At 56.7% G+C, this 115343-nt stretch carries 87 protein-coding genes (1 of these 87 cut by a window edge); 47 read left to right on the top strand and 40 right to left on the bottom strand.

Features of this window, described 5'->3' with window-relative positions:
- Both Poly51_RS09355 and Poly51_RS09350 read left to right on the top strand, forming a co-directional pair.
- On the top strand, positions 1–1783 hold the 3' portion of the coding sequence (locus Poly51_RS09355) for a DUF1553 domain-containing protein (protein WP_146456585.1). It extends 1445 nt beyond the left edge of the window; 1783 of the gene's 3228 nt are visible here — the last part of the coding sequence; its start codon lies beyond the left edge, outside the window; the stop codon is at positions 1781–1783.
- Positions 1784–1797: 14 nt separating this feature from the next.
- Positions 1798–3282 (top strand): DUF1501 domain-containing protein, encoded by a 1485-nt coding sequence (locus tag Poly51_RS09350; protein ID WP_146456583.1) that lies wholly within the window; start codon positions 1798–1800, stop codon positions 3280–3282.
- 126 nt (positions 3283–3408) lie between these two features.
- Here Poly51_RS09350 and Poly51_RS09345 read toward each other — a convergent pair whose 3' ends face one another.
- Positions 3409–4857, bottom strand: coding sequence for a sigma-54-dependent transcriptional regulator (locus tag Poly51_RS09345; protein WP_146456581.1), 1449 nt, complete (start codon positions 4855–4857; stop codon positions 3409–3411).
- A gap of 144 nt (positions 4858–5001) precedes the next feature.
- Positions 5002–5805, bottom strand: a complete 804-nt coding sequence (locus Poly51_RS09340; protein WP_246114375.1) for a sensor histidine kinase — start codon at positions 5803–5805, stop codon at positions 5002–5004.
- Positions 5806–6080: 275 nt separating this feature from the next.
- On the opposite strand from Poly51_RS09340, the gene Poly51_RS09335 reads away from it, so the two are divergent.
- The 7 genes from Poly51_RS09335 (at position 6081) to Poly51_RS09305 (ending at position 17905) form a co-directional block, all read left to right on the top strand.
- Entirely contained in the window at positions 6081–6407 is a 327-nt protein-coding gene (locus tag Poly51_RS09335; protein ID WP_146456577.1) for a hypothetical protein, read from the top strand.
- Between the two features lie 279 nt (positions 6408–6686).
- The gene (locus Poly51_RS09330) at positions 6687–8189 is read left to right on the top strand and encodes a circularly permuted type 2 ATP-grasp protein (RefSeq protein ID WP_146456575.1); all 1503 of its coding nucleotides are present in this window, start codon (positions 6687–6689) and stop codon (positions 8187–8189) included.
- On the top strand, positions 8182–9135 hold the full coding sequence (locus Poly51_RS09325; protein ID WP_146456573.1) for an alpha-E domain-containing protein: 954 nt from the start codon (positions 8182–8184) through the stop codon (positions 9133–9135). Before Poly51_RS09330 ends, Poly51_RS09325 begins: the two co-directional genes overlap by 8 nt.
- A gap of 177 nt (positions 9136–9312) precedes the next feature.
- A complete protein-coding gene (locus Poly51_RS09320; RefSeq protein ID WP_146456571.1) occupies positions 9313–10164 on the top strand; it encodes a transglutaminase family protein in 852 nt (283 codons plus the stop codon).
- A 188-nt stretch (positions 10165–10352) separates the two neighbouring features.
- Positions 10353–10646: a helix-turn-helix domain-containing protein gene (locus Poly51_RS09315; protein WP_186775434.1), complete on the top strand. Its 294-nt coding sequence runs from the start codon at positions 10353–10355 to the stop codon at positions 10644–10646.
- 191 nt (positions 10647–10837) lie between these two features.
- Positions 10838–13735 (top strand): chemotaxis protein CheB, encoded by a 2898-nt coding sequence (locus Poly51_RS09310; protein WP_186775433.1) that lies wholly within the window; start codon positions 10838–10840, stop codon positions 13733–13735.
- A gap of 63 nt (positions 13736–13798) precedes the next feature.
- Positions 13799–17905: a CheR family methyltransferase gene (locus Poly51_RS09305; protein WP_146456565.1), complete on the top strand. Its 4107-nt coding sequence runs from the start codon at positions 13799–13801 to the stop codon at positions 17903–17905.
- 34 nt (positions 17906–17939) lie between these two features.
- Here Poly51_RS09305 and Poly51_RS09300 read toward each other — a convergent pair whose 3' ends face one another.
- Entirely contained in the window at positions 17940–18278 is a 339-nt protein-coding gene (locus Poly51_RS09300; RefSeq protein ID WP_146456563.1) for a hypothetical protein, read from the bottom strand.
- Positions 18279–18355: 77 nt separating this feature from the next.
- Complete coding sequence (locus Poly51_RS09295) at positions 18356–19117, bottom strand: response regulator (RefSeq protein WP_146456561.1); 762 nt, start codon at positions 19115–19117, stop codon at positions 18356–18358.
- 609 nt (positions 19118–19726) lie between these two features.
- Here Poly51_RS09295 and Poly51_RS09290 point away from each other — a divergent pair.
- Complete coding sequence (locus Poly51_RS09290) at positions 19727–20719, top strand: Gfo/Idh/MocA family protein (RefSeq protein WP_146456559.1); 993 nt, start codon at positions 19727–19729, stop codon at positions 20717–20719.
- Here the strand turns inward: Poly51_RS09290 and Poly51_RS09285 are convergent.
- Entirely contained in the window at positions 20697–22097 is a 1401-nt protein-coding gene (locus tag Poly51_RS09285) for an undecaprenyl-phosphate glucose phosphotransferase (protein ID WP_246114374.1), read from the bottom strand. The two genes, Poly51_RS09290 and Poly51_RS09285, sit on opposite strands and share 23 nt — an antisense overlap.
- 95 nt (positions 22098–22192) lie before the next feature.
- On the bottom strand, positions 22193–23122 hold the full coding sequence (gene nadC, locus Poly51_RS09280) for a carboxylating nicotinate-nucleotide diphosphorylase (RefSeq protein WP_146456557.1): 930 nt from the start codon (positions 23120–23122) through the stop codon (positions 22193–22195).
- A gap of 117 nt (positions 23123–23239) precedes the next feature.
- Between nadC and Poly51_RS09275 the strand changes: the two genes are divergently transcribed.
- Positions 23240–23629: a ComEA family DNA-binding protein gene (locus tag Poly51_RS09275; RefSeq protein WP_246114373.1), complete on the top strand. Its 390-nt coding sequence runs from the start codon at positions 23240–23242 to the stop codon at positions 23627–23629.
- Positions 23630–23744: 115 nt separating this feature from the next.
- Positions 23745–25880 (top strand): excinuclease ABC subunit UvrB, encoded by a 2136-nt coding sequence (gene uvrB, locus Poly51_RS09270; protein WP_146456553.1) that lies wholly within the window; start codon positions 23745–23747, stop codon positions 25878–25880.
- A 13-nt stretch (positions 25881–25893) separates the two neighbouring features.
- On the opposite strand, the gene Poly51_RS09265 is transcribed toward uvrB, so the two are convergent.
- Positions 25894–27615 (bottom strand): hypothetical protein, encoded by a 1722-nt coding sequence (locus tag Poly51_RS09265; RefSeq protein ID WP_146456551.1) that lies wholly within the window; start codon positions 27613–27615, stop codon positions 25894–25896.
- 52 nt (positions 27616–27667) lie between these two features.
- Positions 27668–28399, bottom strand: a complete 732-nt coding sequence (locus Poly51_RS09260; protein WP_146456549.1) for a DUF456 family protein — start codon at positions 28397–28399, stop codon at positions 27668–27670.
- Positions 28400–28664: 265 nt separating this feature from the next.
- Between Poly51_RS09260 and Poly51_RS09255 the strand changes: the two genes are divergently transcribed.
- Together Poly51_RS09255 and Poly51_RS09250 are read left to right on the top strand one after the other, a co-directional pair.
- Complete coding sequence (locus Poly51_RS09255; protein ID WP_146456547.1) at positions 28665–29279, top strand: HNH endonuclease; 615 nt, start codon at positions 28665–28667, stop codon at positions 29277–29279.
- Positions 29280–29380: 101 nt separating this feature from the next.
- Positions 29381–29809 (top strand): hypothetical protein, encoded by a 429-nt coding sequence (locus tag Poly51_RS09250; RefSeq protein ID WP_146456545.1) that lies wholly within the window; start codon positions 29381–29383, stop codon positions 29807–29809.
- A gap of 112 nt (positions 29810–29921) precedes the next feature.
- Here Poly51_RS09250 and Poly51_RS09245 read toward each other — a convergent pair whose 3' ends face one another.
- The gene (locus Poly51_RS09245; protein WP_146456543.1) at positions 29922–30206 is read right to left on the bottom strand and encodes a 4Fe-4S dicluster domain-containing protein; all 285 of its coding nucleotides are present in this window, start codon (positions 30204–30206) and stop codon (positions 29922–29924) included.
- A gap of 318 nt (positions 30207–30524) precedes the next feature.
- On the opposite strand from Poly51_RS09245, the gene Poly51_RS09240 reads away from it, so the two are divergent.
- Positions 30525–31766 (top strand): class I SAM-dependent rRNA methyltransferase, encoded by a 1242-nt coding sequence (locus Poly51_RS09240; protein ID WP_246114372.1) that lies wholly within the window; start codon positions 30525–30527, stop codon positions 31764–31766.
- A 161-nt stretch (positions 31767–31927) separates the two neighbouring features.
- Positions 31928–32593, top strand: a complete 666-nt coding sequence (locus Poly51_RS09235) for an FHA domain-containing protein (protein ID WP_146456541.1) — start codon at positions 31928–31930, stop codon at positions 32591–32593.
- Positions 32594–32641: 48 nt separating this feature from the next.
- On the opposite strand, the gene Poly51_RS09230 is transcribed toward Poly51_RS09235, so the two are convergent.
- Positions 32642–33478 (bottom strand): PEP-CTERM sorting domain-containing protein, encoded by an 837-nt coding sequence (locus tag Poly51_RS09230; RefSeq protein WP_146456539.1) that lies wholly within the window; start codon positions 33476–33478, stop codon positions 32642–32644.
- A 319-nt stretch (positions 33479–33797) separates the two neighbouring features.
- Between Poly51_RS09230 and Poly51_RS09225 the strand changes: the two genes are divergently transcribed.
- A complete protein-coding gene (locus tag Poly51_RS09225) occupies positions 33798–34589 on the top strand; it encodes a PEP-CTERM sorting domain-containing protein (RefSeq protein WP_146456537.1) in 792 nt (263 codons plus the stop codon).
- Positions 34590–34715: 126 nt separating this feature from the next.
- Here Poly51_RS09225 and xerD read toward each other — a convergent pair whose 3' ends face one another.
- Entirely contained in the window at positions 34716–35669 is a 954-nt protein-coding gene (xerD, locus tag Poly51_RS09220; RefSeq protein WP_146456535.1) for a site-specific tyrosine recombinase XerD, read from the bottom strand.
- 173 nt (positions 35670–35842) lie between these two features.
- Between xerD and galE the strand changes: the two genes are divergently transcribed.
- Positions 35843–36835 (top strand): UDP-glucose 4-epimerase GalE, encoded by a 993-nt coding sequence (gene galE / locus Poly51_RS09215; protein ID WP_146456533.1) that lies wholly within the window; start codon positions 35843–35845, stop codon positions 36833–36835.
- Positions 36836–36883: 48 nt separating this feature from the next.
- On the opposite strand, the gene folD is transcribed toward galE, so the two are convergent.
- Entirely contained in the window at positions 36884–37789 is a 906-nt protein-coding gene (gene folD, locus Poly51_RS09210) for a bifunctional methylenetetrahydrofolate dehydrogenase/methenyltetrahydrofolate cyclohydrolase FolD (RefSeq protein ID WP_146456531.1), read from the bottom strand.
- A gap of 172 nt (positions 37790–37961) precedes the next feature.
- Between folD and Poly51_RS09205 the strand changes: the two genes are divergently transcribed.
- The gene (locus tag Poly51_RS09205) at positions 37962–39710 is read left to right on the top strand and encodes an NADPH-dependent assimilatory sulfite reductase hemoprotein subunit (RefSeq protein WP_146456529.1); all 1749 of its coding nucleotides are present in this window, start codon (positions 37962–37964) and stop codon (positions 39708–39710) included.
- Positions 39711–39734: 24 nt separating this feature from the next.
- Here the strand turns inward: Poly51_RS09205 and Poly51_RS09200 are convergent, their stop codons facing one another.
- From Poly51_RS09200 to Poly51_RS09185, 4 genes are all read right to left on the bottom strand, one after another.
- Positions 39735–40610, bottom strand: a complete 876-nt coding sequence (locus tag Poly51_RS09200; protein WP_146456527.1) for a dihydroorotate dehydrogenase electron transfer subunit — start codon at positions 40608–40610, stop codon at positions 39735–39737.
- A 2-nt stretch (positions 40611–40612) separates the two neighbouring features.
- Complete coding sequence (locus tag Poly51_RS09195; RefSeq protein ID WP_146456525.1) at positions 40613–41812, bottom strand: pseudouridine synthase; 1200 nt, start codon at positions 41810–41812, stop codon at positions 40613–40615.
- Positions 41813–41896: 84 nt separating this feature from the next.
- Positions 41897–42166, bottom strand: coding sequence for a membrane or secreted protein (locus Poly51_RS09190; protein ID WP_146456522.1), 270 nt, complete (start codon positions 42164–42166; stop codon positions 41897–41899).
- Positions 42167–42373: 207 nt separating this feature from the next.
- Positions 42374–43363 carry a type I phosphomannose isomerase catalytic subunit gene (locus Poly51_RS09185; protein ID WP_146456520.1) on the bottom strand — a complete coding sequence of 330 codons (990 nt, stop codon included), beginning with the start codon at positions 43361–43363 and terminating at the stop codon, positions 42374–42376.
- A gap of 148 nt (positions 43364–43511) precedes the next feature.
- On the opposite strand from Poly51_RS09185, the gene tatC reads away from it, so the two are divergent.
- Complete coding sequence (gene tatC / locus Poly51_RS09180) at positions 43512–44615, top strand: twin-arginine translocase subunit TatC (RefSeq protein WP_146456518.1); 1104 nt, start codon at positions 43512–43514, stop codon at positions 44613–44615.
- Here the strand turns inward: tatC and Poly51_RS09175 are convergent.
- The 7 genes from Poly51_RS09175 to Poly51_RS09145 form a co-directional block, all read right to left on the bottom strand.
- Positions 44600–45832, bottom strand: coding sequence for an AMP-binding protein (locus tag Poly51_RS09175; protein ID WP_146456516.1), 1233 nt, complete (start codon positions 45830–45832; stop codon positions 44600–44602). The genes tatC and Poly51_RS09175 overlap by 16 nt on opposite strands.
- Before the next feature lie 73 nt (positions 45833–45905).
- Positions 45906–46928: a class II fructose-bisphosphate aldolase gene (fba, locus tag Poly51_RS09170; protein WP_146456514.1), complete on the bottom strand. Its 1023-nt coding sequence runs from the start codon at positions 46926–46928 to the stop codon at positions 45906–45908.
- A gap of 166 nt (positions 46929–47094) precedes the next feature.
- Entirely contained in the window at positions 47095–47901 is an 807-nt protein-coding gene (locus Poly51_RS09165; protein ID WP_146456512.1) for a WecB/TagA/CpsF family glycosyltransferase, read from the bottom strand.
- Positions 47902–47913: 12 nt separating this feature from the next.
- Positions 47914–48912 carry a polysaccharide deacetylase family protein gene (locus tag Poly51_RS09160; protein ID WP_146456510.1) on the bottom strand — a complete coding sequence of 333 codons (999 nt, stop codon included), beginning with the start codon at positions 48910–48912 and terminating at the stop codon, positions 47914–47916.
- Positions 48909–50108: a glycosyltransferase family 4 protein gene (locus Poly51_RS09155; protein WP_246114371.1), complete on the bottom strand. Its 1200-nt coding sequence runs from the start codon at positions 50106–50108 to the stop codon at positions 48909–48911. The genes Poly51_RS09160 and Poly51_RS09155 overlap by 4 nt, the downstream gene beginning before the upstream one ends.
- Before the next feature lie 7 nt (positions 50109–50115).
- Positions 50116–51279: a sugar transferase gene (locus Poly51_RS09150; protein ID WP_246114370.1), complete on the bottom strand. Its 1164-nt coding sequence runs from the start codon at positions 51277–51279 to the stop codon at positions 50116–50118.
- A gap of 71 nt (positions 51280–51350) precedes the next feature.
- On the bottom strand, positions 51351–53009 hold the full coding sequence (locus tag Poly51_RS09145; RefSeq protein ID WP_146456508.1) for a GumC family protein: 1659 nt from the start codon (positions 53007–53009) through the stop codon (positions 51351–51353).
- Positions 53010–53463: 454 nt separating this feature from the next.
- Here Poly51_RS09145 and Poly51_RS09140 point away from each other — a divergent pair, with 454 nt between their 5' ends.
- The 7 genes from Poly51_RS09140 to Poly51_RS09110 all read left to right on the top strand — a co-directional run bounded on the left by Poly51_RS09140 (position 53464) and on the right by Poly51_RS09110 (position 58584).
- Complete coding sequence (locus tag Poly51_RS09140) at positions 53464–54201, top strand: class I SAM-dependent methyltransferase (RefSeq protein ID WP_146456506.1); 738 nt, start codon at positions 53464–53466, stop codon at positions 54199–54201.
- Between the two features lie 34 nt (positions 54202–54235).
- Positions 54236–55030, top strand: coding sequence for a thymidylate synthase (locus Poly51_RS09135; RefSeq protein ID WP_146456504.1), 795 nt, complete (start codon positions 54236–54238; stop codon positions 55028–55030).
- A gap of 117 nt (positions 55031–55147) precedes the next feature.
- Entirely contained in the window at positions 55148–55696 is a 549-nt protein-coding gene (locus Poly51_RS09130) for a dihydrofolate reductase (RefSeq protein WP_390621758.1), read from the top strand.
- 153 nt (positions 55697–55849) lie between these two features.
- A complete protein-coding gene (rpsM, locus tag Poly51_RS09125; RefSeq protein WP_146457304.1) occupies positions 55850–56221 on the top strand; it encodes a 30S ribosomal protein S13 in 372 nt (123 codons plus the stop codon).
- Positions 56222–56353: 132 nt separating this feature from the next.
- Positions 56354–56737, top strand: coding sequence for a 30S ribosomal protein S11 (gene rpsK, locus Poly51_RS09120; protein WP_146456500.1), 384 nt, complete (start codon positions 56354–56356; stop codon positions 56735–56737).
- A 151-nt stretch (positions 56738–56888) separates the two neighbouring features.
- Positions 56889–57884, top strand: coding sequence for a DNA-directed RNA polymerase subunit alpha (locus Poly51_RS09115; RefSeq protein ID WP_146456498.1), 996 nt, complete (start codon positions 56889–56891; stop codon positions 57882–57884).
- A 94-nt stretch (positions 57885–57978) separates the two neighbouring features.
- Positions 57979–58584 (top strand): bL17 family ribosomal protein, encoded by a 606-nt coding sequence (locus Poly51_RS09110; protein WP_146456496.1) that lies wholly within the window; start codon positions 57979–57981, stop codon positions 58582–58584.
- Between the two features lie 198 nt (positions 58585–58782).
- Here the strand turns inward: Poly51_RS09110 and Poly51_RS09105 are convergent, their stop codons facing one another.
- A complete protein-coding gene (locus tag Poly51_RS09105; RefSeq protein ID WP_146456494.1) occupies positions 58783–60099 on the bottom strand; it encodes a hypothetical protein in 1317 nt (438 codons plus the stop codon).
- 167 nt (positions 60100–60266) lie between these two features.
- Between Poly51_RS09105 and xylB the strand changes: the two genes are divergently transcribed.
- From xylB to gluQRS, 4 genes are all read left to right on the top strand, one after another.
- Positions 60267–61793 (top strand): xylulokinase, encoded by a 1527-nt coding sequence (gene xylB, locus Poly51_RS09100; protein WP_146456491.1) that lies wholly within the window; start codon positions 60267–60269, stop codon positions 61791–61793.
- Positions 61794–61841: 48 nt separating this feature from the next.
- A complete protein-coding gene (locus tag Poly51_RS09095; protein WP_146456489.1) occupies positions 61842–62816 on the top strand; it encodes a ThuA domain-containing protein in 975 nt (324 codons plus the stop codon).
- Positions 62817–62978: 162 nt separating this feature from the next.
- Positions 62979–65441, top strand: coding sequence for a multiheme c-type cytochrome (locus Poly51_RS09090; RefSeq protein ID WP_246114369.1), 2463 nt, complete (start codon positions 62979–62981; stop codon positions 65439–65441).
- The gene (gene gluQRS / locus Poly51_RS09085; protein ID WP_146456486.1) at positions 65420–66364 is read left to right on the top strand and encodes a tRNA glutamyl-Q(34) synthetase GluQRS; all 945 of its coding nucleotides are present in this window, start codon (positions 65420–65422) and stop codon (positions 66362–66364) included. The genes Poly51_RS09090 and gluQRS overlap by 22 nt, the downstream gene beginning before the upstream one ends.
- Before the next feature lie 27 nt (positions 66365–66391).
- Here the strand turns inward: gluQRS and Poly51_RS09080 are convergent, their stop codons facing one another.
- From Poly51_RS09080 to Poly51_RS09070, 3 genes are all read right to left on the bottom strand, one after another.
- Positions 66392–69916: a DEAD/DEAH box helicase gene (locus Poly51_RS09080; RefSeq protein WP_146456484.1), complete on the bottom strand. Its 3525-nt coding sequence runs from the start codon at positions 69914–69916 to the stop codon at positions 66392–66394.
- Between the two features lie 185 nt (positions 69917–70101).
- Positions 70102–71697 (bottom strand): aldehyde dehydrogenase (NADP(+)), encoded by a 1596-nt coding sequence (locus Poly51_RS09075; RefSeq protein WP_146456482.1) that lies wholly within the window; start codon positions 71695–71697, stop codon positions 70102–70104.
- A gap of 46 nt (positions 71698–71743) precedes the next feature.
- Positions 71744–72598 carry a fumarylacetoacetate hydrolase family protein gene (locus Poly51_RS09070; protein ID WP_146456480.1) on the bottom strand — a complete coding sequence of 285 codons (855 nt, stop codon included), beginning with the start codon at positions 72596–72598 and terminating at the stop codon, positions 71744–71746.
- A 260-nt stretch (positions 72599–72858) separates the two neighbouring features.
- Between Poly51_RS09070 and Poly51_RS09065 the strand changes: the two genes are divergently transcribed.
- The 4 genes from Poly51_RS09065 (at position 72859) to Poly51_RS09050 (ending at position 82545) form a co-directional block, all read left to right on the top strand.
- Entirely contained in the window at positions 72859–76614 is a 3756-nt protein-coding gene (locus Poly51_RS09065) for an FG-GAP-like repeat-containing protein (RefSeq protein ID WP_146456477.1), read from the top strand.
- A 79-nt stretch (positions 76615–76693) separates the two neighbouring features.
- Positions 76694–79462 (top strand): tetratricopeptide repeat protein, encoded by a 2769-nt coding sequence (locus Poly51_RS09060; RefSeq protein ID WP_146456475.1) that lies wholly within the window; start codon positions 76694–76696, stop codon positions 79460–79462.
- A gap of 66 nt (positions 79463–79528) precedes the next feature.
- Positions 79529–81403: a CRTAC1 family protein gene (locus Poly51_RS09055; protein WP_146456473.1), complete on the top strand. Its 1875-nt coding sequence runs from the start codon at positions 79529–79531 to the stop codon at positions 81401–81403.
- A gap of 98 nt (positions 81404–81501) precedes the next feature.
- Complete coding sequence (locus Poly51_RS09050) at positions 81502–82545, top strand: methyltransferase (protein ID WP_146456470.1); 1044 nt, start codon at positions 81502–81504, stop codon at positions 82543–82545.
- Between the two features lie 382 nt (positions 82546–82927).
- Here Poly51_RS09050 and Poly51_RS09045 read toward each other — a convergent pair whose 3' ends face one another.
- The 8 genes from Poly51_RS09045 to Poly51_RS09010 form a co-directional block, all read right to left on the bottom strand.
- Complete coding sequence (locus tag Poly51_RS09045; RefSeq protein ID WP_146456468.1) at positions 82928–84247, bottom strand: dihydroorotase; 1320 nt, start codon at positions 84245–84247, stop codon at positions 82928–82930.
- Between the two features lie 8 nt (positions 84248–84255).
- Complete coding sequence (locus Poly51_RS09040) at positions 84256–85227, bottom strand: aspartate carbamoyltransferase catalytic subunit (protein ID WP_146457300.1); 972 nt, start codon at positions 85225–85227, stop codon at positions 84256–84258.
- Between the two features lie 147 nt (positions 85228–85374).
- Positions 85375–85827 (bottom strand): DUF423 domain-containing protein, encoded by a 453-nt coding sequence (locus Poly51_RS09035; protein WP_146456466.1) that lies wholly within the window; start codon positions 85825–85827, stop codon positions 85375–85377.
- 4 nt (positions 85828–85831) lie between these two features.
- Positions 85832–86299 (bottom strand): response regulator transcription factor, encoded by a 468-nt coding sequence (locus tag Poly51_RS09030; protein ID WP_146456464.1) that lies wholly within the window; start codon positions 86297–86299, stop codon positions 85832–85834.
- Between the two features lie 125 nt (positions 86300–86424).
- The gene (locus Poly51_RS09025; protein ID WP_146456462.1) at positions 86425–87264 is read right to left on the bottom strand and encodes an alpha/beta hydrolase; all 840 of its coding nucleotides are present in this window, start codon (positions 87262–87264) and stop codon (positions 86425–86427) included.
- A 334-nt stretch (positions 87265–87598) separates the two neighbouring features.
- Positions 87599–88546, bottom strand: a complete 948-nt coding sequence (gene mdh, locus Poly51_RS09020; RefSeq protein WP_146456459.1) for a malate dehydrogenase — start codon at positions 88544–88546, stop codon at positions 87599–87601.
- A gap of 110 nt (positions 88547–88656) precedes the next feature.
- On the bottom strand, positions 88657–90075 hold the full coding sequence (locus Poly51_RS09015) for a hypothetical protein (RefSeq protein WP_146456457.1): 1419 nt from the start codon (positions 90073–90075) through the stop codon (positions 88657–88659).
- Positions 90072–91406: a hypothetical protein gene (locus tag Poly51_RS09010; RefSeq protein ID WP_146456455.1), complete on the bottom strand. Its 1335-nt coding sequence runs from the start codon at positions 91404–91406 to the stop codon at positions 90072–90074. The genes Poly51_RS09015 and Poly51_RS09010 overlap by 4 nt, the downstream gene beginning before the upstream one ends.
- A gap of 212 nt (positions 91407–91618) precedes the next feature.
- Between Poly51_RS09010 and Poly51_RS09005 the strand changes: the two genes are divergently transcribed.
- The 8 genes from Poly51_RS09005 (at position 91619) to Poly51_RS08970 (ending at position 99895) form a co-directional block, all read left to right on the top strand.
- The gene (locus Poly51_RS09005) at positions 91619–94711 is read left to right on the top strand and encodes a hypothetical protein (RefSeq protein ID WP_146456453.1); all 3093 of its coding nucleotides are present in this window, start codon (positions 91619–91621) and stop codon (positions 94709–94711) included.
- A 67-nt stretch (positions 94712–94778) separates the two neighbouring features.
- On the top strand, positions 94779–95810 hold the full coding sequence (locus Poly51_RS09000; RefSeq protein WP_146456451.1) for a tetratricopeptide repeat protein: 1032 nt from the start codon (positions 94779–94781) through the stop codon (positions 95808–95810).
- A 138-nt stretch (positions 95811–95948) separates the two neighbouring features.
- Positions 95949–96815, top strand: coding sequence for a MotA/TolQ/ExbB proton channel family protein (locus tag Poly51_RS08995; protein WP_146456449.1), 867 nt, complete (start codon positions 95949–95951; stop codon positions 96813–96815).
- 4 nt (positions 96816–96819) lie between these two features.
- Positions 96820–97257 carry an ExbD/TolR family protein gene (locus Poly51_RS08990; RefSeq protein ID WP_146456447.1) on the top strand — a complete coding sequence of 146 codons (438 nt, stop codon included), beginning with the start codon at positions 96820–96822 and terminating at the stop codon, positions 97255–97257.
- A complete protein-coding gene (locus tag Poly51_RS08985) occupies positions 97254–97724 on the top strand; it encodes an ExbD/TolR family protein (protein ID WP_146456445.1) in 471 nt (156 codons plus the stop codon). Before Poly51_RS08990 ends, Poly51_RS08985 begins: the two co-directional genes overlap by 4 nt.
- Before the next feature lie 5 nt (positions 97725–97729).
- Positions 97730–98320: an anthranilate synthase component II gene (locus tag Poly51_RS08980; RefSeq protein WP_146456443.1), complete on the top strand. Its 591-nt coding sequence runs from the start codon at positions 97730–97732 to the stop codon at positions 98318–98320.
- Positions 98317–98916: a DUF447 domain-containing protein gene (locus tag Poly51_RS08975; RefSeq protein ID WP_146456441.1), complete on the top strand. Its 600-nt coding sequence runs from the start codon at positions 98317–98319 to the stop codon at positions 98914–98916. The genes Poly51_RS08980 and Poly51_RS08975 overlap by 4 nt, the downstream gene beginning before the upstream one ends.
- The gene (locus tag Poly51_RS08970; protein WP_146456439.1) at positions 98894–99895 is read left to right on the top strand and encodes a GHMP family kinase ATP-binding protein; all 1002 of its coding nucleotides are present in this window, start codon (positions 98894–98896) and stop codon (positions 99893–99895) included. Before Poly51_RS08975 ends, Poly51_RS08970 begins: the two co-directional genes overlap by 23 nt.
- A 20-nt stretch (positions 99896–99915) precedes the next feature.
- Here the strand turns inward: Poly51_RS08970 and Poly51_RS08965 are convergent, their stop codons facing one another.
- Entirely contained in the window at positions 99916–101496 is a 1581-nt protein-coding gene (locus Poly51_RS08965) for a permease (protein ID WP_146457298.1), read from the bottom strand.
- A gap of 411 nt (positions 101497–101907) precedes the next feature.
- Here Poly51_RS08965 and Poly51_RS08960 point away from each other — a divergent pair, with 411 nt between their 5' ends.
- Both Poly51_RS08960 and Poly51_RS08955 read left to right on the top strand, forming a co-directional pair.
- The gene (locus Poly51_RS08960; RefSeq protein WP_146456437.1) at positions 101908–102585 is read left to right on the top strand and encodes an RNA polymerase sigma factor; all 678 of its coding nucleotides are present in this window, start codon (positions 101908–101910) and stop codon (positions 102583–102585) included.
- 151 nt (positions 102586–102736) lie between these two features.
- Complete coding sequence (locus tag Poly51_RS08955; RefSeq protein WP_146456435.1) at positions 102737–103813, top strand: anti-sigma factor family protein; 1077 nt, start codon at positions 102737–102739, stop codon at positions 103811–103813.
- Between the two features lie 71 nt (positions 103814–103884).
- Here Poly51_RS08955 and Poly51_RS08950 read toward each other — a convergent pair whose 3' ends face one another.
- Together Poly51_RS08950 and Poly51_RS08945 are read right to left on the bottom strand one after the other, a co-directional pair.
- Positions 103885–105795, bottom strand: a complete 1911-nt coding sequence (locus Poly51_RS08950) for a c-type cytochrome (RefSeq protein WP_146456433.1) — start codon at positions 105793–105795, stop codon at positions 103885–103887.
- A 79-nt stretch (positions 105796–105874) separates the two neighbouring features.
- A complete protein-coding gene (locus Poly51_RS08945; protein ID WP_222435814.1) occupies positions 105875–108634 on the bottom strand; it encodes a PVC-type heme-binding CxxCH protein in 2760 nt (919 codons plus the stop codon).
- Between the two features lie 251 nt (positions 108635–108885).
- Here Poly51_RS08945 and Poly51_RS08940 point away from each other — a divergent pair, with 251 nt between their 5' ends.
- Positions 108886–112632: a PVC-type heme-binding CxxCH protein gene (locus tag Poly51_RS08940; RefSeq protein WP_246114368.1), complete on the top strand. Its 3747-nt coding sequence runs from the start codon at positions 108886–108888 to the stop codon at positions 112630–112632.
- Here Poly51_RS08940 and Poly51_RS08935 read toward each other — a convergent pair.
- Complete coding sequence (locus tag Poly51_RS08935) at positions 112597–112818, bottom strand: BON domain-containing protein (RefSeq protein WP_146456431.1); 222 nt, start codon at positions 112816–112818, stop codon at positions 112597–112599. The two genes, Poly51_RS08940 and Poly51_RS08935, sit on opposite strands and share 36 nt — an antisense overlap.
- A gap of 402 nt (positions 112819–113220) precedes the next feature.
- On the opposite strand from Poly51_RS08935, the gene Poly51_RS08930 reads away from it, so the two are divergent.
- Positions 113221–114711, top strand: coding sequence for a GGDEF domain-containing protein (locus Poly51_RS08930; RefSeq protein WP_146456429.1), 1491 nt, complete (start codon positions 113221–113223; stop codon positions 114709–114711).
- Between the two features lie 498 nt (positions 114712–115209).
- Here Poly51_RS08930 and Poly51_RS08925 read toward each other — a convergent pair.
- A partial coding sequence (locus tag Poly51_RS08925) for an ATP-binding protein (protein ID WP_146457292.1) occupies positions 115210–115343 on the bottom strand: 134 nt, incomplete at its 5' end.

The following is a 115343-nucleotide window of genomic DNA, read 5'->3' as shown; positions in this document are numbered from 1 at the left end:
TTCGTTAGGATCGCTTGGCGACTTCGCCATTGACCAACCGTTCTCGGTGGCCACGTGGTTTCGAAGCGACAATCCCCATAGCGGCGGTGCCGGCTTGGTGGCGAAGATGGATCTGGAAAACCACTACCGCGGTTGGGACGTCTTCCTTGCCGGTGGAAAGATGGCGATGCATTTGATCGATCGTTGGCCCGATGCAGCCATCAAGGTCACGACAAAGGATCGAGTCGTCGAAAAGGATCGTTGGCATCATGTCTGTATCACCTACGACGGTTCGGCGACCGCTGCCGGCATCCAAATTTACATGGACGGTAAGAAGCAGCTCACGACGGTCGACATGGAGACGATCGCGCCGGAGGGGAAAAAGTCAGATGATAGCGATTCCGAAAAAGCAGCTGTTAATATCCAGACCGAAACGCCGCTGAGAGTCGGTCAAAGGAGCACCGGCGACGTCCACAACGGATCGATCCGCGACGTCTACCTTTTCGATCGCGAACTTTCGTCCGAGCAGGCCGAGGATCTTGGAATCAGCGATCAATTGGCGACCATCATTTCCATTGCCAAAGGGGATCGATCGGAAAAACAGCAAGCGATGCTTCAGGAACATTTCCTCAATCGACACGACGCCGAATTCAATCGCTTGTCCGCGTTGATCGCCGACCTCGAGGCCGAGCGACAATCGATTCGGGACCGCAGCCCGATTTCGCTGGTCCAGGCCGAACGAAGCGGCCAGCCCGCGATGGCGAATATCTTGATGCGCGGCGATTACACGATGATCGGTGACCAGGTCGCTGCCGCGCCGCCGGAATCGTTGCATCCGATCGCGGACGACGCGCCGCAAAACCGCCTGGGCTTGGCGATGTGGACGGTCGATCCGACGAACCCGTTGACCCCGCGAGTGACAGTGAATCGGTTCTGGCAAGAAATTTTTGGTTCGGGCATTGTCACGACGACCGAAGACTTCGGCGTCATGGGATCTCCGCCTTCGCATCCCGAGTTACTGGATTGGTTGGCGATCGATTTTGTCGAAAACGGCTGGGATGTGAAACGATTCTTTAAGCAAATCTTGATGTCGGCGACGTATCGCCAAGCCGCCGTCACGACGGATGAAAAACGAGAGAAAGACCGCGACAATTTTTTACTTTCTCGCGGCCCGCGTTTTCGAATGGACGCCGAAGTGATTCGTGACTCGGCGTTGGCCGCCAGCGGGTTGCTGTCTCGCAAGATGTTTGGCCCGGGAACACGCCCCTATCAACCGGACAATTTGTGGAACATGGTCGGTCTAGGAGGCAGCAACACGCGTGACTATCAAGTCGACGAGGGCGCGGAACTTTATCGGCGATCAATCTATACGTTTTGGAAGCGAATGTCGCCGCCGCCGGGGTTGGAGGCATTCAATGCGCCCAACCGCGAAGTCTGCACGGTCCGGCGGGAACGGACGAATACTCCGCTGCAAGCTTTGGTGACGCTCAATGCGCCCGAGTACATCGAAGCGGCTCGCAACTTGGCACAGAATTCATTGAGTCAAACGGTGGATTCGAATGAAACGATCGAGCGAATCGCGTTAACGGTGCTTAGTCGAGCACTTCGACCGGACGAGACGCTCGTCGTGATGGCGAATCATGCCGCCTACGTCGAACATTTTTCGGCAAACCCCAATGATGCCAAGCGACTGATTGCCGTTGGTGATTCGGTAGCGGACGCTTCGATCTCGTCGACAACGCTTGCCGCCTGGACGATGACGTGCAACGAGATCCTGAACTTAGACGAAACGCTCAACAAGTGATTGCAGGAAATTTCATGACCCCATCCCAGATTGCCATCTCAAAACAGGCTGATCTGCTTCGGACGCGTCGCCAGTTTTTGGCCGGCGGAAAGCACCTGCTTGGGACCGCCGCGCTGGCGTCGCTGATGGGTGGCCCACGTGCGTTTGCCGACAGCCAGCCCACGGTTTCACCTGCGATGGGTGCCGTGCCGACTCATTTTGCGCCGAAGGCGAAGCGGGTCATCTATTTGCACATGGTCGGTGGTCCGTCGCAAATGGACTTGTTCGATTACAAGCCGGGGATGAAGGACTACTTCGACAAAGACTTGCCCGAGTCGATCCGCCAAGGGCAACGATTGACGACCATGACCAGTGGTCAATCGCGGTTTCCAATCGCGCCGTCAAAGTACTCGTTCAAGCAGTACGGCAGCAACGGCATGTGGATGAACTCGGAACTGTTGCCGTGGTTGTCGAAAAAGTCGGACGAAATTTGTTGGATGCGCAGTTTGCATACCGAAGCGATCAACCACGAGCCGGCCATCACGGCGATGCAGACGGGCAACCAGGTGACCGGTCGTCCGTGTCTCGGATCGTGGGCGTCCTATGGATTGGGTTCGATCAACGCAAATTTGCCGTCGTTTGTCGTTCTGGTGGCGATCCCCAGCAATCGGGAACAGGAGCAATCGATTTCGGCTCGGCTTTGGAACGCAGGCTATTTGCCGGGCGAGCATTCGGGTGTTTCTTTCCGCAGCAGCGGCGACCCGATTCTTTACATCAATAATCCGCCCGGCGTTCCCGATGGGCTGCGTCGGCGGTCGATTGAAGGCATCAACGCTTTGAATCGAATGAATTTAGAGGCGGTCGGCGACAGCGAAACTCATACGCGGATCCAACAATACGAAATGGCGTTTCGTATGCAGGCTAGTGTGCCGGAATTGACGGATATCGAATCAGAATCGCAAGCAACGTTCGACTTGTACGGTGAAGAAGCGAAGAAACCGGGCTCGTTCGCCAACGCTGCATTGATGGCGCGTCGCTTGTCAGAGCGGGGTGTGCGGTTTGTCCAGATCTATCACAACAACTGGGACCACCACGCCAATGTTGGTGGACGAATGCCAAGCCAGTGCAAGGATGTTGACCAACCGTGTTATGCCTTGCTGGAAGACCTGAGGCAACGCGGTATGTTGGACGACACGTTGGTGATTTGGGGTGGAGAATTTGGTCGAACCATCTACACGCAAGGAAAATTGACGACCGAAAATTACGGCCGCGATCACCACCCACGCTGCTTCACGATGTGGATGGCGGGCGGCGGAACGAACGCGGGCCAGATTTACGGCGAGACGGATGAGTTCTCGTACAACATCGTCCGCGACCCGCTGCACATTCGCGATTTTCATGCCACCGTCTTGAACCTGTTGGGCTATGACCACGAACGATTGACGTACCGTTTTCAGGGACTCGATCAGCGGTTGACGGGCGTCGAAGAAGCACGCGTGGTCCGCGAGTTGATCGGCTAGCGTGCCGACGTGTTGAAAAAGGGGGCTGACCTTCTCCGACGTTTCGAATTCACAATGTTGCAGCAACGTCTCCAAAGGGTCAGGCCCATTTTTCAGCAGGCTGCTAGAGTGCGTGGACGGAATTCGTTATGACTGCAACCCGAGATATCGGATGCGGTTTCGTAGGGTCGGGCGGCTGATGCCTAAGCGGGCAGCGGCTTCGCTGATGTTGTTTCCCGTCGCTTTGAGCACGCCTTGCAGCAGGACTCGGTCGACCTGATTGTGCATTTCGTCGCTAATGCAATGGGATCCGCTTTCGAGTAGACGGGCCAGTTCAAGAGATAGGTCATCGGTCCAGCTTTGTCGGCCCTGTCCATCGAGATCAACGCCGGACTTGGATTCGCCCAAGCCGATCGGCAAGAATGCGGGGACGATCAAGGGACCGCTGGCTTTGAGCAGCGTCTGCTTGACGACGCCTTGCAGTTCACGCACGTTGCCGGGCCACGTGTGCGACGTCAGACGCCGCATCGTTTCGGGGGCGATCGAACGGAAGTCTTTACCGAGTTGGTTTGCGAAGGTGCGAAAGAAGTAATCCGTCATCATCGGAACGTCATCGCCGCGATCGCGCAGCGCAGGCAATCGGATCGTGTACTCGTTGAGTCTATAAAACAAGTCGCTGCGGAAACTGCCATCGGCCATCGCCGCATCAAGGTCGCGGTTCGTGGCGGCGATGATTCTCACATCCGTCTTGATCGATCTGCTGCTGCCGACTCGCTCAAATTCTTTTTCCTGTAGGACTCGCAGCATCTTGGATTGCATCAGCGGCGTCATGTCGCCAATCTCGTCCAAGAATAACGTGCCGCCATTGCAGGTTTCAAACTTGCCGATCCGCCGCTGGTCCGCGCCCGTGAAAGACCCTTTCTCGTGGCCAAACAGTTCGCTTTCGAGTAGGTTTTCGGGGATCGCGGCGCAGTTGATTGCGTGAAAGACTTGGTCGTGCCTCTTGCTGTGTTGATAGATCGCGCGGGCGACAACCTCTTTGCCGGTTCCGGTTTCGCCAAGCACCAGTACGGCGACGTCTTGCGAGGCAACCCGGCCGATCGAACGAAACACTTCAACCACGGCCGGGCATTGGCCCAGAACTCGATCGCCGGCGGCATCGGTGTTGTTGGTGACGCGGTTATCGCTTAGCAGCACGGCAGGCAGTCGGGCCATGCGACTGGTTTCGATGGCCGAGTCGATCAGGGGCAGGATGTCATCGGGCTCGAAGGGTTTAGTAATGTACTCGAATGCACCGCCACTCATCGCACTGATTGCGATCTCGGCAGTGCCGTGTCCGGTCATCAGAATTACGGGAACTCGTGGGTCGAGTTCGCGAAATTCTTGCAGCGCGGCGAGCCCCGATTGCCTAGCCATTTGGATGTCCAACAAAACAGCGTCGGGTGCATGCTTGGCGAACAGCGATTGTCCATCGGCCGCGTTTTCGGCCGTGTAAACGCGGTAGTCGGGTTCGGGAAGGCAGAGCTTCATCACTTGCAAGATCAGCGGATCATCATCGACGACAAGAAGCGATGGAGCGGGAGCGTTGAGTTGCATGATGGTTGGGTAGCGGAAGTCGCGTCGATCTTCGACGTGATGGATGTTGTTGCCAACTCGATGTGTCAGCCGGGCGAGACTACTGGGCGCTTCACAAAAGTTTACGTTTAGTGCGTCATCAGTCGAAAGTCGTGGCCGCTTCCGTTACGGTTGCGCTGGTGCCTGGGCGACGGGAAAGATGACTGTGATCGTTGTTCCTTGTCTGGGTTCGGATTGCACATCGACGGCGCCGCCGTGTGAGCGGACGATGCCCAGGCTAGTGCTCAGTCCGAGTCCGGTGCCTTGACCGCGCGGTTTGGTGGTGAAGAAAGGGTCGAACATTCGCTCGCGAACTTCCGGCCCGATGCCACCGCCGGTGTCCGAAACGGCGATCGACAGGTACCGTCCCGCCGATAGAGTGACATACGTAAACGATCGGGCCGTTTCCAAGACCATCGACCGGCAGGCGATGCCAAGTATTCCGTTCGTTGGTTGTGGGGCGCCGCTGACTTCATTGTCGCTCATCGCGTCGCGAGCGTTAATGGCCAGGTTCATCACGACTTGGCTGATCTCTGTTGCGTCACCCATGATCGCGGGCAAATCGGCTTCGACGTCGGTTTCTAGTTCGACAAATTCGGGAAGAGTGTGTCGCAGAATAGCGACCACATCGGGAATGATCTGATCAACCTGCAATGGCACATGCTGACCTTCGCCGCCGCGAGCGAAGGTCAACAATTGCGAGATCAGGTCGGCTCCACGTGAAGCACTGGTGGTGATGGTTGCCAGCAACGCGTCGCGATCAATGTTAGTGTCTTTGCGTTGCAGCATCCGGCTGCTCATCAATATAGGGGTCAGCAGGTTGTTCAGGTCGTGAACGATACCGCTGGCGAGCGTCCCGAGCGATTCAAGCCGCTGGCGCCGCCGCTCGATTCGTTGCTGGTCGTTCTTATCTTCGACGATGCTGGTCAATGGGGTTCCTGGCGGTGGCGGAAGTCGTCCCGAATTTTGGCTCGATGGCAATGGTGGTGGCCGACGGTCTTGACGATTTCCGTCGCATGTGAGTATTGATGGCACGCGGATTGCGATGCTCGGTTTGTTTTACATTCTAGTGCCGCCGGGCGTTTGGCATCAGGCGGGCGGTTGCCTTCGGGTGGGGTTCTATGGTCGAAAGCAGTGGATTTGATTTCGAAGCGATGAAGCATCTGGTTCAGTCGGCCCAACGCCACTGGCGGGGATGTGAATGGATGACCTGTTTTGGACCAAGAAAACTGAATCTGGAGGGCATTCGTAGTGGCCAAGCCAGGCTGGCGGCCAACGCGACCCGCGGCGATGAAGCGACGTGCTGGGAAGCGGCGGTCACGTGGCTAAGCGAAGTCGAAAAAGATGCGGGGCAAGCTGCCGAACTTGCTGACAGGGCTTTTGCAGCCGCGGAACAGAGCCGATGGGTGGTCACGAGCGCCTTGCTGCGACAGGCCGAGTCATTGGAAGCGAAATATCATCAGCTCGATGGATACCAGCAGGTCCGCGAAGCATTCGAATGTTGGTTTGCTTCGCTCTCGCAGCCTGCGTGAACGTTGCCAAATGGGAGTCGCTAAGACTTTCAGCGGCAAACAACTTACCGGGACTGGAAAAAGTCTTTCCAATCCGATGTGGCGACGGGTGCCAGCCGAAAGAGATTCCTTTGCAAGAGAGGAACGCTCGTCGTGTTCCGTCGCTATGTTACGCGGCGTGCGTTTTGATTGTTGACGGAGGTCGCCAATCTTTTCGGTTCAAAAAATGGCGGCCGATAGTCTTGTCGACTTCCGCTACGCTTACGAACGCATCTTCTATTCACCCATGCGAAGTGACCAATGAAGTTCAAAGACTACCAGACCGACGGATTCTACGATGAACTGTTCGAGAAGGCCGGCGTTCCGCACGAAGCGGCCAAACCATTGGTCGCCAAGATTGAATCGCTTCCCAAGGGAGATTTGCACAGGCGACAACAAGCTGCCGAGGCGGCTTTCTTGCAGATGGGCGTCACGTTCACTGTATATGGTAGCGACGAAGGTACCGAAAAGATTTTTCCTTTCGACATTGTCCCCCGAGTCATTCAGCCCGCTGATTGGACACAGATTGAACGCGGGCTGAAACAGCGCATCGAAGCGCTGAACTTGTTCATCAACGATGTCTATCACGATCAAAACATCGTCAAGGACGGCATCGTACCGGGCGAGCTTCTGAATTCCGCCGATTCGTTCAGGCCGCAGTGCGTGGGGCTAACGCCGCAGCGTGACATTTGGATTCACGTCACGGGAACCGATCTGGTTCGTGATGACGCGGGAAAACTCTTTGTTTTAGAAGACAATCTGCGTTGCCCATCGGGTGTGTCGTATGTGCTGCAGAACCGCGAAGTGCTCAAGCGGACGTTCCCGAATGTGTTTGAATCGATGAACGTCCAACCGGTTTACGACTATCCCAACCGCTTGCTGGCGGCACTGCAGCATTTGGCGCCGGTGGGAGTAGCCGAGCCGACCGTCGTTGTGTTGACGCCCGGCATGTACAACTCGGCGTACTTCGAGCACGCCTACCTGGCCCAACAAATGGGTGTCGAACTGGTCGAGGGCAGCGATCTTGTTGTCCAAGATAACTTTGTGATGATGCGGACCACTCAAGGATTTCAAAGAGTGGACGTGATCTATCGCCGGATCGACGACGACTTCATTGACCCGAAAGTCTTTCGCAAGGATTCCTGTTTGGGCGTGCCGGGACTGATGGACGTGTACCGGCGCGGCCACGTCGCGCTGGCTAACGCTCCGGGCACGGGGATCGCGGATGACAAAGCGGTTTACGCCTACGTTCCGCAGATCATCAAGTACTACTTGAAACAGGATATGATCTTGCCCAATGTTGAGACGTTCCTTTGTGGTGAGCCCAAACAACTGAAGTACGTGCTGGCAAATTTGGACAAGCTGGTCGTCAAAGCGGTCAATCTTTCTGGCGGTTACGGAATGCTGATCGGGCCACACTCGACCAAGAAAGAACAAAAGGATTTTGCGGCCCAGATCCTTGCGAGTCCTCGCAACTTTATCGCTCAGCCAACCTTGAGCCTGTCGCGAGCGCCAACGATCGTTGACGACGACTTTGAAGGACGGCATGTCGATTTGCGTCCCTACATTCTTTACGGTGAAGACATCTTCGTCATGCCGGGTGGGCTGACCCGGGTCGCGCTTCGGAAAGGATCGCTTGTCGTCAACTCTTCACAAGGCGGCGGCAGCAAAGATACCTGGGTGGTCACGTCCAAAGAGGCTGGCTCGAGCCAAACGCAACCAACCAACTCGCAAACGCAAACCCAGGATGTAACCGATGCTTAGTCGAACCGCAGACGCCATCTATTGGTTGGCCCGCTACGTCGAGCGCGCCGAGAACGTCGCTCGATTCGTTGACGTGAATTTCACACTAGCGTTGGACTTGCCCAATGAGTCGGCGGCCCAATGGAAGCCGATGGTGCTAACCACTGGTGACGAAAGTGAGTTCACGGATCGCTACGAAGATTTCAGCGAGCAAAACGTCGTTCGATTTCTGACCTTTGATCGAGAGAACCCAAATTCGATCCTTTCATGCTTGTGGCAGGCTCGTGAGAACGCGAGGACGGTGCGAGACACGATCTCTTCCGAGCTTTGGGAGCAGGTCAATCACTTTTACCTGTTGGTCAAGAATGCGTCCAAGCGAGACGTGATTGATTCGTCGCACGAGTTTTTTGCCGCGATCAAACAGGCCAGCCACTTGTGTACGGGCATCGCCGATTCAACGATGTCGCACGGAGAAGCGTTTCAGTTCGCTCGGCTGGGCCGAACCCTTGAACGTGCCGATAAAACAGCACGAATCCTAGACGTCAAGTACTTCATGTTGTTGCCGACGTCGGATCACGTTGGGTCGCCCTATGACGCGTTGCTTTGGTCGGCGCTGTTGAAATCCGCCAGTGCGTTTGAGATGTATCGCAAACGTTTCCGCGCGATTCATCCGGATCGTGTGGTGGAATTCTTGATGCTTGACCCGCACTTTTCTCGTTCCATGCGTTTCAGCGTCAAGGGTGCCGAGCGTTCGCTGCGTTTGATTACTGGCGGCGACGAATCAGGGTATGCCAACCCGGTCGAACGAAAGTTGGGACAATTACGATCGGAACTCGATTACGCGGATGTCGACGAAATCCTTAAGGGCGGACTGCACGAGTACCTCGACGGTTTCCAAGGCAAGCTGAACGAGGTGGGTGGTGCCGTGTATGAAAGTTTTTTCGCGTTGAAGCCAGTGAAAGCGTAGCATAACAGCCTGTTGAAAAAGGGGGCTGACCCTTTGGAGACGTTGCTGAAACATTGTGAATTCGAAACGTCGGAGAGGGTCAGACCCCTTTTTCAACAGGCTCGGCCAACCCTATTTGACCTCCGCTTGCCAAATTGCTTGGCAGGTTCCGCTGCGACTCATCCCCCGAGCGATCTTGTGATCTTTCAAATCCACCATCGAATCACGTACCGCTACACGCGGCCGGTGATCGTGGAGCCGCTGACAATTCGCTTGCGACCTCGTAGCGATGGGGCCCAGCGGTTGTTGGATTATCGCTGTACGCTTTCGCCAATCCCTTTGCATTTGTGCGAGGTCGTGGACGTGTTTGGCAATGCGGCGATGCAAGTCTCGTTTAACGGCGTGCACTTGGAAGTTTGCGTTGATATCGATGCTCGTGTGGAAACGCTGCGGACGCACCCGTTCGACTACCTGTCACTTGACGAACGGGCCACGAATCTGCCCGCGGTTTATGACAGGGAAGTCGACAAAGCTCTAGCGGCTTACCTTCACCGCGCCGGATCCGATCCCGCGATCGACCAGTGGGCTGCTTCACTATCCAACTCGCTGGGCAATCAAACGCAGTCGTTCCTGTTGCAGGCCACCGAGAAGATTGCTCGCGAATTTGATTCATCAAATCGCTACGGGGGTCCGCCGCTTTCACCTGCCGAGACCTTTGCGTCGAAGCGTGGTGCATGTCGTGACTTGGCGGTGCTATTCATGGACATGTGTCGGTCGCAAGGAATTGCATCGCGGTTCGTTAGCGGCTACGTCCACGAGCCTGGTCGCATTGGAACTTCGGAATTGCATGCGTGGGCCGAGGTCTATTTGCCGGGGGGTGGTTGGCGCGGCTACGATCCAAGCCGGGGAATCGCAGTGTCCGACCAGCACATTCCAGTCGCCAGCGGACCCGAACCACCGTGGGCGGCCGCTACAGAAGGTTGTTACATCGGTGCCGCGTCCGAATCGACCATTGAATACGAAGTGAAAGTTGAATCGGTCGTCACATAGACTCTCGGCATTTCGTTAGTTGTACTCGCCGAAAGTTTTGGCGACGTCCGCTGTGTTTGGACTTCGTTGGGATAGCTAAATTCGTAGCGATCGGCATGAGATTCGCATTCGTTGGTGACTGGTTTGCCGACCTTGGTGAACCACCTTTGACCGGTCGGCCTTCTGACGGGTTCTTTTGGCATGCTTCCATGCAACCTCCCAACGACGTTTCGCAATCCTCTTCAGCCAAGAAAGAACGTAATCCATCCTCTCAGACGCCAGAAAGTTCCGAGCGCGCGCCCTGGGAGACTGCACTGATCCAAGAAATTCAGCAACTGTTGAACGACGACTCGGAAATCATCTTGGATGAGATCCATGAACGCGTGGATCGAGTGCTGTTCGATCACGTATTGACCGAGTGCGGAGGCAACATCAGCGAAGCAAGTAAGCGGCTTGGAATCAGCCGTCCAACGCTTCGGAATCGGGTCCGTCAGCTGGGTTGAAATTACTAGCGGAGTGACACGGACTGGAAAAAATATTTCCGCATCCTTGGACGGTCGGATAATTTTTTGGCAGGCTGATACGAGTATTCCGCCAAAATATTCCCAGTGTTTTGCTTGGTATGAAAAATGCGTTTCACTGCATTCCAAGGTTGAGTGCATCCGCATTCACGCGATTCAACCCCAAGAGAACCATGACCGCTCCAAAAGAATCGCTCGAATCCGACCGGACCACCCACTCGGATATTCCCACTCATGTGGTCGGCGTGGGCGCGTCGGCGGGTGGTTTGGAAGCGATCGAACGGTTGTTCCGAAATCTTACTTGGGATACCGGAATGGCCTTCGTCATCGTTCAGCACTTGTCCCCCGACTTCAAGAGTCTGATGGACGAGCTGTTAGCACGGTGGACCGACATGCCCATTCATCGCGTCGACGAGGGCATGCAGGTTCAGGCGAACCATATCTATTTGATCCCTCCGAAGATGGAAATCACCATCGATGGCGACCAGCTGCACCTGGTCTGCAAAAACCCCAGTGATGGACTGTCGCTGCCGATCGACATTTTTTTCCATTCTTTAGCAAGGAGCTGGCAAGCCCAGAGCGTCGCGGTCGTTTTGTCAGGCACCGGCAGCGACGGTTCTCGCGGAATTCGCAGCGTCCACGAAGCGGGCGGACTCGTGATTTCGCAGAGTGTTGAAACGTCGAAGTTCGATGGCATGCCCCGCAGCGCCGAGAACACGGGCGTCGTCGATATGGTGCTCGGGCCCGAAGGCATCGCCGAAACCCTGATTCGATACTCCGGCTTCCCCACCGCCGACAAAACCCAGTTGATCGATAAGCCGATTGTCGTTGACGAGGACTCGATGAATCGGCTGCTGCGATTGTTGCGAGACGAATGTGGAATCGACTTTGCTTTCTACAAATCCGCCACCGTGATGCGACGAATCGAACGACGCGTGCTGCTGAGCCAATCCGTCGACTTCGATGACTATGTGGAACTGCTAGACGACGATCGCGATGAACTCAACTCGCTCTACAAAGATCTGTTGATTGGTGTTACCCAGTTCTTTCGCGATCCGGCCGCCTACGATCGTTTGCAATTGGAAGTGCTGCCCGACCTGCTGAAAGACCTTGAACCGGGTTGCCAGTTTCGAGCCTGGGTGGCCGGTTGCGCGACAGGGGAAGAAGCGTACTCGCTGGCGATCTTGGTTTACGAGTTGCTCGAAGAGCTGAACCTGCAATTGGACGTCAAAATTTTTGCCACTGACGTCCACAAAGCTTCGCTCGACATTGCCAGTGCAGGAATCTACATCGAAAACAACTTGTCCGAGATGACTCTGGAACGCCGTCGCCGCTTCTTTACGCGGACTGCCCACGGGTACCAGTTGTCGCCTGAAATTCGGCAGATGATCGTCTTTGCACCGCACAACGTGATCGTCGACGCACCGTTTACGAAACTGGACTTTGTGTCGTGTCGCAACATGCTGATTTACTTTCAAAACGAAGTGCAAGCTCGCGTAATCACGCTGTTCCACTTTGCATTGAAGAAGAATGGGGTGTTGTGGCTCGGACCCAGTGAAACTTTGGGAGAAATTGCTGCCGAGTTCGCAACCGTAGACCGGCACTGGAAGATCTATCGCAAGCGACGCGACGTTCGATTGACTCGCGAATTAAGTCTCGCGATTCCGAATGATCGTGGGCTCAGCCTCAGCAGCAGTCGTCAGGTCGCGGCAAACCAAACGGCGTCGTCGATGGTGGATAGGTCGCTGGCAAACGCGTACGACCAACTGCTCGAAACTCACATGCCCGCCGGTGTGTTGTTGGATGATCAGCGCCGTTTGGTCCACTTGTTTGGGAATGCGATGACCTACGTGCAACTCAAGCCCGGGCGACCGACCGCCGACGCACTCGAGTGGTTCCCGCCGCGTCTGCGTGCCGCCGCGTCGGGTGGGTTGCATCGCGCCGCGCGCGAACTCGAAACGGTTCACTTCAACGGACTGAAGATGGATGAGGACGAAAACTCGCCGATTCTGCGGATGGGGATCCAGCCCATTGTTTCCAAAGAAAATGACGCGACATATTTCATGATCACATTTACACCGATGGATCCGATCATCAGCGATGGTAGCACGGAATTGCAGGTCGGCGACGTTTCAAGCGATCGGCTGACAACGTTGGAGTCGGAGCTGACGCTGATGCGAGAGAACTTGCAGTCAGCGATCGAGGAACTTGAGACCAGCAACGAGGAATTGCAGGCAACGAACGAAGAGATGGTTGCATCCAATGAAGAGTTGCAATCGACCAACGAGGAACTGCACAGCGTCAACGAAGAGCTGTACACGGTCAACGGCGAATACCAAAAGAAGATTGGCGAGTTGACGGAACTGACCGATGACATGAACCACTTGTTCGAGCACATGGACGCCGGGTTGCTGTTCCTGGATTCCGATATGAACGTACGTAAGTTCACACCCTCGATCGCGAGCGTGTTCAGCTTGCTGCCGCAAGACCTTGGTCGTTCCTTCGGCTCGTTCACGCACCGGTTGAATCGCCCCCAACTTGCCGACGATATTTCGTCGGTCTTGAAGACGCAGAAACCGTTCGAGAAGGAGATCAAGACTGACAATGGCGAGTGGTATCAGATGCAGATCCAGCCCTATCGGTCGCGCGGTCGGATCGACGGCGTGGTGTTGGAGCTATTCGAGATCACGAACATCAAAAAGAACCGACGTCAGCTCAATCGCAGTGTGGAGCAATTTCGGGCGGCGATCGAACCTTTGCACATTGGAATCGCGATCCGCAAAACGGAGGGGGCCTACACCTTTGCCAATCAAGCTTTCGCAGATGTTTTCGCGACGACCTGTGAAAAAATAGTGGGAAAGACCGATGCAGACTTGTTCAGCGAGCCGCTTGCCAAATTGCTTCAAAAGGCGAGTGCCGTAGCGATTGCCCAACGCAAGTCCGTGACATCCAAGGCGTTCGCGCCCGAAGGCGACGACGAAAAGATCACGGTTACGTTCACGCCGATCTGTGACGACGCCAACGCCATCGACGCACTCGGTGTCCGGATCACACCTGTGAAGCCCGTGTAGTTTTCTTACCATCCCAAATTTCGCTAACACCCTGCGCGACATCCGTAACTCGAAAACGATTTCATGGACGACCTGACCAACCAACTTGAATCTGCGGCTCGCCAACAGCCCGCGGGTGCGGACGACAAAAGCCCCACTTACGTCGTTGGCATCGGCGCATCCGCGGGTGGTCTGGAGGCACTCGAACAATTGTTTGATCGACTGCCCGGCGATACTGGTATGGCGTTTGTTGTGGTCCAGCACTTGTCACCGGACCACAAAAGCTTGATGGATGAAATCATTCGTCGGCATACCGAGATGGCCGTGTTCCGCGTCACCAATGGCATGGAAGTCCGACGCAACGCGGTCTATTTGATCCCGGCCGGCAAAGAGATGATTATTTCGGAAGGGTGCCTGCTGATCACGGACAAAGATCGGGGTGAAATGCTGACGTTACCGATCGATCACTTCTTTCGATCGTTGGCGCACGATTGCGAATCCAACGCGATCGCGATCGTTTTGTCCGGAAGCGGAAGCGACGGTTCACGCGGTGTTCGCGACGTCCACAATGCCGGCGGGCTGGTCATCACTCAAGACGTTGTTTCGTCGGCTTTCGATAGTATGCCAATCAATTCGCAAGATACCGGCGTCGTCGATATCATCGGCAACCCCATCGAAATCGCCGATTCGTTGCTGCGGCTGGTCAAGCATCCGTTGCAACACGGTGGGGCCAAAGTCATCGTTCCCGAGGTTCCCGAAGACGGGATCAAGCGAGTCTTGCGAGAGATTCGTGACCATTACGGCATCGACTTTACGTACTACAAACCGACGACGGTCGTTCGCCGAATCGAACGGCGATTGCTACTCAACCATGCCAATAGTCTGGACGATTACGTCGCCAATGTGCTCGAAGACTCCGAAGAGCTAAACCTGTTGTACAAGGATCTGTTGATCGGCGTGACACAGTTCTTTCGCGACATCGAAGCATTTAAAGTCATTGAAGAGAAGGTGATTCCGGAGATCATCCTGAAAATCCCTGAGCAGCAAGAGATCCGCGTTTGGTCGGCGGCTTGCGCGACCGGCGAAGAAGCGTATTCTCTGGCGATCATCATTCACGAGCGATTGACGGCGATGAATCGGCCGATCAACGTTCGCGTCTTCGCCACCGATGTTCATAAAACGTCGCTCGATTTCGCCAGCGCCGGTGTCTATCCCGACGCTGCGTTCATCGATGTTTCGTTGGAGCGAAAGAATCGGTACTTTTCAAGGACCAACGACGGTTGGCGAATCGTGCCCGAGATTCGCAACATGGTCGTCTTTGCGCCACACAATTTAATCAAAGACGCTCCGTTTACGCGATTGGATCTGATCACGTGTCGCAACATGCTGATCTATCTGCAGCCCCTGGCCCAGAAGAAAGTGCTTTCACTGTTTCACTTTGCTCTGAAAACCGGTGGAACGCTGTTTCTGGGTCCCAGTGAAACGACCGGAGATTTGATCGAAGAGTTCGATGTTGTCGACAAAGCATGGCGGGTTAGTCGCAAACGACGTGACATCCGACTGACTGCGGACCTGCGTCTTCCCGCTGGTCGCGGGCCGATGCAGAACCGTGCCCAGATCGACGCGTCGGCGAATCAGTTTTCAATCCGAACGCATTCCACGCCGGTCGCAGTCAGCGATCGTGAACTGATGAACGCGTATGACGTGATGCTAAACGATTTCGTGCCGACCGCGTTTCTGATGAATGATCGCAACGAACTGGTGCACTCGTTCGGTGATCTGAACCAGATCGTCAAGTTGCCGACGGGACGGGCCACCAACAACGTGCTGGATATGTTGCCGACGGATTTGCGAACGATGATCATCGGCGCGATTCACCAGGCTTCTAGGACAGGTGAGAAGGTCACATTCGACCGCGTTTTTGTGAAAATTCCCGGCACAGGCGAAGCCACCAAGCCCGCAGCCGCAGACTCTCTTTTTCGGGTTACGGTCCGGCGAATTCTGCATCGCACTGGCGGTGGATACTATTCCTTTGTTGCACGGCAACCGATCAACGACTCGGTGCAACCAACGACGCAGGACCCGACGGAAGTCGCGGTCGCCGCCGGCGCGATGATCGTCGACGATTTGTCTCGCAATCGAATTCGTTTGCTGGAAACCGAACTTCGCCACAGTGGCGAGAATCTGCAAGCGACGATTGAAGAGCTAGAGTCCAGCAACGAGGAACTGCAAGCGACCAACGAAGAAATGGTGGCGTCCAACGAAGAGTTGCAATCGACCAATGAAGAGCTGCACAGCGTCAACGAAGAACTGTACACGGTCAACGCGGAGTACCAAAACAAGATCGTGGAGCTGACGGAGTTGACCCAGGACATGGACAACCTGCTTAACAGCACCGATGTTCACACGCTGTTCTTAGATGAAGAACTATGCATTCGAAAATTCACTTCTCGGATGGGCAAGGCGTTCAACCTGATCACTTCCGATGTCGGACGTAGCATTACGGGATTTTCGCACAACATCCCGTCCGACGACCTAATGGACAAACTGACGGACGTTTTGCAGAACGACAAGCGTTACGAGGAAGAAATTCGAATGCCCGATGGAGGCCACTTCCTGATGCGAGTGCTGCCTTATCGTGGGGAATCCATTCGCATGGGCGTCGTTTTGACTCTGCTGGACATCACCCAGTCGAAGCATGCAGAAGCTCGTTTTCGGGCAACGTTTGACAACGCCGCCGTCGGGATTGCGCACGTCGCGGCGGACGGCCAGTGGCTGCGCGTCAACGACCGACTCTGCGCGATCCTGGGTTACGACCGGGAAGAATTGCTCACGAAGACATTCACGGACGTTACCTATGCAGACGACTTGGAACTGGACGAACAAAAGTATGACGCTTTGAATTCAGGGAAGATCGACCGCTACTCACTTGAAAAGCGATACGTGCGAAAGGACGGCGATCTGGTATGGATTTCCTTGACCGTGTCGTTGCAGCGAGACCCCACGGGGGAACCTCAGTTCGCAATCGCAGTGGTGCAAGATATTTCTAAGCGAAAGGTTTTCGAGCAGGGTTTGACCGAAGCCGTGGAACAACGTGACCGGTTTCTGGCAACGTTGTCTCACGAGTTGCGAAATCCGTTGGCTGCGGTTCGTCATGCGACCAAATTGGTTCATCACCCCGACGCGTCCATCGAACAACGCGAACAGGCGATGAAGACGATCGACCGCCAAACTGAGCAGATGACGTGTTTGTTGGAAGACTTGCTTGACGTTTCACGCGTGACCCAAGGCAAGGTCGTTTATGAAATGAAACCGTTGGACATGCGAGACGTGTTGGCGGACGCCCGCGACGCGATGCAGTCTCGCGTTGAAGAAGCCGGTCACCGTTTGAAAGTGAAGGTTCCCAAAGTACCGGTGACGGTGATGGGAGATGAATCGCGATTGCTGCAGGTGGTTGAAAATTTGCTTGCCAATTCGTGCAAGTACACCGATGACGGTGGCGAGATTACTCTGTCGCTTCGCCGCTATAACGGCCAGTGTATTGTGAAGGTGATCGACAATGGCCGTGGGATCGAATCCGGCTTGGTCGAGAACGTATTTGATATGTTCGTCCAATCCGATAGCGAATTGGCTCGAAGCCAAGGCGGCATGGGACTGGGATTGACCGTGGTCCGATCTCTGATCGAACGTCACGAAGGCACGATCACCGCCTGCAGCCCAGGTCTGGGCCAAGGATCCACTTTCACGATTCGGTTACCGCTAACGGAAGAGGAGGTCGAGGAGCAGCAGGTTACCGAAGCCCCGCGTTTGGATCGCGTGCCCCATAGCGGTCCGATCCCAATCGTATTGATCGAAGACAACGAGGACGCTCGCGAGATGCTGCAGGATTTCTTGGAACTGGAAGGCTACCAGGTCACCGCTTGCCCGGACGGTCGTGCCGGGCTGACCGCTTTGATTCAAATCTTGCCATCGATTGCCTTGGTCGACATCGGTTTGCCAGAGTTAACCGGTTACGAAGTCGCCCAGCAATTCCGCGCCGCGTGCCCCGACGCCGACGTGTACCTGATCGCCCTGAGCGGTTATGGCCAAACCGGGGACATGATCAAAGCCGAAGAAGCCGGCTTCGACAGTCACATGACGAAGCCCATCGATCCGGACGAGCTAGTCAAACGGCTAGCCGACCTCGGCTAGCCAACTGTCGTCCGATTTCGGATTCATCATTTCACTAATGAATCCCAAGCCCGCGCAGCGATCGGACCGCCCTAGGCAGTAGTTGGATCGCGGCATCGTTTCGATCGGTCGCCAGCATTCCGTCCAAGCAATCAAGCGAAATGATGGCGTTGTTTAGCAAATTGTTCCAAGCATGCAACGTCACGGAGGACCGGATCGCTGCCGACTCAGGAAACCTTTCAATCGCTTCGCTGCGCAACTGATCTAGCAAGTCGATGTAGAAATGAATCTGTTTGACGCTCGCTTGCATCGACTCGCCCGACGAATCCGCCAGGAATGATTGCTCGAGGGTGCTTAGACTGGCAGGACACGCACCGCTATCCGTCGCTGTCATGATCGAAATCCATTTCGTTTTGAGTACGTTTCAACCATCGCCGACAAATCGAAGCGAAGTCAGGCAGTGAAGCGAAATCAGGCGCTGACGGCGACCGACTTGGCAAGATCGCTTGCGAATAAGCTGGGGTCCAGTGGTTTGCTGAACCATTGTTGAATGCCATGCTCGCCGACCGTCACGTTAACGCCATCCTGATCTTCGCCACTGACCATGTACAACTTGATCCCGTTGTAGGCCGGGTTGCTGCGAATCGCGGACACGGTGCTGGGGCCGTCCAAGCCGGGCATGTTGACGTCCAAAAGTACGATGTCGGGATGCGAATTTTCCGCCAAGTAACCCAGCGCCGCGTGGCCGTTGCCAACCGCGTCGACTTGGTAGCCGCACATTTCTAAGAAGCCCTTCATCAACTGACGCTCGTTTATGTTGTCTTCGACAACCAATGCACGGCACGGGGAATCCTTTCCAAGTTCCTTGCGAACGCCAACGGGAACAGTCGCCATCTGATCCAAATTGCTCAACGCCCCCAACGCACGCGTAAGCGTCTTTTCCGCTTTGTCCGTGTCGCCCGCATCGAGTTGTCGCTGCAGCATGTGCAGGGCAAGCTTGGCTGTATGAATTTGGTTGCGAAGTTCATGGCGCTCTTCAGGATTTTGCGAAGAGGTGTTTGTCGACGCCTGTTCCGCTTCGACGCGATCGATTTCGCCGCGAAGAATTGCGACCTCTCGGGGGGCGTCCACACCGACTTTCACGGTCTTCCCATTGACGCTAAGAATTTCAACCTTGATTCCAAGGTTGGGGAAGTGGACGCTTTGGTCGGCTTTGCGAGAAAGTACCAGCATGTTGGTTTCCTTACCGAGCCGTCCATCAAACGAACGCCTCAGTCCATTGAGGTGAATTTGCCTGCTAACTTCGCGGCACGCTGCCACGAAAGTAAACAGGGCAATTGCCCAACATCTTGTCAGGCACGCCGTGTAAGACGCACGAAAGGATCCATCCAGGCGGTTTGCCACTGAGCCGAGCAATGTATCTTGGAAAACCGATTCCACCTAGAGCAGATGGCGTCTCGGTCTGGCAAAACATTTTCCAGTTACAACGAGGTGCGTTTGAACCCGGGGACGGCAATTTCTATGAAGAAGCGTGTCTCTGCATCGCCACTGTCGGTTGTGTTTTTGGGCTTTGCACATTTCGAAAAAGTGAGTCGCCCTGACGTTCGCCATGATTCGCTTGACGTCGTCTCGGAACCTGCTTCGTTTGTTGGATAGCGATCGTGGTGGTTTGCGTATCACATCAAAAAACTCAGATTCGTTACACTTCGGACGTTCGCATGCGTGTGGCCGTACCCGCCATGGTTGGCGGGACGAGTGACCACCACTGCTAGGCGGTGGGGAGAATTCGGCCGCGAATTCAATTGATATCATCCGGCGTCCTTCATCAGCCTTCCAAAATTCATGTCTGGTTCCATCACTCGTTTCGGCGTCATCGGCACCGGACGGATCACTCGCCGTTTGGTTGCTGACTTGCAGTCGACCGAGGGCGTCGAAGTCACGGCGATCGCAAGTCGTTCGGGCGAACGAGCGCGGTGGTATGGCGATCAGTACGGTATCGGCGCGGGCGTCGAAGGTTACGCGGGATTGCTGAAGCGAGATGATGTCGACGCGGTCTACATTTCGTTGCCGCCGTCGATGCACGCCGAGTGGGCAATCGCCGCGGCGCAAGCTGGGAAGCACGTCTTGTGCGAGAAGCCGTTGACAGTCTCGGTCGCCGAGACGATCGCGGTGGATGACGCGTGTCGCGATGCCGGCGTCCGTTGGCTCGATGCGACAGGATGGTTGCACCACGATCGCACGGACGCCTTTGTGGGCTGGTTGGATGATCAACGATTCGGGAAGTTGGGTCACATCAGCGCATCGGTTTCCTTCTTTCAACCGTTCCAATCCGACGACCACCGTTTGGATGCAACTTTGGGTGGCGGATGCATCTTGGACTTGGGTTGGTACGCCGGCGGACTGGTTCGGTTTGCAACCGGCAAGTTGCCGCTTTGGGTATCGGCGGATGCCGTCATGATTGACGGGGTGTCACAGCGATTGACAGCGATAATGGGCTTCGGAGATGACGTCACCGCAACGCTTAGTTGTGGTTACGACACGGCGACTCGCAAATGGTTCGAGATCGCCGGCAGCGAATCGTCGCTGATCTGTGACGACTTCACGCGGCCTTGGCCCGATCGTCCCGCCAGATGCTGGATTCACGATGCCGCGGGAACCGTCCAATCCGAGACGTTCGAAGGTCATCAAGAACGAAACATGATCACAAAACTTGTCGGCGACAAATCACTGGCTCGTTATCAACGCCAGGCCATCGACACGCAGACGATTTTGGATTCGCTGCAACAATCAATCGATGCCGGCGGCGCGAAAGTCAGTACGCCGCGTCCTTTTTGAGCACGACGCCGACGGTTTGAATCAAGATTTTAATGTCTAGCCACAGCGACCAGCTTCGAATGTAACGGTGGTCCCATTCGACGCGCGCTTCCATCTTGTCTAGCGTCTCGGTCTCGCCGCGGCATCCGTTGACTTGTGCCAGTCCGGTGATGCCCGGTTTGACTTTGTGTCGCAGCATGTAACCGCGGATCAGGCTGCGATATTGTTCGTTGTGCGCGGCCGCATGAGGACGGGGGCCGACCAGCGACATCGTGCCTTCGAGGACATTGAACAATTGCGGCAATTCATCCAAGCTGGTTCGTCGCAGCACGCCACCGACACGCGTGATGCGGGGATCGTCCTTGGTCGCTTGTTTGACCACGGGGCCGTTGTCGCACGTTCGCATCGAACGGAATTTCCAGACCAAAATCTCTTTTCCATCCAAACCATAGCGTCGTTGGCGAAAGAAAACGGGGCCCGGTGACGTGAACTTGACTGCGAACGCGATCGCGGCCATGGGCAGCGCCGCGGTGACCAATGCGGCGGTTGCGATCGCGATATCGGCGACTCGTTTGACGACGCCATCGACGCCGAACAAAGGATTCTCAAACACGCTGACCGCGGGCAATCCGCCGACGCTGGTCCATTGCGAATGCAGCAATTCGAATACGAAGAAGTCGGGAACGATGTAAACCGATACCGTCGAATCGCTGAGTTGATCTAGCAGGTAGCGGATTCGATCCTCGGCGCGCATCGGAAGCGTGATCATGATCGTGTCGATTTCGCCACTGCGCGCTCGCGCGACCAAGTCGGACAGCGAGCCCGTCAAGGTTGCTTCGCATGGATCGTCGTCGCGAGTCTCGATGCGGTCGTCAAAGAAGCCGACCATTTGAAGGCCCAGCGACGGATCGCTTTCTATATTGCGATGCGTTTGACGCCCCAAATCATTCAGTCCGGCGATGGCAACACGACGAACGCCAACTCCGCGGCGATGCATCCCATGTTGGACGATGCGTTGACACATCCGCCCCAATCCGATCATGGCAGGGGCCATCACAATCCATGCAAAGATCACCGAACGATCGAAATGTTGGCCGCAGCGAGTCGCGAAGCCCAGTAAAGCCAACGCCATCACGGTCAGGGTCCAAGTGGCCACCAACCGAGTCATCTCGCGATCCGGCGTGCCAACATCGGAGCGGCGATGGAATCCCGTCAGTTGCGAAATCAGCAAAAATGCCACCACGGCGACCAAGCCCATCGCCATCGCAAGTTCGTCGACCGATCCGCCATCACACCACTTGACGACCGTTAGCGATGCCATGACGGCAGCCGCATCCAATGTGGGTTGAAGCACGTCCCACCAACGGCGTTGGGTGGCAATTGGCGTACGGATTTGCATTGCGAAACGTCAGCTTGGGCGATGGCGTAAGGATTCAACGCAGTCTTCGTTCAACCATGACTCATGGACGAAACGACACTGCTTCTGCCCGAACCCTAGCTTGCGTTTGCGTCAAACCAATCGAAACCCAGGTCCAGGGATGTCGCTTGGTGGGTAAGCGCTCCGCTGCTGATTCGGTCTACGCCTGTGGCGGCGATTGCAGCGATCGTGTCGATTTTGACGTTACCCGATGCTTCCAGTTCCACCGGCGACTTGGCGGCATCGCGAATCGCGACTGCCTCGGCCAACTGATCGAGCGAGAAGTTGTCCAACAGAATGATGTCTACGCCAATCGGCAGCACATCGCGAAATTGATCCAGCGAGTCGACTTCGATCTCGACGATCGATGGCGCATGCATGCGTTCGACGTGACCGCCACGCCACGCAATCGCTTTTTTGGCCGCCTCGCTGGCCAGCATTGGACCACTCGCATCACCGGCCAAGGCCAAGTGATTGTCCTTGATCAGGAACCCGTCATGCAAACCGCTGCGGTGACTGTGCCCGCCACCACAACGGACGGCATACTTTTCGATCAACCGCCATCCCGGTGTCGTCTTGCGCGTATCATACAAACGAGACTTCGTGTCCGCGATCGCTTCGACATAGCGTTTCGTCATCGTCGCAATGCCACACAGTCGTGACAGCACGTTCAAGATCGTTCGTTCGGCAGTCAGCAAATCGCGAACGTTTCCTTCAATGCTAGCGATCGTTTGAAGTGGCACCAAAGGTTGTCCGTCTTCGAGGTGCGTTTCGTAGGAGAGGTCCGCATCAAATTCGTCAACGATCCAGCCGAGCGTGGCGAGACCGGCGCAAATACCGGCTTTTCGCGGCACAATTTGGCAGCCTCCGCGACGATCGGGATCGATCAAACAAACGGTGGTCCAATCGACAGCATCGCGCAAGTCTTCGGCGATCGACAAACGCACGAGTGATCGGACATCGGATTCCATCGTTTCGTCGGGGACGACGGGTGAGTAATCTTTCATGTGAATGGTCGCTTGACGTTACGGATTCGTTAGTATGTTAAGGATCGAAGTTGGTGTCCATGAAACGGACCTGCCAACAATCGTTGGGGCACAGAGATTCAAGGAAGTATGCGAAGCATGACCGAGCAATCCGATCGCGTCGAGTCGCCGTTTGTCAAACCGCCGGTGCAAGGTTTGGTTGTGTTGTTGGTATTCGTGATGATGTTGATGCTGTGGGTCGGTTCGGTGCGAGACCCTTCTTCGACGGGCCCAGGCAGTCCGTTGACCAGACCCTTGTTGATCGATTTGAACGAAGCCGGGACGAACGAGTTGTCGTTGATTCCCGGCGTGGGGCCGGTGCTGGCACATCGCATCGTGGCGGATCGCGACCAAAATGGCAACTTCGCATCGATCGAGGATTTGGACCGAGTTCACGGTGTCGGACCCAAAACGTTGGACAGTTTGCGATCCATCTGTGTGGTGCGATCGTCGCCTCCGGACGACCGAATCGCCACGTCGGACGACTGAAGCACCGATTGACGCACCGACGGGACGTCCGATTCGGCCGGTCTTGTAAGTTTGGATCGCGCGGTAAGATGGGTTCACCACTCTGCCCCTCCCGTTCGCCGGATCGCCCGTCACGATGCCAAAAACCGAAACGAACATCGATACCGATACGGAAGCACTGCCGCCGGCCAACTTCGACTTGCACCAACCGTTCCAGCCCGGTGGCGATCAACCCAAGGCCATCGAGCAACTGACCCGCAATTTTTTGGCGGGTCGGAAAGAACAAGTTCTGTTGGGGGCGACCGGTACCGGCAAGACGTTCACGATGGCCAACGTGATCGCCAACGTCGGCCGCCCCGCGCTAGTGCTCAGCCATAACAAGACCCTGGCCGCCCAACTGTACGGTGAGTTCAAAGAGTTTTTTCCTGCCAACGCGGTTCATTATTTCGTCAGTTACTACGACTACTATCAACCCGAAGCCTACATTCCACAGCGCGACGTTTACATCGAGAAAGATTCATCGATCAATGAGGAAATCGATCGGTTGCGATTGGCCACGACCAGCTCGCTCGTATCTCGCCGCGACGTCGTGATCATTGCGTCGGTCAGCAGTATTTACGGTTTAGGTTCGCCCAAAGAATACAAGGCTCAAATCGTTTCGCTTCAACGGGGCGAGAAGACGCGCCGTGATCACCTGCTGCTGAAGTTTGTCGACATCCTTTACGACCGCAACGACATCAACTTTGAACGCGGCAAGTTTCGCGTACGCGGTGACTCGATCGAACTGTGGCCCAGCTATGAAGAGTTTGCTTACCGGATCGAAATGTGGGGCGACGAGATCGAACAGATCTCGTTGATCAAACCGGTGTCCGGCGAAACGATCAAGACGGTGGATCAGCTTTACATCTATCCGGCCCGTCACTTCGTGATGCCCGAAAACCGCATCCAAGCAGCGATTCGTGTCATCAAAGAGGAATTGGCCCAACAGTTGGAATTGTTCCAGACGCAGGGCAAGTTGCTCGAGGCGCAACGTTTGTCGGCGCGGACTCGATTTGATTTGGAAATGATGGCCGAAGTCGGACATTGTCCGGGTATCGAGAATTACAGCCGCCCGTTGTCGGGTAAGCCACCCGGTTCGTCGCCCGACACGTTGTACGACTTTTTTCCCGAAGACTTTATTACCTTCGTCGATGAATCGCACGTCACGGTGTCGCAGGTCCGTGCGATGTACGCGGGTGACCGCAGCCGAAAAGAAACGTTGGTTTCGCACGGTTTTCGATTGCCCAGCGCGATGGACAATCGGCCGCTGAAGTTTGACGAGTGGGAAGCCCGCACGGGACAGATCTGTTTCGTTAGCGCAACGCCAGCCAACTATGAATTGGAAAGAACCGGCGGCGAAGTGGTCGAGCAGATCATTCGCCCCACCGGACTTCTGGATCCGATCGTGGAAGTTGTTTCGGCGCGGGGGCAGGTCAACCACCTGCTCGACGAAATTCGCAAGCGCGCGGCCGTCGATGAACGCGTTCTGGTGACCGCCCTGACCAAACGATTGGCCGAAGACTTGGCGACGTTCTTCCAGGAACAGAACGTGCGGTGCCGTTGGCTACACAGCGAATTGGACGCGTTCGAGCGGGTCGAGTTGTTGCAGGACCTTCGCGGCGGCGCGTTCGATTGCTTGGTGGGTGTGAACTTGTTGCGAGAGGGATTGGACTTGCCGGAGGTATCGCTGGTCGCGATTTTGGATGCCGACAAAGAAGGGTTCTTGCGCAGCGAGACCAGTCTGATTCAAACGATCGGCCGGGCGGCTCGAAACGCGAATTCGAAAGTGATTCTGTACGCGGACAAGGTCACCGATTCGATGAAGATGGCGATGGACGAGACCGAGCGTCGCCGCGCCGTCCAGCAAGCGTACAACGAAAAACACGGCATCACGCCGGAAACGGTTCGTAAGTCGATTCGCCGTGGCATCGAAGCCGATGCAGCCAAGCGTCGAAAGAACGCCGAAACCGCCAAGGCAGAATCGGACGGAGTCTACATCACGTTGGAATACGTCGAGGCGTTGGAGCAAGAGATGTTAGCCGCGGCGGAAGCCCTGGAATTCGAACGAGCGGCCAGTCTACGAGACCGTGCTTTGCAGTTGAAAGAGAACATCGGCAAACCGCTCAGCGAAGTCGAACATGCGACATCAGCCGGAACCGGCAAAGGTGGTCGGCAAAAGAAAGGACGCAAGGGCGTTCGGACGGGCAGCAAAATCCCGCGTCCGAAAGCCTAGGTCGACCGGCGGTTTAAGCCGCGCGGTCTTGCCGGCGAATTTGTTTCTTCAACCGACGTTTCTCGGTTTTGCTGAGCGAATTCCAATCGATCGAATCGGGGTCGACGTACTCGCCATCATCCGCAGAATCGCCGTCGGCGGCATCTTTGCCATTGGCGTCTTCGGTGTCGCCATCAGCTTCGTTGGCTGTGGCATCTGTTTTCTTGCGACCGAACCATCCACCCAATCCGGAGCGTCGTTTCGCGGGTGCTTCGTCGTCGACATCGCCGTCATTTTCGGCAGCGGTTTCCGGCTCGGATTCGCTTTCCGTTGTGATCGATTCGGTTCGCCGTGCGGCTAGGCCAAGACCGAAACGTCGCTTCTTGGGCGTGGCGGTCTCCGATTCTTCGTTGGCGGCCGCTTCCGTGTCGGCGACGTTTTCATCCGTTGCGTTGTCGTCGGACTTCGCCGCACGCAGTCCGAACCAGCGCCGTTTCGGCTTCGCATTCGCTTCGTCGTCATCCGAATTGTCTGCTCGAATCGGTTCGGGACCGGGTTCCGTTGCTGCCGAACTGAACTCCGGTGCAACGGGTGGTTTGTGACGCAGTCGTCCGAACCATCCTCGCTTCAATTCGCCGTTGGTGTTTTCGTCTTCCGAGTCGGAGTTCGAGTTCGATTTAGCCTTGGCCTTGGTCTTGGTTGCTTCCGCTCGCTTGGCGACTGCTTCGGCCTTCGCTTGTTGGGCAAGTTCCCGTCGCTCGGCACGCGAGGGAGTTGCTTCGGTGTTTCGATTGCGTTTCGTTTTTTCGTTTTCGGCCGATTCGCTTGTCTCGGTTTCGCTTTCGTTCGGTTCGCGGGTGAAAACGCGAAGACGCATTTGTTCCAGTCGATCTCGTAAGGACATGCCGTCGTCGATCTCGCGGACTTCGCGGTACAGCATCCGCAAGTAACCCGACATTGCAATGAACAATGCGGTCGATCCGACCAGTGGGGCGGACGTGACGGCGGTCCAGCGAAGGATCGTTCCATCATCGACGACGTTCCACTGGGCCGCTTGCGAAAACGCCATCGCACCGCACACGGCGATCATGGCAATCAACGCCGAACGGCAGCGGTGCATCTCGGCAACCATCCGCAGCAATACAATGGCACCACTCAGTCCGATCACGACTCGGAGCCAATCGCCGCCGGTCAGCGCCACTCGTTTTCCGAATGCCAGGTCGAGCAGCGATCCGGTCCAGTCGATCAAACCAACCCCCGCATTGACGCAGGCAAGCACCAATACGATCAAAACCAACCGCCAAAGCCGATAGCGTCCCAGATAGTCGTCAAGGCGGTAGCGACGAAGTTGGTACGTCATCAGCGCCACGCCGGCCGAAGCGGCCAAGAGCGTGACCATGAACCAACGTCCAAAACTGTCCGAAGCGTCCAACCGAAAGGGTCTGGCGATTTCAGGACGATACAAAAGCGCCGGCCAAGCTTCCGTCAAATAGTGGGCAACACAGAACAGCAGCGTTGCCGCCGACAATGCCGAAGCCAAGATCGTGTAAGTCCGCCGTTTGACGGGCACCAACGAGAACCATCGTCCGCGCAGCCTACGTTGGACCCGGACGCCGTAGGCGGCGGTGGGGCGTCGGGCTTCGCGCAGCCGTTCGAACTCGCGACGGCTGGCTGCCGTCGAAGTCGTTTGGTCCGCCTGGTGACTCGAATACAGGACCCGTCGCCGGCGATCGTTCGTTCGTCTTACCGTGCTCATTGCAGGCGACAGTAAGAAAATGGCATCCTAAAGGTCAACGGCAACGGCACGCTCAGTTGACCAGTACGCCACCGATCGCGATCAAAACGATAGCAAGTCCCGCCGCAAATTTTCCTAGGGTGCCGAACGTGCGTCCCCAAAACGCGGCGTGGGCGATCGACCAACTGTCTCGCCACGCTCGGCCGTCGCTCCATTCGCCGTACATCGCACCCGCCATGGCTCCCACGCCGCCAAACAAAATGGCGGCCAGCACTGGCCCGATCACAGGAACGGGCACGCCGATGATGGCTCCGCCGACCGCACCCGCCATCGATCCGATCATCGCAAACAGCGTCGATCGGCGACTGGCCCCCGCCTTTTGAGCACCCATCGCACCAGCCGCGAACTCGACGACTTCGCCAAGCAGCGCGAATCCGAACGCCACGGCCACGGCGGTGTAGCCGATCGCAGCGCGTCCCGAATCGGGGCCTAGCCATGCAAAAAGAGCTAGCAAGGCGACTCCCAACCAATTCCCGGGCAAGGAAATCAGGTTCAACCCCCAGGCAACGATGCAAAGGACGACCAGCATCACTGCCAAAATGACCACTCCGGTGGGGCCCAGCCATTCGATTCCGAACCACTCGGATGCTGGTGAAAACAGCCCGGTGAACCAATCCCACCAACCCAAATCGGCGCTCGGGGCGGCGATCGGGTTTGCGTTAAGGTCCGCGGCCCCGGGCGTCGCCGGACCATCCGACGCGGCGATGTCCAACAACGGTAATGTAGGGAAAGACAGAATGAACATTCGGTGAAGCATCCAGCAGGCGACTTGGTCGGGTGTTACAGTCAATGTCCTGACGATCCGGTCAGTTCGGCCAGCAGCGACGCTTTCTCGCCCAAGCCACTCGTTTTACCCGGTTTTGGGCTCAGCGCCACCACGTTTGACGTCACACGAAGCGCCGTTGGTCGCGAACCTCGTTTTTCCCAATCGAGTCCACGAAGGTAGAATGGGCTGGACCGAGGGTCGTTCAAAAACCACCATCCGAGATAGCCGAGGCAGCGCAGCAACCATGTCGCAGAGTGTGCTCGATACCAATGTTCTCGTTTTGAACCGTTTTTACATGGCGGTTCGGGTGGTCAACGTGCGCCGCGCGTTCACGCTTTTGTATCGTCAATGTGCCGAAGTCATCGACCAAGAAGAGGGTAGCTATCTGAGCTATGACTTCGAGAGTTGGTGCGAGCTGAGCCAATTGACGGCAATGGAAAAGCAACCCGGCGAAGATTACATACAAGCCGTCGGATTCGAATTGCAGGTGCCGCGAATCGTTCGGCTGACCCGTTTCGATAAGTTGCCCATCCAAACGGTGCGGTTCAATCGCAAGAATTTGTTCGCGCGAGACAACCACACTTGCCAGTATTGCGGTCGCAACGAACCGACGAACAAGTTGAGTTTGGACCATGTCGTTCCGCGTTCGCATGGCGGACCGACGACGTGGGAGAACATCGTGTGCTGCTGCCTGCGGTGTAATTCGCGAAAGGGCGGCCGCACGCCCAAGCAAGCGAGGATGAATTTGATGACGCGTCCGGCCAAGCCACGCTTCAACCCGTTGCTGGTCGAATCGTTGGACGATCCGCGTTACGAATGTTGGAAGACATTCTTGCCTGCCGCCGCAGCGGCGGGTTAACGAGAACGTGCGGATTGGCTTCACTCTCCTTCGGGAGAGTGAAGTTGTTGGTTGGTTCGTCGCTGTTTTTTGCACGACACTTACCTGAGGAGAACCAAGCGATGAAGACTTACTTCGTATCGTTCATTCTGTTGGCAATCCTGGTCTTCACCGTGTTGATGATGCGCGGACCGGTGGCTCAGGAAGCGGCGCCGACCCGCACGGTTGATTCTCACCAAGGTGACGCGGAATTCCAGATGTTTGTCGAGCAAGCGATGGCGAGGCTGGACGCCCGCATCGCCCAGCTCGAGAAACAGCCGCTTGCCCCGGCCATGATTCCGGCCCAGCCGCCGAGCAACGATGAATCAATGCCGGCGTGGGCGATCGCTATGCGGCGCGAGATCCAGGAGCTCGATCGCGCCGTCGGCCGTCTGCAAATGCAAATCCAATCGGCCGATCGCGAAACGAACAACCTGCCTCGTGAACTTGATCAAATTCGGCAGAGCATTCGATCACTGGAAAGTTCGGTGAATCGACTGCAACTGAAATAGACCGTTGTGATTGCGAAACGAAAAAAGCCGGACAAGAGTTACACTTGTCCGGCTTCGTTGAATTTCGATCGCGGCCCAAACAGACTCGCCGGTCGTCGACTCACGGATCAGCCTACTGATCGGCGAGCGGTTCTTTCTTTTCGGTGATGACTTCGCATTCGCCCGATTCCGACTTCGTGGCGTTCAGCTCTAGGTAGCTCTTCCATTCTTCGGGAAGGTTATCTTCGTGGAAGATCGCCTCGACCGGGCATTCCGGCACACAGGCTTCACAGTCGATGCATTCTTCCGGGTGGATGTAAAGCATCTGATCACCCTCGTAGAAACACTCCACGGGACAAACGACCACGCAATCGGTGTATTTGCATCCTGAGCAGGGCTCAGCAACAACGTGAGTCATGATTTCGACCTTTCTCTGCGATTCTTATCTGCGGTTGGTTAACTTGTGTATCGACTCGTTGAACGATCGGCTGAAACGAAATCGTTCCCGTGCGCCAATCGCCGTCCGAATTCTAACGGTTGGACAAGCGTTTGTAGCCCCCAGTCGCCCCAAGTTGCCGAAATTTGCGGGTCGTATCGGGCGCGACGTAACGGGCAGGTCGTGGCGGGCCGGCCGGCTGTTTTGGGCTGGGGATTCATCAATTCGCGAAAATCGGTCATCGTATCGATCGTTCTGTTGCTTTCCCCATAACGTCTCGCCCTTATCGGTGGCCCCTTCGTGTCGGATTCTGCATCTCCTGCTGGCTCTTCGTTTTCCTCGGTTCCCGTTCCGCTGCGATTACGACCGTCACGGCAATTCCCGTTTCTCGCTCGGCATCCGTGGGTTCACGCGCACGCGATGGCGGAAGATGGACGCGATTTAGCGTGCGGCCAAGTCGTCGATATTATCGATCACGACGGCAATTGGGTCGCCCGCGGCCTATGCAATCCCGCCAGTCGATTGCGTGTTCGGCTTTACGCTTACGATCAATCGATCGAAGTTGGCCCGGAACTTTGGAAGTCACGCTTGGATGCGGCGATCGCCCGGCGGCGGTTGACCGGTCCGGCGGACCCGATGGCCGCCGAACGATTGTGCTTCAGCGAATCGGACCTATTGAGCGGCATCATCATTGACCGATACGCCGATTGTGTTGGGGTTCAGTTCACCGCGGGCGGTTTGCTGCGTTGGAAAGACGAGATCCTGGATCACCTGAAAACGACGCTCGCGGATTCCGAAACGGGCTGTCGGGCGATCATGGTTCGAGTGGATCCCAAAACGGCCAAGCACGAGGGCATTGAACCGATCGAACACTGGCACGGCGGCACCGAATTGAGTGAGCCGGTCGAGTATCACCAAAACGGACTGCAATTGGCGGTCGATCTGCGCAGCGGTCAAAAGACGGGCGGATATCTGGACCAACGATTGAACCATTTGGCCGTAGCGGGATATTTGACGGGTCGAAGCGTCTTGGATGTGTGCTGTTATCACGGTGGTTTCGGATTGGTAGCGGCCAAACACGGTGCCAAGTCGGTGCTGGGATTGGACAGTAGCGAGGCGGCGCTCGAGGCGGCTCGCGAATCCGCCGAGCGAAACGGAGTCTCGTCCATCGAATTCAAAGCAGCCGACTGTTTTGACGAACTCAAGGCGATGGGAACGCGAGGCGAGCAATTCGACGCGGTGATTTTGGATCCGCCCCGTTTTGCGGGATCGCGTCACCAGGTCGACAACGCCGTTCGAGCGTACCGGCGATTAAACGAGTCGGCACTGGACTTGTTACCCCCCGGTGGAATATTGGCGACGTGCAGTTGCAGTGGCCGTGTTTCGCGGAGCGACTTTTTGAACATGTTGTTGGATGTGGGGCGTCGTCGGCGACGCGATATCGTGATGTTGGAAAACCGCGGGCCATCGCCAGATCACCCGGTCGCGATCTCGTGCCCGGAAAGCGATTATTTGAAGTGTGTGATCGCCCAGGTCTGGTAATCCGCCCGTCAACGAATTTGCCGGTCAACCAATTCAATGCGAGCAACCCGGCGCAAAAGTAACTCGATACGCTCGAAAATCGGTGACTTACGCCGACAACGCGTCTATACTTGTTTGCAATCGAAGATGCTCATCCTGACCTTCCTGTTCTGGAGTGCCCCATGACGGGCGTGACGCTGAAGATCCTTCACGGGGCCGATCGTGGCAAAGTCTACGAAACGCTCGAACCGCCGTTCACGGTGGGTCGCGAGGAAGGCAACGACATCCAGTTGAACGACGAACGTGTCAGCCGTTGTCATTTCAAAGTCCAACGTGACAACGACCGATTGGTTTTGACAGACTTGGACAGCACCAACGGCACCAAGGTAAACGGTACCGAGTGTCAGTTAAAGATTCTGCGTCACGGAGACTTGATCGCCGTCGGCCGCAGTTTGATGCTGGTCGGTTCGGAATCACAAATCGCGGCGCGATTGGCGGCGATGGGCACCGAAAATCCGACGCTCAGTCGCGAGATGGGATCGTCGGAAAATTCAATCGTTGTCGAGTTGAATCATGAATCGAAGAGTCCGTTTCCGGCGGAAGTGATTCACGTCCAAGAAGTTCCATCGATCCCCGATGAACTGTCGCCGGGCCAAAAAGCACAGTTGTGCGAAATCCTTGATTACCTTCAGTCTCGATTGCACAAGTTAATCGAAACGGCGCGGACCGACGAAAACAATCAAGAAGTCGTGCTCAAGCTTTCCTCATGGCAACGACTGCTCGACACGCAATCGCGTCTGGCCGGCATGACGCGGCAAATCGCTGACCCGGAGTGGCCCATTAAGTAGTGCGTCGAAGGCGTGCGTGCTTGACTTGTTCGGCATCGAGGGATGCGACTACGCAAACCTGAAGCCCGGATACCTTCTTTTTAGCTGGGTTCCCAACAGGACCAGGATTCCAATTCCGAACAGCGATAGGGATGTTGGCTCGGGGACTGCGGTCGCACGTGCAACGTACACCAGCGAATTGGCCAAAATCAGATTGCCGTCTGTCCCGGGGTCCCAGGACCCCGACAAGCCTGTGTCGGAAAGCGGGAAGAATGCCAAATCGATTCGTGACACCCCGTTGATGGTGCGTTCGGCCACAAGTGGATCGCCGCTCGACAATGACGCAATCACCGTCGCGTTCGCATTTGGGGTCGTCGAAGTCAAAAAGGAACTGGTTCCGTTCGCGAAACTGGATACCCCCTGCATCACCGGATGAAGTGCGTCATAAGCATCCAAGGTAGCGTTTGGCGTCATGCTCTCGCTTCCACCATTGTCCTCCAACGCGTAATACCCACCGTTTTTGAAGCGAAAATCGCCATTGATCCTCCAACTTTGGGAGTAAGAAAATGGAGCAGCGACCACTCCGCCTCCGCCATCAATGTAGTCGTCAAGGACGTTTCCAAGGGGAGTCCCAAAACCCTGGAAATACGAGTTGCTCCAAACCAGCACGGCGTCGTATTGATTGAGATATGCAAGCGTAGGTGTTGAACTGGCCACCGCAAAGTCATCGATCGTGCTGAAGTTACCGGTCGCTAGCAGGTTGTTTCGAACCGCGTCCACATTTGTCGGCGAGTCTGCACCGAGAAGTGCCACCGATACCAAATCGGCACGAGCATGTAGCGAAATGCTGCACACGACAGCAATTGCGATGACCGCTCGTGTGGCTTGAAAAGAGTGACCTACCATGGCTAACCTTCATTGACGACAGTGGTGTAACTAGAGCCCCCAAATAGGGTGCACTTCGCTTCGACGAATGCAATGGCATACCAAATGGATTATGTATCCCTGGATTGTCTGCGATTGTGCGGTGAGACGTGGCGATGAAAGCGGGTTCATACCGTGGTCCTACGCCGCCAGTCTTGTGCTGACTAACCTTTTCCGTGCCTTTCTGTTTGAGCTCGACTCGGCTCATGTTTGAAAAGCCGAATCAATCGTGCCCCGTCGCGCTAGTCGCTCTTCGTTTGGAATTCACCATCAACGCCGCATTACTTTGCAGAGAAAAGAGATGAAGAAGCTTCTGAAATTGACCGCGTTCTTGCTTGCCGGGTTGATAGGCCATGCGGCCCAAGGCGATTTGATTTACGGTGTCGACTCCAATGGAGATCGATTGGTTACCATCGATTCAGCTACACTCGATTTCACTGTGGTCGGATCAATCTCAACCCAACCCATTTCAATTTCGGGGCTCGCCTTCAGTCCAACTGGGGCACTCTTCGGACTCGATTACAGTACGGGGAACCTGTATGGCATTAACCCCAACGACGTTTCCATTTCGCTCATTGGGGCCACTGGATTTACGAGCGTCGATGGTCTCGCGATCGACTCATTCGGAAACGCATTTAGTATGAGTCGCAATACGAAGGAACTCCTGTCGGTAAATTTGGCAACGGGGTTGGCCACTGCTATCGGTTCGCATAACGCATCGATTGTGGCCGGGCTTGAGTTTGACAATGAAAATTTGCTTTATGGTGTCAATACGCTCAATCGCGAACTGGTAACGATCAGCACTGAGACTGGCGGTATCATCAACTCGGTTAGCCTATCCGATGTCGCGCAAGGGCTCGCATTCGATAGCTCCAATAATCTATTTTCGGTCGACAACGGTAACCCAGAACGTTTTCTGTCACTCGACAAGGCAACGGGTGGTGTCACGCAGTTGAGCTTTTTGCCGATCGAATCGATCAGCGACTTGGCTGTAAAGCGATTCGTTGCTGTTCCCGAACCTTCTTCCCTTGCATTTTGCGGCTTAAGTTGCCTGGGTGCGATTTTCTTTCGCCGTCGCCCCAAGAGGCTGTAGATTCTTTTTAAGAAGAACGAAAGCATGGGATTGGGTCAGGTAGCCAATCGCACCGTGCGGACAATGTGTGTTGAATTCCGTTCGGCAAACTCGTGCGTCTAAAATCTTTTAGCCTTGCGTCGTGCGTCACGCCCGCGGGTGAAACTGCTGGTGGACCTTCTTCAGTCGCGAGTGTTCCACGTGCGTATAGATCTGCGTCGTTTGGATACTGGCGTGACCGAGCATTTCTTGGACTTGCCGCAAGTCCGCGCCGCCGGCCAATAAATGGGTCGCGAAACTGTGACGCAACGAGTGGGGGCTGATCGCCGAGTCGATGCCGACACGTCGCGCGTACAATTTGACCATCCGCCAAAGCTGGATCCGATCCAGCGGTCTGCCGCTGCGAGATAGAAAGAGTTCCTCGGGCGGATGCGGCATCTTGGCCGCCAACTCGCCTCGCAGTTCGGCACAGTATCGCTGGATCGCCGCGATCGCGGTCGATCCGATCGGCACCATCCGCTGCTTGCCGCCCTTGCCTTCGCATTTCAAATAGCGATCGGCCAATGACAGGTCGCGAACACGCAGTGTGCAAACCTCCGACGCTCGGCATCCGGTCGCGTACAACACTTCCAACATCGCCACGTCACGCTGCCAATACTTGTCGGTCTTCTTCGGCGATCTCAGGAACGTGTCGACCTGGCGAGTCGACAGGACCGTGGGCATCCGCTGCCACATCTTTTGGGTGGCCAGCAATTCGGCCGGGTTGTCCTGGACGACGCCCTCGAGCTGCAGAAACTTGAAAAACGTACGAACGGCGACCAAATTACGGGCGATCGACGCGGGCGCCAGATCGAATGTTCGCAATTGGCCCATGTAGTCCGTCAGGTCGCCGACCGTCAAACCGCCCAGTCGCCGATCGCCCACCCAAGTCACAAAACGAGTCATGTCGCGACCGTAGGCGGCAACCGAATTGGCCGCCAAATGGCACTCGCCGCGTAGATAGTCCAGGAAATCGCTACACAACGTTTGCGTCGCCCGACCCGACTTCGGCGCCGGACCGGACTGGGCAAGTTGCTGCAGTTTCGTGGTTCGCTTTGCCATCAAATGGATCCGGGGAGTGGGGAAATCGCATCGCTAGCGCAGGGCTGCCGTCAAAGGTTTCCCTTTCGGCGGATCGATCGACTATCTATTCTGGTCGTCGAAACCTGCCCTCCGCGAACAATCGGCGGACGAGCTTTCGGGTTGTCCGGATTCCTCTTGAGTATCACTTTGTTATGAATGTTTTGGTTGTCGGCGGCGCCGGTTACATCGGTTCACACGCAGTCCGTACGTTGATGGACGCCGGGCACACGGTCACGGTTTACGACAACCTCTCGCGAGGCCACGCCGGTGCGGTCCCGCCGGGAATGTTGGTGCAGGGCGATTTGGCCGATCAAGCCAAGTTGGTGTCGACGCTGAAGGGCAAGAAGATCGACGCGGTCATGCACTTCGCCGCGTTCGCACTGGTCAACGAATCCGTCAACGATCCATCGCTGTACTATCGCAACAACGTGATCGCGGCGCTCGAATTGCTTGATGCGATGCGAGAAGCCGACGTCAAAAAGATTGTTTTCAGCAGCACGACGGCCACCTACGGTGAACCCGAAATCGTGCCGATCCCTGAAACCACGCCACAGCATCCCATCAACCCGTACGGGTTTACCAAGTTGGTGATTGAACAGGCGCTGGCCGACTATGCCGCCGCATATGGATTCGCTTACGCGGCGCTGCGATACTTCAACGCCGCTGGTGCTCGGCCCGACGGAACGATCGGCGAAGACCACACGCCGGAATCTCACTTGATCCCGATCGTGTTGCAAGTCGCGCTGGGGCAACGTGAAGCCATCACCATTTACGGCGACGACTATCCGACGCCCGATGGAACTTGTATCCGCGACTACATCCACATCGACGATCTGGGCGCTGCCCACTTGGCGGCGATGGAGCGTTTGGAAGCGGGCAAGGGATTGTGCGTGAACCTTGGCACCGGCAAAGGCACCAGCGTCCGTGAGATCATCGACGCCTGCCGCGAAGTCACCGGCCACGCGATCCCCGAAATCATGGGAACGCGGCGTGCGGGCGATCCGCCAGAATTAGTCGCCGATGCCCGTTTGGCCAAGAAGTTGCTCGGATGGGAGCCCAAGTATACCGACGTGAAATCGATCATCGAAACGGCATGGCGATGGCACCAGAGCCATCCCAAGGGATACGCTTCGGCATCGGTTTGATCGGGCTTGTACCGTTAACGCTTGGCGTTGAGCTTGGCGTTGACCGGGCTAGGACTGCTTCGCGGCCAGCAGCGTATTGTGCAGCAGCATCGCGATCGTAAGTGGGCCGACGCCTCCGGGCACCGGTGTGATTGCCGACGCCTTGTCCATCGCTTCGGCAAAGTTCACGTCGCCGACCAACTTGTAGCCGCCAGCGCCGTCTTCGACTCGATTGATACCGACGTCGATCACCACGGCCCCATCGGCAACCATGTCGCCGCCGATCATTTCCGGGACGCCGACAGCCGCGATCAGGATGTCGGCGGATCGACAAACTTCGGCCAGGTTGGCGGTTCGGCTGTGGGCGATCGTGACGGTAGCGTTGGCAACCTCGCGGCCACACGAACCGTCTCGCTGGGCCAACATCATGGCCATCGGTTTGCCGACGATGTCGCTGCGGCCGACGACGACGACGTGCTTGCCGGCCACCGAGATCTTTTCGCGATGCAAAAGCTGGACGATGCCGTGTGGGGTACAGGGCAAGAACCTGGGCCGGCCTTGCATCAAAAGGCCCACGTTGACGGGGGAAAACGCGTCGACATCCTTGTTCGGATCGACCGTGTCCAAAATCGCCCGCTCGTTAAAGCCTTGTCCGCCATTGCCGCCCGCCGGCAGCGGCAATTGGACCAAGATGCCGTGAACGGCCGGATCGGCGTTGAGCCCGCGGACGACTTCGACCAATTGGATTTGGGTCGTATCGGCGGGAAGTCGCATCGTCCGGCCGTCGATTCCCGCTTTTTCACAGGCTTTGGCTTTGTTTCGCACATAAACCTGGCTGGCCGGGTCTTCGCCGACCAGAACGGCCGTCAAACACGGCGTCGGCCCGCCCGATTGCACGAATGCACGGACTTCGTTGCCCACTTCGTCACGAATTTCTGCGGCGACGCGTTTGCCGTCCAAGAGTCTCGCTGTCATCGATTTCACTTCCAATACGTCCGAATTGATCGCCATAGTGAGAAACGGCGGCGACCGGTATAGTTACGCAGAAGGCTGGAGCTGCGGAAACTGTAACGAATCGCATTGAAAAGCACCGCCCGGCGAATCTTCGCCCCCCACGTATTAGAAATCACACAGGATTTGTGTCTCGATGTCTACCGACACACCAAAATTAAGCCCCGTCGAATCGATCAAAACCGCCAGCAAGTATTTGAAGGGCACGATCGGTGAAGAAGTCGCCGCTCCCGTCGACCACTTCGATAAAGACAATCTGCAATTGCTGAAGTTTCACGGTTCGTACCAGCAAGACGACCGCGATGCACGGGGAGCCGCCAAGAAGGAAGGCGGCGGAAAAGCCTATTCGATGATGCTGCGGCTGCGGATTCCCGGTGGTCGGATCACATCAGACCAGTTTTTGTCGATGCTGGATGCCTGTGAAGAACTGGGCAACTCGACAATGAAAATCACAACCCGCCAAACGATCCAGTTGCACGGAATCCTGAAGGACAACCTGCGGCCGACGATCAAGCGGATCAACGATATGGCGTTGTCGACACTTGCCGCCTGCGGCGACGTGAACCGAAACATCATGTGCTGTCCGGCCAAGCGGACCGGCAACGTTCACGCCCAAATCGAAGCGTTGACCGACGAGTTGACCACCGCGATGGCGCCGCAAACGAGTGCCTACCACGAACTTTGGCTAACCGATCCCGAATCCGGCGAAAAGACGCTGGAAGGCGGCGGCAACGAGGGTCCCACCGTTCATGGCCGCGTCAGTGGCGATGCCGTTGAACCGCTTTACGGTGCGACGTACTTGCCGCGTAAGTTCAAAATGGGCATCGGTTTTCCTGACGACAATTGCGTCGACCTTTACACCCAAGATATCGGGCTGTTGGCGATCGTCCGCGACGACAACGTGATCGGATACAACGTGTTGGTCGGCGGCGGCATGGGCACCACGCCGTCGGCGGCGAAGACATTCCCGGCGTTGGCCAAGCGAATGGCGTTTGCGACGCCCGAGCAAGTTGTCGCAGTTTGCCAGTGTGTTTTGCAAGTTCAACGCGACAACGGAAATCGCGCCGACCGTAAGGTGGCGAGACTGAAGTACCTGATCGCCGAGTGGGGCATCGAAAAGTTCCGCGCCGAAGTCGAAAAGTACTACGGCGAAAAGTTGGCCGACTGCACGCCCGACGACGTTCACGAAGTGGACGATCACATGGGTTGGCAAGCGCAAGGCGACGGCAAGTGGTCGTATGGCTTGAACATCGAAAACGGCCGTTTGTACGACGACAACAACCACCAGCTCAAAGCGGCTTTGCGTGCGGTGTGCCACGAATTCAAAACCGAAATTCGTATGACGGGTCACCAAAGCGTGATCTTCACCGACATTGCCGAAGCGGACAAAGACAAGCTGATCGGTCTGGTCAAGCAGAACCAAATGCCGATCACCGAAGACACCAGCACCGTTCGTCGTTGGTCGATGTCGTGCGTAGCGCTTCCGACGTGTGGACTTGCGATTACCGAAAGCGAGCGTCGGCTGCCCAGCATCATCGATGGCTTAGAAGCACCGTTGGCGAAATTGGGATTGGCAAAAGAAAGATTCACGATCCGAATGACGGGTTGCCCCAACGGATGCGCTCGTCCCTACAACGCGGACATCGCGTTGGTTGGGAAAGCCAAGGACAAGTACACGGTGTTCGCCGGCGGCGGTTGGCTGGGGAATCGATTGGCGTTCATCTACAAGGACTTGGTATCGGATGACGTCGTGGTGGATGAGCTAATCGCGATTTTCGCAGCGTTCAAAGCGAACCGAGAAGGCACCGAGTCACTAGGCGATTTCTGCACCCGCGTTGGCGCCGAAGACCTGGCCGTGATGGCCGAGGCGGCACCGAAGCCATAGAGACCGGCGAGGGCTTCGCAGCACTCAATCCCAGCAAAGTTTCTCGGCGTCAAAGATCGGGCCTTCGACACAGGTCCGTTTGTAGTCCCATTCACCGTCGTCTTGGCGGATTTTGGCGACGCATGAGAAACAGATGCCGATGCCGCACGCCATGGGCGTTTCCATGCTGACTTGGCAATCGACGCCCGCGGCTTCACACGTCTGAGCCACTTTTTGCATCATGATTTCGGGGCCGCACGTCACTACACGGACTCGCGTGCCCGCTTCGATTGTGGACAGTCGTTCGGCCAGGACGTCTGGCACCAGACGTTTTTCGCCGACGGAACCATCGTCGGTACACAGGGTGACATCGAATCCGGCGCCGCGAAAATCGTCGACACCGGCCAACAGACTTGCTCGCCGGGCGCCGTAGATGATTTCCGCTGAGCTTGCCCATCCCGACGCTCGGTCGACACCGAACGTTCGCGTACCCAGTGCCTCTTGGCCCAGCAGCAACATCGGCGTTTGTCCGATACCGCCAACCGCCATGATCAGTCGGTCGCACGGACGATTAGAAAATCCATTGCCCAGCGGTCCCCACACCGTGACTTCGGTACCGACTTGGCAGTTCGCCAGCGCCGTCGTCATCACGCCTTTGCGAAGGTAAACCAAGTCGATGCACCGGAGTGATCCCGATTCGTCGGCGATCACGTCATAGACCGCAAGGGCTCGTCCGATCAGTGGCGCGTTGATTCCCTTGATCCGGATCATCACGAATTGCCCCGGCACCACGGCCGCGGCGAGCGTTGGTGCAACGATTCGGATGCGATAGGTTTCTTCGCCAACCGGTTCATTCCATTCGATCGCGCCGTCGATTTGCACCATCGAATCGGCGTAGTAGTCGGCATGCAGTTTTGACATCGTTATCGTTTCTTCGTGCCTCGTCCCGAAGAACGGCCACCGCCGCCCTTACCCTTGAATCCTTTTCGCTTCGCGCCGCGAGATGGTGGTCGACTTGATCGCGTTCCTTCGCCATCGGCGTCACGCCCCGCCGCGTTTCGCTTTCCGCCTTTGGGGCGCGGTTGGACGACGTGCTCTTTCTGTTGTGAGCGGTCCAGTTTCGGGCTCGCATCGCCGCCGATGATGACGCCGCCACTCGAAGGTTTCTTCGGCAGCGAAAACGTCGCCGGCGTCGACTTCGTTGCGGCACGCCCGACTTTCTTGCCGCTTGATTTCCCGGCCGTATTGCCACCCGGTTTTGTCGTTCGACTGGAAGCCTTTACGCCGTACTTCTTTGCTGCTCGCTTGGCGCCACTGGATCGTTTTTGCGCCGAAGTCGCGGCCGATTCTTTCTCGGCGGCTTCGCAGGCGGCCCACAGCTTGTCGACTTCATCACGAGCAACGACTCGGTACGCGCCCGGCGGCATGTCCCCCAATTTCAGTGGTCCGACAGCGATCCGGCGCAATTGTTGTACCTTGTGACCGAAACGGGCGAAGATGCGGCGGATTTCGCGGTTCTTGCCTTCGCGAAGGGTGACTTCAAGCTCGCTCGATTTTGCTTTCGACTTCAGCAGCTTCGCGCCATCGACTTTGACGAAGCCCTCGGCGATGTAGATGCCTTCACGCATCTTCTTCATCGTTTCGTTTTCGACTTTGCCCGCGACGATCACGCGATAGACTTTTTTCACGCCGAAGCTGGGGTGCGTCAATTGCTGGGCCAGTTCACCGTCGTTGGTCAGCAGGATCAGACCCTCGCTGCTGAGGTCCAACCGACCGACCGGGAACACGCGTTCGTCGGGTGGCACCAAGTCGACGACTCGCGGCCGGCCCTGGGGATCGCGATTGGTCGTGACCACACCGACGGGTTTGTTGACGGCGTAGTAAACCGTTTTCTGTTTCCGCAGCGGCTGGCCGTCGACCAGGATCTTTTGAGTTTCCGGGTCGACCGAAGATCCCAGTTTGTCGACGACCACGCCATCGACGTGGACGCGGCCGTCTTCGATCAATTCCTCGCACTGGCGTCGCGAACCAAAGCCCGCGCCGGCCAAAACACGTTGCAGACGCAGCGTGGAGGGATCGCCTGCGGAGTTCGAGGGGCGTTTCTTGGCGGTTTTACGAGGCATGATGGTCTTGGAGTTGAATGGGCGTTAACCACCCAACCTACCAAAACCGAGTCCAATCCCGTAGTGGATCAATCCGAGCAATCACTAACGTCCCAGCCAAGGCATCGCGTCGGGTACCAGTCGATTCCGCACGGCTTCGGGCAGGGGTTGTTGGTAATCCGGTGGTCGAGACGCCAATTCGTCCGGAGCGATGCCGTTTTGAGGAAACGGATCGTGGGCGATCGCGTTGGCTTGTTGCTGGTTCATCGGCCCGGCGGGCGGGAAAAAACCGTTACCCCGACATCCGGAAATGGCGATGGCCGCAATTGCAGCCAAACCGAAACTGGAAAGAGACGCGAATCGGCGACCTGTCATGACGATGAATTCCCAAGAAACTGGTTGATCGGGGGGCGTCCCGCGGCCAACCATACATAGGTTTCGCCGTCACTTGTAAGAGCGACTTTGTCACCCGAAGGAATGACGTGTGGGATCAAGGTCTCGATCGACCGACTGGCACCACGCTTAGCAAGCATTCCGTTCCGATCCCTGAGGAATCGTGGAACCCAGTTCGGGTCGTTCGCATCAGTCCGGCAAGTGCGACGCCATCACGACGGAATCAGGCGATGGCACCGCAACTTTGCACGTCGACGATGCCGCCGGTAACAGCATGGTTGTGCCCGCACCGAGTGTCTGAGTCTCGCCGGCGAATTCCAATGTCACTCGCCCGCGTGGAACGGTCACGATGTGAAACTTGCCGTCGCCGCCGAGGGTGTCGACGCCCTTGGTCATCAATTGCATCACGAACTTGTCGCTCTGGACCATCGTTTGCCAGCCTGCGACTTCTTCGTCCGGACGCCGGGGCATCACAGGACCCGATGCATAGTCCGTCACGTCCAGGCTCTTTGAAATATGAAGCGGCCGGCTGTTGCCTTGCTCGTCGACGCGATTCCAATCGAACAAACGGAAGGTCGTATCACTGGATTGCTGGATTTCGGCAATCACCAGACCCGCACCGAGGGCGTGTACCGTTCCGGCGGGGATGAAAACGATGTCGCCGACCTGAGGCTGAAATGAATGCAGTGCCTGTTCGGTTTGACCCGCCTGCACCGCTTCACGCAGAGTCGCTTTGTTGACGTCCGATTTCAGACCGGCATAAATCAGGCTTCCTGGATCGGCAGCAACGACATACCAGGCTTCGGTTTTTCCCAAGTCGGGTTGGCTCATCTGGGCGGCGTATCGATCGTCGGGGTGAACTTGGACCGACAGGACGCGGTTGCAATCGAGATATTTGAACAGCAGCGGAAACCGCCCCGATCCTTTCGAATCGATTCCCTTTACATCTACATCGCCGAGCAACCACTTGCGGTTAGACGCAATGACTTCTGCCAACGTCTTTCCGGCCAGCGGACCGTCGGCGACAACGCTCTGGTCAGCCCCATGATCGACGATATCCCAACTTTCGGCATAATTGGAATCTGCGCCGATGGGCTTGCCCAATTGGGTGCCTAAGCGGCGACCGCCCCAAATGGTTTGCTTCAAAACGGGGTGAAAGGTGAGCGGATAGGCATTCATCGGCGTATTTTTGTCGGTGACAACCAAGATTTTGCGACGTTCAGGATATCGGTGGCCCGGGCGTTTTCGCCGCCGGCTGTTACACTGTTGGAAATATACGTCCCTTTTTAACGCCAGAGCAGATTCTGGCCCATGTGAGACACGATTCGTGGACCGATTGGCTCGCCCCAAAGACGACCTGTTTGACAATTCGACGATGACGTTCGGGGAGCACCTGGATGAACTTCGCCAAAGTTTGGTGAAGGCAATCATGTGGTTGACCTTCGGGATGTTGTTCGGGTTGTTCTTCGCTGACAGCGTGATTTTGTTCATTCAAAAACCGCTGGAATCTGCGATCCGCGAATTCCAGGCCGATCGCGACTTGTATCGGATGGGTTACGATCCGAAATCCGACGAAGTCAAACCGCTTCGGGCCTTCCTTTCGGGCGGATCACTGGTCGCGGAGATCGTCTACGACGTTCCCGAAGAATATCAAAACCTAACGATGGATTCGTTGCGGGCCGTGGTGCCACCGGCGAGCGATGCCGATGTTTCGGTGTCGGGCCAAACGTCCACCGACGAAACCGCTCAGGTCACGATCGAGCCTCGAGAGTTGGCCAATATCCTGGGATCGATTCCCGACCCGGCGAAACTGAAGCCACGTCTTCAACTGCGTCAAAACAAGACCGGCCTCAGTTCGTTGAAGATGGAAGAGCCGTTCATGATCTGGGTCAAAGCCGGATTGATCGTCGGTGCTGTCTTTGCATCGCCGATGATTTTCTATCACATCTGGTCATTCGTGGCGGCGGGACTTCATGACCACGAGCGACGCTATGTGTACGTCTATCTGCCGATCTCCGTGTTGCTTTTCATCAGCGGTGTGATCTTGGCGTTCTTTCTGGTGCTGCATTATGTGTTGGCATTCCTGTTGGCGTTCAACGGTTCCATGGATGTCGCCATCGAGCCGCGGCTTTCGTACTACGTCAACTTCGTTCTGATGCTGCCACTGGGATTCGGAATCGCGTTCCAATTGCCACTGGTGATGTTGTTCATCCAACGCATCGGGCTGCTGGAGACACAGGCCTTCATCGATAGCTGGAAGGTCGCGGTACTGGTGATCAACGTGATCGCGATGATCGTGACGCCGGCCGACGTGACCAGCATGATCGCGTTGGCGATCCCGCTGATGTTCTTGTACATGTTGGGCATCCTGATGTGCAAATTCATCCCGCGAGGCCGCGGCCTGGGCAGCGACGCCTACGACCCGGCATAGCGTCGTTGGACGACCTTTCGGCGGATCGTTCCCTTCGCGGTCAGTTCGCCTTGCTCGATCGATAACGGTGGATCGAAGCGATGGACGGTCGCGCGGCGGCATTCGGGATGCTTCAATAGCAATGCGCGGATTTCGGTCTCGCTCGCATCACCATCGATCCACAGCTCAAGCCGTGTTCGCCAAACCAGCATCGCGTGGCGGACGCCGGCGAGTTGTTCGACGTCTCGCTCGATCGGCGACGGCGAAATTTTTCGGCCGTTGTCCATCACGATCACATCGTCGACGCGGCCGAGAATTTGAAGCTGACCCGTTGCCGCATCACGCTGGACCAAATCGCCGGTCCGTAACCAACCCTCGGCGTCGACTTTATTTCGCGTCGCCTGTTCATCGCCCCAGTACCCTTTCATCACGTGCGGCCCGCGGACGAACAATTCACCGTCGCGAATTTCATGCTCCCATCCGTCGACAAAGTCGCCAACGAAACCCGCCGTCGCATTGTCGGGCGTCGCGCTGCAAATCACGGGTCCCGTTTCGGTCAAGCCGTATCCCTGGATCACCGTCACCCCGAGTCGCTTGAATTGCTCGAATGCTGCGACCGAAATCGGCGCGCCTCCGCAGCCAAGCAACCGCAGTCGCTCCAATCCGATCGCGTCCAAGTCATGCTGGAGCAGTCGGTAGGCGATCGACGGAACGACGTTCATCAACGTCGGAGAAACCAACGGCGCAAGCTGAATCAAGCCTTCAAAGCCGTGTGTCACTGCCAGCGTGCAACCGCTGATCAGCCAAGTGCCAAAGTCACTGGTTCTGGCATAGGCGTGCGAGAGCGGCAAAACGGTCAATCGAACGTCGTCGTTGGATTGCGGAACGGCGGCCAGCTTTGCCGCCGCATTGCCGTACAAGTTGTCGTGCGTTAACACGACACCCTTGGGCTGTGAAGTCGTTCCGCTGGTTTGCAGAACAATCGCTGCATCGCCACCGACGTCGACCGGCCCGTCGGCCATGGGTGCCGAACGCGGATCGACCGAAACTTCCATGACACCCGCCCGCATCGCCGCCAGGATGTCGACGATCTGTTCGAACGTGTTGTCCGAAGGGATGCGAGAGAACGGAAGATTCGAGAAAGCAGCCGAGCGAGCATCGACGGCGCGAGCAAGTTCTGCCCAAGTCGCCGTTATCAATTCACCCGCTTTTAACTCACACGATCGGCGGCGAGACACCAACGCACTCACGTTGCCACGACGGGCAACGTGAGTATCAAAAGCGTCGATCAGCCGCCGGTTTACCACCGGACTAGGCAGTGACGCCCATGGCCTTGCGCAACTTCGATGCGTTGCCGGCTTGGCCGAACGCCGTCATGCGGGCGACGCAAACGTCCTTCATCGCCGCGCGGGCGGGCTTCAAGTACGCACGTGGATCAAACGCGCCTGGATCTTCGGTCAAGACCTTGCGGATCGCACCGGTGATCGCCATGCGGCAATCGGTGTCGACATTGATCTTGCGAACACCACTCTTGATACCGCGTTGGATTTCTTCGACGGGCACACCGTAGGTTTGCTTCATCTTGCCGCCGTACTTGTTGATGATGTCCTGCAATTCTTGCGGGACGCTCGACGAGCCGTGCATGACCAAGTGGGTGTTGGGCAGCTTGGCGTGAATGGCTTCAATGCGGTCCATCGCCAACACTTCGCCGGTCGGCTTCTTGGTGAACTTGTAAGCACCGTGGCTGGTTCCGATCGCAACGGCCAATGCGTCGACGCCGGTTTCTTCGACAAAGCGTTGTGCTTCGTCGGGGTCGGTCAACAGTTGGTCGTGGGTCAGTTCGCCGACCGCGCCGTGGCCGTCTTCTTGTTCGCCTTCGCCCGATTCGAGCGAGCCGAGGCAACCGAGTTCGCCTTCGACCGAAACGCCTTGCGAGTGGGCCGCTTTGACGACGGCCAAGGTGACTTTGACGTTGTAGTCATAGTCGGCGGGCGTCTTGCCGTCTTCCTTTAGCGACCCGTCCATCATCACGCTGGTGAAACCGTTGTCGATCGCCGATTGACAGGTCTCGGGGCTGTTGCCGTGGTCTTGGTGCATGACGATCGGAATGTGCGGGTACAGTTCCGTCGCAGCGATCATCAGGTGACGCAGGTAGGCGTCTTGCGAATACGAGCGAGCGCCGCGTGACGCTTGGATGATCACGGGCGAATCGGTTTCTTCAGCCGCTTCCATGATCGACTGGATTTGTTCCATGTTGTTGACGTTGAACGCGGCGACGCCGTAATTGTTTTCGGCAGCGTGATCGAGGACAACGCGGAGGGGGACCAAAGGCATGACAGATACCTGTTCTGTAAGACGGGGAAGCGGTTGACTTTTGCGATAGTCCCCGATTATCCCGCCTGATTGCGTGCCCGCAAGGGCGCAGCGGCGATCGGACATCGCGGTGCCCTTAGGTTCCGATTACTGGACCGTCAAAACCCATCAACTCGCCCCAGCCGGCCTATCCGAACAGCACATCATCCGCCGGCGGGGTACCCGTATCCGTCTTCGCCGAATAGAGCTTCAGCTTTTGCAGGATCGCCAAGGTCGCAAATGCGGGGTTGGTCGTCGAGTAGCGTTTCCACAGCCGTTTCGGTTCGCGAGTCAGTCGAAAGAACCACTCCAGCCCATTCCGCTGCATCCATGGCGGCGCCTGTTCCAGCATCCCGGCATGAAAGGCGAACGCCGCACCGACCGCAACCAATGGCATGGAAACACGATCACGCATTTCGTAGGCAAACACTTCTTGCCGCGGGCACCCCAACCCGACGAAACATAGGCCCGCGCCGCTGGCGTTGATCTCGTCGGCCAACTCGTCGCGTTCTTCCGTCGACAGCGTGCGGAAGCGTGATGCCCGGCGTCCGGCAATCTTAAGTCCCGGGAACTTCTCGCAAAGGCGATCGGCGAACTGGTCCAACATGTCGGTGGTCGCGCCGAACAAATAGATCGGCACATCATGCTTCGCCGCCGCTTCGCAAAGTCGCAGCGTCAGTTCCGGGCCGTAGACGCGGTCGCCCAGTCCGCAGCCATGAATTTGGTTCAACGCCCATTTGACGGGCTGGCCGTCCGGGCAAACCAGATCGAATTGGTTTAGCCGGTACTTGTGCTGGGCATCGCTGACGCCGGTCATCACGCCGTGAACAGCCAACGCCGTCACAGACATCGGTCGGCGAGCCTTGCCTGCCTCAATGACTTTGGCAACGGCGGCTTCGTAGTCGATCGCATTGACGTTGATGCCAACGACACTTCGTTTGCCGAGATCGATCATCTTCTTTTTGACTCAGTTAGTAACGGTGGATGGTTGCGGCGTGTGCTTTTGGGTTTGGATCGACGACGCGATCGAGCGATCCGCGGCTTTCAATTGATCGATCATCAAGGATACATCAAACGATTCAGCGTACAGTTTGAGTCCCCAGCGGACGATCGAAAGCTTTTCTTGGCGACTCATGTTCATCGCAGGGAAATAGGCCATGTCGGAATCGTCATCGTGACCCAAGAAATCGGGCGGGTGCAACAGGAGCGACGGCGGCGTGTTTGTCAGCTTGCACATCCGCAGCGCGGTGCGAAGGTACGTCTTTGCCGCCAGCGTCGAAAAACTGGCCAAATAGGTGAAGTAACTGAAATGGATCGGCGTTCGCGTGATCGGCATCACCGTGACCGGCATTTCCCACAACTGATGACCGTCCACCGCACGACGAAACGGACGGTTGGGTTGCCGAAGCGACGAGAATCCGCCGTAGAGTTTCTTGGCCTTCTCGCGTTGTTCGCCTTTCAAGTCGCTCTTGATCAAGAACACCATCCGCGCGATCGGCGCAATCGACGTCGGAAAGATCGACGCGTCGTACACGTAGTCGTGTTCCGCAAGCACCCGCAGCACTTCGTCGGGGCAACTGAAGCCGGGGCCACGAAACCCCAGCGGTCGTCGGCCCGTCGCGGCGAGAATGCGATGGTGTGTGGTTTCGATTTCGTCCGCGATCTCGGCGGCTTCCATCGTGTGCATCCACGGTAAATGATTCAGCGAATGGTTGGCCGGTTCCCACGATTGCAGCTGACCAAATTGACGGATCGCTTCCGACTCGTCATTGCCGTCACCGGCCAAGTCTCGACCAACGATAAAGACGGTCAAAGGCAAGTCCAATTCGCCCAAGACATCAACAATGCGATCGATGACCAGCGGCAAATAGCCCGGTCGCTCGGCCCAATCAGGACGTCCAGCGGCGCGCAGGTAGGCCCACTTGTTGTCCAGGTCCATCGACAGGCTTGCGATCGGTCGACTCATGATTTTGATTTCAAAACGTGTCGAATCGCGTCGAGCGCGCCGGCGGCAGCCCACTCTGGAGTCCGATCGGAAACCGATTCACGGGCGGCGATTCGCATTTTGCCAATCGCTTCACTTGAGGCGTTAAAGTATCGATCGAGAACTCGCGCCAAGCTCTCGTCGACCTGTGGATCGTACTGCCAACCGTTGACCTCATCGCGAATCAAAGTTGTCACGGCTTGGGCATGGATGCTGCCGATCACGGGCAGTCCGGCATGCAGCGATTCATTCACGACGAGCATCCATTCGTCGGCCAGCGAAGGAGCGATCATCGCACCACAACGAAGCATTTCCTCGGACAGTTCGGTCGGTGTCAGATTCCCGAGCACACTCACGGTCAGATTTTCGGGACCGACGATCGATTGGATCTCGTCACGAAGCGGGCCGTTGCCGGCGAACACCAATTCGATGTTCCGGGCGCGATTTTCGAGGGCATACTGTGATACCTGTTCCACGAGGGGCAGGACGCCCTTCCGCTCGCTCAATTGTCCAACGACAAGCAATCGATGTCGCGTCGCGTCATCACACCGACCGACTGGGCCGTGATAAAGCGTGCGGTCATCGGCGGCATACGGAAGGGGGAACAGTTGTTCCTCGGGTGCACCGATTTGTTTCAGGTATTGATGGCACGATGGTCCGTTGTAGGTGATCGCGTCTGCTCGCTTGATCAGGCCTTTTCGGATCATCCCACGCAGCACGCCACGTCCCTGTTCGGTTCGTTCGCTCATGTAGGTGCAAAGCACCAGTTTGGTTTGCGGGTTTCGCAGGCAGTACATCGCGGCGCCGACGGACCTCGCACCCAATTCGAGCGACATGACAACGTCGGGATTCAGTTTCTTCAGCCGTGACGTCGTGTCGTAGGGAATGTGGACATAGAGCGAGTCGTCGAAGCCCGCTTCGCGATGTTTCCATTTGCGGCGGAACGTCCATGTGTCTTGCACGGAAACATCCAAGCCCGTCCAGTCGGGTGTGAAATCACGATTCGGTTCGATCGGCGTACTCAACAGGACCTGGAAATCACTGATCGACGCAGCCAACGACTGCAACACCCGCACTTGATAAAGCGGGATGTAGTGCGTCAGAAACACGACTTTCGCATCAATCCTTGAAGTGTTTTTCGCCTGCATCCCTGCGGTTTGTGATTCAAGCAAGGTCACCGAAATATCACTCGCTCCCGCGACCCAATATAGGAACTTTGATGGTTTGGAAGATCAATCGGAAATCTTCGACCAAGCCAAAGCGTTCGAGATAGCGAAGGTCCAGTCGCATCCAATCGTCGAACGATTCAATGTTGGCCTTGTTTACCTGCCAATAGCACGTCATCCCAGGGCGGACGTCCAATCGCCGACGGTGCCAACCGACGCACGCACGGCTTTCGTGCCAAGGCAGGGGGCGTGGACCGACCAGCGACATGTCGCCTTTGAGAACATTCCAAAGCTGTGGCAATTCGTCGATGCAGGTGCGTCGCAAAAACTGTCCCGTTTTGGTGATCCTTGGATCGTTCTTGATTTTGAACGCTGGTCCGTCGCGATGGCTTTGGTGCCGCAGTTCGGCTTGCCGATTTTCGGCATTAACGACCATCGTACGCAACTTGTAGATCGTGAACGGTTTGCCGCGGAAACCTTCGCGAGTCTGCTTGAAAACCGGCGCAGCACCGTCTTCCAGTTTGATCTTCAGCATCGCGCCCAAGATCACCGGACTGAGCAGGGTCAAACCGACCGATGCACCGACAATGTCGACCGTCCGTTTGGCCATCATTCGCATCAGCGGTGATCGCACGAGCGGATCGTCATGCGTGACCGCAACGATTGCGTCTTGGGCGTTGTCGCCCGTTCGGCAAACCGCGAAGCCGTCTGCGTCACTGGTGTCCACGCTTTCGCCACGCCGGCGAAGCATGGATTTTGGCGGCAGGCCACCGTCCGAGTCGTCGGCACCGAAACCACTTGGATCGTGGACACGCAATTTCATGTCAACATTTAGATTGTTCGTCCGCATGACTTCGGCCAGCCGATCGATTGCCGATCGTCCGCCCATCTCAGGCGTGTCGACAAGCAGGATTCCGAATTGCCCCTGTTCGAGCATCCCTTTTTGGTCAGTCATCCGCAGGTTGTGATGCAGTAAACGCAGCATCTGTTGCGTCTTGGTGCGCCGTTGGTCGCGGGCGATCAGCTTGATTGCAATGATGCAGAAAGGAATCGATCGACGCGTTGCGCGGACGCGTTCGCAAGCGACTTGTCGACTGAATTCGACTTCGCTTAACAGCAAACGATCACGCACGCCGAGTAAAGGCAAACGTTGACTCCAATCGCGGATCAAGGCTCCAAGCACTATGGAAATCCTTTGCAGAGGAAATTTGGTAGGAAAAACGGAGGGGTGCAGATTCAGGTGGGACGCGACTCTTACCGCGGGACGGAGGAGACATAGCCGATCTCTTCCGCAGCATTGTCGTGGAGTGCCAAGTCCGCATTGATCGAAACATGGTTAGCGTCGGTCGACCGAGTCTTCGGCCGAGGCACGCTTGGGCGAACGGTCGAACGACGATCTGATCGACGCGGTGCCGCAACACCACGAACGAGAGCCTGGATCATTCCCAAGCACAATCCGAGCATCGCGCCGATACAGGCCAAGATCGCTCGAGGTGGGCCGACCTTTTCTAAGTTCAGTGATGCGTTCTGGATCACTGAAACGTCGGACATTTTTTGGTTGTCCAATTCTTGCATCATTCGCGAACTTTCGAGGCTTCGCGAATGGCTGAGATAGTTTTTCTCAGCGATGTCGGCAGCCCAATTCAATTCCGCTAAAACGACCGCATCATCGTTAAGTCGTTGCAAATCAGCGTGGGCCGATTCAAGGCTTTTGGCAAGCGAATCTCGCCGGCTGGCGTGCCCCGCGGCCGTAGTCAACGCGGTCTGGTAGTCGGTTTCCAGACTCAATCGCAATGGGTTTCGAGCTTCGACCGTTTGCTCGCGATCGTCTTCCGCCGCGTTGACGATGTCTTCGCCTTGGATGATTTTGTCACGCAAAATTTTGTAGCGTGGGTGGCTGGCCGTCACCTTCGATAGTTCTTCGCCGTCTTGCAACTTGTAGCCATAGAGTTGGGTTCGCATTCCGTCGACCGCGTTGTTCGCGACCTTGGTGGTTTCCATCGGAATCCACTCTTCAATCGTTTCTAAGCGTTCGGCAATGGATTTAGCTTTGCTGCTAGCGTCGGCAAGTTCGCTGTTGGTTTGGTCGAGCGATAGCTCGAGGTTAAGGATCCGTTGGCGAAGCGATTCTTCCGCCGAGACGGTGCTCATCCATCCCATTTGGCTTTTGGCTTGCTGCAGTTTCTTGCGAGCTTCGATCGCATCGGACTGGCTGGATTCGGTTTGCTGTTCAAAAAAACCGAGTGACCCCGTCGAGTTGTGTGCTTCGACGTGATACGCGCCATACTCGTCCATGATCGATTGGACAATTTTTTGAGCGACGATGGGGTCGTTGAATTTCGAGGTGACCGAGATCGTGTAGCTGTTTTTGGGTACCTCAATGGCGACTGAATGGACGACCCGTTTGACGGCGGCTTCGTGAGCGATCTGGCGATCGTATTCCGCCCGCTCTATCGAATCGCCGCTGGTGTCCGATTTGAATGAAAATCGTTTGGCCGCGTTGCCGATCGCACGGGTCGCGCGGTCGACCCAGGTCCGTTCAAAATTGATTTCGCGTGCGCCGACTTTTCGCACCACACGATCGGCGATCTCACGACTGCCCAGCATCTGTGAGATACTTGCCACTTCGGATGACCGGCTGTCCTGCAGCGAGACGGAACGCCCCGGTTCGGTCGTCGGGTCGATCGCAACGGCGCCGCGACCGAGTCGAGCGTAGAACAACCCGTCGCTGATGTACTCGTTGGGCCAAGCCACCAATAATCCAACCACGGCCGCGGTTGTTAAAACCGCAGTGAGTGCAACGCTCGGCAGTCGATGTTGAATCACATTCATCAAGTCGCGCGGCGAAATCACCGCCCAGGTATCAGGGGCATCGCCGGATGGGGCGATCAAGCTGTCTGTCTTCCGATTCATATCCAAGGATCCTGCACACAGAAAAATAGGAGCAGCGATTGGCCGCCGAACTCAAAATCGCCGAACGGTATTTCCGTGTCTGGCAATTCTGGCTCTGTAGCTCGCAGCACCCCCCGGCCTGGTTGGATCCCAAGTTAGTTCGCGTGATCCCAAATATCACGCTAAACACCACAAATTGGATATCAAAGATCCTAGAGATGTTTCCGAATATGAGGGCGCCGTCAAGCGATTGGCAACGAAACCCATCAACAAGGTGGTTGAATCTCGCCTCAGGCTTAGTATTTGGGAGCTGTCGGCGCAATTTGGTCTTCAATTAAAACGCGAGAAGCAGACCTCGATAACGCAGTGAGTTGCCGACATTGCGGAAATCGCATTCGGAACGGACCAAGTTTTCCCGACCGGGCCGTCACACTGGCTATTGCTCCCACACCCATGCCCCGCAAACGGATCCGCTATGCCAACCTTTCGAGTTCCTGAGCCCAGTCCCGTCAATGCCCGCGACGAAGCCATCGAATATCACGACATGGATCACAGGTCTGTGAACCAGCAATTCGTCGACGATTTCTTGGGTCGTGCGGGAGGAGTCGTCCAAGCTGCTGCGATCCATCAGACGGCGGCCGTGTTTTCGTCGGGGCCCCGAGTCATTGACCTTGGGTGCGGACCTGCCGAGATTCCGATCCTGCTTTGCCAGAGTCACCCCAATGTGCAGGTCATGGCGATCGACAACGAAGTCGAAATGCTGGAGATCGCCAAAATGGAAATCGACATCGCGGGGATGCTCGACCGAATCATGCTGCAGCACGCGGATGTAGCGAAGATGGACGCTTACGACGACGGCATGGCGGACGGGGTCATCAGCAATAGCGTCCTGCATCATCTCGATGTTCCAGAGCAAGGACTGGTGACGGCGATGCGATTGGTTCGTCCGGGCGGGTGCGTCTTTCTTCGAGATCTGTTTCGCCCCGATACCGAAGCCGAAATCGAAGCCTTGGTCAAAGTCCACTCGGCCGGTCAAAGCCCGGCCGCCGAACAATTGCTGCGACAGTCATTTTGGGCCGCGTTGTCGATGGAAGAGGTGCGTGAAATGACGCAGGGGCTTGGCATTGAAGATCCGTGCGTTCAAATAACAAGCGATCGTCACTGGACCCTCGACTGGAGCAAGCCAGGATCGGTCCCTGTGGCCTCTACATGATGCACTCGAGCGGACACCAATCGGGCGAACCAACATGCGCACGTACTTGCAACTCTTAGACGAAGTCCTTCATGACGGACTGGACCGCGAAGACCGCACAGGCGTCGGAACACGAGGGTTGTTCGGTCGTCAAATGCGATTCGACTTGGCTCAGGGTTTTCCGCTGCTGACGACAAAGAAAATCCACGTTCGCTCTGTTATTTATGAGCTTTTGTGGTTTCTTCGCGGTGATACCAATATCAAGTATCTCAAAGACAATGGTGTCCGCATCTGGGACGAATGGGCCGACGAACAGGGCGACCTGGGCCCGGTTTACGGGCACCAGTGGCGGTCATGGCCGAAGCCCGATGGTTCGACGATTGACCAAATCGCCTGGGTTCAAAACGAAATTCGAACCAATCCGCAATCGCGACGGCTGATGGTTTCGGCGTGGAATGTCGCGGATGTCGGGCAAATGGCGCTGCCGCCGTGCCACGTCATGTTCCAGTTCTATGTGGCGGGTGATCGGCTGTCGTGCCATTTGTATCAGCGCAGCGCCGACATGTTTCTGGGCGTTCCATTTAATATCGCTAGTTACTCGCTCTTGACCATGATGATGGCGAAAGTCACGGGGCTGAAACCGGGCGAGTTTGTTCATACGCTTGGCGATCTGCATCTCTACCGCAATCATTTCGATCAGGCGCGCGAGCAGCTTTCACGGCACCCGCGTCCCTTGCCGACGATGCAAATCAAGAATACGCCTGCGTCGGTGGACGGTTTCGACTTCGACGACTTTACCTTGGTTGATTACGACCCGCATCCAGCGATCAAAGCCGTGGTAGCGGTTTAGCAGCCTGTTGAAAAAGGGGGCTGACCCTTTGGAGACGTTGCTGAAACATTGTGAAATCGAAACGTCGGAGAGGGTCAGACCCCTTTTTCAACAGGCTGTTAGGTGGGGGGCGAGGACTTGGGTGTTGGCGAGGATGGCAGTGACCGGGTTCCGCCTAGTACGTGGCCGATCGTGGCGATCGTCGCGATGACTCCTGATGGTACGATCGGGCTGGATGGCGATATGCCGTGGCGGCTTCGCGCCGACTTGCAACGCTTCAAGGCCATGACGATGGGTGGCGTTTTGATCATGGGCCGCAAGACCTACGAATCGATCGGTCGGCCTTTGCCGGGTCGCCGGACGATTGTGGTGACCCGGAATGCCGCGTGGAAACCCACGGGAGTAAACCAAGACGGGCAGGTTGATGTCGCGGGCGACCCCGAATCTGCCATCGAAAAAGCGGGTAATGCCAGGATTTTCGTCGTCGGCGGTGCTGAAATCTACCGTCAGCTCATGCCAATTTGCCAAGAAGTGTGGCTGACTCGGGTCTGGTCGAACGTCCGCGGCGACACAAAATTGGATTTTTCGATGGCCGATTTCCAGGTTTTTGAGCGAACTCGGGTGCCCGCTTCCCCGCGTGACAACGTGCCCACAGAGTTTTTTCGGATGCGGCGACGAAATTCCTAGAAAAAACGTGCCTCATGCCACTTGAGCAAAAAGGGGGCCGGTCTGTATATTCCGGGATTCTTAGCGGAACCTTTGCAAACCTTTTGGGTAAGTGTCCGCTTCCGTCCACCTACCTGATGAAACTTTCACCGGAGTCTGGTTATGCCCCGTTTGATGGGCGTTGATATTCCCAACGACAAAAAAATCCAATACTCGCTGACCTATTTATACGGCGTCGGGCTGTATAGCGCTCGCGAGGTTTGCGAGAAGTTGGGTATTGACCCGGATCGCCCGGCCAGTGATCTGAACGAGGATGAACTCGGTCAAATCGCAGGGATGCTCGAGCAGAACTACACCGTCGAAGGTCCCCTTCGTCGTTATGTCGCGCAAAACATCAGCCGTTTGCGTGAGATTAAGTCGTACCGCGGCATGCGGCACCGATCCAGCTTGCCTGTTCGCGGGCAACGAACCAAAACCAACGCGCGGACTCGAAAGGGCCCGCGAAAGACGGTCGCCGGCAAGAAGGGCGTCAAGGACCTTCGCTAGTCCGGGTCTTCGGACTGGCTCTGATGCCTTTCGGCGGTTCATGTACCGTCATTCCGGTCATCCCCTCGCGTTTGCAGGGGTTGATCGTTTGTTTTTAAGCCCACCACCTTTATCCATCATGAGACCTTTGCAGTGGCAAAGACCAACAAAAAGAAACGCGTTCGCCGCAACGTCACCAGTGGTGTCGCGCACATTCACGCGACATTCAACAACACGACTGTGACCATCACGGACCCGAAGGGCGACACGCTTTGTTGGGCAAGTGCCGGCACGAGTGGGTTCAAGGGAAGCCGCAAAAGCACGCCATTTGCCGGCCAGTGCGCCGCTCAACAGGCGGCTGAAAAGGCAACCAAGTTTGGCATGCGTGATGTCGAAGTGAAGGTGAAGGGTCCCGGATCGGGTCGCGAAAGCGCGATCACGTCTCTGCAAGCGGCCGGCTTGAACGTCAAGTTGATCGAAGAAGTGACGCCCATCCCGCACAACGGATGTCGCCCACGCAAGAAACGACGCGTCTAGGAATCGTTTGCTTCCGATTTCGGAAGTCCCGTTTTTGGCAGTCGTTCATCAAGACTCGGTGGCCTCGGATCGCCCGCACGATCCACTCGGCCGCTCGAGTCCCTTTTTAAGCAATCCTCTCTCACATCTGGTCCCACAGAACTGAGGTCACATGACAATGCATATCCGTTGGCGTGGCATGGAACTTCCCTCCGCACTGGAAGTTGACCGTGATACCCTGACATCGTCCTACGGCAAGTTTGTTGCTGAACCCTTCGAACGTGGCTTCGGCTCGAGCGTCGGAAACAGCCTCCGTCGAGTTCTGCTTAGCAGCTTGATGGGCAGCGCCGTGACGCAGATCAAGATTCGCGGCGCCCAGCACGAATTCACATCGATTCCGGGTGTCGTTGAAGACGTCACTCAAATCGTTCTGAATGTGAAGAGCCTGGTCGTTCGCAACCACAGTGAAGCGACGCGCGTCATCACTGTCGAAGCCAACAAGGCCGGCGTCATCACCGGCGCCGACGTGCAAACCGACTCGGACGTCGAAATCATCAACAAAGATCACGTCATCGCGACGCTGACCGACGATGTTCCATTCATGATGGAAATGGTTGTCGAGAACGGTCGTGGTTACGTGTCCAGCACCGAGCACAGCGCCGTCGACCACGAGATCGGAATCATTCCCATCGATGCGGTTTTCAGCCCGATCACTCGCGTGCGCTACGAAGTCGAAGAAACTCGCGTCGGTCAAAAGACGAACTACGACAAGTTGAACCTCGAAATCTGGTCCGATGGTTCAGTCAGCCCTGAGTTGGCGCTGGTCGAAGCTGCGAAGATTCTTCGTAAGCACCTCAACCCATTCGTCCAATACCGCGAACTTGGTCCGAGCATTTTCTCGGCCGCTCGTGGTGGCGCCGGTTCGCCGGAGGCTCAATTGGAAGCCAAGTTGAACATGACGCTCGGCGATTTGCGTTTGTCGGTGCGTGCGAACAATTGCTTGGAAAGCGAGAACATTCGCACCGTTCGCGACTTGGTGCAACGTACAGAAGACAGCCTGCTTGAAGTTCGCAACTTCGGCGACACAACGTTGAACGAGACTCGCGAGAAGCTTGCTCAATACGGTTTGCACTTGGGCATGCGAGTGCCGAACGCACCGCTGTTTTAAGATGCTGCCTGTTTTAAGAATACAACGGGGCGTTGCTAACGAAGCGCCGCCCCTTTTCCACCACCTTTGAATACTTTTTGACGGACATTTCGCCATGCGTCACCGACGACGAGGCCGCACGCTCGGTCGAAGCCCGAGCCACCGTAAAGCTTTGCTGAAGAACCTCGCCAGCGCGCTGTTTTTGACAGAACGCGATGCGACGTACGACGACAATGCGCCCAAGGTTGCCGGCCGTATCACGACCACTTTGCACAAAGCCAAGGAAGTTCGCCCCTTGGTCGAAAAGTGCATCACCATTGCCAAGAAATCCATGCAGTCCGCGGAAGAAGCCACGAAGTTTGAATCTTCGGCGGAACGTGGAAGCGACGCTTGGAAGAAGTGGCGTACGAGCGACCAGTGGTCGAAGTGGGCAGCTGCTCGCGCACCTGTTGTTGCCGCACGTCGACGTGTCATTCAATTGATCGGCGATAAAGAAGCTGCAAAAATCCTGTTCGACACCGTTGCACCGCGTTTCGTTGACCGACCGGGTGGATACACGCGTATCGTCCGCTTGGCCACGCCGCGTTTGGGTGATAATGGCGAGCGAGCCATTCTGGAATTCGTCGGCAAGAATGACCGTGTCAAGCGAACCGCCGAACGGCCCTCGTTCGAAAGTGACGCACCAGCCGAAGAAGCCGTAGCCGCAGGCAGCGAAGAGTAATATCTAGCCCGCGGATGTGAAAACAGAAAGACCACGCCAGTTGGAAAAGTTGGCGTGGTTTTTTCGTAGTCATCATCCTCCGGATGGCGAAGCCCGACTGGTAATTTTTCTCGAACGAGCGAGTCACTGGCCCATTGGCATTCTCAACGTCGGGCAACTCTTTCGGTCGGGCATCATGATGCGCAGTATGATGGGTGCTCAGGCCCGCATCCCGTACGCTCGTCGCCAGGCTCGTAGTTGGATGTCGGTGCCGATGCTCTCGGTGATCACTTTCCATTGCTGGGCTACTTCGCCCAACGCCTCCGGGGCCGATGACTTGCCGTCGAGGCACCGTATCACCTGCGTATTGAGTGCATCGTAGTATTGCGGCGCTGCGATCACTTGCATGGCCGGTAGCGTCACGGGCGACTGCAGCTTTGTTTCTAACCAGGAAGAATATTCGCTGGTTCGGACCGAGCTATCGGTATCGCGGACTGCTGCCGTCGGACTGATTTTTTGCCGCACCGATTGGCTGCCTTCGCCACCACTGATCCAAGCAAGGAACGTTTTCGAAGCAGCCGTTTGTCGACAGTTCGTTGAAATGGCGACGATGGTGCTAAGCGGATCAAACAGTTGCTGTTTGGACGTGGACTCGCCTGAGGATTCGCCAAAAGGCAGATCGCAGATCTTGATTTCGTTGTCCGTTTGCACCGATTCGGTGGGAAACCCGATTCCCGCAAGCAGCGAGCCGTCGCAAAGTCCGGTCCAGACCTGTGACGCGTTCCGAAGCGGCTTCTCGTATCGAGAAACCGTTTCATTCATCAGCGACAACGCGGCGACGTAGTCATCGCCATCGATCAAAGGGGCGAAAGTTTCGCGACTGAACAGCCAGCCGCCTTTCGCCGACGAGGCTCGCCACAGAAACATGGCGGCAGCCCATCCGTCCGCGATCGGTTCAGCCGCTTTTCCGTTCCAACGGTCACGCACGTTCTGGTCGTACTGTTTCCAGGTTGTCGTGGTTTCGCCGCCGGACTTTTCCGACGGACCCAGCATCAAAGCGGGCAGCGGAGTCGTGATCGGTATGCCATAGGTGTCGGCGCCGTATCGCGACAAGCCGCTTCGAACCGCTGGCTGAAGTTCACCGCACAGGGAATCAATGTCATCGCCCGTCAGTGGTGCAATCGACTCGTTGGCGACCAGTTCGGCGACCAGCATAGAGGGCACCGCGATCACGTCATTGGATTTCGATAGGGTCGGCAAAAGATCCGATAACGGCTGCAGGTCGTTTCGATCCAGCGGAATAACATCCACCGTGATGGCCTGTTCGCTTACCGATGCCCAGCCGCGAACGATCGCGTCGGCGTCTTCTTGATTGCCAACCCAGGTGATCCGAAGTGGCACGTCGTTTCGGGCATCGATGGCGGCGGTGGGTGCAGCAGTTGGACGATTGCATCCGATGACTCCCACCCCTGCCAAGGCAGAGGCCGATCGAACGATAGCTTGTCGGCGGTTGATGGAAATACGATGGACGGACACGTTGGCTCGCTCGGGACGGGTCAAAAACGATCGAAGCAGATCGATAGGAGTCGATGCAGCACTGGCTCCTGATACGCATTATATTACCGCTCGGTTCACATGACGGGCATCGACGACTGCCGCAAGAACTTTCCCACGACCATTTGTCTTCACCAATCAAGCAGACCATGAGCTACTACCTAGGCATCGACATCGGAACCAGCGGAACCAAGACTCTTTTGATCGACGAAACTGGCGCTGTTATTGCTGAAGCGAACGCGGAATACCCGTTGCACCAGCCCAAGCCCGGTTGGACCGAACAAGATCCCGAAGATTGGTGGAACGCCACAGTCAAAACCGTTCGGTCGGTGATGAAATCTGGCAAGGTAAAACCCGCCGACGTGAAGGCGATCGGGTTGAGCGGCCAAATGCACGGTAGCGTCTTCTTGGATAAGAACGACAAAGTGATTCGGAACGCGCTGCTTTGGAACGATCAACGAACGGCTGCCCAGTGCGACGAAATCACTTCCGCCGCCGGTGGTCGAAAAGCATTGATCAAGATGGTCGCCAACCCGGCGTTGACCGGATTTCAAGCGCCAAAGGTTTTGTGGCTGCGTGAAAATGAGAAACGCAACTTTGACAAGCTCGCCAAAGTCTTGCTGCCCAAAGACGACATCCGCCGTCGTTTGATCGGTGACTACGTGACGGAAGTCAGCGATGCCAGTGGAACGCTGTTCTTAGACGTGGTCAAGCGAAAGTGGTCGACGAAGTTGATCAGCAAGCTTGGCCTCGACGCGGGGCTGTTGCCGCGCGTGGTCGAAAGCGACGAAGTCACCGGCACGCTAACCGCCGAAGCAGCAAAATTGCTAGGCCTAACGACCGATTGCAAAGTTGTCGGCGGCGCGGGCGATTGTGCGGCCGGCGCGGTGGGTAACGGAGTCGTCAAGAGCGGCGTGCTGAGTACTTCGATCGGCACTAGCGGAGTAATGTTTGTCCACAGCGACCAGCCGCAATATGACGCGGACGGGCGTTTGCACACGTTCTGTCATGCGGTCAACGGCAAGTGGCACATGATGGGTGTCAACTTGACCAGCGGCGGATCATTGCAATGGTGGGTGGATTCCGTCATCCGTGGATTGACCGGCGTCGCCGATGCGAAACGCTACGAAGCGGCCACGGCCGAAGCGGCGAAGGTGGCCGCAGGTTCGGATGGGGTTTTGTTCCTGCCGTATCTGAATGGCGAACGCACTCCGCACGCGGACCCCAACGCCCGAGGCAGTTTCGTGGGCATGAACTTGACCCACACGCGCGGTCACATGACGCGCGCGGTGATGGAGGGTATCACGTTCGCACTCCGCGACAGTCTCGAAATCATCACGTCGATGGGTGTTCCGGTGAAGCAAGTCCGCGCGTCGGGCGGCGGCAGCAAGAACCCGATGTGGCGTCAAATGCAGTCCGACGTATTCGGAAAGAAGGTCACAACGCTGGTCGTCGAGCAGGGGCCGGCATTCGGAGTCGCCCTGTTGGCGGCGGTCGGCGATGGCGCTTACAAGTCGATCGAGCAAGCGTGTTCGGCTACGATTAAAGTGGCAGATGAAACCGCAGTCGACAAAGCGGCCGCAAAAAAATACGACCAACTGTTCCCCATCTATCGTGATCTTTACGGCAACCTGAAAGAATCGATGGCCCAACTGGCGAAGTACCAAGCTTCCTAGTCTGTTTCATTTTTTCCCCCAACTTCTCCAACCTTAAAAACACAACTTATGAAAACGATCCTCACGCTGTTGATTCTTCTGGCGGGTATGGCGTCATTTGCCGGCAATGCTCCGGCCGACGACAAACTGAAGTGCCTGATCATCGATGGCCAAAACAATCACGTGATGTGGCCGAAGACCACAATCATGATGAAAGAATTTCTAGAAGACAGCGGCCGGTTCTCCGTCGATGTTTTGCGGACGAAGTACACCTGGAAGGGCGGCGATTTGCTGGAGAAGTTCCCCCTCAGCGATGGAAAGGCGTATGAGGACTTGGCTGAGCCGAAAAGTGATCCTGATTTCAAACCGAACTTCGCCGACTATGACGTCGTGCTCAGCAACTTCGGATGGAAGGCTGCTCCGTGGCCGAAAGAAACACAAGCTGCTTTGGAAGCGTACGTCAAAGGTGGCGGCGGCATGGTGATCGTTCACGCCGCCGACAACTCGTTCGGCGATTGGGACGCATTCAACCAGATGATCGGACTAGGCGGTTGGGACGGCCGCAACGAAAAATCGGGACCCTATGTTTACGTTGACGACGCGGGCAAAGTGATTCGCGATGAATCCGTTGGCTCGGGTGGCAACCATGGTCCGCAACACGAATATCAAATCGTCATTCGCGATCCCGATCACCCGATCACCAAGGGGTTGCCGCGAGCTTGGATGCACGCCAAGGACGAACTGTATCAGCAGCTTCGTGGACCGGCCAACAATATGTCGATCCTGGCGACCGCCTATGCCGATCCCAAATACAAAGGCACCGATCGTCACGAGCCGATGTTGATCACGATCGACTACGGCAAGGGGCGGATTTTCCACACGCCGATGGGCGACAATGACGGTTCGATGGAGTGTGTCGGTTTCATCACAACGTTGGTTCGTGGCACCGAGTGGGCGGCAAGCGGCGACGTCACGCTGACGCAAGCTCCCGATGACTTCCCGACCGCAACGGAAGTGAAAACGCGTCAGTTCCAGTTGCAATAGCGTTGGAAGTCTGTGTTGCGTTCGAAATGGGGTAGTAATCCACTTGGGAACGCAGCACCATTTCGGCCCCGCGATGAAACGTCCTGATGAAACGTCGTGGGGCCATTCTTCGGGTGTGTGGTACAATCCGCGGTCTTTCGCCGCTGACCCGCACAGGTCGTAATGTCTCTTGTCCTGATTCGCTCGTTTTTGGTCGCCGTGATCGCCACGGTTGTTCCAAGCGTCCTGTTTGCAGCCGACAAATTGGTCGACCACTTCCCCGATGCTGCCGCGTCGGGATGCATGTCCTGTCACGGCGACATCGAACTGATCCGTGAAGCCGATTCGGGCATGATGAAGCAGATCATGGAGCTCGGTCCGACGATGGGCGACCCGGCCGGATGTGTGGTTTGCCACCGTGGCGATCCGAACGAGCGAATCGACAAGGATGTCGCCCACGGCGAATTCGCCGGCGAGTCGTTTTATCCCGATCCCGGCAGCCCCTGGATCAACGAACAAACATGCGGCCAATGCCACCCGACGCAGGTGCGAGTTCAGTGGCAAAGTCTGATGATGACCGAAGCCGGCAAGATCCAGGGTGTGTGCTGGGCATTCGGTTCGCTGACCGGCTACAACCACCGCTGGGCCAACTACGCCGTCGCGAACCCCGACGATCCGGGTGCAAGACTTGGGACCGATGCGTATCGCGCCTACATGGAACGGTTGACCGAACTTGAACCCGACGTCTTTGTTTCCAAACATGAACCACTTCCCGACGCTGTCGGGCTCGACGAACTGGATCGATTGAATGACGATCCGACGCTCGCGGCTTTCACCTACATTCGTCAAGAATGTCAACGATGCCACCACGCGGTAAAGGGACGCCAAGAACGCGGTGATTTCCGAGGCATGGGTTGCTCGTCGTGTCACGTGCCTTACGGCAACGAAGGCTTCTATGAAGGCGCGGACCCCTCGGTTCCACATGACCAAACCGGACACATGTTGGTGCATTCGATCCAAGGGACGCGGGAAGCAAAAGTAACCGTTCATGACGAAACGTACTCGGGCATTCCCGTCGAAACTTGCACGACGTGCCATGACCGTGGCAAGCGGATCGGTGTATCGTTTCAAGGCTTGATGGAATCGCCCTATCACGCGCCATTTGCGGCTGATGGTGGTGATCAACCGGCACTGCACACCAAGCACTACATCGCGATGGAGCAGGACGTCCACTACCAAAAGGGCATGACGTGCCAAGACTGTCACACATCGCTGGACGTTCACGGCGACGGCTTCCTGGCCGCCGCCAACTTGGCGTCGGTCCAAATCGAGTGCAGCGATTGTCACGGCACGCCCGAAATGTATCCGTGGGAGTTGCCGCTCGGTTACATGGACGAGTTCGCGATGGATCCCGCCCAAGGGCAACCGCGGGGAACCGCGACGGAGGCGTTGCCGCATACGCAACAGGGTTCGCCGGTTGCCATTCGCGACGGGCTGTTGCTTACCGCTCGCGGGAATCCTTACGAGAACGTGGTTCGGGTAGGCGACGAAATCATCGTGCACACGGCGGCCGGCAAAGACATCCCGATGAAGCCGCTTAAGAAGTTGGTCGAAGAGAAAAAAATCAGCGAACGCGGAATGGTTTCCATGATGGGCGTCTCCAAGCACTTGGACCGAATGGAATGCTACACGTGCCACAGCAGTTGGACGCCCCAGTGTTATGGGTGCCACGTCAAAATCGACTATTCGCAAAAGGACAAGTGTCCCGAGTGCCAGGACTCGAAAGAGAACTTTGACTGGGTCGCCGCCGGTCGCAAGCACATGGACGAAGCACATGCGGCCGATCGCGGTGAAACGGGCTATGACACGATCATTCCCGGAAAGATCACCGAACAACGTTCGTATCTTCGCTGGGAAGAACCGATGTTGGGCATCAATGGCGAAGGCCGCGTGACACCGCTGGCGCCTGGATGCCAGCCGTCAGTGACGCTGATCGGCCAAGACGGAAAACCGATATTGTTGAACCACATCTTCATGACCGAACCGGGCACCGAAGGGGGCGGCGACGAAGGCCAATTGGCGATCGACATGAGCCCGACTCAGCCGCACACCACGACGAAGGACGCGCGGTCTTGCGAGTCCTGTCACGCATCGGACAAAGCAATCGGATTGGGTATCGGTTCGACACGGCCATGGGACGAACAGCACACGGTTGATTTGGAAACCGTCGACGGAAAGATCTTGCCGCAGAAGACTCAGCCCCAAATGGAGCCGATCGAAAACTTGGCCAATGATTGGTCCCAGATCGTTGACGAGGAAGGAAACCAAATCGGAACGGTCGGTCACCACTTCAAGTTGTCGCGAGCATTCAACAAAGAAGAAATGGATCACATTCGACGCGAAGGAACGTGCATCGCGTGCCATAAAGAGATCCCGAAAGCTTCGCTAGCCGTCAGTTTTTTGCACCACGTGGCTGAATTCACCGGCCAAATGCCCAAGTCGACCGATCAACACGACGGCTTGGTCAACAAGATCGTGCTTTCCAGTGCGTGGGCGCAAGTCCTGTTGGCGCTCGGCGGCGTGTTGGTTGGTGCCGCTGTGGTCGGTGGACTGGGATACCGGCGATGGAAACCAAAGACACCGTGATTCGAGACACACTGACCACATCCCGACTGGCTCCCTCGCCGACCGGTGCCCAGCATCTGGGCAACGCGCGAACTTACTTGATCGCCCACTGGTCCGCGATGGCATCGGACGCACGCATGGTGCTGCGCATCGAGGACGTCGACTCGCCGCGAGTGAAGCCCTGGGCGTCCCAGCAAGCCATCGACGACCTGGCCTGGTTAGGAATCACGTGGGACGAAGGCCCCGACGTCGGCGGTCCCCATGCACCCTATGTCCAAACCGAGCGATTGGAACTGTATCGATCGGCGCTCGACCGATTGATCGTTGCTGAAAGGGTTTACCCGTGCGTTTGTACCCGAAAAGACATCGACGACGCCGGTTCTGCGCCTCACTTTGAACACGAGGGCGCGATCTACCCTGGCACGTGTTCGCGATGGCGACACGGTGACGCAATCCCGCCGGCCGGACAGTTCTGTTGGCGTTTTCGGTCCGGCGATCGATCGATCGGTTTCGACGACCTTGTGATAGGTCCCCAATCATGCGTGCCCCAAACCTCGCTGGGGGATTTTGCGGTCACTCAAAAAAACGGCGCCCCGTCGTACCAATTGGCGGTTGTCGTCGATGATGCGGCGATGGGAATCACCGAAGTCGTCCGAGGCAACGACTTGGTGGCCAGCACGTTCCGCCAACTCGAAATTTATGAAGCCCTGGGCACAACCCCGCCCCGGTTCGCCCACGTGCCACTGGTCCGCGGCGACGACGGCCGGCGACTAGCCAAACGTCACGGCGACACGCGATTGAGCCACTATCGCGAACAAGGCATTGCACCTGAGACAATCGTCCGATGGGCCGCCGAAAGCGTCGACCTCTTGCCTGGCGAAAAGACCTTCGATTGGTCGCGACTGAATCGCGAAGACACGATCTTCGAGGGGCACTTCACATAGCCGCGTATTGAACGCAATGCTCCAACGTTACGCCAGCAACTGTTGTAAATCGTCGGCGGTTAGTCCGCTAATCAAACTTTTGTCTTGGCTGATAATCGCATCGGCCAAGTCGCGTTTGGATTGCTGCATCGTGATGATCTTTTCCTCGACCGTGTTACTGCAAATCATTCGATACGCCATCACCGACTTGCTTTGCCCCATGCGGTGCGCCCGGTCGATGGCTTGCGCCTCCACCGCTGGGTTCCACCACGGGTCGAGAATGAAAACGTAGTCGGCTGCCGTCAGGTTCAATCCGTTTCCACCCGCCTTCAAACTGATCAAGAACAGTTGGCAGGTATCGTCTTCCTGGAAACGCTTGACGCACGCATCCCGTTTTCGCGTCTTGCCGTCCAAGTATTCGTGGTCCCAGTCGCGATCGTTCACTTCCGATCGAATCAGCGCCAGCAACTGAGTGAATTGAGAGAAGACGAGTACCTTATGCCCCTCGTCGATCAGTTCGGTCAGGTTCTGCATCAGGTTTTCGATCTTCGCGCCGGTGACTTTGCTTTTTTTATCCACCAATCGTGGGTCACAGGCGACTTGGCGCAATCGCAGCAAGGCTTCCAAGACGTGGATCTTTGCCCGCTTCAGCCCTAGTTCCTCGACCTTCTTGCTCAAGTGCAAGCGATAGTGTTCTCGGACTTCGTCGTAAATCTTGCGTTGTGGCTTGCTCATTTCGCAAACTAACGTCTGCTCTGTCTTGTCCGGCAACTCGGTCAAAACCTGTTGCTTGGTGCGCCGCAAGATAAACGGTCGCAACGACTGACTGACATGCTCGATCCGCTTTCGATCTTCATCGTTGTCCAAGGTCGCCGTCTTGGGTGCGCCCCCCAGCATTCCAGGGTTCAAGAAATCGAACAGCGACCAAAGATCGCCCAGGTGATTTTCGACCGGTGTGCCGGTCATCGCCAAACGGTGGTCACCACGAAGCAAGCGTGCCGCCTTCGCCGATTGGCTCTTCGGATTTTTAATTGCTTGTGCTTCGTCAAGAATGGCGTAGTCGAATTCCATTTTCGAAAACGTTTCGGCGTCGTTTCGCAAGGTGCCGTAGGTGGTCACGATCAAGTCAAACGCGTTTGCTTTGTTTTTTGCTAACGAACGGGTTGCGGTTTTTAATTGCTCGTGACGATCCAATCCCGTGTGGTTCAGGACCCGAAGGTCGGGCGTGAAACGCTTCGCTTCATCGATCCAATTGAAGACCAAGGATTTGGGAACCACAGCAATCGAGGGTTTTCGTATCTGGCCTTTCGGAACGCGGCGGTTTCGTCGCGATTCCAACAACGCGAGCACTTGAATCGTTTTGCCCAGGCCCATGTCGTCCGCCAGACAACCGCCGAAACCGAAATCCTGGAGAAAGCCGAACCAACCCAAGCCGATTTCTTGATACTCCCGCAACTTACCCGTGAATGTCTCCGGCGCAGGTACGGCCTGGACGCCCTCGAACGACTTCAACTTTTGGCAAAAATCGGTAAACGATCGATCGTTCTGGACGCCCTGGTGGTCGGCGAGCATCGCATCAAGCAAGAGAGCCTGGGTACGTTTGAACCGCAGGCCATCGTCGGTCGCTTCGCCGCTGTCACACAAACCGGCGAACCGTTTCAGCCATTCTTCGGGAAGCATCCCCAACGTACCGTCGTCCAGCAGGATCGTGTTGTCGCCCTTTCTCAGCGCCGCCAGCAATTCAGGCAGCCCGACATCGACGCCGTCAAAGTTGGCAGCAGCATGGAGATCGAACCAATCGATGCCGGATGAGATTGCGATGTCAAAATCCGTTGCGATCCGTAGCGCGACGCCTTCGGCAAGGACTTCCCATCCCACCGATTGCAATCGTTCAACCATGCCGATGAACTTGCTTTTCGGAATTCGCATTTCGACATCGTCGAACGTTTCCAAAAGATCGAAATGATCAACATCAATCGCGTTTAGAAATTCGGCTTCGGCGCTCCGGTCGCGTCGGACGATCGATTTGTCGCGTCGATCGAACCACCATTGAACAGAATCGTCGAATGCGATTTGCCGATCGTCGTAACGCACCAGCAGTTGTGCGTTAAAGCTAGCCGTGCCTTTTTCTCGCTGTTTTAGCAAACATTGTGGCAACGGAACGCCAAGTCGATGGGCAACATCGATCGACGGATCGATTCTCAAATCGAAGCTGCCATGATTAGCCGACAATTCGGTTAATAATGTGTGGATGCTGCGACCGGGGATGGTGACCTTTCCGACCCGCTGCCAGCCTCGGATGGTGGATGCTTGGGCCGCGTGAATCTTGATCACGCCGACTCGCGGCGACGAATCATCTGAATCGCATTCCCGCTCGCGTTCCTGTTTCGGCAATTCAACCAGTGCGCAGCCCAAATCGCTTGCAAGCATGACCGATCGGATCGGAATCGTTTTGCCGTCGCGTTTCAAACCAGCAACGACCACCAACGACTTCGCATTTTCTGGACTCGCGTTGATCGCCAACTCGAATTGCCATGCACTTCCAGTGTCGACGTCATCAATCCGCCGCGCGTCCTCGAACCGCTTGCCCACGCCAAGTTTCCACGCGAACCGACCCGTCGTGTGCAGTACCTCCAGTGATTCGTCCAGTCGCGAAGGGTGGACGGTGAACTGACCAAACGTCGGCGGACGGTAAGGATTGTAGTAGTTGCCCTGCCCCGAATCTTCGCCCGGCTGAAGCGTCGCAAAGGCCGCGCGTTCGTCGTGCGTCATCGACGCAGGCAATCGACTAGGTGCAATGGTGCACGCGACCGGCGTGCCCCATTGTCCATCTTTCTTTCGCTTGCTTTCGAACACTTGCACATTGAACGCTTGCTCGTTCATCCTGTCGGCCAAAGACAAAACGAACCAATGTTGTTGCTGGACGATGGACTCAGCGAAAACTTCGCGAGGAATTCCGTGCGATTCCAGATGGCCGGATGTTGGGGACACCGACCCAAGCGATCGGATCGATTCCTTCCATGTCGTCGCCGTCTTTCCGGTTGACTGATTTTGGATCGAAGCCGCGGCTATTGGTTGGGCCGCGGTCGGCGCATCACGCCGGTTTACTGACGCACGAACCGCTTCCAAGATTCTCAGTCGCCGTTCTTCGTTCGCCGAACGCTTCTCTTCCTTTGCTGAACGTTGGGCCGATGCACGATTGGTTTGACGTTGGTTCAACGGATCGCCGGTATCCAAAACGCTGGCGTCGATGTCGAATAGCTGCAAACGTTTTGGCGACTGCGCGATCACGTCATAGGAGGCGTCGATCGTTTTCATCATCGCCCACAAGTGCTTGCATGGATCGCCACCATCGTACCGCATGCAATCGCAAGTGACGCCCAGCCGACCGTTTTGCGTATCCGAAAAGTCGACGCCCACAACATATTCTTCGCCGCACGAACCGTCCGCGATCGCCAAGGCGCCGGTCGAACCGACGCTGGTCAACCGAACGCTTCGCTGCATCGCCAATTGGGACCCCCGAGAACGATCGCCACTTAGAAACTCGCTGGCGCAAACATCCGACAACATCATTTCACACTGCTCCGATCCATCGACAGAATCATCCGCTCTCGCGAGGCGGCACTCCGTAAGTCATTTTGGCGGCTAGTCCCAAGATCGACAATGCCAAGCCGACCAGAACGGCTGATACAGCGGCAAGTCCAGAAATTCCGTCTACAGTTTGTACCGTTTAGCAACGACTTGACCGCTCACGTTTTCTATACGTTCGACGTCGACCACTTTCCGTCGATCATCCGCCATGTTTCGCCGGTTGGGTTTTTGTCTTTTAGGATTTCGGGCAGGCGATCGGCTCGCACGTTGTCGAAGCTGGTCAGTTTGCCGAATCGCACCAACGATGCGGGGACGCCGACCGCGGTGAAGCCGGGGTGTCCGGTCGCCGGGTAGGGCCCACCGTGGTTCATCGCGGCGGAAACGGCGACGCCGGTTGGCATCTTGTCGTTCAATAATCGCCCGACTTTGGGTGACAATTCGAAACTGATCGATGCGTAGGCATCATCGTCCGAGCCGTTATTGGCCGTGTAAACACATCCGGTTAGGTTGCCTTCGAGATGACCGATCGCTTCGCACAACTGGGGCACGTCGTTGGCGACGACGAATAGCGATGCGTTGCCGAAGGCTTCGGTTTGGAACCCTTCGGGGTTCCCCAAGAATGCTTTCGCCGATGTCTTCATCAACGTGTTGGCGTATGCACAGCGACCGGCTTCTGGTTCGCCGCCACCGGTCAATAGATCAGCGCCAAAGTCGCACAGCGTCTTCACGCTTGACGACAAGCTCTTTGCGACCGCGGGCGACAACAACGTTCCGGCCGGTAGTGATGCGAACTTGTCTTTCACTGCTGCGATGAACGTGTCCGTTTCGGCACCACCGACCAGCATGACCATGCCGGGATTGGTGCAGAACTGGCCCGTGCCCATCAGCACGCTGGTGACAAAGTCGCCGACGATCGCTTCGCCTTTTTCGGCAAGCGCCGCCGGAGTAATGACGACGGGATTGACGCTGGAAAGTTCCAGATAGATTGGCTTGCCCGCTCGGTCAGCAGCTGACTTGAGCGTCAGGCCCGCGCCGCGGCTGCCTGTGTAACCGGTCGCGCCGACGCGTGGGTCGGACACCAAACATTCGCCATCGGCGTGACTGGTTCGATAGATCAGCTGCACCGTTGCGGGCGGCAAGCCTGTTTCCGCCAAAGCCTCGGCGGCTTGCTCGGCGAGCAGTCGTGTCGTCTCGGGATGCGAGCTGTTGGCCTTGGCGATCACCGGATTGCCGGCTGCGATGGCGGCCGCAAAATCACCGCCGGCAACGCTGTTGAACGCGAACGGAAAGTTGTTGGGACCGAAGACGCATACTGGTCCGAGCGGTTCGAAGACGCTGCGGATTCCGGCCGCGGTATCAATCGTCGCCATGGCCCAGTTTCCGGTTCGGCAAGCCTTGGCGGCTGCACGCAATTGGTTGCTGGTTCGAGGCAATTCGACGTCGCCCAATCGAGGACTCTTCGCCAATCCGGTTTCAGCGAACGCGGACTCCACTAGTGTTTCCTTGGCCGCGTCAATGCGATCGGCGTAGCGTTCAAGAAACGCGGCGATCTTTGAAGGCGGCATTTTGCGAAGCTGGCGCGCCGCATCGGCGGCGGCGTTGAGCGCTTCGTCGCAGTCGTCCCACGAGCTGACCGGAAACTCGGCGGCCAGCTTCGTGTTTTTGTTGGGGTCCGTTGCTTGAAAGGTGGTCGATGATTTTGCGACTCGCCATTGGCCAGCGATCAAAACAGGACGAACGTTCGCAGGAGTATCAGCAGTCATGAAAAACTTTAGTCGTTGGATGTGAATGCGAGCCGTGTAGTAACAATCAACCTTGCACGATCGCGTTGGACAACGTGCCCACGCCCGCGATTGTGATGTTGACGACGTCGCCGGCTGCCAGGGTAAATTCGGTCGTCGGAACAATGCCGGTTCCCGTCATCAGAAACGCACCGTTGGGAAAGCTGTTGTCGCGGCCCAGCCACGCGACCAAGTCGTCAAACTTGCGAGCCATTTGGTCCGCGCCTGATTGGCCTTCAAAGACGACAACGCCGCCGCGAAGGATCTTCAAATCGATCGCGATCTCGGCGACCGGTGGCAGTGAATCATAAAGGGAGATCCAAGGCCCAAGCCCCGCACACTGGTCATAGCATTTCGCTTGAGGCAGATATAGTGGATTGTCGCCCTCGATATCTCGCGAACTCATATCGTTGCCGATGGTCAGCCCAATGATTTTCAATTTGGGTGACAGTACCAATGTGACCTCGGGTTCGGGCACATTCCACGTCGCGTCGGTACGAATTCGCAGCGGTCCGCCGTGTCCCGAAACACGGTGCGGCGTCGCCTTAAAAAACAGCTCGGGCCGATCGGCATTGTAGACTCGGTCGTAACACGAAGCCGCGGCTTCGGATTCTTCCATCCTCGCCGTCTGGCTGCGTTTGTATGTCACACCGGCCGCCCAGACCTCTTGATGGTCGATCGGCGGCAACCACTGAAAGTCGTTGCCAATCGCGACCGGATCGTCCTTTGCCAGCGATTCGATCGCTTCCGAAGGGGAATCTGCGGCAAGCAGGTCCGACAGCGACGGAAATTTTGTGTCCAGGACAAGCGGAATGACTCGGTCGCCATCGACCACTGCAACACGCGTGGCGCCGGTCGAGTCGATAAACTTTGCGATATCCATAGGTACTTTAAGTGAGCAGACAGAAAGAAACTCGACGGAACCAGCACTGGGGCACCCTCCGCAGCGGACCCGGATCTTACTCGCCGCCCCGCGATGCTTCAACGAGCGAGAGAATCTGTCAAACTGGACCGTGGAACATCGAGCAGATTCGTCCGATCGTTCTTGCCTTCATCGGTACAGCGATAGGACGCTGACCCGAAGCAACGCGTTTCGAAAATCCTCCGGTGCAAAGTACTCGCGTGATCGAATAGAGTGACGGAATGAATAGCAAAACGACGACAATTGCGGTTTTACTTGTGGGTGTTTTGATTGCGGTCGCTTGGATCGTTGCGTCTAGCAAGGATCAGCCCGGCGATTTGTTGGGAAACAAGGGTGCGGTCGATTCTGACGCGAACGCAGAAATAGAAATATCGAAGCAGTCGGAGTTGACCCGCACCGCGTTGGCGGCGACTGAGAATTTGGAGACCGAAGCGGCGGAAAAGGACTGGGATACGCTGTTCTCGCAATCGCCGGATGATCCGTCGATGCTGAAGAATCGGGCGCTCAATCGCATTTTGAAGGTCGATGCGTTGGCCGGGCAAGTTGCCAACGCGTCTTTAGAAGCGGCGGTGAAACAGCAGGCTCGGTCGCAGTTGCCCGATGCGATCGCGGGCGCTCGCGCCGCGATCGATCAGTTCGCGGAATTCTCGGCCGACCCGGTCATTCCCGTTTGGATGCGGACCCGCATCGATATGCAAGAAGCGGCGTTGTTGCCGGCGTCGATGACCAAGTCGCTGCGGCGCGATATCTTTACCCAGCTTTCCGAAGCCGTGGGCGGTCCCATCGGTAAGCAACCATCGTCACGCATGCTGGGCGGTTCGCTGATCGAAGTGCTCGGGCAAATGGAAGACCCGATTGATGGGCTTCCCGCCGAGACGCTTGCCGCCGCCGCTGAAACGATGCGATTGTTGTCGGACTCTCACCCCGAGAACTTGTTTTTCGCTCTGCGAGCGGCGCGACTGAACATTGATACCAAGAGCGAGACGGCGGCGCCGTTGGTGGAACGAACCGGAAGTCTGGCTCGCGCGATTTCACCCATGATCGCTCGAGAAACCAAAGCGATCGGGATGACACCCGAAGAACTGGTTGCCGACATCACCGCGAAAATCAAATCGGGTGATTGGTCCACCGCCGAAACGCGAATGCTGCAATGGTTCAACGTGCTCAACGGAACCGAAATCGTGAAGACCGACCGGCGACTTGCTTCGCCGCACCCGTTGGATGAACTGTCGTTCGATTCGTTGCGACGATTGTCGTCGGTGATCGCCGGGGGTGCGCCGGTGCCGCGTGGTGACCAACCGATCAAGTTCGAAATGGTGCCGGTTCAGACGCCAGTTCCGCCGTGGATCGCGACGGTCGTTGATATGGACCTGGACCTTGATTCGGACATCGTCACCATCGACATGGAATCGAGGATTCGGGCAATGCGAAACGATGGCGACGGTGTGTTTGTGGACGCGGGTTCGGCGAAGGTCAAGTTCGTACCTGCGGTCATCGTGGTCGCCGATTTATTTGTCGTCGACAGCAGCAGCCCCGATCGCATTCGGTCGGGCGGAACGTCCGTGGCTGGTCGCCACGACACCCTGCCCTGCTTGGTGCTCTGCGGTGACGACGGTGTTCAGTTAGTGTGCGTCGACGGCCGAACGGAAACTGATGACACGAAACGGTTCGTGTTTGTTGACGGTGACACGGGACTTGGCGACGTCACGGGCGTCGTTGCCGCAGTGGCGGGCGACTTAGAAGCCGACGGCGATTTGGATTTGATATTCGCGACGAAAAACGACGGCGTTCGCATGTTCGTCAATCGTGGCAACCGCACGTTTTTCGAACTGCCCCGATCGGACGAGGACTTTGGAAGGTCCGATCCTGTGACCGCGCTGGCGATCGCAGATTTGGATCGCGACTTGGACTTGGATCTGGTCACGACTCACGCCAGCGGAAAAGTCGGGATGCTTGAAAACTTGTTGCACTTGCAGTTTCGAGGCCGAACGCTGGACACGATCTCGCCGGTTGCCGGTGCCTCACAGATTGCGGTGGAAGACGTCGACGGCAACGTATCGTGGGATTTGGTCGTCGCGGGTTCCGACAGCTCGGCGATCGTGTTTTCACAAACGGCGGCGGCGGGAGCGTGGACCGTCGACCATATCGAAACGGCCGACGCAATCGCGGCGCCATTTTTGATTGCGGACGTTGATAACGATTCGTGGCTGGACTTGATCGCCGACTCGGGGACCGCCTCGATCGGACCATGGGGCTTCAGCGACATTAGTGATGGATCGTTCGGGACAGAACGAAGCGAAGCGGCGGACTTTAACTCGGACGGCGCGATCGACTTTGCCGCCGTCGGCGACGGATCACTGGGTGTCGCAATGAATCGAACCGCGTCGCCAGGTCACTTCCTTGATGTCCGATTCAAAGGCATCGACGACAATGCGACCGGACGCGTCAATCACTACGCGATCGGTTCGGTTTTGGAACTGCGTTTCGGGCCCCATTACCGGGCTCGGATCGTGAAATCGCCTTCAACGCATTTCGGTATCGATGGCTATGACAATGCTCGGTTCAATGCCGCCGGCAACGTTCGCGCGATTCTGCCTAATGGTTTGACGCAAACGACTCGCGACATCCAAGCCGACACACTTGTCGAAGAAGAGCAAACGCTGAAGGGTTCATGTCCCTACTTGTATGCCTGGGATGGCGAGCAGTTTGAATTCGTGACCGATTGTTTGTGGGCGGCTCCGTTGGGTTTGCAGGTTGCCGACGGCGTCGTTGCCAAGGATCGGCCTTGGGAATATTTGAAGATCGATGGTCGTCAGATTCGTCCACGCTCGACCGATGAAGGCGACCGATACGAGTTCCGGTTGACCGAAGAATTGTGGGAAGTCGCCTACTTTGACGAAGTCGCGATCACCGCAGTCGACCATCCGCCAGACGTCGATATTTGGACGAACGAGAAAGTCGGTCCAGGTCAGATCGCAACGCCAACGATTTTTGCGTTCGGCAAATCGGACCGACACACGCCCGCCGTCGCCATCGATCCGTTGGGTCAAGAAGTCACGGATCAAGTGCGCCGCGTCGACGGCAACTTCATGAAAGGTTTTGATCAGCGTCTTCGCCAAGGTCTCTGCCCGCCGCACTGGATCGATATGACGTTCGACGAACTGTCTGCGGAAGGTTCGGTTTATCTGGTCATGACCGGTTGGATCATGCCGGCCGACACTTCATTGAATATTCAAATCGACCAAAACGACGAATTGGATCCGATCGAATTCCCGTCCGTTTGGGTTCCCGATAGTGAGTCCCCATCGGGATGGCGGAATGCGATTCCGTTTGCAGGTTTCCCGGGCGGCAAAACGAAAACCATCGTGATCGACGTGACGGATGTTGTTGACCGCGACGATGTGCGGATGCGAGTGCGAACGTCGGCGCAGATCTACTGGGACGCTGCCGAATTGGTGGTCCAGTCGTCACCCGCCACGTTCACCACCGAACCAATGGAGTTGTTGTCGGCGGAAGTGGCTTATCATGGATATTCGGCCAGAACGAAAGCCGACGCAAAATCGCCCGAACTTTACGACTACAACGACGCATCGACGACGCCCCGCTGGCCGCCGCTGGCTGGGAAATTGACCGCTGCCGGTGAATGCACCGACCTGTTACGCGGTTGGGACGATCGGATGGTGGTGATTGGTGCGGGTGACGAAGTTCGATTGACTTTTGCCATGCCCGAAAAGGAATTGCCAACCGGGTGGGTTCGTGACTTCGTGATGCACAACGTTGGCTGGGACAAGGACGCCGACTTGAACACGTTGGCGGGGCAAACGATTGGGCCGCTTCCCTATCGGTCGATGACCTCTTATCCGCCGCCCGTCAGTGAATCGGAGGAAGCAGAGAAACGCAACGAGTTGAACGAAATTCATCGGCAACGCGAGCAATCGTTCCGCGATTTTTGGTTTCGGCCGACCGAGTCGCTGTAAATCATTCGACCATCCAAACCATCGGATCACTCGTGGCGTAGAAGAACTTTACGAGGCGCCGTCCCATCGCTGATTATCTATGCCGTCTATATCTAAAAAAACGCCGAAACGCCCCGTAACGCCGCGGCTACGGATCGTTTTGTACGTCGTTTTGACGTTGTTCGGGATTCTGACGGCCAACGGTCTGTACTTGACGTCGATCACTTGGCTACAGGTCGCGACCGGGCGGGTGTTGGAAACGCACTTCTACCAATTGATGTTTCTGCTGCACCTTGGGCTGGGTTTGTTGCTAATCGTGCCCACAATCGGGTTCGGTCTGATTCATATGTGGCGCAGCAAGGATCGCCGCAATCGCCGCGCGGTGAAGATCGGCTATGCCCTGTTTGCGATCGCGATTTTGATTCTGGTCAGCGGACTTGCGTTGATGCGAGTCGGGTCGTTTGCGATCGTGAATCCGGCGACGCGAAACACCGTTTACTGGGCTCACTTAATTGCTCCGGTCGTCGTGATTTGGTTGTATTGGCTTCACCGATTGGTCGGCCCCCGCATCAAGTGGCATATCGGCCGGCGCGTCGGTTTGGCGATCGGCGTTTTCGTTGCGGCGATGGTCGCGTTCCAAGCATCGGACCCGCGACTGAGCGACGACCGAACACCGATTGATGGCGATAAGTATTTCGAGCCTTCGTTGGCGCGAACCGAGTCGGGCAAGTTCATCGCCGCTGAAACGCTGATGAACGACGACTACTGCCTGAGGTGTCACAGTGACATCAATGATTCGTTCATCCACAGCGCTCACCGATTGAGCAGTTTCAACAACCCCGCGTACCGGGCGTCGGTTCGCGAAACCCGCAAGGTCGCCACCGAGCGTGCCGGCACCTTGCAAGCGTCGCGATGGTGCGCCGGATGCCATGACCCGGTGCCATTCTTTAGCGGCGAATTCGACGATCCGAATTACGACGATGTGGGCAACCCGACCGCGCACGCGGGCATCACTTGTACGGTTTGTCATGCGATCCAGTCGGTAGACAGCAATGTCGGGAACGCCGACTACACGATCGACGAACCCAAACACTATCCGTTCGCCTACAGCGACAACCCGTTGCTGCAAGAACTGAATTCGTTGATGGTGAAGGCGAAGCCGGCTTTTCACAAACATGAAATGTTGAAGCCGTTTCATAAGACGGCTGAGTTCTGTAGTACGTGTCACAAGGTTTCATTGCCCGGCGAAGTCACGGCGTACAAAGAGTTTTTGCGGGGCCAAAATCACTTCGACAGTTATTTGCTGTCCGGCGTTTCGGGACACGGTGCGCGAAGTTTTTACTATCCGCCCAAGGCACAAGCGAACTGCAACGAGTGTCACATGCCGGCCGTGGCCAGCGACCAAGTGGGTGCGAAGTACATGGAGAAGCTAGGAGGGCTTGGCGTCCACGATCACTTCTTTCCAAGTGCGAACACGGCGCTTGCACACTGGTATGGCGATACAGGTGCCGTCGATGCGCATCGCGAGTACTTGAAGGACACGCTGCGTGTTGACTTGTTCGGGCTGCGCACGGGTGCCGCAATCGACGGCGAGCTTGTCGCGCCGCTGGGGGATCGGACGACGGTTCAAGCCGGCCAGTCTTACTTGATAGAAACCGTTCTTCGTACGATGAAGTTGGGGCATCACTTCACCCAAGGTACGACGGACAGCAACGAAATTTGGGTCGAGCTGACGGCGACTCAAGACGGCAAAGTGATTGGGCAAAGCGGCCAGCGCGACGAACTTGAAGCGGTGGATCCGTGGTCTCACTTCGTCAACACCTTCATGTTGGACCGTGACGGCGTGAGGTTGAATCGCCGTAACGTTCAGAACATTTTCACGCCTCTTTACACGCACCAAATTCCGCCGGGTGCTGGGCAGTCGATCCACTACCGTTTGTCCGTGCCCGAAGCGTCGTCGGCGCCGATCGAAGTGACCGCCCGCTTGCTGTATCGGAAATTTGACACCGAGTACTTGGACTACATCCGTCGCGATCGCGACCCGGCGCGTGACGGATTGGACATTGGGCTTCCGGGCGCGCCGAACGATCTTCCGATCATCGAAATCTGCAGCGATAAGGTGATCTTGGACGTCGATGTTGCGGTTGCCGACGCGTCTGAGAAACCAGCCGAGGAAGAAGCGTTCCCACTTTGGCAGCGATGGAACGACTATGGCATCGGGTTGCTGCTTAAAGGCAAGGCGGAACTGAAACAGGCGGCCCAGGCGTTCGCAAAGGTCGAAGAGATGGGGCGTTTCGATGGACCGCTCAATTTGGCTCGCGTCCAATTTGCCGAAGGCGACTTAGACGGGGCGACCGCATCGTTGGGGCGCGCCGCCGCGATGGATCCACCACCGCCGACTTGGACGCACAACTGGCTTAGCGGAATGGTCAATCGGCAACAGGGAAACCTGGATGCGGCGGCCCAGTCGCTTGAATCGGTGCTACAAACCAAGGTGCCGGATCGCGGTTTCGACTTTTCGCTCGACTACGAAGTGCGAACCGAGCTAGGTTTGACTCTGATCGATTTGGCCCAGCGTGCGGAATCGAGGGGCAACGACGACGAGTTCAAGCAACGGCTTGCCGAAGCACGTGACGCATTTTTGGCGGTGTTGAAAGTGGATTCCGAAAACGTTGCCGCCCATGCCAACTTGGCCGAAATCTATTCGTGGATGGGCGATTCATCCAGCGCAGACAAGCATCGTGTCCTTCACGCCAAATACAAAACGGACGACAATGCCGCCGAAGTTGCAATCCCCGCGGCGCGGCGCCGCTATCCGGCTGCCAACCAAGCCGCCGAAGCACTCGTGATCTACGATCTCCAGCGGTAACGATATCGTTGTCGAGGCCCTGCCGCCGTCTCGGCTCGCCCATCCCCTTTGACGCCCCCTTCTTCGATGACTGAATCTGATCCAAACGGTAACGAACCGCACGACGACGAGCCGCATGAAGATGTTCAAAACGATGCCGTCATCGCCAGTGCCCTTCGCACGTCATTGATCGTGATCATGTTGATGGGTTTGCCGGTGATTGGCATCCTGATCTATCTGAACGTCAATAAAAAGAAAGCCCAGTCGACCGAAGTCGAAGTCACATTACCCGAAGTTCGCGAAGCGACCGAACAAGCGATCCCCCTGCTTCCGTTGACCGACGTGACGTCTCAAAGTGGCGTCGACTTTGTTCACCAGTCCGGTCGCTACGGCGAAAAACTGTTGCCCGAAACGATGGGCAGCGGCGTTGCAGTGTTCGACTACAACGGTGACGGCAACGACGACCTGTTTTTCGTCAATTCGTCGTACTGGCCTTGGGACGAAGAGCGAAAGGACCAACCCACGCCATGCCGTCTGTATTCGGGTGACGGAAAATTCGGTTTTTCCGACGTGTCCGAGACAACCCAGGCCGACATCACGCTTTATGGGATGGGTGTCGCGGTGGGCGATATCGACAACGACGGCGACAGTGACTTGTTCGTTTCGGCGGTTGGCAAGAATCGGATGCTTCGAAACGACAATGGCGTTTTTACGGACGTATCGAGTTCGTCCGGAACCGAAGGCGACGCCGATGTTTGGAGCACCAGTTGCGGCTTCTTAGACTTCGACAACGACGGACTCTTGGATTTGTTCGTTTGCAACTACGTTGCGTGGAGTAAAGAATTCGACCTCAGCCAAGAATTCACGCTCGATGGACAATCACGTGCTTATGGTCCACCCAAAGCGTTTGCGGGATCGTATTCGTACCTGTACCACAACGACGGCGACGGAAAGTTCAGCGACGTTTCGGCGTCCGCCGGAATTCAGATTCGCAGCGACGATACCGATGTGCCACTTGGCAAGGCGATGGGCGTGGCACCAGTGGACATCAACGGTGATGGCTGGATGGACATCGTTGTCGCCAACGACACCGTCCGCAACTTTATGTTCCAAAACAACAAAGACGGCACCTTCACGGAAGTCGGTCGGTTGACGGGCATCGCCTATGACCGAGCCACCGGGAACGCTCGAGGTGCGATGGGTATCGATACGGCGGACTTTCGTGGCGACGGGTCATTGGCGATCGGAATTGGTAACTTTGCCAATGAAGCTAGCGCCCTGTACATGGCGCGGTCAGGCGGCGATGCAGACCACCAGCAGTTCATTGATGCTGCGATGTACACAGGATTCGGGCCACCGACGCGGCAGGGTCTAACGTTCGGGTTGTTTTTCTTCGATGCCGACTTGGATGGCCGATTGGACGTGCTGGGTGCGAACGGCCACTTGGAAGAAGAAATCGCCAAGACCCAGGCGACTCAGCGGTACGAGCAACCGCCGCAACTGTTTTGGAACGCGGGACGCGATTCGCAAAGTGAATTGGTGTTGGTGGACGGCAGTTGCACGGGTCAAGCGTTTTGCGATCCCATCGTCGGTCGTGGAACGGCCTATGGTGACTTTGATGGCGACGGCGATCTGGACGTTGTCATTTCCACCAGCCACTCCGCGCCTCGGCTTTTTCGCAATGACCAGACGACCGACCATCATTGGTTGCGGGTTCATTTGACAGGAACGGACGTGAACCGAGATGCGATCGGTGGGATCGTCCAACTGAAACGAGGCGAATCGATCTTGTCACGTACCGTCATGCCAACACGCAGTTACTTAAGTCAGTCCGAGAGAACCGTGACGTTCGGATTGGGCGATGACACCGACGTCCAAGAAGTGATCATCACTTGGCCGGGTGGGAAGAAAACAACGCACCCGATCAACGGCGTCGACCGTTTGGTCGAGTTCACGCAGTAGCCACCTGTTGTTCCGCGACGTCGCTCGTGGGACGGTACTGATAAACGCCTTCGCAAGTCCATTCCGCGAGCGGCATCGCGGGGCCACGAAAGATTTTCATGAATCATCCGCTCTCACAGTCACCGACTACCGAACCCACTTTGCTGCTGCGGTATCGCGACCGGCAATACGCCGCCGACTTGATTGGTGCAGCTATTCTTGAGTTCGATCTCTTCACGTGGTTGGACACGCATGCCGGTGCGACGACGCCGGACTTGCTGAAGCACTTTGGCATTGCTGATCGGCCCGGTGATGTGCTGTTGACGCTTTGCCGCGCGATGCAGTTAATCGAAACGGACGATCGTGACAGTCATCGATTGACAGCGATGGGGCGCGAGCACTTAGTGGCGACTTCGCCTTGGTTCTTGGGGCCGTATTATCGACCGATCGCCGAGTCACCGATCTTGAAGGACCACCTAAAGGTTTTGCGAACGGGTAAACCAGCGAATTGGCAAGCCAAAGGTGACGGCGATGACTGGCACACGTCGATGCTGGATCCTGTGTTCGCGCGTGGGTTCACCGCCATGATGAATTGCCGTGGATTATCGTTCGGACAAGCACTCGCACAATCGTTATCGCCGATGCTGGTCGACCGCAGCCATGTCTTGGATGTTGGCGGTGGATCGGGGATCTATTCGACCACCCTGGTCGCGGCACACGATCATTTAAAAGCGACCGTTTTGGAGCAACCGCCCGTCGACGAATTGGTTCGTGGCGAGATCACGCGACATGGACTTGAATCACGAGTCGACGTGGTCAGCGGTGACATGTTCACAGACACCTGGCCAGGCGGTGCCGATGTGGTGTTGCTGTCCAACGTCCTTCACGATTGGGACTTTCCCGAGGTGATTGCCCTGCTGAAAAAGACGGCCGAGACATTGCCCAGTGGCGGACTGCTGGTGATCCACGAAGCCTTCATCAACGACGAAAAAACAGGTCCCTTACCGGTGGCGGAGTATTCGGCGCTGTTGGCCAACATCACGCAGGGCAAATGCTATTCGGCCAAAGAGTACAGCGAAGTACTGGCGCCGATGGGTTTCCAAGTCGGACCGTATCAAGACACCATCGCCGACCGCGGCTACATGACGGCGGTGAAGATTTAATCAGACGCGCGGAAAGCGGTGTCCTTGCGATAGATCGAAAACCGTCGCTTTCGTGCGAAACCGTAAGGTTCTTCCGATGAAACAGTGGCTGTTGATACCAGCACGACGCGCAAGCAAGTGAATCCATCCGCAAAGTCAGATCGAAGGAGACGAGGGGCATTCTTCGTCCACATCCACTACATATTTACCTGGCAACTGCTCCGTTTCTTTAGAATGCCCGCAAGTCGGTGACTCGGAAAATTTCGACAGGATGAACGGGATCTACATGATGAAGATTCGTCCGGAAATCCTGTTCATCATGTTGATCTTGTCTAGAAAGGGTGAGTCTGGCGAGATCTAACGAGTCGGCCGCCGATTGTGGTCGCGTGACGGAGGCGAAGGCTTACGCCAACTGCATCACGTCGGGACGCAATGCGAATCGCCGGCGCCCGCCGACGAACGTTTGCGTGACGCGGCTTGTCAGTTCGACGTTGTCCAGCGGTGTGCTGACGCAGTGCGATTTGAATTGATGACCATCGACGACCCACTTTTGGTTTGGGTCGATGATGGTGATGTCGGCGGGAACACCAATCGAAAGGGTTCCGCCCGCGACGCCGGCAATTCTAGCCGGCGCGGTCGAAAGGCGATCGATGATGTCCATCCACCCAAAGCTGCCAACCCCCAACATGAATGTGGCAACGGTCGATAGCGTTGTTTCAAGCGATGCCAAACCGAATGGCGACTCAACCAAATCGTCCATCTTCTTTTCGCGAGCTCTTGGCATGTGACCGCTCTGGATTGCGTCGATGACTCCATCGGCGACCGCATGACGGAGAGTTTCGATGTGCCGAGGACTCCGCAGCGGCGGGTGAACTTTGAACCGTGCATCGAACGACCGCAGTTCGGTGTCGTCGAGACATAAATTGTGTGGGCAAACCGAAGCTGTGATTTGAATACCGCGATCCTTCACGCGGCGGATCAGGTCGACCGCACCCATGGTGCTGACGGGGCCGATATGCAACCGGCCGTTGGTGGCTTCGGCGATCCGAACGTCACGGGCGACGGCTAAGTCTTCCGCTTCGGTCGGCAGCCCCTTCAAACCGAGCACCAAGGACACTTGGCCTTCGTGCATGATTCCGCCTTCGGACAGTGTCATGACGTTGGGGCGGTTGATGATCGGCAGGTTGAACATTCGGGCGTACTCGAGTGCACGTTTTAGCAGTGCGTCGTTGGGCATCGGCCGCGGCGCGTCGCTGTAGGCAACCGCGCCGGCTTCGTGCAATAGGCCCAATTCCGCCATTTGCGCCGCATCACGATTCTTGCTCAAGCATCCGATCACGTGAACACGCACGCCGTCGGCTTGAACGGCTTTTTGCCGCACGAATTCGACAGCACCGTGCGAATCGATGCACGGGGATGTGCTGCTACAGGCCAAGATTGACGTGAAGCCGCCGGCCAGCGCCGCGTCGCTTCCCGAGGCGATCGTTTCGTCTTCTTCGAAGCCGGGTTCGCGCAGTTCGACACCCAAGTCCACCAGTCCCGGTGCAACGATTTGTCCGGTGGCGTCGATGTGCGTGACGTGATCGGGGATACTTCCATCTGCGGGATCGATGGCTTCGATTTGGCCGTCGATGACCAAAACGCGAGCGATGCGGTCGATCGATTGCGAAGGGTCGATCACGCGACCGCCAGAGATCAGCAGCGAGGGAGAGGCGTTTTGCATGGTGATCCTTAAGTCGTCAAGTTGCTTTTTGCGCCGGCCGTCAACCACAACGCAGCCATGCGGACGGCGATCCCATTGGTGACTTGTTCCAAGATGACGCTATGCGGTCCATCAGCGACTTCGGGTGTGATTTCAACGCCGCGATTGATCGGTCCCGGTGCCATGATCAAAATGTTGTCTTTGGCACGTTTCATTCGAGCGCGGTTCATGGCGTACAGCGCGGCATATTCATGAACGCTGGGGAACGGTCGCGCCGATTGGCGTTCGAACTGAATTCGCAACAGATTCAGGACGTCGCAACGCGGCAGGATCTCGTCCAGCGAGTGGGCGACTTCGAATCCAAGTTCGCTCCAGCGGGGGCTGACCAGCGTTGGCGGGCCGCAAACGATGACGTGAGCACCCAGCTTGCTGAGCCCCCAAATGTTGGCGCGAGCGGTGCGGCTGTGTGCGATGTCGCCGACCAGGGCAACGGTCAGTCCTTCGATCGAACCGCGATGTTGAAGGATGGTCAGCATGTCCAACAAGCCTTGGGTTGGATGGTCGTGAGGACCATCGCCGGCGTTGATCACACTGCAGGCGAGTTCGCGAGAAAGGAGGTGGGGCGTGCCGGGAACCGCGTGCCGGGTGACGACCCAATCCACGCCCATGGCTTCGATCGTCTTGGCCGTATCGACGAACGTCTCGCCTTTGGTAACGCTGCTTCCCGATGAACTGAATTCGACGGTGTCGGCGCCCATACGGCGGGCCGCCAACGAGAAGCTGTTGCGCGTCCGCGTGCTGTTTTCAAAAAACAGGTTGGCACACGTCTTTCCGGTCAGCAACGAAATCTTGTTTCGACAGCCGCCGGTCATCTCCTTGAGCTTCTGGGCGGTATCAAGCAAGGCGCGAATCTCGTCGGCCGATAGGCCTTCCATGTCCAGCAAGTCGGGACGTGTCCACACCGATGGAAACGTCAGTTCGGCTTGGTCCGTATCCACCATTGTCACGCCTTGGGTCTCCCAAACATCTGCCGGTCACAAGCAAGCCCGCGGTGACACGTTAGCGGTTCGGTCGGCGATCGACGAGTAGGCGGCGCGACATTTCTCGCTCGATCGGATCTTCCCGCCGATTCGTTCACCGGGCCGCAACTACGGTGTCCGTCCCCGGATTTGGTGAAAGCGTTTCTCTTTGCTTCGGCCTTCAAAGGCGATCCAAAGCAAACCCGACCAAGCAATGATCCACGTCAATCCGCCCAGCGGCGTGATCAGCCCGAATTTTGAAACGTTGGCGATGGCGATCGCGTACAGCGATCCGCTGAACACGGCGGTGCCCAACAGAAACAAGCGGCCGATCCAGCGACGAATCACCGGTTTGCCAATGTGCATGGCCGAGAGAGCCAAGAGGGCGACCGCGTGAATCAGTTGGTAGCGGGCACCGATATCGAATTGCCCCACGCGTTTGGCGACCAAATCCGGGCTGAGCCCTTGCCTTGCCAAATGTTCAGGTAAAAAGTGGGAACCAATGGCGCCGATGGCGACTCCGGTTGCCCCGCAGATCGCAGCGTAGATCAAAATACGCTGCGAGGCTGATTCTTCATGCATCGTTTTACGCATCCAAAAGCTTGCCAACCGCATCAATCAGGCGGTCCATGGCGAATGGTTTGCGGATGTAGTCGCTGACGCCAAGCAATTCCGCGTAAGCTTTGTGTCGACTGCCCTCGTTCCCTGTAATCATAATTACGGGAAGCGGAACGTCACGAAGTCTTCGCAGCTTTTCCAGGACCAGAAACCCGCTGCGTTTGGGCATCATCATGTCCAGAATCATCAAATCCGGGTTTTCCCGCTCTGCCAGAGCCAATCCTTGGTTGCCATCGCGGGCGATCACGACTTCGTAACCGGCACCTTCGAGGGCGTAGCGGACCGCTTCGATGATTTCAAAGTCGTCATCGACAACAAGGATTTTCGGGCCCTTCGCGGCTGGTTTCAAAGGACTCGTCTTCGATGTGGGCACATCGGATGGATTGGCTGATGAGTCGACTGGGTCGTCGTTTTGGGCGGGGTCACCAGAGTTCATGAGGCTTCACGATCGGCGGACTTAGGCGGGGCGGGAGGATTGCGATGCAGCCAACAGTGTAGCGGAACTGTCTTGAATCATCGTCGGTCCGGCTTCGTGAATTTTGTCGGAAGCTCGAATCGACGTCAGTTCGCTGAGTATTCTGTCGGCGATGTCGCCCAGCGTTCGTCGGCCGCCGCCGTGTTGGAAACGACGTGCCCCATGATCCAGCGATCGATGTCGGCAAGGACGACGGTGTCCATTTCGTCCTCGCCGGGATATTGACGAATCTCAACGTTGGCGCCGATCGCCATCGCGACTTGGCAATCTGTTTTCAAACCCGCGTTTGTGTAGTTCTGATTTTTCGCACCCCATTGCCACAGCATCGGAAGCCGTCGGTTGCGAAGTTGATTCAGATTGCGGATCGCACCCTGAGGCATCCGTCCACCGACCGAGATTGCCGCCGCAAAGCGACGAGGATCCCGCATCGCGATTCGCATTGCCATCGTGCCGCCCGATCCGTAACCGGCAAGCACGATGCGGTTGGAATGAACCGAGAATCGATCGCATGCCTCATCCGCGGCGTCGGCAATGTTGTCGTGGGCGATTCCGATGGCAGCAGGGCTGTCGTGCCAATCGAAACGGTGGCCGCTTGAATCGGCGGCTCGGTTGCCGCGAACGCCGACCGCGACGTGGTTCCGCAAACTGATGTGCGGCATGATTTGGTCCACTTGGTGTTCGTTGCAGCCGTCGCTGTGCAACCAAACGACCAATGGATATTGATAGCTAGGGGTGTAGTGGACCGGAAGAAAAAAGCTTCTTTGCGACCGGACCTGATCCCAGGTGCCGAACCCTAAATGAGGCCTGGTGGAGGTGGCGTCTGCGCCGGATTGGTCGCACCCATGTTCGTGGCTTGGGCCTTGATCGGAATTTTGTTCGTCGTAGGACGAAATGTTCCAAGACATCGGCTTTTCGAATCGATCCATGGGCCTGCATTGATTAGGGAGGATGGAAAGGGTTTCGCAGCCGTGCGCCGGATTGCCGCGGCCGATCAACGCGAAATTAAGGTTCGACGTCGTTCGGTGTCAACGGCGAAGACGATCGGAAAAGTAACCGGGGTCCGGCGCCAGGCCAAAATGCCTGGCGTCCGGAGTTTTTTCCGAAGGCAGACTGCCTTCGGATGTGAGAAACGAGCCGCAGCCTTATGCCGAGTGGCGTTTTCCAAGGCCCTGGCTCGCCCGAGTTCGGTTGATCCCAGCCGCACGGAAGTCTGGCGAATCCCGCTGCGAATGAACCCGAAAACCAAGCTGACGCGGAATACTAGGCGGTTAGCAGCCCGTCCATCGTTGCAACGAGATCTTTGACAGCTTGGACGCTGTTTTTGAAGTCCGCGGTTTCTTTGTCCGTCAAATCCAGTTCGATCACCTTCTCGACGCCGCCGCTGCCCATGACGACCGGCACGCCGACGTAGTAGCCGCCGACGCCGTATTCCTTGTCGCAATAGGCTGCCACAGGAATCACTCGCTTTTTGTCTTTGACGACTGCTTCGACCATTTGGGCGCAAGCCGCGGCCGGTGCGTAGTACGCCGAGCCCGTTTTCAGCAACGCCACGATTTCGGCGCCACCCTTGCGAGTCCGGTCAACGATTTCGTCCAAGCGGGCCGAATCGATCAACTGGGTGACAGGAATGCCGCCGACGCTGGTGCAGCTTGGGATTGGCACCATCGTGTCGCCGTGTCCGCCCATCAACAAAGCGCTGATGTCTTCGACGCTGACGCCCAATTCCATTGCCAAAAACGTGCGATAGCGAGCCGTATCCAGGACTCCGGCTTGGCCGCATACCTTGGCCGGGTCAAAACCGGTGACCTTGAACATTTGCTGCACCATCGCGTCCAACGGGTTGCTGACCACGATGACGACTGCGTTGGGGCTGGTCGCTTTGATGTTTTCAGCGACATCGGTCACGATCTTCGCGTTGGTCGCCAACAGGTCGTCCCGGCTCATGCCCGGCTTACGAGGAATTCCCGCCGTGACAACGATCACGTCGCTGTCGCGGGCATCGTCATAGCTGGTCGTTCCGACAATGTTGGAATCGAATCCCATGATCGGTGACGCTTGCATCAAGTCGAGCGCCTTGCCGCTCGGCATGTCTTCGGTGCGTGGAATATCCAACAGCACAATGTCGCCCAGCTCAGCCGCGGCACACCAATGGGCGCACGTCGCACCTACGTTTCCAGCTCCGATGACGGTAATTTTTGCTCGACGCATAGTGGGCGACCTTTGTTGAATTGTATGGGGCGTGAATGTGTGAGTCCCGATGACAGCCCGATATGTTGCCCACTGGGGGTTGGCGGTCAAGTGGATGAGGCCGAATGTCGCTAGAAGTCGACGTCAACCGACGCTTGTTTGCGTTTCTTGGCGACTTCTCGATCGCCAGCCGTTGTCGACCGGTGCCACAACCAGGTCGCCAACATGCCCGCCAGCACCACCACCGCAGCGATCCAGCCGATCATCGAAACGCCGATCGGGTCGGCCGACGTCGGTGTTCGGTCGGTAATGTTGGCTGCGACCACCAACGGACCAAATTGATCTTCGCCGCCAAATTGGTTCATGTAATCGGTTTGGTAGCTCCAGAGACGAAAAAAGAACCCTTCGATGGCGACGTTGCGACTGATTTTGGCGACGATCGCGTCAACGCCCGTTTGTTTCCAGATCGCTTCGTTCAGAAACGCCGGCAATTCGGTCGCGACGATCGATACGGGATAGCGATTTTCGAACCTCGCGTCGTTTTCGTCGCTCGACCCTTCGATTTGGATGACCGCATTTCCCAAGTCGACGACCGCATCGATTTGAAAGTATCGGTCCATACCCAATTCGGTTTGGCGATCGGGGTCGGTGATGGCGATGCGAGTGACGAGGACCGTTTCAGCTTCGAATCGAATCCAATGCCCGGCCATGGTTTTTGCATCGGTCAACATTTTGACGGCAGTCACGTTGCGGCTGGCGGGTAAATCACGTTGACCGCTGATGCTCGCCGCTGCGGCCAACGTCGCGTAAAAAGCGTCCGCGTCCGCCGCCAACAACGGTTTTCGGTCACGCGAGGCGACTTCCACGATCGACGAAATATCAACGCCCGCTTTGGCAAGCAGCATCCAGCCGGCCGACGGCGTCGTTGACGGCACCCAAGACAATCGTCCGGCCGCAGCAGCCACCTGTCCGTTCGCCTGGACAATCACGCCTGTCCCGCGAGCCTGGTCGCCGACGGCAATGTTGTCGGCGACATTCGCGGTCACGACCTGGACGGTTTGCTTGGGGGACTCGATTTGTAGGGATCGCATTCGCTTGAATTCCAAAAACTCAACCAAGTCGCCGGGCACGTCGATCACTTGGATCGACCGGACCACGCCGTTGATCGACACCGCGTCACCCAATTCGGCAGCGACCAGTTCGGCAGCGTTGCTCTCGGTCGGGTCTTTTCGAACGCGACTGGCAAGGACTTTCGGGTCTACTTTTTGGAGCCGAAAAACGAGTTTGGCCAGCTCACCCACCGCAGCGGAATCGGACGGCGGATACGTCTTGGCAATGCGGTCTCGATCGAACCCACCCAGCAGATCCAGGGCATCGGCAGCTGATGTCGTGTGCGGCGTGGCGACGGAAGCGACGGCAAGCATGGCCACACCGATCGCGACGGCGTACTTCGCGACAATGTGACTCGCGAAATTGTGTCTCGCGAAATTGTGTCTCGCGAAATTGTGTTCGCATTTCAGCATCGGCAACGTTCGTTGGGGCATCTTCATGATGGCTCCTCGCTCGACGCCGCGCTCGCCGGGATGCTTGCCTGAATGTCGATGAACAGATCCTCGGTCGACGGTCGGCCGCTGGCGCGAAGTTCCCGAGTCCGCCGCGTCATCACCGTCGATCGCCACGACACGATCGCGGCCAATCCGATGCCGATGATGCAAGCCGCTGCCGCCGTCCAACCCAGTTGCCGGCGGATGCTGTCGTCCGATGGTGCCTGCTTCGCGACAACCGATTCGGAACGAGTCGACGTCTCGGATCGCTCGTCCAGTTGACCGATGATCACCGGCGCGAGATCCGCGCCGACTGACGATTGATAAGCGAGTCGTTTCAAGAAAATGCCCGTCAGTCGAACCGGCGGTCCATCCTCGCGTGTCGCGTCGGAACCGACACGAGCGATGGGGTCGCCGACGTTGGGAACGATCGCGACAATCGGTCGGTCGGCACCATCGGACGGACGCAGCCATAGTTGCCAATAGTCTGTGATTCCCATCGCATTTTCGCGAGCAACGATTCGCTCGGCCCGCGCCACGGTGCCAGTCACAGCGACGCGTTGTCCTTGAAACACGGCCGGTTGCTGCAGCAGCGGTACCGCCCCGACCACCGCCGCTGGCCCCGAGAACGTTTCGGCGGGTGCTACCGTCGCCTGATAAAGCAAGCGATAGAAGGCATCGAAGTCGCCGCTTCGCCAAACGCTTCCGTCGACCACCCGGTTCATTGCCGCCGCGTCGAGTGCGGACAACATGGCGTCGATTTGACCGCGAGTCTGCTTGGTCAGGGCATGCTCGGTCAGTGTTTCGGCAGTTCCCCATCGCCCAGCGGAATCTTGCCACGCCAGCACCGAATCCGATTCGGGCATCGAGGCCAATTCATCGGCGATCGCCGTTGCGGTCGATTCAATGTCTTCGCTTTGACCCTGTTTGCCGCTTAACAGCCGCGTCAGCCCGGCCGACCATTTTCGCTGCTTTTCGACACCGACGCGGGCAACCAGATCGGAAGCAACTTTTCGGTCCTCGAATCCGACCGATTCCACCGCCGAGGCCTGCGCGGTGTTGGCTCCGGAATCGTCAATTGGGCGAATTCGAACCAGCGAAGGTGTGGCGGCTCCCCCGTTAGCAGCGGAGGGAATTCTGGGCTGTGGCTCTCCGCCGCCGAAAAAGGGGCGGTAGATGGCTTCGTTCGACACCTGCTTCATGACCACGACGACCAGAGCCAATCCGATCACCAATCGAATTAGCCGTCGGTACGATCCGCCAGGTTCCATGCCGCGGCGGTCTCGTCGATCTCGGTGATAAAGGTTGTGATCGTTAAATTCGGAAGGGATACGCACCTGAAATTCCAATCAGACCGGATGAAGTGCCTAGGCTATGCTTGAAGGCGGAATCGACGCCTCTTACTCTACTGTTATGACCGACTTGGCGTGCAGCAGCGAGATTGCCGCTAAACTTTGTTCATCCCGTTCGTTTTCGGACCCGCGGCGACTTACAAAACGTTGCCGCTAGTCCTCGATCGTGCTTATCCGCCTTGAACCAACGACTAACCATGCTCTTCCGCAGCCTTACGACACGGTCGACTTTCCGAGGTCTGCGTTCGCGGTTTGATGTCTCCACTGCCTCGGCGCGGCGGACCGAGTTGTCGCTGTTCGGATTGATGCTGTTCGGATTCTGTCTGGCGGGGGCGTCGTCGTCGGCTGCCGAAGGCGAACCGGCCGAGTCGTTTTTGGCAAGTCTTCGCGCCGTCGGGTATTTCGACACTGCGATCGTTTATCTCGATCGCGTTGAACAGTATCCGGGTGTGGATGGTGATTTTAAGAAAGCGATTCCTCTAGAGAAAGCACAAACGTACGTCGATGCGGCCAGGTCATCACGAAGTGCAACGGCACGTGAGGGATACCTCAAAGACGCAACGGATCAGTTGGACGTCTTCCTGAAAGCGGGAACCCATCCGCGACAATCCGAAGCCCGCATGATGTTGGGCACGCTGCAAATGTTTCGCGGCGCTCAAACGTTGGGCTCCGAACCTGATGACGCGAAACGCAAAGAGGCACGCGAAACCTATTTGGCAGCCGCGAAGACGTTTAGCGACATCGTCGAAAAACTTCGCAACGAGTTGAAGGAAATGCAGGGTGCCAAGATCGATGCCAAATCGAATCCGGGCGGTGCCGCGCTTCGCGACCAACTTCGCGGCGAGTTCCTGCAAGGGATGACGTTGGCGGGCGAGGCTTGGTTGCAGGCCGCCAAGACGTACAACGATCCCGGCAAGCAGGCGAAAAAAGAACTCAGCGAAGCCCTCAAGCTGTTCACCGATTTGAGTGAAAAGTACGACGACTTTCCGCCCGGTGCGATCGCGTTGATGAGTCGAGGTTTGGTTCAAGAATTGCTTAGCGAAAACGACAAGGCCCTCGACAGTTTCATCCGCATGCTCGAAACACAAGACGTGGATGATTTGCGGGACGCAAAGTTCCAAGCCGCTAGCGGCTTGATCCGCCTTTCGCTTGCCGATAAGCCGCCGAAATTTCAGATGGTGATCGATCGCGTTCAACCGATGATTGATTCGGTTCGACCCAACGAGCGACGTTTGTCGTCGGCGGCGCAGTTGCATGTCGATTTGGCTGAAGCGTATCTGGCGAAATCAAGGGACAAGAAAAACCAGAAACCCGCCGACCTTAAACGGGCCGAATCCGACGGCCGCCAGTTGCTGATCAAAGCGTCGAAGATCGACGGCGATCATGTGGCCGAAGCGACTCGCTTGCTGGCGTCGATGGGTATCGAAGCTGCGTCCGAAGAGACGGCTGAATTGCCGACGGCCGAGGACCCCGTCAGTCTCGATGACGCGTACGCCAAAACGATCGAGTTGTACCAAGCCGGCGAAAATTACTCGCAAATGTTGGCGACGGCGACAAAAGAAAAGGATAACGCTCGCGCCGCCGAACTCGAAAAGCAAGTCTCGCAAACGCGTCAGGTCGCGATGCAAATTCTTAGTCGTGGCTTGTCCTTGATCCGATCAAAATCGGACGTCGAAATGGCAGGAAACGCCCGGCAATTGCTGGCGTTTTTGCTTTACCAAGACGAACGATTTCACGACGCTTCCGTCGTCGGATCGTTCTTGGCGAAAAGCACGCCGGGCACCGACATGGGCATGAAGGGCGGATTGATCGCTCGGAATGCGTTGCAGAATTTGTTGGTCGTCGACACGTCCAATGCTCATCTGATTGCCGAGGTCAAAGATCTTGCTGACTTCGTTCAATCGAACTGGCCGACGCATGCCGAGACGCCCGTCTTCCAACGACTGGTCGTGGAGTTGGCCCTCCAAGATGATCAATGGGACCAAGCACGCGGTTTGATCGAAGCGATGGGCAAAAGCACAACGCGATCGCTTCTGCAACGCAAACTCGGCCTGTTTCTTTATCAGGCTTCCATAACGGCTAGGGCGGGCGATGATGAGACGCAGGCCGCTAAGTACCTTGCCGAAGCGAAGCAGGAACTCAAAGCGGGTCTCGATTCGATCGAAGGCGGATTGGCCGACGAGGAAGCGATGAAGGCGGCTCTGATTCTGGCCAAGATTCAGTTGCGAAATGATGAGGTCACTGCAGCCGATAAAACACTGAACAATGACAAGTACGGCCCGTTGAAAGTCGCCGAACGATTGCTGGGCAAAGAAACAAACAAGAGCAACGAAGCGTTCGCTAGCGATCTGTATAGCACTGAATTGAACCTGTTGGTGCAAAAAATGACCGCGCCCAACAGCGACACGGACAAGTTGGTCGGCCAAGCCAGCGACGTGATGGAGAAACTGAGAGCCAGCGTGACCGGACCCGACGCATCGGCCCGTTTGAGTGGTATTTATCTACGAATGGCTCGTGACATCCGCGAACAGTTGGATGGATCCGAACCTGGCCAGAAAGCGAAGTTGATCGGCGCCTTCCGAGTCTTCCTCGAACGCATCTCAGCCACCACCGAAGACCAAGCGACGCTGCAGTGGATCGGCCAAACGGTCATGGCGTTGGCCGAATCGTCGATCGAACCCGGCCAAACCAAGGCGACCGGCCAGGCCGCCGAGTTGTTGGCGACGGCGACGGAGACCTTTGAACGGCTGAAGAAAAATTCGGACGACGTGCCTTTGACGGTCGACTTCCAGCTCGGACGGGCACAACGATTGAGTGGCAACTACAAAGGCGCACTCGATACGCTTGATCCGGTGCTTCGAAAGAAGCCCAACATGCTAAATGCTCAAATGGAGGCGGCCAACGCTTACGAGCAATGGGCCGCGACACTACCGCCGACGTACGCAGGCAGCGCCTACAAGGCCGCGCTCAACGGCGCCCGCCCCGATGAATCCAAGAAGAACGTGATTTGGGGTTGGGGCAAAATCAGTCAATTGACGAGCTCGAACGAAAGCTTTCGCGACATGTTCTTCGATGCCCGTTATCACGTCGCCCTGTGCCGCTATTTGTGGGGTAAGTCGACGAGCGAGAAGACGCTGATCGAAAAATCGGTTCTTGATATCACCAAAGTCGCAGCGTTGTATCCAGAACTGGGTGGCGATCAGCAACGCCGCAAATTTGATTCGTTGTTGAAGTTGATCCAGAAAGAGCTGGGTCAGAAACCCGAGGGGCTACCACCCATTGAAAAATAAACTCACTGGGAATCCGTTCTCACGTCGCACATCTTCCTTGTCCCTTCCCGACCTTCAGTCGTTTTTCATGAATCGTTTGATAAAAACCATTGGTCTCGTGTTCCTCATCGTCGCTTCGATGTCGGTGCCGTCGCGCGTGTGGGGTCAAGCCGATCGCCTGTACGATACGGCGGGTAAGAACCATTCGGGCGCGATCACGCAAACCAATTCCAAAGGCGTTCAGTTGAAGCGGGGCAACGATGTCCAAAACTTCATGTCGGCGGACATCGTCAAAATTTTGTACGAAGGCGACCCGGGGCCGCTGACGCAAGCACGCGAGTTTGCGATCGACGGCCAATATGAACAGGCGCTTGACGAACTGAAAAAAATCGACGCAAAAACCATCAAGCGAGACGTCGTCGAAGCGGACTACGCGTACTACACCGCACTATCGCAAAGCAAAATGGCGCTGGCCGGTCGCGGCGCGAAAGATGCGGCGGCCAAAGCCGTGCTCGGGTTTATCGGCAAGTACCGTGACTCCTGGCACCTTTTCGATGCCGCCAAAGTGCTGGGTGATTTGGCGATCGCGCTGGGTAACCCGACCGAAGCGACCAAGTACTACAAGTTCCTGGAACAGTCATCGTCACCCGAGACGAAGGTCGAATCGGTTTATCTGCAGGCACTGGTTTCGGTGAACCAGAAGGACAGCGCCACCGCCATCGCCGCCTTTGACAAGATCATCGACATCAAAGCTCAAACGCCACAAATGCTCCGCATCCAAACGTTGGCAAAGGCGGGCAAGTCGGTGGCGTTGGCTCAGTCGGGCAAAGGCGAAGACGGCTTGAAGTTGGTCAATTCGCTGATCAAGGAACTGAATCCGACGGACATCGAAATGGCCGCACGGATCTACAACGCCCAAGGTGCCAGCTACGAAGCCAGCGGCGACCCCGAGGGTGCTGTGCTCGCGTATTTGCACACTCATTTGATGTTTTCGTCGCTTCCCGATGCCCACGCCGAGGCCTTGCTAAGGCTGGTCGAACTTTGGCCCAAGGTCGGTAAACCCGATCGCGCCGCCGAGGCTCGCCAGGAACTGCAACAACGCTATCCCGGTGCGCTGTAAGATGGCGCGATGTAAGATTTCGAACTGAAATCAGCGAGCATCGTTTGATTTTCGCTAGACTATCCGGGTGCCTGCGCGGCACCGACCGATTCACGACTACCTTCTCTTCCAAACGTTTTGACTCAGAGAGCTTCTTTAATGTCCGTCGCCTGCGGTTCGCTAACTGGCAAGTCCAGTCTATTTCGCTCAGTCGTTTTCCTGATCGCATTTGCGGCCTCTTTGTCGATCGCCAATGTTGCGGTCGCTCAAGACGACGCGGCTGCGGAGTTCGGTGATCCCGCCGCGGAAGTGGTGGATGAACCCGCCGATGTTCCCGCCGGCCCGGCTGGTGATGCCGCCAATGACGCTCCGACGCCCAAAGGCAGTCAGAACCTGTTGGCGTGGACATACGATTCGCTCGGTTTGGGCTACGTTCTGATCTTCCTGGCACTTTCGATCTCGTTGGTGTCGTTGTTCGTGATGAACATGTTGGCGGCCCGTCGCGACACACTTTGCCCACAGGAGCTGGTCGACAATTTCGAAGCCCGGCTTAACGAAAAGGATTTCCAGGGTGCCTATGACATGGCGAGAACGGACGAATCCGTTCTGGGGCAAGTTTTGTCGGCCGGACTAGCCAAACTCAGCCGCGGTTACAACAAAGCGCTCGAGGGAATGCAAGAAGTCGGTGAAGAGGAAAGCATGAAGCTAGAACACCGACTCAGCTACATGGCGCTGATCGGAAACCTGTCGCCCATGATCGGTCTGTTCGGGACGGTTCAAGGGATGATTTCATCGTTCCAAGTCATCGCGCTTGGCGGGTCGACGCCGAAGCCATCCGATTTGGCCGCCGGTATTTCGACGGCGTTGTTCACGACGTTGGTCGGTCTTGCCGTCGCGATTCCCGCGATCGCCGCCTACAACATTTTGCGGAATCGAGTCGCGCGGTTGCTCTTGGAAGTCGGCGTGACCAGCGAAAACTTGATGAGCCGATTCGAAGACGTTCAGCCTCAAGCGGTCAAGAAGTAACGCCATGCGAGTCAAGAAAACCAACGTCGACTTGGCCGAAGGCGATTTGACGCCGATGATCGACATGGTGTTCCAATTGATCGCCTTCTTCATGGTGCTTATCAATTTCGCACAAACCGAGTCCAACGACCGGGTGAAATTACCCAGCAGCCAATTGGTCAAGCCGCCGGAAGTTGCATTGGAATTTCCGATCGTGCTGCACGTCGCCAAAGACGGCGAGATCATCTTGGGCGGCGACGACTACACCGCCGAGACGTTGCGAATCGGGCTGGGACGTGAAATTTCGGTCATCAAAGCCGAAGGTAAATCGGTTTCAGACGCGAACGTCGTCATCCGCGCTCACAAGGACACCGCTGCCGGTGATGTCCAGGAAATCATTCGCGTCGCACAAGAACAGAATCTCGAGAACTTTGCGCTTCGCGTGAAGGAGGATCGCTCGTGAAAATCCGAAATCAAAAAGACGCCGAGAAGAACGGCCTCGACATGACCAGCATGATCGATATCGTCTTTCTGCTGCTGATCTTCTTCGTGATGACGTTCAAGATCGTGGAAATGGAAGGCGACTTCAGCGTTCGGATGCCCTTGGCCGGTGGCGCCGCTTCGGACCCAACCGATTTGCCGTTGAAGTTGCGATTGCGAGCCGATGAAGCCGGAAAATTGGTTTCCATGTCGATGAACGAGATCGATATGGGGACGGATTTTGACCAGCTTCGTGGTAACGTGGTTGCAATGATTGGTGGCAATACGCCGATCGACGGCGACGAAGGTCCCGAGTTAGAAATCGACACTGATTACAACTTGCGATACCAGTACGTGATCGAAGCGATTACTGCGGTCAGCGGTTACAAAGACGGTGACCAGGTCGTCAAGTTGATCGAGAAAATTAAATTCGCCAAACCTCGTCGGTAAGCGTCTTGATCCTTCTGCTCGACAATTACGATTCTTTTGTCCACAACTTGGCTCGCTACATTCGCCGGGCCGGTTGTGAAACCTTGGTCGTTCGAAGCGACCAAATCGACGTGCTCGGGTGCAATGAAATGTCGCCCACAGCCGTCGTGCTCTCGCCCGGGCCGCGACGTCCCGAAGATGCCGGATGTTCGATCGATGTGCTGCGTCATTTGGCACCACAGATCCCGATCCTAGGCGTCTGCTTGGGGCACCAAGCGATCGCGACCGCCTTCGGTGGCGTCGTTCATAAATGTGGTCCGATGCATGGTATGGCAAGTCGGATCAACCATGATGGCCAAGGCGTCTTCGCCAATTGCCCGTCGCCGATGCGTGTTGCCCGTTATCATTCGCTTGCGGTCGATCCGATCTGTGTTCCCGACGAACTGATTGTCACGGCCACGACCGACGATGGAGTCATCATGGGACTACGGCACGTGGGGCGTCCGATCCATGGCGTTCAGTTTCATCCCGAGTCCGTGTTGTCCGATTTTGGAGCCCAGATCATCGACAACTTCGTCGCCATGATCCACGACGCAAAGCGAGTCGCCCTGTCGTGATATTGGAATCGATCGTCACGACGGTGGATCGAAACGGGCGAGTCAACTTGGCTCCGATGGGGCCGGTCGTCGACGGAGATCTGGGCAATCCCGATCCCGCGGATGTCACATTCCGACTTCGTCCGTTCGTGTCGTCACAGACGTTTAAGAATCTTTTCGAAACACGGGTCGCTGTCATCCATATCACGGACGACGCAAGTTTGATGGCCCGCGCCGCGGTTGGACAGGTTGCGGATCAGGAAGTGGCTGGCTTGGTGCGCCAAATCGCGAACACCGATTGGTGGCCACTGATCGATTGCCACCGATGGTTCGCGGTCCGTGTCGATTCCGTCGAACATGACGACTTGAAATCCGTGATGGAATGCCGCGTTTCCGATTCGGCAGTGGTGCGGCCATTCTTCGGTTTCAATCGGGCCAAGCACGCCGTGCTTGAAGCGGCCATCTTGGCGACTCGAACACATCTGATTCCCGAGGCAACGATTCGCGAAGAACTTCGCCGACTGGAGCCACTGATCGACAAAACGGCGGGGCCAGCCGAACATGATGCCTTCGACATGTTGCGAGGGATCATTGATGAACGATTGGCAAATGGATAGCTCCCCAACCGAAAAGACGCCCGGCCGCGCCGGAAACCGTGACGACAACGATATCGAAACGGTGCGGATAACGACCGGTGCTCGATTGCACTTCGGATTGCTCGACACGGCCGCACCGTTTGGTGGCGTCGGCGTGATGGTGGATCAACCATCGACGCAAATCACGGTCCGCCCGCATTCACATTTTGAGGCCCTCGGACGCATCGCCCAGCGTGCCAATGAGATCGCTCGCGGTTGGAGCGATCGGATCGGACGTGACACGTTGCCATCGTGTCGCGTCGAAGCGACCCAGACGGCGGCCGCGCATTGCGGTCTCGGCAGCGGCACGCAACTGGCGATGGCGATCGCGGAAGGCATTGCCCGTTTCGAGGGGATTGAAATGCCGCTTGAAGAACTTGCCGTCGACGTTGCCGGTCGAGGCAAGCGGTCGGCCGTTGGAGTTCACGGGTACATCCGTGGTGGCTTGATTTCGGAGAACGCCGATTCGCCGACGTCGCTCAATCCCATCTGCGATCGCATCGAATTGCCTGAGGCATGGCGAGTTCTTGTCGTCCGTCCCGCTGTATCGGCTCAACCGATCAGCGGCGAGGCTGAGATCAAACAATTTGCGGCTCTCGGTTCCGCCGTCGCGAGTGCCAAGTCGCACCTGAAAGATGTGCTCGCCAACCAGATCGTTCCGGCGGCCGAAGCCGGTGATCTTGATGGTTTCACCGATGCCATCCACCGTTACAACCTTGCCAGCGGGATGCTTTTTGCCAATGTCCAAGGTGGTCCGTACCACGGCGATGATGTCGCTCGTTTGATCGCCCAATTGATTGAAGCGGGCGGACGAGGCGTCGGTCAAAGTAGCTGGGGGCCGGGCGTTTTCACATGGTTCGACTCGGCGGAATCGATGGATCGGTTTGCCGAACGATTGCCCCCCCATGCGCACGTCATCGCGAAATCGCAGCCGCTCAATCGAGGGCGATCGCTCGGTTGATCGCGGACAGTGGCATCGGACTAATGCAACTCGTCGTCATCGGTTAGCGGCTTGCCGATGCCCGGCATCCAGGACCATGCCATCAACATCGCGGCCGATGCCAAATAGCCGGCCGCGAACTCTAAGACGAATTTCCGGTTGGCTGCATCCAAAACGATATCACCCCACGTATCGGGGCCGAACGGCAAAAACAAACGGTTGCCCGCCAATGGCGAATGCATCACGCCGAACAGCGTCAACACGCACGCCAACAAAAGCACTTTCGCAGCCAAGAGCAAGCGTCGGTCAATCGCAGCCGCCAGCGCCCACGCCCACAGCAGGCTGGTCAAGATGAATCCGCTGCTGAGCATGCCGATCGTCTTGAGGTTTGCTCTTAGCATCGGATCGCCCAAGGTCGTCGCATCGATGCCGAGTTTACGAAGTGCCTCATCACCGAAGATGCGACCGGGCAAATTCATCGCTAAGAAAGCCAGTGCTGGCAAACAAGCCAAAGCGACCGCCGCGTAGTGCCGGCGTGGTGTCGCCAAAAAACTCTGTGCCGTGATTTCCAAACCGACGAATACCAAGATTGGATAAACCACCGGCGCCGGAATCCAGGCATTGAGCCACCCGAAGTATCCGACCAGACCCGCCGATCCGACCAACAGCGCCGTGCCCAACACGTATGCCGCTCGGCCACCCATCGCTTTGTACGCCGGATGGCCGATGTACGGAGTGGTTTGAATCACGCCGCCGGACAAACCGGCGATCACCGTCGCGAAGGCTTCGACCGCGATGACTGTTCGCGTGTCATAGTCGTCGCCGGCTGCCTTTGCGCTTTCGGTACAGTCAATGCCGCCAACGACGGTGCCGATCGCAAACGGCATCACGATGGGTAGATACGGCAACGCATCGCCAAAGTTTGCCAGCCACTCGAATTTCCAGCTCTCCATCCACTGTGTCGGAAACCAAGCCGCCGTCACCGCTTGGGGGAATTCGTATCCGGTCCCTGGGATCGCGCACATGAAATAGTACATCGCTCCGGCGACCACTAACGCACCCAATGTCCCCGGCGTTCGTCCGGGCAGCGGGATGCGTGCGACAAGGGTCGTCAACACGATCACCAACGCCAACATGCCTGGCAGCGGTCGGCCAAGAATCTCCATCAGTGGCAAAAAACTGATCAGCACCAATGCGATCGCCGCAAGCGATCCGAGCAGCCCGGCACGAGGGATCAGCCGCCGAACCCATTCGGTTGCCGGTGCCAACGCGAACTTCAAAAGTCCGCTCAGCACGATGCACCAAATTCCGATGTGCCAAGTTCGATACGCGGCCGCCGTCGAATCAAGGCCCATCGCTTGACCCTGCAAGAACGACGGCCCCAGCACGAACAGCACAACGCCGAAAGTCGATGGCGTGTCCAAACCCAAAGGCATTGCGGTCACATCGTCGCGGCCGGTTTTGTGGGCCAACCGGAATGCGACATAAAAGAACGCCAGATCGCCGATCAGCACTCCAAGTGCGGTGCCCGGCACCATCGCCGAAACCGCAAATTCCACCGGAAATCCAAACCCGGCCAGCAAACCGACCATCAACAACAATCCAGCGATGTTGTCCAGCATCAAACCGAAGAACGCATTGACGTCGCCGGGACGGGCCCACCGGTAGGGGCCCGACGAAGTCGTTGGGGGAACACGATCAGATGTTGAATTCACGGGCTCGTCCGTATGGCCGTAAGCGAATGTTGGATCCCAAATGCACGTATTCGCACATTCTTAGCGGCCGATTCTAACCGCCATGTCGCAAAGAAAAGAGAGCGGCGGGTCGGCAAAATTCGCTTTGACGTAACCGCAAATTCAAAGATAATGGGGCTAATGTGGTCCGATATGCATTGGATTGAAGGATTTCACGCCGCTAATGCGACTTTTTTCAGCGGATTCGCTGCTGGGACAACGCGTACTTCAGTACGGTCCCGCTACAATCCGAGCACATTTCACTTATCTGATTCCTGTACCCCCTCACAGGCACCAACCATGAACGCATCTGCCAAAATCTACAATGCGGAAGCGATCACAGATGCGGACGTCGATGACGTTTCGTTTCAAAGCGATGTTTCCGACGAAAGCCTGATCGCCCAATATCGTGATACCGGTGAACGAGGCTTGTACGAGGCGTTGATTCGCCGATACGAGCGTGAAATTTACAGTTATTTGCGCCGCTACATCGGTGACGCCGAACTGGCCGAAGACGCGTTCCAAGGGACTTTTTTGCAGGTTCACTTGAAGTGCAGCCAATTCGATCCCAGTCGCCGGTTTCGACCTTGGTTGTACGCGATCGCAACCAACCAAGCGATTGACGTCCAACGCCGCAACAAACGGCACCGAATGGTTTCGCTGGACCGCACCGCAGTAACCGAAAAAGACGGATCGGGTGGCGGTTGGTCAGAAAAACTGGTCGGCGACTCGCCTGACCCGCTTTTGGCCGCCGCGGACCAAGAAAACAGCCGCTGGATCCACGAATCGGTCGAATCGCTCGGCGAATCCATGCAGCAGGTCGTCCAACTGGTCTATTACCAGGGTCTGAAGTACCGCGAAGCTGCCGATGTGTTGGGAATTCCCGTCGGAACGGTCAAAAGCCGACTGCACGGTGCCGTCCAACGGCTTGGCGTCTTGTGGGAAGAATCGCACCAGGATTCTGCTCAACAGCCATGAATCGGCCACCCCGCCCGTCCGTTTTCGGTCGGGCGGCGTCGCTTCGCGCGAACCGTCTTTGTCGTTGGCGCGTAAGTAATGGAAACAGCCTGTCGCAGTTTCAGCTCGAAACCCGGTACGGCCCCTCCCTTACGCGTTGACTATTTTGGCGATGCACGAAGACCTTCTTGGATATCTGCTTGGCGCTCTTGAGCCGCACGAAATGCGTCGCATCGGCCAGTGGTTGAAGGAAGATCCCGACGCCCGACGCCAATTAGCGGAAGTCCAGCGTCTGCTCGAACCGTTGGAAAATGCTCCTTCGGTCGAATCACCGCCGCCCGATTTGGTCGCCCGCACGATGGCCAATTTGCCGCCGCTTCCCGGTCGAGAACCGAGTCAGCCTGAACTCGATTCGGCTCGATCCGAAACGCCGGCGACCGGTGATCCCAATCGAGGTGCCGCAGCGCTTGCGCCGATGAACAGCCGTTTAGACCCGTCGACCCATCAGGGTTGGACTTGGTTGGATTGGCTGGTCAGTGCATCGGCCGCCGCGGTTGTGTTGGCGTTGCTGTTGCCGTCGATTGCCGAAGGCCGCTTCGAAGCTCGCAAAACGACGTGCCAGGATCAGTTACGACAACTCGGAATCGCGATCACCCAGTTCGTGTCTCGTAACGAGCAATCACGGTTGCCGGCGGTGTCCGATTCGGGCCCCGAAGCGTTTGCCGGCGTCTACGCCGTCCGGCTACGCGAGGCAGGTTTACTTGGCGACGATTCGATCCGTTGGTGTCCTTCGCTGGACCCACCCACGTCGCAAAGCGCGGATGAACTTGTCGATTTAACCGAGCTCGTTTCGGTCAAACAGTTGTACGACGCTTCGCTGGATCGTTTGCGTGAAATTCAACAGTACGCCGGCGGTCACTACGCATACACGCTGGGCGTCGTCGAGAAAGATCAACTTACATCGCCGCGTTTCGAATCGCGGTCAAGCTTCGCAGTCATGTCCGATGCACCGCTTGCGGGTATCCCAACGGAAGCAAACCTGGCGACGTCGATTGGGCATAGCGGCGTGGGAATCAATGTTTTGTTTGAAGACGGACGCGTGCAATTCTTGCCCGTCGCGTCGTTAGCATCGATCCCGGATCACCCGCTTCTCAATCACCGAGGCCAAGGCGAAGCGGGGGTGAACATTGACGACGCGTCGCTGGCCCCAAGTTGGCGTCCCCCGTTCATCGACGTTCGCCAGCGTTGAAACCGCTTTTGGCGGGATTGGGCGGACGAGACACTGGCTCACCAGGAACGTGGCTTCAGCATGCTGAAGCATTACGAGCCATTGTTGGGCGCGACACTTTCCAGGTAGGACATCAGTTCAAAAATCTCTTCCTTGGTGTACTGGTCCATCAATGCCTTGGGCATCATGGAAACGCTCGACGGCACCATCGCTTCGATGTCATCTTGGGCAATGACGGTCGGCTCTTTTGCTTCGGCACTGGGCATCAAGCTGACGCTGTCGTCGTCTTCACCGACCAGGACGCCGCTGATGGTGCGGCCATCGACGGTAAGCACACGTTGCATCACGTACTTTGCGTCAATCTTGTGCGACGGGTCAAGGATCTCGCGAAGGATGCCCAAGCGGTCACCTTTCCAACGCGGAAAAACGTCGGTCAATTCGGGGCCGACCACTCCGCCTTCGCCAGCAACCTTGTGGCAACCGGCACAGGATGCTTCGGCGAAAATTCGCTTTCCGAATTCGGGAGTTCGGCCCACCATCGCCTGATCGAGGTCGACTTTGAAATCGTTCAACGTCCATGACTGAACAAACACCCGGTTGCTGCCGATCGGGTTTGCTGGTTCGGTTGGGTTCTTCAACCACGCGTCCAAATCCTCGACGACGACCATCACGCCGTACATGCGATACCAGTGTTGGGGGAAGGTGCAAACGTAGGGATACTCGCCCGGTTCAGTCGGCGCGGTGAACGTCAAACGGGCTTCCCCGTTGGCCGCGATCATCTCTGTCGCTTCGATGACCCGATCCGACGACGGCACATAGGGAAGCCCCGTCGATCCACCGGTCGGTCCGGCTTCCAGTCCCAATTGAGCAACTTCCTTCAACGTGCCTGGATCGCAAATGACCAAGTTGTGCGGCATCAAATCGTGGTTCTCAAGTACCACCTGGACCGGTCGGCCCGCTTCCACGGCAAAGTAGGCGATGTCGTACCGCATTTCTTCTTCCACCGTTTTGATGCGAATCATCCGTACCGAAACGTTACTGAGCCGGTCGCGGAATTGGCGTGCATCATCCGCGGATGCGCTGGCCATCAATCGATCAGCCAACTGCATCGCATCGGTAAACTCACCACTGGTTCGATCCGCTGCCGGTGTCGCTTCGGCCACTGCGACCAAATCGGCAAGCAGCTTCTGGCTGGTGGCCAAGTCACGATGTTCATCGCCAACTTTTAACAAAGTCTTGACAGCCGAACCGCGAAGTTTGTCGTCGGTGATCAGAGACGCAACACGTTGGAAGGTATCCGACTGATCCGACGATATATGGCCAAGTGCATCGATGGCGGCGCCACGTACTTGAACCGACGTCGAATCGTCTAGGCATCGGGCCACAAAGGTGCGAATCGAATCGCGAAGTTTTGAATCGGAAAGCAAATCGACCGCGCGAAGCATCGACACGGTTGCGTCGTTATCCGACTCGGCTCGCTCCATCGCAGCGGACGAATTTCCGGCAACGACAAGGCTCGCCAAACCAACCGAACGGATGAACGAGTCGTCCGCCTTCGTTGCTTCGGTCAATTCGTCAGTGTGAGCAACCAAATCGTTCGGGGAATGTTCAAGCAGCATGCGTGCGAGTTCGCGTCGAGTTCGCCGGACGGCACGTTCGTCACCGTCCACACGTGTGATCGCATCCAGCAAAACGGATGCGAAGCTGGATTTTTCTAAGGCCACGAGCGCATCAACGGCTTCACCACGAAGTTGTGGCGACATGCCCACGCGTGCCAGAATTGCCGAGTAGACCGGGATGTATTTGGCGTCGTCCGTCTTTCGCGGCACCATCAACAACCGGGTGTTGTCGAGTCGCTTCAGTTGGTACTCGACAATGCGTGGGCTTTTGTCCAAGAACACCGTCGGCGGCGCGGGCGTCGATGTCGGCGCGTGTTGGTGATCATCGGCGAAACAAACGGTCGTGCACGATGCGACGACCAACAAAGCGAAACATAAACGCATGGTTTACCCGAGTCGTGAAGTATCTGTTGATGGGACGCGAACGGCGACTGTGGTTACAGTCGCCCATTTTCTAAGTCACCTACTGTTCAAGTCGACGCATCGTTTCGTCAAGCGTGTACTGCAAGTAGTCGTCCATGTCGGATTCTAAGACGCCGAGTGCTAACTCTACGGCTGAATCGCCGGAAAGGAAACTGACGGCACGAACGCCCTCCAAACGCACGGTCGGATTCTCGTCGCCGATGCACTTTTCAAGGAGCGTGAGATGGTTGGGCACGCGATCCAACCAAAATGAAAGAACCCGCGTCGCTGCTGCTCGGGCACGGTGATCCTTTGTGGACAACATCGTTTCCAGCAGTTCGCGATTGACGACGTTGTGAGTCTGGTAAATCCACAGCGCTTCCATCATATGGTGTTCGTAGTTTTCGTCGCTCTTGTCCAACGACGTCATCCACTTTTGCAATTCATTGACGACGTCCGACGATTCACGAGCCGCGAGTTCGCGACGGGTGCGATAACGCGTGCGATCTTCTGGCATTTTCAACAGTTCAAGTAGCGCTGGAATCGGTTCACCGGCGATCTTGGCTGGCTCCAACAACGGACGCGTCTTGTGCTTGATTCGCCAGATCCGGCCGTGGCTGGTATCACGGCTTGGGTCACGCAAGTTGTGCTGCAGGTGTCCGATCAAAGCGTTGTGCCAGTCGACGATGTACAACGATCCGTCGGGCGCAATCTGGACATCGACGGGTCGGAAGTTTCCGTCGTCGCACATCAACAACGGTGGGACTTCCTTGCCAACAAACCCAGCCCCGTTTTCGACTTCACGAACTTCGTGACTGAGGACCCCGCGATCACCGATCACGTTGGTGACCAAAAAGTTGCCTTGCATTTCTGGCGGAAAGTGTCGGCTCGAAATCATCGCGCATCCCGACAACGGTCGAACCCGCTTAGGATAGAACGTTGGGAATGAGTACTTCGGGTCACCGCCGCCAAGCGACGCGACACGTCGGTGTTGGCTGCCGCCGGGGTGTTTCAGGGGATAGTCCATTCGTCCGGATATCGGCGCGGCCCAATAGCTGTTTCCTGGTGAAGCATCGCCGATGAAATTTTGACCCCAGCGATCAAACACGTGACCCCACGGGTTGGCAAAAGCAAAGTTGCTGAACACACCGATGCGTTCCGACTTGGGGTGATACGCCCAAATGCCGGCTTCGCCCAAGCGGTTGAGCCCATCGGGACTTTCGACCTGAGAAAACTTGAATGTGCCTTCTTGGAAGTACAGGTTTCCGCCGGGGCCCCATTCGAACGCCGAAATGCCGTGGTGCGAGTCGGCCGAATCAAACCCGAACAACGGGCGAGTCACGACGTCGGCCTTGTCGTCGCCGTCGGTGTCACGTGCAAGCAAAATATCCGGCTGTTCGGCGATGTAGGCACCATCGGCGGTCAATTCGAATCCCGTCGGTTGGTGTAGCCCGCCCGCAAAGGTCTTGCAAACGTCCGCCGTCCCGTCGCCGTCATTGTCTTCCAAGATCAAAATCTTGTCGTCCATTTTCGTCTTGGGTTTCCAGTGAGGATACGACGGCATGGTCGCAACCCACAAACGACCCTTGTTGTCAAAGTTTAGCGCGACCGGGTTCGCCAAATCGGGGAACTGTTCCTCTGATGCAACCAGTTGAATCTCGAATCCGTCGGCCAGCGTGAACATTTTTTGCTGTTCGGCGGCCGGTCGATAGTCCAGCGATCCAAGTTTTCCCTTGGCCCGGTTGCGGTCGTTTGCGCCACCAACATTCGTTTTCGGGGTGATGAAGGCAAGTGTCTTGGAATCATCGGGTTGGTCGTTCACCGTTTCGCCCGCGGCCAGTTTCCAAATGCGGGCATCGCGAACCGCCGCCATTTGGTCCAAAATCGCTCGCTCTCGCTCCATCACGTCGGTGTTGTTGTATGTGCCGTCGCTGCCCGCTTTGCCACGTCCACCGTAAATCGAAAATCCGTTCACTGCGCGGTATCGATGCCACCAGTGGAAATTCTTATCGTCGATTTCACGAAGTACGTTCGGATCAACTTTCGTCGGACCACCCGGGCCGAACAATGCGGCGTCCAATAGCGGTGCAAAGGCAGCGTATCCCGCTTCATTGAGATGGCACCCATTGAACGTCAATCGATCGTTTTGGTCGGCGAACAATTTTTGAGTCGATGAAAACACGTCGGCGAAAGCGACGTCTTGCTTCGCAGCGACTTCCCGAATTGCTTCGGTGTACATCATCAATCGCCCGTTGTGAGCTTCACCGTCGGGCAAATTGGGATCACCCGTGTTCTCGAATGCGATCGGTGACACCAATGCAATCCGCGGCGAGCCCTTGCCATAATCCTTTGTCTTGGTCGACGCGACCAATTCAGTCAACTCTTGCGAGAACCGTTCCAGTCCAGCTTTGTCATCAAACGATTCGTTGTATCCGAAGAAGAACAGGATCACCGACGCTTTACTGTGCGCAAGGTGCGTGTCCGGATCGCCAAAGTTTTCCGAACGGATGCGTTCATTCGGCTCGTCGCCGGGAAAACACAAGTTGCGGACGGTCAAATTCAAGTCAGGAAAACGCTGGTGCAGTAGCGATTCCCATTCGTTGTGATGCTGAAGTCGTTCTCCCAACGCGTTTCCGACTAAACAGATGTGGTCACCGCTTTGTAAGTCGAGCGACGGGGCACCAAGCGTCTGAGTACCAAGCGTCTGAGTACGAGGCGTCTGGGCAGTCGCGGTCGCGGCGACGGATGAAACGACAATCGCGACGATGCTCAACCATCCCATCGCAACTGTGGCGACGGAACGAAAGTGGAGGAAATTCACGGCTGGATGGACTCCGATGGGGGGAACTGGGGTGCGACTTCGTTCGCAATGGCGAAAATCGACATTCGAAATAGAAGGATACTGCACCAGCTAAGGCGGGAGGGGGATTCGGGATAGCCAGCATGAACGCCGCAAATCCAGCGAGGCAGGTTACAGTATAGATCGATCCTGTGGGTACCTGTTCGACCCCTATTACCAGTCTAATTGCTGGTCACGAAACTGGCTCCCTTGGTTACCAAATCGCTCCACTGATGACTTCCACCATGTATTCTCGCGTTTTTAAGTATATTGCGTTTTTCTCCGTACTCGCCTTCGGAAGCGTGTCGATTGTTTGGGGCGGCGATTCTGATGCCATCCAAATTCACGATCACCAGCGGATCGCCCTGGTCGGCAATTCGACCGCCGAGCGTATGAGTCTGTTCGGCAATTTTGAAACGCGATTCCAATTGCGTTTTGCCGACAAGAAAGTCCAGTTCCGGAACTTTGGATGGCCTGCCGACGAAGTCGGAATCCAGCAGCGGCCCGGCAACTATACCGAGATCGATGATCCCTTTTTGGTCTTCGCCCCGGACCTGCTGATTTGTTTCTTCGGATTTAACGAGTCGTTCTCGGGCGCAAGCGACACAGACATGAATCGCTTCGTCGCCGACTACGAAGCCTACCTGGCAAAGGAATCGGATCGATTGGCAGGCGTTGGTAGCCAGCCGCGTTTCGTTCTGGTTTCACCCATCGCATTTGAAAACACGGGGAACCGATTGCAACCCGACGGGCGGGCTGAAAATGATCGTCTTGGTCGATACACATTGGCGATCAAAGATCTGGCCGACGCGAAAGGGTTACCGTTTGTTGATCTGTTCACGCCGACGATGGACCGATTCGACGAACAGCCTGGGGCTCAATACACGATCAACGGCGTTCACTTGAACGAGCAAGGAGACGCCTTGGTCGGCAGTTTGTTGGATGCATCGCTGTTCGGTGAATCGGCATCGACGATCGACACCAGACGTTTCAATCAAGTGAAAGAAATCGTCAACGAAAAGTCCTGGTTGCACCTGCAAGACTATCGCATGCTCAATGGATGGTACGTCTATGGCGGTCGTCGGACGTGGGACACCGAAACCTTTCCGGGCGAGTATCAGAAGATTCGCAAAATGGTCGCCGTTCGCGATGCCTACCTTTGGGATTTGGCCGCCGGACGTTCGGTTCCGTCGGTGCCCGATGATTCGGCTACCGGCGAGGTCTTCATTCCCGAAACGATGTTCGGGACGCGTGACGAAGGGTTCCGGGCGATGCGCGAGCCGAAAACACTTGAGTATCCGACGCCGGAACAATCGATCGCTCAAATGAAAGTTCCCGACGGGTTCAAGGTGGAAATGTTTGCATCTGAACGCGAGTTTCCGGAATTGGCCAACCCGACGCAAATCGCTTTCGATTCGAAGGGCAGGTTGTGGGTTTCCTGCATGGTCAACTATCCCCAATGGTTGCCCGGAAAGTCGCGACCGAACGACCGCTTATTGATATTGGAAGACACCGATGGCGATGGGAAAGCGGATGTCTGCAAAACGTTTTACGACAAACTGATCTGCCCGACGGGTTTCGAGTTTTACAAAGACGGCGTCATCGTTGTTGATGAGCCCAGCCTGTTGTTCATTCGCGATACCGATGGCGATGACAAAGCCGACGAGGTCACTCGCATTCTTGACGGCATTGGTACCGACGACACACACCACGCGATGGGCGCCTGGGAATACTCGCCGGGCGGTTTGCTGCACATGCTCGAAGGCATTGCCATGTCGACTGGGCTGGAAACCCCATGGGGGCCGCACCGTTACAACGGCGCATCGGGCAGCTATGTGTGGGACTTGGAAAGTTTGAAGCTGCGTCACTTTCGCACACCTGGGCACTACAACCCGTGGTGCTTGGTGTTTGACAAAGAAGGCAATGGAGTGATCGGGGACGGAACCAATGCGAACCAGCACTGGACCAACCCGTTGTCGGGCGGCGAAGTGCAAACACGCAGCAGCATCGACGCCATTTTTGACAACGAGGGAATTCGTCCTGCCGCGGGCAACGAGTTCCTTACGACTCGGCAATTTCCGGACGAATATCATCGCCAACTGATCTACGCCTGCGTCATCAACTTGCACGGCATGCCCAGTTTCGAAGTCACCGACGACGCCGACACCTGCGGGTTGACGGGCAAACGGGTCGCCAATTTGATCGAATCCGACGATATGTTCTTTCGCCCGGTCGACCCCAAAATTGGCCCCGACGGCGCACTTTGGTTTGGCGATTGGTGCAACGCCCTGATCGGCCACATGCAGTACTCGCAACGTGACCCCAACCGCGACCACGAGCACGGTCGAATCTATCGCCTTGTCAACACCACTTTGCCATTGGTCACGAAAGTGACTCAGGCCGACGCGTCCATCGAACAGCTGTTGGAACAGCTGACTGCGTACGAAACACGCACTCGCTATCGAGCCCGACGGGAATTGGTTGCCCGCGATGAAGACGCCGTGGCTACCGCCGTCAAAACATGGGCAGCCGCCAGCGATGATCCCGAAGTCTGGCGAGAGGCTTTGTGGGTTCAAGAATCAATGCACCGCGTCGACGGCGAACTTGTCTCTCGAATCATGACCGATGCCGATTCCAAGGCGCGCGCCGCCGCCGTTCACGTCGTCGGTAACCAATGGGAATGGATGGACGATCCGAACCCATTTTTGTGGCAAGGTGTGACCGATGCCGATGCGAGAGTTCGGATGGAAGCCGTTCGCGGTGCTAGCCTGCAGCCAACGCCCGAAGCTGTGAAGATTGCGTTGAAAGCGACTCGCAAACCCATGGACAAGTGGATCGAGTACGTTTTGTCGGACGCGCTGCAAACGCTTCAACCGGTTTGGGAATCTGCCGACGGGGAAGCTCTCGTCGCCAGTTTGCCTGCCGAAGGCCAAGCTTACTTGAAGGACTTCATCATCACGCGAGGCCCCGGCGCCGACATTCATAAACCGCTTAAAGTGATGGTCAACGTCGACGCGAAACAGGCCGACAAAGAACAGGCATTGCTCGAAGTCGTTGCGTCGTCGGGTGGTGACGCAGCCAACGGAAAAATTGTCTTCAATCGTGTCTGTGCGGCGTGTCACCAGCACGGCGAACTGGGCAAAAAGTTTGGACCGAACCTGTCCGACGTCGGTGACCGGATGACAAAGCACGAGATCATTCGCTCGATCGTGTGGCCCAACGACACGATCGCGAAGGGTTACGAAACGATTTTGATTCTCGACTACGACGGCAACACCACCAACGGATTTGTCTTGGCCGAAGACGACGAAGAGATCACTCTTGGCATTGCCGATGGCAAAACGAAGACCGTTGCGAAAGACGATATCGAAATTCGCAAAGAAATGAAGGCCAGCAGTATGCCCGAAGGCTTGACCGAAACGATCGCGCCGAAAGAGTTTATGGACCTTGTCGCGTTCCTGTCGGGCGGGTGGATCGCGACAAACCCAAACTTAGACTTCAATTTACAAGAATATGAAGGGATGGGGGAAGTGTCGCGCCAAACCCACGTCAAGCTAGACGACGGATTCCCGATCGAAATGAACGACGAAGCGCAGCACTTGCTAAGCCATGAAGGACTTCGCAAAAACACGTATGCCTTTCACTCGGCGAATCAATCCAGTGAATCGACCGATGTGATCATCCGATTTAATGATCCGACGATCGTGCGTTTCGTCAAAATCTTCAATCGTCGTGACGCTCAATTTCACGACCGAGCCAAGGGACTGGCAATGTGGACCAGCAACGACGGCAAAGAATGGAAGCAAGTCTGGATGAGCGAAGAGGCCTATCCCGATTGGTCGTTCGGTTTACCCGGTGACCAGCCCATCAAGTACGCCAAGTTCGCATTGACCCGGCCGGGGATCTTTCACCTGGACCGAGTCACGTTCTACGGTGACGTCATCCTAGGTGGCGACGTCGACTCGATTGACAACCGTTAGGCCGGCCGCAACGGCCCGGACGGCCTCTTGGGCAAGCTGCTTGTGGTAGAAGCTGCGAACGCGGCCACTGAGCTGCAGTATGTTTGCGCTGCGATCAACTCGCAATGTTCGCAGCTCGCGAACCGAGTTGTTGGCTAAGACTGCCACCGCGGCATCCATCGCATCGTGTTGTGCAGTTTTGATCATTTTTCGGTGTCCGTTATCCCTAGGAAGTGCCCCACCGAAATATGCCATACGAATTTCGGATTGCCTATCCGAATCTCGCATGAATGTTTCGAACATTTCCGACTTCGACCACTTTTTCCCCTGACCCTGATAACCGATACCGGCACCGCGACTTGAATTGGTACCTGTATTTCCCTCAAGGTCCCTATCTTCTCGTTTTGGCCCCCCCGGCTCAGCAATGGTGCTGTTGCTCGACGGATGGAGGCGGGTTGTAGCGGTTGTGATGGTGCAGACCCTGCCGATTGGCCGCCTTAAAGCGAAGTCGAACACTCTGGCAGCGATTCGATTTGACAGCTCCCCAACACGGCCTAAACACCATTGTGGATTCGATTCGACAACAGACAAAACAACGAGCGATGGGCTATGTGGCTTGATTTGATAATTGCGATGAGCTGTGGTGGTGCGGGACTGACTTGCGGTTGGGTAATGCATGCGACCAGACACCTTCCCATCGATCCCATCAATGGTGACTCGGGCGATTCATCGACAACAACATTGACGACGACGCAGGTCGAAGAAGTCGAGACACGTCGCGAGCAGATCAGTGAAGTGGCCGACCAATTGCGTGCCTACGCTCGCACCATGGCCGCCGATGTCGATGCACACCAAACGACGGTTCAAGCGGTAAACAGCCAATTGACGTCCGACCAAACCGATTCACCAGAAGCCGTTTTCCGAGCGATCACACAATTGATCGAGGCGAACGAGTTGATGCAGTCACAGCTGCACAGCGCACAAGATCGCATTCATGAACAAGCGATGCAAATCGAGTCCGCCGAACGGCGCGCCGAAACGGACGCACTGACTCGCGTTCCCAACCGTGGTGCTTTCGACAAACATTTGGCCAGCCAACACGCGAAAGGCCATGCAAACGCGGGGACACTGGCCCTGTTGGACGTGGACCACTTTAAGAAGTTCAATGACGTGTACGGTCACCGCGCCGGTGACGAAGTGCTGCGTGTCGTCGCAGGAATTCTGCATTCACGACTCGATAAGTACGGAATCGTGGCACGTTTTGGTGGCGAAGAATTCGCCGCCGTCTTGGACGGTTGCCCTGTCGATCGTGCAAAAGAGTTGGTCGACGCGGCTCGTGTCGCGATCGGCGAACGAGAGATCGTTTTTGAAGAAAAGCGACTTCGAGTAACCGTTTCCGCGGGTGTCGCCCAATTGTCGGCCGGTGAAGCCGCCGAGGGCTGGCTACAACGTGCCGATGACGGGTTGTACCGATCCAAAGAAGCCGGACGCGATTGCGGGCACTGGATGGATGGAACAACGCCAATCAAAATCACACCGGCGAAATCCACAGCTTCAAACGAAAAATCGGATTCGGCATCCGACGCAGCCGCCACGGGGACCGCTGTAACGGCGATCGAAGCCGCCAAACCAAAAGCAAAGACGTTTGCGAATCTTCCTGGTCGCAGTGAGCTCAACGAAAATTTCAGCGAAGTCCGAGATCGGACTCAGTCGACGGTTTCGATGTTCGTCATGGCGATTCGTTGCAACACGGAATCAACAGCCAACAACATGCGATCGTTGATGCAGATCATTCGTGCGACGCTGCGAAGTGTTGATCGACTGGGCTGCGATGATGAATCAACCTTCCTGGTTTTCATGCCAAGTGTGGACGAAGAAACCGCACAAAATCGAAGTGTCCAGATCTGCCGTTCGGCGTCGGCCATTGGCATCGGCAAATCCGAACTCGCAATGAATCCGATTTCCATCGGTGTTTCGCAAGTGCGAGCGAGTGAAGAGTTCGATGATGTGGTCGATCGTTGCGTTGCTTTGGCAATTGAGGCAAAAGAGGAAGGCAGCGAGCCGACTCGTCTCGATACCGCCGGTCAGTTGGCGTTGTAAATCACGGCGTTTTTTTCCAGTGGAATGGTTTGCCGACGAAAATTCTGGGACCGACACAAATCTGCCTTGACCTCGACAAACACCTGCCTCTATCTTTCCGGACATGTTGAGGGCAAGGAAACGAACTCGCCAACATTTTGGCACCTCGATTCAGACGCGGTCCTGCACTGGCAATTACTTTTTCATGATTGCTGCGGACTCACAGTTTTAGCCATCACACGGAAGTGGTGGATGATTCGGTGGCGTGAAACGTCTCGTTGTGACATGTTCGTCGACGTTGATGGCAAGGATGCTGGTAACGCGAACGAACTCCAATCCACCGGCTCCCGGAATCGAAGCGCGTTGTCCTCCGCCCCCCTAGGATCACGTTCTTTCCGGGAGCTTTTTTTATGCGCCGACAGAATCTTCGTCAGCCAATATGCCGTGACGATTGGAAGCACGGCGTTAGATATCAGGAATTGTGGTCACCGTGACCTAACACCAAATCCCTTTCCAACCTCATCCGCCCGACAAGCGTTTGGGGACGGGGAATTCGAGCGTGAACTTGGTGCCGCGTTCGACTTCGCTTTGGACGCTGATGCGGCCTCCGTGCGCTTCGATGATCTTGCGGGCGGTCGGCAAGCCCAAGCCGC

It is taken from the genome of Rubripirellula tenax, from assembly GCF_007860125.1.
Lineage (GTDB): Bacteria > Planctomycetota > Planctomycetia > Pirellulales > Pirellulaceae > Rubripirellula > Rubripirellula tenax.
The sequence above is the reverse complement of the archived record's forward strand: the minus strand, read 5'-3'. Positions and strand labels throughout refer to the sequence as shown.

What these genes read in the sequence shown, in the direction of transcription:
- Poly51_RS09335 (WP_146456577.1), top strand. Translation starts at nt 6,081, where the DNA reads ATGACCTGTTTTGGACCAAGAAAACTGAATCTGGAGGGCATTCGTAGT.
- mdh (WP_146456459.1), bottom strand. Translation starts at nt 88,546, where the DNA reads ATGCGTCGAGCAAAAATTACCGTCATCGGAGCTGGAAACGTAGGTGCG.
- Poly51_RS09330 (WP_146456575.1), top strand. Translation starts at nt 6,687, where the DNA reads ATGAAGTTCAAAGACTACCAGACCGACGGATTCTACGATGAACTGTTC.
- xylB (WP_146456491.1), top strand. Translation starts at nt 60,267, where the DNA reads ATGAGCTACTACCTAGGCATCGACATCGGAACCAGCGGAACCAAGACT.
- Poly51_RS09260 (WP_146456549.1), bottom strand. Translation starts at nt 28,399, where the DNA reads ATGTTCATTCTGTCTTTCCCTACATTACCGTTGTTGGACATCGCCGCG.
- Poly51_RS09025 (WP_146456462.1), bottom strand. Translation starts at nt 87,264, where the DNA reads ATGGATCGATTCGAAAAGCCGATGTCTTGGAACATTTCGTCCTACGAC.
- Poly51_RS09295 (WP_146456561.1), bottom strand. Translation starts at nt 19,117, where the DNA reads ATGCTGGTACTTTCTCGCAAAGCCGACCAAAGCGTCCACTTCCCCAAC.
- Poly51_RS09165 (WP_146456512.1), bottom strand. Translation starts at nt 47,901, where the DNA reads ATGATCGATCTCGGCAAACGAAGTGTCGTTGGCATCAACGTCAATGCG.
- Poly51_RS09235 (WP_146456541.1), top strand. Translation starts at nt 31,928, where the DNA reads ATGACGGGCGTGACGCTGAAGATCCTTCACGGGGCCGATCGTGGCAAA.
- Poly51_RS08930 (WP_146456429.1), top strand. Translation starts at nt 113,221, where the DNA reads ATGTGGCTTGATTTGATAATTGCGATGAGCTGTGGTGGTGCGGGACTG.
- Poly51_RS09050 (WP_146456470.1), top strand. Translation starts at nt 81,502, where the DNA reads ATGAATCATCCGCTCTCACAGTCACCGACTACCGAACCCACTTTGCTG.
- xerD (WP_146456535.1), bottom strand. Translation starts at nt 35,669, where the DNA reads ATGGCAAAGCGAACCACGAAACTGCAGCAACTTGCCCAGTCCGGTCCG.
- Poly51_RS08960 (WP_146456437.1), top strand. Translation starts at nt 101,908, where the DNA reads ATGAACGCATCTGCCAAAATCTACAATGCGGAAGCGATCACAGATGCG.
- Poly51_RS09265 (WP_146456551.1), bottom strand. Translation starts at nt 27,615, where the DNA reads ATGAGCACGGTAAGACGAACGAACGATCGCCGGCGACGGGTCCTGTAT.
- Poly51_RS08995 (WP_146456449.1), top strand. Translation starts at nt 95,949, where the DNA reads ATGTCCGTCGCCTGCGGTTCGCTAACTGGCAAGTCCAGTCTATTTCGC.
- Poly51_RS09080 (WP_146456484.1), bottom strand. Translation starts at nt 69,916, where the DNA reads ATGATGTTGTCGGATGTTTGCGCCAGCGAGTTTCTAAGTGGCGATCGT.
- Poly51_RS08935 (WP_146456431.1), bottom strand. Translation starts at nt 112,818, where the DNA reads ATGATCAAAACTGCACAACACGATGCGATGGATGCCGCGGTGGCAGTC.
- Poly51_RS09045 (WP_146456468.1), bottom strand. Translation starts at nt 84,247, where the DNA reads ATGCAAAACGCCTCTCCCTCGCTGCTGATCTCTGGCGGTCGCGTGATC.
- Poly51_RS09145 (WP_146456508.1), bottom strand. Translation starts at nt 53,009, where the DNA reads ATGAATCGGAAGACAGACAGCTTGATCGCCCCATCCGGCGATGCCCCT.
- Poly51_RS08955 (WP_146456435.1), top strand. Translation starts at nt 102,737, where the DNA reads ATGCACGAAGACCTTCTTGGATATCTGCTTGGCGCTCTTGAGCCGCAC.
- Poly51_RS09035 (WP_146456466.1), bottom strand. Translation starts at nt 85,827, where the DNA reads ATGCATGAAGAATCAGCCTCGCAGCGTATTTTGATCTACGCTGCGATC.
- Poly51_RS09245 (WP_146456543.1), bottom strand. Translation starts at nt 30,206, where the DNA reads ATGACTCACGTTGTTGCTGAGCCCTGCTCAGGATGCAAATACACCGAT.
- Poly51_RS09090 (WP_246114369.1), top strand. Translation starts at nt 62,979, where the DNA reads ATGTCTCTTGTCCTGATTCGCTCGTTTTTGGTCGCCGTGATCGCCACG.
- Poly51_RS09305 (WP_146456565.1), top strand. Translation starts at nt 13,799, where the DNA reads ATGGACGACCTGACCAACCAACTTGAATCTGCGGCTCGCCAACAGCCC.
- Poly51_RS09160 (WP_146456510.1), bottom strand. Translation starts at nt 48,912, where the DNA reads ATGAGTCGACCGATCGCAAGCCTGTCGATGGACCTGGACAACAAGTGG.
- Poly51_RS09350 (WP_146456583.1), top strand. Translation starts at nt 1,798, where the DNA reads ATGACCCCATCCCAGATTGCCATCTCAAAACAGGCTGATCTGCTTCGG.
- nadC (WP_146456557.1), bottom strand. Translation starts at nt 23,122, where the DNA reads ATGAAAGATTACTCACCCGTCGTCCCCGACGAAACGATGGAATCCGAT.
- Poly51_RS09185 (WP_146456520.1), bottom strand. Translation starts at nt 43,363, where the DNA reads ATGAATGCCTATCCGCTCACCTTTCACCCCGTTTTGAAGCAAACCATT.
- Poly51_RS09075 (WP_146456482.1), bottom strand. Translation starts at nt 71,697, where the DNA reads ATGACTGCTGATACTCCTGCGAACGTTCGTCCTGTTTTGATCGCTGGC.
- Poly51_RS09285 (WP_246114374.1), bottom strand. Translation starts at nt 22,097, where the DNA reads ATGCAAATCCGTACGCCAATTGCCACCCAACGCCGTTGGTGGGACGTG.
- Poly51_RS09200 (WP_146456527.1), bottom strand. Translation starts at nt 40,610, where the DNA reads ATGTCAAAACTGCATGCCGACTACTACGCCGATTCGATGGTGCAAATC.
- Poly51_RS09230 (WP_146456539.1), bottom strand. Translation starts at nt 33,478, where the DNA reads ATGGTAGGTCACTCTTTTCAAGCCACACGAGCGGTCATCGCAATTGCT.
- Poly51_RS09345 (WP_146456581.1), bottom strand. Translation starts at nt 4,857, where the DNA reads ATGCAACTCAACGCTCCCGCTCCATCGCTTCTTGTCGTCGATGATGAT.
- Poly51_RS09015 (WP_146456457.1), bottom strand. Translation starts at nt 90,075, where the DNA reads ATGAAGATGCCCCAACGAACGTTGCCGATGCTGAAATGCGAACACAAT.
- rpsM (WP_146457304.1), top strand. Translation starts at nt 55,850, where the DNA reads ATGGGCGTTGATATTCCCAACGACAAAAAAATCCAATACTCGCTGACC.
- Poly51_RS08940 (WP_246114368.1), top strand. Translation starts at nt 108,886, where the DNA reads ATGACTTCCACCATGTATTCTCGCGTTTTTAAGTATATTGCGTTTTTC.
- uvrB (WP_146456553.1), top strand. Translation starts at nt 23,745, where the DNA reads ATGCCAAAAACCGAAACGAACATCGATACCGATACGGAAGCACTGCCG.
- Poly51_RS09040 (WP_146457300.1), bottom strand. Translation starts at nt 85,227, where the DNA reads ATGGTGGATACGGACCAAGCCGAACTGACGTTTCCATCGGTGTGGACA.
- fba (WP_146456514.1), bottom strand. Translation starts at nt 46,928, where the DNA reads ATGCCTTTGGTCCCCCTCCGCGTTGTCCTCGATCACGCTGCCGAAAAC.
- Poly51_RS08990 (WP_146456447.1), top strand. Translation starts at nt 96,820, where the DNA reads ATGCGAGTCAAGAAAACCAACGTCGACTTGGCCGAAGGCGATTTGACG.
- Poly51_RS09255 (WP_146456547.1), top strand. Translation starts at nt 28,665, where the DNA reads ATGTCGCAGAGTGTGCTCGATACCAATGTTCTCGTTTTGAACCGTTTT.
- Poly51_RS09055 (WP_146456473.1), top strand. Translation starts at nt 79,529, where the DNA reads ATGACTGAATCTGATCCAAACGGTAACGAACCGCACGACGACGAGCCG.
- Poly51_RS09070 (WP_146456480.1), bottom strand. Translation starts at nt 72,598, where the DNA reads ATGGATATCGCAAAGTTTATCGACTCGACCGGCGCCACGCGTGTTGCA.
- Poly51_RS09060 (WP_146456475.1), top strand. Translation starts at nt 76,694, where the DNA reads ATGCCGTCTATATCTAAAAAAACGCCGAAACGCCCCGTAACGCCGCGG.
- Poly51_RS09225 (WP_146456537.1), top strand. Translation starts at nt 33,798, where the DNA reads ATGAAGAAGCTTCTGAAATTGACCGCGTTCTTGCTTGCCGGGTTGATA.
- Poly51_RS09205 (WP_146456529.1), top strand. Translation starts at nt 37,962, where the DNA reads ATGTCTACCGACACACCAAAATTAAGCCCCGTCGAATCGATCAAAACC.
- Poly51_RS09325 (WP_146456573.1), top strand. Translation starts at nt 8,182, where the DNA reads ATGCTTAGTCGAACCGCAGACGCCATCTATTGGTTGGCCCGCTACGTC.
- Poly51_RS09005 (WP_146456453.1), top strand. Translation starts at nt 91,619, where the DNA reads ATGCTCTTCCGCAGCCTTACGACACGGTCGACTTTCCGAGGTCTGCGT.
- Poly51_RS09190 (WP_146456522.1), bottom strand. Translation starts at nt 42,166, where the DNA reads ATGACAGGTCGCCGATTCGCGTCTCTTTCCAGTTTCGGTTTGGCTGCA.
- Poly51_RS08950 (WP_146456433.1), bottom strand. Translation starts at nt 105,795, where the DNA reads ATGCGTTTATGTTTCGCTTTGTTGGTCGTCGCATCGTGCACGACCGTT.
- galE (WP_146456533.1), top strand. Translation starts at nt 35,843, where the DNA reads ATGAATGTTTTGGTTGTCGGCGGCGCCGGTTACATCGGTTCACACGCA.
- Poly51_RS09195 (WP_146456525.1), bottom strand. Translation starts at nt 41,812, where the DNA reads ATGCCTCGTAAAACCGCCAAGAAACGCCCCTCGAACTCCGCAGGCGAT.
- Poly51_RS09315 (WP_186775434.1), top strand. Translation starts at nt 10,353, where the DNA reads ATGCAACCTCCCAACGACGTTTCGCAATCCTCTTCAGCCAAGAAAGAA.
- gluQRS (WP_146456486.1), top strand. Translation starts at nt 65,420, where the DNA reads ATGGAAACCAAAGACACCGTGATTCGAGACACACTGACCACATCCCGA.
- Poly51_RS09290 (WP_146456559.1), top strand. Translation starts at nt 19,727, where the DNA reads ATGTCTGGTTCCATCACTCGTTTCGGCGTCATCGGCACCGGACGGATC.
- Poly51_RS08965 (WP_146457298.1), bottom strand. Translation starts at nt 101,496, where the DNA reads ATGCTGGACAACATCGCTGGATTGTTGTTGATGGTCGGTTTGCTGGCC.
- Poly51_RS09300 (WP_146456563.1), bottom strand. Translation starts at nt 18,278, where the DNA reads ATGACAGCGACGGATAGCGGTGCGTGTCCTGCCAGTCTAAGCACCCTC.
- Poly51_RS09275 (WP_246114373.1), top strand. Translation starts at nt 23,240, where the DNA reads ATGACCGAGCAATCCGATCGCGTCGAGTCGCCGTTTGTCAAACCGCCG.
- Poly51_RS09250 (WP_146456545.1), top strand. Translation starts at nt 29,381, where the DNA reads ATGAAGACTTACTTCGTATCGTTCATTCTGTTGGCAATCCTGGTCTTC.
- Poly51_RS09000 (WP_146456451.1), top strand. Translation starts at nt 94,779, where the DNA reads ATGAATCGTTTGATAAAAACCATTGGTCTCGTGTTCCTCATCGTCGCT.
- Poly51_RS09065 (WP_146456477.1), top strand. Translation starts at nt 72,859, where the DNA reads ATGAATAGCAAAACGACGACAATTGCGGTTTTACTTGTGGGTGTTTTG.
- Poly51_RS09095 (WP_146456489.1), top strand. Translation starts at nt 61,842, where the DNA reads ATGAAAACGATCCTCACGCTGTTGATTCTTCTGGCGGGTATGGCGTCA.
- Poly51_RS09135 (WP_146456504.1), top strand. Translation starts at nt 54,236, where the DNA reads ATGCGCACGTACTTGCAACTCTTAGACGAAGTCCTTCATGACGGACTG.
- folD (WP_146456531.1), bottom strand. Translation starts at nt 37,789, where the DNA reads ATGACAGCGAGACTCTTGGACGGCAAACGCGTCGCCGCAGAAATTCGT.
- Poly51_RS09140 (WP_146456506.1), top strand. Translation starts at nt 53,464, where the DNA reads ATGCCAACCTTTCGAGTTCCTGAGCCCAGTCCCGTCAATGCCCGCGAC.
- Poly51_RS09030 (WP_146456464.1), bottom strand. Translation starts at nt 86,299, where the DNA reads ATGAACTCTGGTGACCCCGCCCAAAACGACGACCCAGTCGACTCATCA.
- Poly51_RS09110 (WP_146456496.1), top strand. Translation starts at nt 57,979, where the DNA reads ATGCGTCACCGACGACGAGGCCGCACGCTCGGTCGAAGCCCGAGCCAC.
- Poly51_RS08970 (WP_146456439.1), top strand. Translation starts at nt 98,894, where the DNA reads ATGAACGATTGGCAAATGGATAGCTCCCCAACCGAAAAGACGCCCGGC.
- Poly51_RS09115 (WP_146456498.1), top strand. Translation starts at nt 56,889, where the DNA reads ATGACAATGCATATCCGTTGGCGTGGCATGGAACTTCCCTCCGCACTG.
- Poly51_RS09310 (WP_186775433.1), top strand. Translation starts at nt 10,838, where the DNA reads ATGACCGCTCCAAAAGAATCGCTCGAATCCGACCGGACCACCCACTCG.